Source organism: Enterobacter cloacae complex sp. GYL001 (assembly GCF_049237125.1).
Taxonomy (GTDB): Bacteria; Pseudomonadota; Gammaproteobacteria; order Enterobacterales; family Enterobacteriaceae; genus Enterobacter; species Enterobacter hormaechei_C.
The window spans coordinates 230,687-344,251 of record NZ_JBMKGW010000002.1 but is presented as its reverse complement, the minus strand read 5'-3'; the positions used below and the strand labels follow the sequence as shown (position 1 = coordinate 344,251).

The window sequence follows — 113,565 nt, the reverse complement described above, 5'->3', positions numbered from 1 at the left end:
CCTGTGACAAATACCCTAAGAAGCCAGAAATTTTATCCGCCGCGAGGCGAACCTCGTTTTGCAGGCGCTCGCGGTCGCTCTGCGGGATCTCCTCCGACGGCACCAGAATGCTGACCACCGCCGCCACGCGGCCACTTCGGTCATACACCGGGTAGACGATGGAAGAGATGCCGTGGCGGAAGAAGGATTCGCCGATGACATACCCGCGGGCTTTGTCCTGCTGCACCATCTGCCACAGGGCTTCGCGGTCGTGAAGCTGCCCCGGCGTGTTGCCCGGCAGACGCTCATGCGGGAACAGCTGTTCGAAATCAGCGCGGGAAATATCGGTCAATAGCATGCGGCCCAGCGAGGTGCAGTGCACCGGCAGACGGGTACCAATACTGACCTGGTTGATGCGCGACCCGGCGGCGCTGACGCGGGCGATGTAGATAATGTCGCGCCCGTCGCGGATCGCCAGGTGGCTGCTGCACTGGCTCACGTCGCGCAGCTGCTCGATGACCGGCTGGCCAACCTGCGCCACGTCAAGCGAGGCGATGTACTCAAAGCCCAGGCGCAGCACGTTCATGCCCAGCGAGAAGGTGTTGGTGCGCGCGTTACGCTCCAGAAACCCCATATATTCCAGCGTCTGCACTACGCGGTAGGCGGTCGCCTTCGGCATATCCACCAGCCGGTGCAGCTCGGCAAAGGTCAGTTCGCGATGCTGCTCGCCAAAGGCCAACAGCAGCTGTAAACCGCGCTCCAGCCCCGGCACCAGATACTTCACTTCCCGATCGTTTGCCATCATCGCCCTACCTCAATTAAAGACAAAACCGCCGTTGACCGGGATCAGCTGTCCGGTGATGAATCGCGACAGATCGCTAAGCAGCCAGACCACGCTGCCGGTGACATCCTCCGGCTGCTGCGCCCCCGTTAATGCGCGACCGTTTTCGTAAAGCTGATGCCGCTCGGCCGGCACATATTCGGTTGCCTCGACGCGGGTTAATCCCGGGGCGATGGCGTTGATTCGAATGCGCTTTTCGCCAAGCTCGCGCGCCATTGAGCGGGTCATGGCAATCACCGCGCCCTTGCTGGCGACGTAGGCCATCAGGCGCGGCGCGCCCCACAGCGCGGTGTCAGACGCGACGTTCACAATGCCTGCCCCTTCGCGCAGCAGCGGCACGGCGGCGCGCGTCACCAGCCAGGTGCCTTTGACATTGACGCTCATCACCCGATCCCAGAGATCCGGATCGTAATCGAGCATGTTTTTGCCGCCCACGCCCGTCGCCATCGCCGCGTTGTTCACCAGGCCGTCAATCTGCCCTTGCTCGCCAATGGCGCTGAACACCTGGTCGATAGAGTGCTGATCGGCCAGATCGATAACGTGCGATTCGACCGCATAGCCCTGCTCGCTCAGCCCGTGGGCGCTCTCGGCCAGCTCGCCTTTGAGGATGTCGCACATCACTACCTTCGCACCCTGCTCCGCGCAGGCTTTGGCAAAGTGGTAGCCCAGCCCGCGCGCGGCGCCGGTCACCACGATGCGCTTTCCGCTCAGCAGCCCGTTCATCAGGCGGCTCCCTGCTGTGCTTCACGCATCGCCAGTTGCTCTTTGGCGGCCTTTTGCATCATGCGGCGCAGGCGCGAGAGGCCAACGTCGTGCTGATACAGGTACTCATGATCGCGCGCGTTTGGCGCCAGGCTCTCCAGCACCACGCGGTCCTGCTCCAGCACTTCCCAGTGCAGTTTTTCCAGCCGGTTGCGGTACATGAAGCGCCACATATCGCGCTGCCAGCCCTGTACGCGGCGGATGCGCCAGAAGAAGACGCGGCAGTTGTCGTTATCTTCCGGCACCACCATGCCGACGATAAAGAAGTGGCCGCCCGGTCCGAAGCGCTTCTTGTACGGAATGGAGAGGCGCATCCAGCAGGTGCCGCTGTTGCCCAGCTCCACCCAGTCAAAATTGACGCCGCTCTGCCCTTTCTTCTCGAAAATAAAGCCGGTTTTGGTCGGCTGGAGCACCATGTCGGCCTTGCGATCCCCTTCAGCCATCGAGTGCGAGGACGAATGCAGATAGGTACCGTGCATCGGGTCCATCACGTTTTCCAGCGCGTACTGGTAATTGCATTTCCACGCGGCGGTGCAGAGGAAGTTGCTGAAGTTTTCCGTGTCGGCGAGTTCATCCGGGAAGGTCAGTTCGTCCGGCTGCTGGTCCGCGGTGACGCCAAACCAGAGGAAGATGGCGCCGTGCGCCTCCTGCACGTTATAGCTGCGCACGCACTGCTGGCCGACCAGCGGACATTTATCCACGGCGGGCACGTCTTTCACTTCGCCGTTGCCCGCCACCTCAACGCCGTGATACCAGCAGGCAATGCGGTCCCCGAGGTTCCAGCCCATCGACAGTCGCGCACCGCGATGCGGACAGCGGTCCTCCAGCGCCTGAACCTGGCCATCTTTATTGCGCCAGACCACAATCTGCTCGCCCAGGCGGGTGATGCCCACCGGCGCAGACTGCACTTCCCAGCTCGCCAGCACCGGATACCAGAGGCCGCGCAGGCCTTTATCCAGATAATGTTGTACGGTCGTCGTCATCGCGTTGCCCTCAGTAGCCGTTAACCTGTAAGAATGCCTGGAAGCTGGCGTCGCTCCACGGCTCGCCCTGCTGGTCGTGCATACGCACTGCGTTCAGCCCGCTTACCAGCTCCGGCAAGGTTTCAACGCCCTGCTCGAAGAGATCTTCCAGCGTCGCAATCAGCTTCACTTCCCAGCTTTCCGGCTCGCGGCTGCGGGTTTGCCAGATCAGGTTGGTGTAATCGCCTGGCTTATGAATGGCACCGTTACCGCCCTCTGCCGGTGGGGTAAACTGGCGGCTTTCCGGCAGCGCCGGGTTGTAGTTCAGGGTGTCGCTCATGCCACGGTCTCCTCGACGAAGGTAATCTGGATTTGATTTTCAAAGACCCGAACCGGGTAACGATTGAGGTTGCGTCCTCCGGGGCCGTGCAGACACTGGCCGGTTTTGACGTCGAACACCGCCTCGTGCAGCGGGCATTCCACCTTGCCGTCTTCCACGAAGCCCTGACTCAGCAGGGCATAGGCGTGCGGGCATACGTCCTCCAGCGCGTAATACTCACCGTCGATCAGGTAAACGCCGATCTCTTTACCGTCGACGTTTCCGCTAAAAGGGAAATCTTCCTGTACTTGCTCTGCGTCACATACGCCTATCCAGCTCATCACGATCCTCCAGGCTTTTGTTTCATATATGAAACTCTGTTTCTTATTTAATACGGTCAATATAAAAGCGATGAATGTTTCGTCAAGCGACAATGTGACGAATTTGTTAATCGATCGGCAATTAATTAACTAAGTGTGCAAGGGATCACGAAAAAATGCAGCGATATGAAATTTTCATTATTGCAGCGTGAGAAATACGTTTTTTTAATGGTCTCTTATTTTCAATAAAAGATATTGACTTCTTTTCTTTTTACTCTCTAAAAATAAATGAACGTCACCTCTTTCGCGTTTCACCTGTGAAACGAATTTTTAATTTATCTTTAATAAACAAAGAGTTTCACAGGTGAACCATTTTAGCTCCGTGACAATCACATTGATGAAAAATATAAGTTACAAAAAACGTAAGGCGGACATGATGACGGCAAGATGGCAAGGCACGATTGCGCTTTTATTACTCATTATTATTTCCTACGTCGATCGGGTAAATATCTCGGTAATGATTTTAAACCCGGAATTTGCCGAACATTTTCAGTTAAATGAAAACAGAATGTTACAGGGAATGCTGATGACCTGCTTTCTGCTGGGTTATGGCTTTTCCGCTTTATTATTAACGCCGGTTATTGAAAGCAAACTTCATTATCGGCAGGGATTATTAAGCAGCATAGCGATTTGGGCCGCGGTCTGCGCGGCTTCACCTTTGCTCGGCTCGCTGACGGGAATGCTCTTCGCCCGCGTGATTCTGGGGATCGCGGAGGGACCGCTTTTTTCACTGAAAACGCGCTTTATCAGCGATAACTTTAGCGCGCAAGAGATCGGCAAACCCAACGCCGTGACCGCGCTGGGCGTCTCGCTCGGGCTGGCCGTGGGCTTTCCGCTGGTGACCTGGCTGATGTCGCATCTCGGCTGGGCCGGGTCGTTTTACGCCCTGGCGGTGATGAATCTGGTGTTGGGCGGCGGGCTCATCTGGCGTTTTCTGCCCGCGCCACACAGCCCAGTGAAGATGAAAAAACCGGGGTTTGTTCACACCTTCACGCTGGCCTGGCAGACGCCGCTGCTGGGCTGGATCCTGCTGGTTGAAATCGCCACGCTGAGCTATCTGTGGGGCAGCAGCACGTGGCTGCCCGCGTGGCTGCGTGACGAGCACCACTTCTCGCTGCACGCGACGGGCATGCTTGCGGCGGTCCCCTTCCTGCTGAGCCTGGGGTCAAAGTTTCTGGGCGGCGTGCTGCTCGACAAAATGCGGCCGGAACAGGCGCCGGTGCTGTTTGTGGTGGGCGGTACGTTGACGGCACTCTCCGTGATCGCACTGATGCTCAGCCATCAGCCTGCCTGGCTGGCGCTGTTTATGCTTTCGGCTAACGTCTTCTGGGGGCTACAGGGAGCGGCTATTCCGGCGGTGATCCAGCATCACGCCGCGCGGGAAGCGGTGGGCAGCGCTTACGGCATAATCAATGGGATCGGCAATATCTGCGCGGCGTTTATTCCGCTGCTGATGGGGATGGTGATGAGATCGGTGGGGTCGGTCAGTTCAGGCTTTTCGGTGCTGGTCGTCTCGCAGGTTGTCACCCTGCTTGCCGGGGGAATGTTGCTGCTGCGCATGCGGCGCGCAGCAGCAATCAGCGCGTAAGGTTTATTCGCCTTTTTTCGCCGCCTGGATGTAGAGCATTTCCAGCGCCAGGGTCGCCGCGGCCAGCGCGGTGATCTCGGACTGGTCATAGGCCGGAGCCACTTCTACCACGTCCATTCCGACGATGTTCAGATCCTTCAGGCCGCGGACCAGCTTGATGGCGCGGTCTGATGTCAGGCCGCCGATCACCGGCGTACCGGTACCCGGTGCGAATGCCGGATCCAGGCAGTCGATGTCGAAGGTCAGATAGACAGGCATGTCGCCGACGATCTGCTTAACCTGAGCCAGAATATCGTCCACGCCGCGATCGTTCACCTGGCCCGCGTCGAGCACGGTGAAGCCGTTGTCTTTGTCGAACTCGGTGCGGATGCCGATCTGCACGGAGTGGTTCGGATCGATCAGGCCTTCTTTCGGCGCGGTATAGAACATGGTGCCGTGGTCGAATTCACAGCCGTTCGCGTAGGTGTCGGTGTGCGCATCGAAGTGCACCAGCGCCATTTTACCGAAGTGCTTCGCGTGGGCGCGCAGCAGCGGCAGGGTCACGAAGTGGTCACCGCCGAAGGAGAGCATGCGTTTACCGGCCGCCAGCAGCTTCTCAGCGTGCGCCTGCAATTTTTCGCTCATTTCACGCGCGTCGCCGAAGGCGTACACCAGATCGCCGCAGTCCACCACGTTCAGGCGCTCGCGCATGTCGAAGTTCCACGGGAAGCGGTTGTGCTCCCAGGCCAGGTTAGTGGAAACCTGACGGATCGCCGCCGGGCCATGACGTCCACCCGCGCGACCGGACGTTGCCATGTCGAACGGTACGCCGGTGATCACCCAGTCCGCATCGCTGTCGTACGGCTGGAAGTTCATCGGAAGGCGTAAAAAACCAAACGCGTTAGATACCAGAGAGTTATCGTACTGATGACCTAAAGTGCTCATGTCCTGACCTCTTATAAAGTCGATACATTAAAAACAGATGAAAAAAAATCCCCTCCGCGTCGTTAAACCCGACGAGGAAGGGATTGATTCGTAAATCGCATATTGGGGCGAATTATCGCCGTTAATTCATACGGGTTCAAGTGAGTATAGCATTCTGCCGGATGGCGGCTTCGCCTTCTCCGGCCTACATTCGTAGGCCCGGTAAGCGCAGCGCCACCGGGCATCGGCGGCACAGCGGCCTGATGCCCTCACCCCGACCCTCTCCCTGTGGGAGAGGGAGGTTTTCTTACTCGTCTTCCAGGTAGGTGTACCCGTACAGACCCGCTTCAAACTCTTCCAGGAACTGCTGCTGCAAGGCATCGTCCAGACCGGTGTTTTTCACCTGATCGCGGAACTGGGTGAGCAGTTTTTTCGGATCGAGCTGAACGTATTCGAGCATGTCCGCCACGGTGTCCCCTTCGTCGGACAGCTCAACCTCCACGCTGCCGTCAGGGAAGACAAACACGTCAACCGCTTCGGTATCACCGAACAGGTTGTGCATGTTGCCGAGGATCTCCTGATACGCCCCCACCATAAAGAAGCCCAGCATTGGCGGGTTCTCCGGATCGTACTCCGGCATTGGCATCGTCGTTGCGATACCGTCGCCGTCGACGTAGTGGTCGATTGCGCCGTCGGAGTCACAGGTGATGTCCAGCAGCACGGCGCGGCGTTCCGGGGCGTGGTTCAGCCCTTCCAGCGGCAGAACCGGGAACAGCTGGTCGATACCCCAGGCATCCGGCATCGACTGGAACAGGGAGAAGTTGACGTACATTTTGTCCGCCATACGCTCCTGCAACTCGTCGATAATCGGACGGTGCGCGCGGTTGCTCGGGTCGAGCTGTTTCTGCACTTCGTGGCACATATTCAGATAGAGCTGCTCGGCCCACGCGCGCTCTTGCAGGCTGAAGGTGCCTGACGAGTAGCCGACGTGAATATCGTGCAGGTCCATCTGGCTGTCGTGCAGCCATTCGCGCAGGGAACGACGCGTGCCCGGCTCGTGCATCTCCTGCCAGGTTTCCCACATGCTTTGCAGGGAACGTGGAGCATCGTCTGCCGGAGGCGTGGCTTCGGTGATTTCGCTACGCTCAACGCCGATGATGTTAGAGACCAGCACCGTATGGTGTGCAGTGACCGCGCGGCCGGATTCGGTGATTACCGTCGGGTGCGGCAGGCCGTGCTCTTCGCAGGCATCGCCAATCGCCCAGATGATGTTGTTGGCATATTCGTTCAGGCCATAGTTTACCGAGCAGTCAGACTGCGAGCGGGTCCCTTCGTAGTCCACGCCCAGGCCGCCGCCCACGTCAAAGCACTGAATATTCACGCCGAGCTTATGCAGCTCAACGTAGAAACGCGCGGATTCACGCACACCAGTGGCGATGTCGCGAATATTGGCCATCTGCGAGCCGAGGTGGAAGTGCAGCAACTGAATGCTGTCCAGACGACCGCGCTCGCGCAGAATTTCCACCAGCTGAAGCACCTGGTTCGCCGCGAGGCCAAACTTGGATTTTTCACCGCCGGAAGACTGCCATTTACCGGAACCCTGCGACGCCAGTCGCGCACGCACGCCAAGGCGTGGGATCACGTTCAGACGCTCGGCCTCTTCCAGCACGATCGCGATTTCGGTCATCTTCTCGATCACCAGATAGACCTTGTGGCCCATCTTCTCGCCAATCAGCGCCAGACGAATGTATTCGCGATCTTTATAGCCGTTACAGACGATCACCGACCGGGTCATGCCCGCGTGCGCCAGAACCGCCATCAGCTCCGCTTTAGAGCCTGCTTCCAGGCCCAGCGGCTCGCCGGAGTGGATCAGGGACTCAATCACGCGACGGTGCTGATTGACCTTGATCGGGTAAACGAGGAAATAGTCGCCGTTATAACCATACGATTCCCGCGCGCGTTTGAACGCGGCATTAATAGAACGCAGGCGATGTTGCAGGATCTGCGGGAAGCAGAACAGTGCAGGCAAGCGCTGACCCTGCGCTTCACGGGTTTTCACCAGTTTAGCGAGATCCACGCGCGCTTCCGGGACGTCCGGATCCGGGCAGACACTGATGTGGCCCAGCTCGTTAACGTCGTAGTAGTTATTGCCCCACCAGGCAATATTGTAAGTGCGCAGCATCTTGCTGGCTTCCTGGGAGCTCATCGCAACCTCCTGCATAGAACGTAGTACACCCTGTTCGCCTGCTGACGAAGGCGAAAGCGAAGACATGTCGTCAGACATAGCGAACCTCAACTCTTTGTATTAAGTGTAAAACAGTTGACTACTATCGCAGCGTTATACGGCGATAACAACCCATTAACGGCTCCATTTCCCAGCAGAGTATGCTGAAATCCAGACCGTGCGACCGGTTTCTTATTCATATCATTGTAAAACACGTATCCGAACTCTGTATGACAAGGTTCGGCGAAACCACGAGAAAACTCCTGTATTAACAAGAGCGCCCTTGTTCAGTTTTCACAAAGCGTGACCGGCTCTGGAATCCTGAGAAGCACCGAGATGGGTATAACATCGGCAGGTGTTTAGACCAGAAGTGCGGGTGGGAATCAAATGCGCGCCAGAACGGCTGCGCTGAATGAGCGGAAAACGATGGTTCATTATCTCGTATCACCTCCACGGCCGCCTCTGCTGAAACGGACCACAAGCCAAAGCTAAAAGTTCACTGCTTAACCCGGCTGGAAGTGGCGACACGATGTATTCATCGAGCGCTTATTTTATATGAGCCGCGCGCCGCGTTTTATACCGAGAAGGTCGCTAAAAAGCAAAACAAAAATGCGCAGGTTGCCAGCGTCGTCAGGAAAAATTTCCAGCCGTGTTTTCAACGCAGTGAGAGGTGAGTCAAAAAAAACTGGAAATCGGGTGAAGAAGTGACCTAAAATAGACGTCCAGATGTTAATCCATCCATACCGATTAACACTCAGACTGCCAGTGTCAAAATCCTGTAGGCCTTGGTAGAATTATCTCCTATGGCTATTCCACACAGCAGCTTGAGCTAACCAAATTCCTCTTAGGTGAAATAAAACATGGCAAAACACCTGTTTACGTCCGAGTCCGTATCAGAAGGACATCCTGATAAAATTGCTGACCAAATCTCCGATGCGGTGCTGGATGCGATCCTCGCGCAGGATCCAAAGGCGCGCGTAGCGTGTGAAACCTATGTCAAAACCGGCATGGTTCTGGTTGGCGGTGAGATCACTACCAGCGCATGGGTTGATATCGAAGAGATCACCCGTAACACGGTGCGTGAGATCGGCTATGTACATTCTGATATGGGCTTTGATGCCAACTCCTGCGCCGTACTGAGCGCGATTGGCAAACAGTCTCCGGACATCAACCAGGGCGTTGACCGTGCCGATCCGCTGGAACAGGGCGCGGGCGACCAGGGCCTGATGTTCGGCTACGCAACCAACGAAACCGACGTGCTGATGCCAGCGCCGGTGACCTACGCCCACCGTCTGGTGCAGCGTCAGGCTGAAGTACGTAAAAACGGCACCCTGCCGTGGCTGCGTCCGGATGCGAAAAGCCAGGTGACCTTCCAGTATGACGACGGGAAAATCGTCGGTATCGATGCCGTGGTTCTTTCCACGCAGCATGCTGAAGAGATTGACCAGAAATCCCTGCAAGAAGCGGTGATGGAAGAGATCATCAAGCCGGTTCTGCCAACTGAATGGCTGAGCTCTGCGACCAAATTCTTCATCAACCCAACCGGACGCTTTGTTATCGGCGGCCCAATGGGTGACTGCGGTCTGACCGGTCGTAAAATCATCGTAGATACCTACGGCGGCATGGCACGTCACGGCGGCGGCGCATTCTCCGGTAAAGATCCGTCTAAAGTTGACCGTTCTGCGGCGTACGCTGCACGTTATGTGGCGAAAAACATCGTTGCTGCCGGTCTGGCTGACCGCTGTGAAATTCAGGTTTCCTACGCCATCGGCGTGGCTGAGCCAACCTCCATCATGGTGGAAACCTTCGGTACTGAAAAAGTGCCTTCTGAACAGCTGACCCTGCTGGTGCGTGAGTTCTTCGACCTGCGTCCATACGGTCTGATTCAGATGCTGGATCTGCTGCACCCAATCTACCAGGAAACCGCAGCGTACGGTCACTTTGGTCGCGAACATTTCCCATGGGAAAAAACCGACAAAGCTGCCCTGCTGCGTGATGCTGCCGGTCTGAAATAATCGACTGCCAGCAGCTTAAACAGGCCAGCCTTTGTGCTGGCCTTTTTTATGTCGGATGGCGGCTATGCCTTACCCGACCTACGGGTAGTGCGTTTTTGTAGGCCGGGTAAGGCGCAGCTGCCACCCGGCAATGTTTGGAACCGTTTACACCTCACTCTCTATACCCCGCTTTCAGAATATTCTCTTTGCATGATCGCATTTCTTCTGCTGTTACATTCCCTTTCAGTTAAGTCTGAAATTTGTGCAAACGCGATGCACATCAATTAATTTACCTCTATATTTTCAAAGCTTTAATTATTTTTACGGTTACAAGTCAGTGTAACCGATTACACCGTTGTGATTTGACTCACATATTTTTATGAGCCGCTCACCTACTCTTAATATCGTAAAAACTGATAACCCAACTGGAGGGCATAATGCCTGACAATAATAAACAGGGGCGTACGTCCAATAAGGCAATGACGTTCTTCGTCTGCTTCCTCGCCGCTCTGGCAGGATTACTCTTTGGCCTGGATATTGGCGTAATTGCCGGTGCATTACCTTTCATCACCGATGAGTTCCAGATTAGCGCACACACTCAGGAATGGGTGGTTAGCTCCATGATGTTCGGTGCCGCCGTCGGCGCGGTCGGCAGCGGCTGGCTCTCCTTTAAGCTCGGGCGTAAAAAGAGCCTGATGATCGGCGCGATCCTGTTCGTTGCCGGCTCACTGTTCTCTGCCGCTGCGCCTAACGTTGAAGTGCTGATCATCTCCCGCGTGCTGCTCGGTCTGGCAGTGGGCGTGGCGTCTTATACTGCCCCGCTGTACCTGTCTGAAATCGCTCCGGAAAAAATCCGCGGCAGCATGATTTCCATGTATCAGCTGATGATCACCATCGGTATTCTGGGGGCTTATCTCTCGGATACCGCATTCAGCTACAGCGGCGCATGGCGCTGGATGCTGGGCGTAATCATCATTCCAGCCATCCTGCTGCTGATTGGCGTCTTCTTCCTGCCGGACAGTCCGCGCTGGTTCGCCGCCAAACGCCGCTTCCATGATGCCGAACGCGTGCTCTTACGCCTGCGTGATACCAGCGCCGAAGCCAAAAACGAGCTCGAAGAGATCCGCGAAAGCCTGAAGGTCAAACAGTCCGGCTGGGCGCTGTTCAAAGAGAACAGCAACTTCCGCCGCGCGGTGTTCCTCGGTGTGCTGTTACAGATCATGCAACAGTTCACCGGGATGAACGTCATCATGTATTACGCGCCGAAAATCTTCGAACTGGCGGGCTACACCAACACCACCGAGCAGATGTGGGGCACCGTGATCGTCGGCCTGACCAACGTGCTGGCGACCTTTATCGCTATCGGTCTGGTGGACCGCTGGGGACGTAAGCCAACCCTGACGCTGGGCTTCCTGGTGATGGCCGTCGGGATGGGCGTGCTGGGTACCATGATGCACATGGGCATTCACTCCCCAACGGCACAGTACTTCGCCGTGGCGATGCTGCTGATGTTTATCATTGGGTTTGCGATGAGCGCCGGTCCGCTGATTTGGGTGCTGTGCTCTGAGATCCAGCCGCTGAAAGGGCGTGATTTTGGTATCACCTGTTCTACCGCAACCAACTGGATTGCCAACATGATCGTCGGCGCAACGTTCCTGACCATGCTCAATACCCTGGGTAACGCCAATACCTTCTGGGTTTACGCCGGTCTGAACCTGTTCTTTATTGTTCTCACTATCTGGCTGGTTCCTGAAACCAAACATGTTTCACTGGAACACATTGAACGTAACCTGATGAAAGGTCGTCCTCTGCGCGAAATCGGCGCACACGACTGATCCTCCTGCGGGAGGCGCCTCTTGCGCCTCCCCGCTTCCCGCTTTATGCTCTGCCCCTATGAAAGCTCCCCGTCTCCCCATCGCCATTCAGCAAGCCGTCATGCGCAGCCTGCGGGAAAAACTCGCCCAGGCCAACCTGAAGCTCGGCCGCAATTATCCTGAACCGAAGCTGGTCTATCAGCAGCGTGGCACTGCGGCAGGCACCGCCTGGCTGGAATCGTATGAGATCCGCCTGAATCCGGTGCTGATGATGGAAAACCAGCAGGCGTTTATCGATGAAGTGGTTCCGCACGAACTGGCGCACCTGCTGGTGTGGAAGCACTTTGGCCGTGTAGCACCGCACGGCAAAGAGTGGAAGTGGATGATGGAGGCGGTGCTCGACGTTCCGGCGCGCAGAACCCATCAGTTCGAGCTGGAGTCGGTACGCCGCAATACCTTCCCCTACCGCTGCCAGTGTCAGCAGCACCAGCTTACCGTCCGCCGTCACAACCGTGTGGTGCGCGGCGAGGCGACCTATCGCTGCGTAAAGTGCGGCGAACCGCTGGTCGCGGAATAATCAACTGAACTTTCAGGAACTTTCCTGATCTGACTGATTGCATACGGGAACAACATTCGTTACGTTGCGGGCTCGTTTTGACACGGAGTGTAAGATGTCCCGTAATGTTTCTCTCGCGGTCGCTTTTCTGGCGACAGCGCTCTCCGGCCATGTTCTGGCCGACGGTATTCACAGTTTCTCTCAGGCAAAAACCGCGGGCGTAAAGATTAACGCCGACGTACCGGGTGATTTCTACTGCGGCTGTAAAATTAACTGGCAGGGTAAGAAAGGGGTCGTGGATCTGGGATCCTGCGGCTATAAGGTGCGCAAGAACGAGAACCGCGCCAGCCGAATCGAATGGGAACACGTTGTTCCGGCCTGGCAGTTTGGCCACCAGCGCCAGTGCTGGCAGGACGGTGGACGTAAAAATTGCGCAAAAGATCCGGTCTACCGCCAGATGGAAAGCGATATGCACAACCTGCAACCCGCCGTGGGTGAGGTCAATGGCGACCGCGGAAACTTCATGTACAGCCAGTGGAACGGTGGCGAAGGCCAGTACGGTCAGTGCGCCATGAAGGTCGATTTCAAAGAGAAAGTCGCCGAACCGCCTGCCCGCGCACGCGGCAGCATCGCCCGCACTTATTTCTATATGCGCGACCGCTACGATCTCAATCTTTCCCGCCAGCAGACGCAGCTCTTCAATGCCTGGGACAAGCTCTACCCGGTGACGGACTGGGAATGCCAGCGCGACGAACGTATCGCCAAAGTCCAGGGGAATCACAACCCTTACGTCCAGCGGGCTTGCCAGGCGCAAAAGAGCTAACCTACACTACGGCAATTCGCTTATATCGCATGACACATGGAATTTCTGACTATGCGCATCCCTCGCATCTATCACCCTGAACTGATTACCCCAGGCGGCGAAATCGCCCTGTCTGATGATGCCGCAAACCATGTAGGTCGCGTGCTGCGCATGGGTGCAGGCCAGGCGATTCAGCTCTTTGACGGCTCTAATCAGGTTTTCGACGCTGAAATTACGCGCGCCGATAAAAAAAGCGTGCACGTGAAGGTGCTGCGTGGCGACGTGGACGACCGGGAATCCCCGCTGCACATTCACCTGGGCCAGGTGATGTCGCGTGGGGAAAAGATGGAGTTCACCATTCAGAAATCCATTGAACTGGGTGTAAGCCTCATTACGCCACTTTTTTCTGAGCGCTGCGGCGTTAAACTGGATGCGGAACGTCTGAACAAAAAGATCCAGCAGTGGCAAAAAATTGCCATTGCGGCCTGCGAACAGAGCGGCCGCAACCGTATCCCGGAGATCCGCCCGGCGATGGATCTGGAGGACTGGTGTGCAGAAGAGGAAAGCGGGCTTAAGCTCAATCTTCATCCGCGCGCCAGCGCCAGCATCAATACGCTGCCGCTGCCCGTTGAGCGTGTACGCCTGCTCATTGGCCCGGAAGGCGGCCTGTCGGCTGACGAAATTGCCATGACGGCGCGTTACCAGTTTACTGATATTCTGTTGGGACCTCGCGTTCTGCGCACTGAGACAACGGCACTCACCGCCATTACCGCGCTACAGGTGCGATTTGGCGATCTGGGTTGAAGCAAAGCCTGACCCATAACCGGAGAAGAAGATGATTAAGCTCGGCATCGTGATGGACCCCATCGCAAACATTAACATCAAGAAAGACTCCAGCTTCGCTATGCTGCTGGAAGCGCAGCGTCGCGGCTATGAACTCCACTATATGGAGATGAACGATCTTTACCTGATCAACGGTGAAGCCCGCGCACGCACCCGCATCGTTAACGTCGAGCAGAACTACGAAAAATGGTACGAATTCGGCACCGAACAGGATATTGCCCTGGCCGACCTTAACGTGATCCTGATGCGTAAAGATCCGCCGTTCGACACCGAATACATTTACGCCACCTATATCCTTGAGCGTGCCGAAGAGAAAGGAACGCTGATCGTCAACAAGCCGCAGAGCCTGCGCGACTGCAACGAGAAGCTCTATACCGCATGGTTCTCTGACCTGACGCCGGAAACGCTCGTCACCCGCAGCAAAACGCAGCTGAAAGAATTCTGGCAGAAGCACGGCGATATCATCATGAAGCCGCTGGACGGCATGGGCGGCGCGTCGATCTTCCGCGTGAAAGAGGGCGACCCGAACATTGGCGTGATTGCCGAAACGCTGACCGAGCTGGGAACCCGCTACTGCATGGCGCAGAACTATCTGCCGGCCATTAAAGACGGCGACAAGCGTGTGCTGGTCGTAGACGGCGAGCCGGTGCCTTACTGCCTGGCGCGTATCCCGCAGGGAGGGGAAACCCGTGGCAACCTGGCGGCCGGCGGCCGTGGCGAACCGCGTCCGTTAAGCGAAAGCGACTGGGAAATTGCCCGCCGCGTCGGCCCTACGCTGAAAGCCAAAGGCCTGATCTTCGTCGGCCTCGATATCATCGGCGATCGCCTGACCGAAGTGAACGTCACCAGCCCGACCTGCATTCGTGAAATCGAAGCGGAATTCCCGATCTCGATCACCGGAATGCTGATGGACGCTATCGAAAAACGTTTACAGAAATAACCTGTGACAGCGCCTGTGTTTATCCCCATACTGGGCGCTGTCGCTTTTTAAACCAGGAAACAGTACCTCTGACAATGAATTTACAGCATCACTTTCTTATTGCCATGCCTGCTCTCCAGGATCCGATTTTCCGCCGCTCCGTGGTCTATATTTGCGAATACAACGAAGACGGCGCGATGGGGATTATCATCAATAAGCCGCTGGAAAACCTCCAGGTGGAAGGCATTCTGGACAAGCTGAAAATCCCTGCTGAAGCGCGGCTGCCGGAAATCCGTCTCGATAAACCGGTGATGCTCGGCGGCCCGCTTGCAGAAGATCGTGGCTTTATCCTGCATACCCCGCCGGTTTTCTCGTCCAGCATTCGTATCTCCGATAACACCGTCGTCACCACCTCTCGCGACGTGCTTGAAACGCTAGGCACTGCCAGTCAGCCTTCTGAGGTGCTGGTTGCGCTCGGCTACGCCTCCTGGGAAAAAGGGCAGCTGGAACAAGAAATTCTGGACAACGCCTGGCTGACAGCCCCTGCGGATATGAATATCCTGTTTAAAACCCCTATCGCCGATCGCTGGCGTGACGCGGCAAAACTGATTGGCATTGATATTCTGACCATGCCTGGCGTTGCGGGGCACGCGTAATGAGCGGCACCCTTCTCGCCTTCGACTTCGGCACCAAAAGCATCGGCGTCGCTGTGGGTCAACGGATCACCGGCACCGCCCGCCCGCTCACGGCGCTGAAAGCTAACGACGGCACGCCGGACTGGAACCTTATTGAGCGCTTGCTCAAAGAGTGGCAGCCGGACGACGTGATTGTCGGCCTGCCGCTAAACATGGATGGCACCGAGCAACCGCTTACCGCGCGCGCGCGCAAGTTCGCGAACAAAATCCATGGCCGCTTTGGCGTCTCCGTTAAGCTGCACGATGAACGTTTGAGCACCGTCGAGGCACGCGCTGGCCTGTTCGAACACGGTGGCTTCCGGGCGCTGAACAAAGGCAGCGTGGATTCAGCTTCAGCCGTCATTATCCTCGAAAGCTATTTCGAACAGGGTTACTGAGCGCCGGGGCTACAGCCGCCCCTGCGCCCGTCGCTCCGCCAGACTCTGCTCAAAGTTCTGCATTCCCGCCTGCTGCCCCGTTTGAATAATGCCCGGCAGTTGCCAGGTTTTGCCTTCGCGGATCAGGTTTGCCGCCGCCGAGGTATTCACCAGTAGCTCATACAGCGCCACGCGCCCACCCTGGACATCCTGACGTAGCTTCTGCGCCAGGACCGCACGCAGGCTTCCCGCCAGCTGATTACGCACCGGATCTTTCTCCTGCGCCGGAAAGGTGTCGACCAGGCGCTCGATCGCCTGCGCCGCGCCGCGCGTATGCAGCGTGGCTAACACCAGATGGCCGGTTTCCGCCGCCGTCAGCGCCAGGCGTATCGTCTCGCTGTCGCGCAGCTCACCAAGCAGAATCACATCCGGATCTTCACGCAGCGCGCTGCGCAGCGCCTCGGCAAAGGACGGGCTGTGCTGGCCTATCTCCCGCTGCTGGATCAGGCAACGTTCGCTCTGGTACATAAACTCCACCGGATCTTCCAGGGTCAGAATATGCCCGTCCGTCTGGTGATTGAGGAAATCGACCATCGCGGCCAGGGTGGTCGATTTCCCGCTGCCGGTGGCGCCGGTGACCAGAATCAGGCCATTGTCATTGGACAGCAGCTCCGGGATCGCTCGCGGCACACCTAACGCAGAGAGCTGCGGGCACGTCAGCGGCAACAGCCGCAGCGCAATCGAAACGCCGAGCATATGCTTAAACGCACTGCCGCGCAGCCGCTGACGGCCTGCGAGGGTAACGGCAAAATCCACCTGCCCGTTTGCCCACCATGCGCCCTGCTGTTCGTCGTTGAGCCACGCTTTTAATAACGCCTCCACATCCGGGGGCGGAAACGGCGCAGGTTCAAGACGGCCTGACCTGCGCCAGCGCGGTGGCGAATCACTGCACAGGTGTAGATCGGAGACGTTATGCTTTACACTAAGGGCCACAATTTCTTCCACATCCATAGACTACTCCTCGGAAAATGAACGACATTGCGCATAACCTGGCACAGGTCCGGGACAAAATCTCAGCCGCGGCAACGCGTTGCGGCCGTGCTCCAGAAGAAATTACATTGCTTGCAGTCAGCAAAACTAAGCCTGCGAACGCCATCGCAGAAGCGATAGCCGCCGGTCATCGTGCCTTTGGTGAAAACTATGTGCAGGAAGGCGTGGATAAGATTCGCGCTTTCCGTGAACGGGGAAATACAGACCTGCAATGGCACTTTATCGGTCCGCTACAGTCGAACAAAAGCCGTCTGGTAGCAGAGCACTTTGACTGGTGCCACACCATCGATCGTCTGCGCATCGCTACCCGTCTGAGCGACCAGCGCCCTATGGAGATGCCAGCGCTTAACGTGCTGATTCAAATCAACATCAGTGATGAAAACAGCAAGTCCGGCATTACGCTGGGCGAACTGGATGCGCTGGCGGCGGACGTGGCGGCGCTGCCGCGCTTAACCCTGCGCGGGCTGATGGCTATCCCGGCGCCAGAGTCAAGTTATGAAAGGCAGTTTGCCGTGGCACAGCAAATGGCTGTAGCATTTGAGGCGCTTAAGGCGCGCTATGACACGGTAGACACGCTTTCTCTGGGCATGTCGGACGATATGGAAGCCGCCATCGCGGCAGGCAGCACCATGGTGCGCATCGGCACAGCAATTTTCGGTGCGCGCGATTACCCCCAATAATAAGGAAACCTGAGGAACGCCATGAAGACGTTGACTTTCCTGCTTTCAACGGTCATTGAACTGTATACGATGGCGCTGCTGTTGCGCGTCTGGATGCAGTGGGCCCGTTGTGATTTTTACAATCCATTCTCACAATTTATCGTGAAAATCACGCAGCCCGTTGTGGGGCCGCTTCGCCGCGTCATTCCGGCAATGGGGCCAATTGACAGTTCATCTCTGCTGATGGCGTTTATTCTGAGCGTTATCAAAGCGATCGTGCTGTTTATGGTCATCACTTTCCAGCCGATTATCTGGATTTCAGCCGTTCTGATCCTGGTTAAAACCGTCGGCTCGCTGATCTTCTGGGTCCTGCTGGTGATGGCGATCATGAGCTGGGTAAGCCGGGGCCGTAGCCCGGTGGAGTACGCGTTGATTCAGCTGACTGAACCGTTGCTGCGTCCGATTCGTAGCCTGCTGCCTGCAATGGGCGGAATCGACTTCTCCCCGATGCTTCTCGTTCTGCTGCTGTACGTGCTGAATATGGGTATCGCGGAACTGTTACAGGCGACGGGTAATATGCTGCTGCCGGGGCTGTGGATGGCGTTATGAGTGCAGTTAGCTCCTGCGCCGACGGGCTGGTTTTACGGCTGTACATTCAGCCGAAAGCCAGCCGCGACAGTATTGTTGGGCTGCATGGCGACGAGCTAAAAGTCGCCATCACTGCCCCGCCGGTTGACGGCCAGGCGAATGCGTATCTGACCAAATATCTGGCTAAACAGTTTCGCGTCGCTAAAAGCCAGGTCATCATTGAGAAAGGTGAACTTGGCCGGCATAAACAGGTAAAAATCCTTAACCCGCAATCTATCCCGACGGAAGTCGCGGCTCTGAAAGAACAGGACTAAACCATGCAGAAAGTTGTTCTCGCCACCGGTAACGCCGGTAAAGTGCGCGAGCTGGCCTCGCTATTAAATGATTTTGGGCTGGACGTGGTGGCTCAGACCGAGCTGAACGTGGACTCCGCCGAAGAGACCGGCCTGACGTTTATCGAAAACGCCATTCTGAAAGCGCGCCATGCGGCGCAGATCACCGGACTGCCCGCGATAGCCGATGACTCCGGTCTGGCCGTGGATTTTCTGGGCGGTGCGCCGGGGATTTACTCCGCCCGCTATTCCGGGGTGGACGCCACCGACCAGCAGAATCTGGAAAAGCTGCTTGTGGCCCTGAAAGACGTCCCTGACGAACAGCGTACCGCGCAGTTCCACTGCGTGCTGGTCTACATGCGTCACGCGGAAGATCCCACGCCGATTGTCTGTCACGGCAGCTGGCCGGGCGTGATCACCCGTGAAGCGGCGGGCAACGGCGGCTTTGGTTACGACCCGATTTTCTTTGTCCCGACCGAGGGAAAAACCGCTGCGGAACTCACCCGCGAAGAGAAAAGCGCGATCTCCCACCGTGGACGCGCCCTGAAACTGTTACTGGAAGCACTGCGTAATGGCTAATTTGCCGCCTCTGAGTCTTTATATTCACATCCCATGGTGCGTGCAGAAATGCCCGTACTGCGATTTCAACTCGCACGCGCTAAAGGGCGAAGTGCCGCACGATGATTACGTCGCGCATCTGCTGGCCGACCTGGACGCCGATGTACCTTACGCACAGGGACGTGAAGTTAAGACCATTTTTATTGGTGGCGGTACGCCGAGCCTGCTTTCAGGCCCGGCGATGCAAACGCTGCTGGACGGCGTGCGCGCGCGTCTGAACCTGGCGGCGGATGCTGAAATTACGATGGAGGCCAACCCCGGTACCGTTGAGGCCGACCGTTTTGTCGAGTATCAGCGCGCGGGCGTGAACCGTATCTCTATCGGCGTGCAGAGCTTTAGCGAGCCAAAGCTGAAGCGTCTGGGGCGTATCCACGGCCCAGAAGAGGCAAAGCGCGCGGCAAACCTGGCAACGGGGCTTGGGCTGCGCAGCTTTAACCTCGACCTGATGCATGGCCTGCCGGATCAGTCGCTCGAAGAAGCGCTGGACGATTTGCGTCAGGCGATTGAACTGAATCCGCCGCATCTGTCGTGGTATCAGCTGACCATTGAGCCTAACACCCTGTTTGGTTCCCGTCCTCCGGTGCTGCCGGACGATGACGCGCTGTGGGATATCTTCGAGCAGGGCCACCAGCTTTTGACCGCGGCGGGGTATCAGCAATACGAAACGTCGGCGTATGCGAAGCCGGGCTATCAGTGTCAGCACAATCTGAACTACTGGCGTTTTGGTGATTATCTGGGAATTGGCTGCGGCGCACATGGCAAAGTGACCTTCCCGGACGGACGCATTCTGCGTACCGCCAAAACGCGTCACCCGCGCGGGTATATGGAAGGCCGCTACCTGGAGCGTCAGCACGACGTCGAGGCGGCGGATAAGCCGTTTGAGTTCTTTATGAACCGCTTCCGTCTGCTGGAAGCCGCACCGCGCGCGGAATTTACGCGTTATACCGGGCTGCCGGAGTCAGTGATTCGTCCGCAGATTGACGAGGCGCTGGCGCAGGGGTATCTGACCGAGTGTGATGAGTCCTGGCAGATCACCGAGCACGGCAAGCTGTTCTTAAACTCCCTTCTTGAGCTGTTCCTCGCTGAAAATCCTGAAGGCTGATTCAGGATTTTACATCCCGTTCTGCTGGCTGAGGGAAAGGCTGGCAGAGTGTGGGGATGGAAAAATCAAAACAACTCCGCAAACAAATGACACCCGAAGAAGTACGCCTCTGGTATTTGCTCAGAGGTCGTCGTTTCTTCGGGTATAAGTTTCGTCGTCAGATGCCGGTTGGGTCGTATATCGTGGATTTTGCCTGCTTTAAGGCGAAGCTGATTATTGAGCTGGACGGTGGGCAACATCAGGATGAGGAGAACTATGATTCACGTCGTACCGCGTTTTTGAATACGAACGGATGGGAAGTCGTACGGTTCTGGAATAATGAATTTCGCGTTAACGAAGATGAAGTGTTAAATATCATTCTTCAACGACTGCAATGCCTGATGCCCTCACCCTAACCCTCTCCCACAGGGAGAGGGAACTCTAACTCCCTCTCCCCTGGGGAGAGGGCTGGGGTGAGGGCCCAGTGCGCACAAATATTACTTCAGCGTCCCCACCAGCGCCTTCCGGCTGTCTTCCAGCGACACCACGCGTTTACACACGTCTTTGCCGAACTGCTGGAAATCGGCTTCCTGATTCTTCCACTCGTTCTGAATCGAGGTTTGCAGTCCGCCCAGGCTGCCCAGTACACCCTGCAACGGATTACCGCCACCCTTCAGCACCGCTTTGGCGCCCATCTCGTTGATGCTGTCCTGGAGAATGCCGCCCATCGCCTGGTTCACCAGTTGCTGACCGTCGGCACGCACCTGATCGATCGCCTTATAGTGGAACGTCAGGCCATCAGAGCGCGTCTCGATAATACGGTTCATCTGCTCTTTCAGCTGTTTATCCAGCTTCGTCAGGCGGGTGCGCATATTGCTGCTCTCCCCCACCTCTTTGGTGATGATTTTATCCAGCGCCACGCGGCTTTTCTCGACGCGGGTCAGCGCGCCATCGTTGATCCAGGGCAGCGCGGTACGCAACTCGGCCTGGTAGTCCATCGCCTGCTCGCGCTGGGCGGCCGTCAGGTTTTGCGGTTTGCCGTTAAAGGTCACGTTGCCATCCGGCGTAATCACCAGATTGCCATTCTCGCCCTTAACCTGCACGGTTTGCGGACTCAGCACCACGTCATCACGCGGGGTGACGCTACATTTATACTCCGCATGGGCGGTGGTTCCGATTGCCAGTAAAGCAACAGCCAGCAACGTTTTGCGCATCTTTAACACTCCCTCAGACAAAATGGGCCAGCTAATGCTGGCCCCGTTCTTGCTTTATTAGTCCCACCAAACGTCGAAAAGTTCGCTAACGCGGACATCTTCCAGTTTGTGGTCTTCAAGCCATTTGCGTACCAGCGCCTGATGCTCTTCGGTGCATTTCCCCACTTCCTGGGTGCAAATCAGACCTTCCCACGCCAGATAGCCGCTACCGTCGAAGGCCAGCTTGTTTGGCTCGATCACCTCGTTGATGAACGCATCAACGTCCTGATCGATCTGTTCCACACTGGTGCCTTCCGGGAAACGCCAGGCAACGGAGAAACCCACTTCCTGGAATTCTTCGATGTGCATCTTTTTACGCAGACGACGGCTACGATTCTTTGCCATTATTTCACCCTCTCGAACATTAAGTCCCATACGCCGTGACCAAGACGATGGCCACGCTGTTCAAATTTTGTCACCGGACGTGAATCCGGACGCGGTACGTAGTCGTTGCTTTCAGACTGATTTTTATACCCGTCCAGGGACGACATCACTTCCAGCATATGTTCCGCATAAGGTTCCCAGTCGGTCGCCATGTGGAAAACGCCGCCCAGCTTGAGCTTACTTTTCACCAGCTCGGCAAACGGCGCCTGAACGATACGGCGTTTATTATGACGCGCTTTGTGCCATGGGTCAGGGAAAAAGAGCTGAACCATGTTCAAAGAATTGTCAGGAATCATTTTGTGCAGCACTTCCACCGCGTCGTGACACATGACGCGCAGGTTCTCAACGCCCTCTTCGTGGGCCGTTGCCAGGCACGCGCCGACGCCCGGCGAGTGTACTTCGATACCGAGGAAGTTCTGCTCCGGGCGCGCTTTCGCCATGGTCACCAGCGAGGTGCCCATGCCAAAACCAATCTCCAGCGTCACTGGCGCGTCGCGGCCAAACAGGTCGGTGAAGTCGAGCGGTTGCTCGCTGAACTCAACGCCCATCACCGGCCAGTAGTTGTCCAGCGCGTGTTGCTGCCCTTTTGTCAGGCGCCCCTGACGGCGGACAAAGCTGCGAATACGGCGCAGCGGGCGACCGTTTTCATCAAATTCCGGTGAAATGACGTCGTTTTTCATAAAAGAGTTGTCTGCTTGTGAGAATGTTCGGGAAACGGGCATTATCCAAAGTTAAGGCTTCTATGCAAGCATGGGAAAGATCCGGTTTACAGCAGATTGACGCTGTGCTGCAATCTGCGTCCCTGATTAAGCGAATCGATGACCATGCAAGCCTCTCAATTTTCAGCCCAGGTGCTGGACTGGTACGACAAATACGGGCGTAAAACCCTGCCCTGGCAAATTGAAAAAACGCCTTACAAAGTATGGCTCTCCGAGGTGATGTTGCAACAAACGCAGGTCGCGACGGTCATTCCTTACTTCGAGCGTTTTATGGCGCGCTTCCCGACAATCACCGATCTGGCCAACGCGCCGCTGGACGAGGTACTGCACCTGTGGACAGGCCTCGGCTATTACGCCCGCGCGCGCAACCTGCACAAAGCCGCACAGCAGGTCGCCACCCGCCACAACGGTAAATTCCCGGAGACCTTTGACGAGGTGGCGGATTTGCCCGGCGTCGGGCGTTCAACCGCAGGCGCAATCCTCTCCCTCTCTTTAGGCAAACATTTCCCTATTCTCGACGGCAACGTCAAGCGCGTGCTCGCACGCTGCTACGCCATAGATGGATGGCCGGGCAAGAAAGAGGTTGAGAAACGCCTGTGGGAGATCAGTGAAGCGGTCACTCCGGCGATAGGGGTGGAGCGTTTTAACCAGGCGATGATGGATCTGGGCGCGATGGTCTGCACCCGTTCAAAACCGAAGTGCGAGCTTTGCCCGGTAAACAACCTCTGCGTGGCGTATGCGAACCACACCTGGGCGCAGTATCCGGGGAAAAAACCGAAGCAGACGCTGCCTGAGCGCACCGGGTACATGCTGCTGATGCAGCATGGCGACGAGGTGTTTCTCGCTCAGCGCCCGCCGAGTGGCCTGTGGGGTGGTCTATACTGCTTCCCACAGTTTGAGGATGAAGCCTCGCTTCGGGCATGGCTTGAACAGCGCGGCATTGCGGCCGATACCCTGACGCAACTCAACGCGTTCCGTCATACCTTCAGCCATTTCCATCTGGATATTGTGCCGATGTGGCTTCCCGTGTCCTCATTCACGTCGTGCATGGATGAAGGCACCGCTCTCTGGTATAACTTAGCGCAACCGCCATCAGTCGGGCTGGCGGCTCCCGTGGAGCGCCTGTTACAGCAATTACGTGTCGGTGCAATGGTTTAGCATCGGCAAGACAAAGAGGAATGAGTATGGCCAGAACCATTTTTTGTACTTTCCTACAGCGCGACGCTGAAGGCCAGGATTTCCAGCTCTACCCGGGCGACCTGGGTAAGCGCATTTACAACGAGATCTCCAAAGAAGCCTGGGGACAGTGGCAGAAGAAGCAGACTATGCTGATCAACGAGAAAAAGCTCAGCATGATGAACCCGGAACATCGCAAACTGCTGGAGCAGGAGATGGTGAACTTCCTGTTCGAGGGTAAAGACGTCCACATCGAAGGCTATACACCACCGGAAAAATAATAACGCGCAGCTGCTGCCCGGCGGCGCTGCGCTTGCACGGGCCTACGGTTTTGTAGGCCGGGTAAGCGCAGCGCCACCCGGCAACAGCAACCCCAAAGCAAACACAACACGCACTCCCGGAATGATGAAAAAACTTTTAGCGCTAGCCCTTGTTGCGCCGTTGCTTGCGTCTTGTTCTTCCAAAAAAGGCGATGAATACAACGAAGCCTGGGTCAAGGACACCAACGGTTTTGACATTTTGATGGGGCAGTTTGCCCACAACATCGAGAACATATGGGGATTTAACGAAGTTCTTATTGCCGGACCGAAGGACTACGTTAAGTACACCGACGCCTATCAGACCCGTAGCCACATCAACTTCGATGACGGTACGATTACGGTTGAAACCATCGCAGGGACTGAACCTGCGGCGCATTTACGTCAGGCCATCATCAAAACCCTGCTGATGGGCGACGATCCGGGGTCTATCGACCTCTACTCTGATGCCGATGACATCACCATCTCCAAAGAGCCGTTTCTGTATGGCCAGGTCGTTGACCAGACCGGTCAGCCGATCCGCTGGGAAGGCCGCGCCACGAAATTTGCCGACTACCTGCTGCAAACGCGCCTGAAAAGCCGCACCAACGGCCTGAAAGTGATCTACAGCGTCACGATCAACCTGGTGCCGAACCACCTCGACAAGCGTGCGCATAAGTATCTGGGCATGGTGCGTCAGGCGTCGCGTAAGTATGGCGTGGATGAGTCGCTGATCCTGGCGATTATGCAGACCGAGTCCTCGTTCAACCCCTACGCGGTAAGCCGTTCCGACGCGCTGGGGCTGATGCAGGTTGTACAGCACAGCGCCGGTAAAGACGTGTTCCGCGCACAGGGGAAATCCGGCACGCCGAGCCGCAGCTACCTGTTCGATCCGCAAAGCAACATTGATACCGGTACGGCCTACCTGGCGATGCTGAACAATGTCTACCTGGGCGGGATTGATAACCCAACCTCACGCCGCTATGCGGTGATCACCGCCTATAACGGTGGCGCGGGCAGCGTGCTGCGCGTCTTCTCAAATGACAAAGTGCAGGCCGCGAACATCATCAACAGCATGGCGCCGGGGGATGTCTACTCAACCCTCACCACCCGCCACCCGTCTGCGGAATCACGCCGCTATCTGTATAAGGTGAATACGGCGCAGAAGAACTATCGTCGCCGCTAAAAAGCTACCCCTCACCCTGCCCTCTCCCAGAGGGAGAGGGTATTCAAGTTCCCTCTCCCTCTGGGAGAGGGTTAGGGTGAGGGGACATCAGACCGCACCCATCTCACCCCATCCATACGAAAATGCTATTTGCATCACAATCCAGACTGCAAATTAATGTGGATTGCATTTTTTTGCGGGAGGTAACAAAACATATCGTTGCCAACTGATAGAATTGCATCAAATAACAACCCTGAATGTTCCTATAACAACATATCTCCCGCTCACTTGTGAGGAAAGTAACATGAACCTTAAGCTGCAGCTTAAAATCTTGTCGTTTCTGCAGTTCTGCCTGTGGGGTAGCTGGCTGACTACACTCGGCTCCTATATGTTTGTGACGCTCAAGTTCGATGGTGCGTCGATCGGTGCCGTTTACAGCTCGCTGGGTATTGCGGCTGTCTTCATGCCAACGCTGCTCGGTATCGTGGCGGATAAATGGTTAAGTGCGAAATGGCTGTACATGCTTTGCCATCTGGTGGGTGCGGGGACGCTGTTTATGGCGGCCGAAGTGACCACGCCGGGGGCGATGTTCATGGTGATCCTGCTTAACTCGCTGGCCTATATGCCAACGCTTGGCCTGATCAACACCATCTCCTACTATCGCCTGAAATCTGCCGGTCTGGATATCGTCACCGACTTCCCGCCAATCCGTATCTGGGGCACCATCGGCTTTATCATGGCGATGTGGGGCGTGAGCTTCGCGGGCTTCGAGCTGAGCCATATGCAGCTCTACATCGGCGCGGCGCTCTCCGTACTGCTGGCGCTGTTCACCCTGACGCTGCCCACCATTCCGGTATCTAACCAGCAGAAAAACCAGAGCTGGAGCACCATGCTTGGCCTGGACGCCTTCGCACTGTTCAAAAACAAGCGCATGGCGATCTTCTTTATCTTCTCCATGCTGCTGGGCGCGGAACTGCAAATCACCAACATGTTCGGTAATACCTTCCTGCACAGCTTCGATAACGATCCGCTGTTTGCCGGGAGCTTTATCGTCGAACACGCGTCGGTGATGATGTCCATCTCGCAGATCTCCGAGACGCTGTTCATCCTGACCATCCCGTTCTTCCTGAGCCGCTACGGTATCAAGAACGTCATGCTGATCAGTATCGCCGCCTGGATGTTGCGCTTCGGTCTGTTCGCCTATGGCGACCCAAGCGCGTTCGGCACCGTGCTGCTGGTTCTGTCGATGATTGTTTACGGCTGTGCCTTCGACTTCTTCAACATCTCCGGCTCGGTGTTTGTGGAAAAAGAGGTGAAGCCTGAAATCCGCGCCAGTGCGCAGGGCATGTTCCTGATGATGACCAACGGCTTCGGCTGTATTCTGGGCGGCGTGGTGAGCGGCAAAGTGGTTGAGATGTATACCACTAACGGCATCACCAACTGGCAACCAGTGTGGCTGATCTTCGCCGGGTACTCGCTGGTGCTGTTCTTCGCGTTCATCGCGCTGTTCAAGTACAAGCACGTGCGCGAGCCGCACGGTGCACAGCCGATCGCGCATTGATTGTTGTGCCCGGTGGCGCTGCGCTTACCGGGCCTACAAAACCAGACCGTAGGCCGGGTAAGGCGTAGCCGCCACCCGGCTATTTTATTCCAGAAAGCACCCACCCCACCGACAGCAAATCCGCGCTGCCGCCCGGGCTCAGATTGCGTTCAATCAATGCCTTATCCATCTTCAGCAACGCCTCGCAGTCCCAGCCGTTAGCCAGTAATTCCCGCGCGTAGCCCTGAACGTAGCGCAGCCCCTCAATGCCGCCGCGCGAAACGAGATTGCTGTCCTGATTTACCGCCATCAGGCGCAACAGCAGGCCGTGAAGCGACTGACCGTTCCACGCATCCAAAGCCTTACGCACCGTGGCAAAGCCGCTTTCTGCCTCGCCACGCGCGCCGGTTAAACCGTACAGCTGAAACTGCCGCTCCCCCGCCGTTGCCTGCCCGCTGCGCCCGGCCAGCTCCCTCGCCACCAGCCCATGACAGATGTTACTTACCTCACAACAGAGGCTATCCGCAGAGATATTTTTCACACGCCCGGCGGCGAAGCAGAGCAAACCGAGGGCAAAAATCCCGCCCTTGTGGGTATTTACCCCGCCCGTGGCGGCGTACATTGCCTGCTCGCAGGCCATTCCCATTGGGCGAAGAATCCGCAACTGCCGATCGGCAGGTTTGGCCGCATGTGCTTCACCCAGTTCCGCAAACCGGGCAAACCACGGCGTAATCGCCATAATGCTGCGGACAAACAAGGCATGGTCCATATCGCGATGGGAGCCGTTATTGAGCCTGTCCACCAGCCCCGGTTTTGGCGTCAGCTCCAGCTCCTGCCACAGCGCCTCTGCGGCAAGCGCAGGGAGATCAACCGGGCGCGGTTCAGTCGCGAGCAAACCAGTCATCGATCATCTTCTCCACGCGGGAAACCACCTGCTCAGCGGGGTGATTGCGCGAACGGGAACAGGCGTGGGCGGGCTCGTCACAGATCAGGCAGCGTCTGAGATTCGCCCCCAGCGACTGACGGCCCACGTGGCCGTTTTCAGGGCAGATCACATCCAGATCCCACAGCCTGCCGAGTGGGTGCGTCTGCTCCAGTTCTGCACAGTGCGCCTTAATTTCCGCCGCCGGATGCGCGATGCACCACAAGGCTTCAGGTCCGGTGGGTAGCCACAGCACCTTACGGTCCAGCACCTGCCAGCGGTTTTCCCACAGCAGCTGGTCGCACATTTGCAGCGCCACGCCCATGGTGTTGCGATAGCGAAGGCTGTCTTTGATTTCCCCGGGCGTAACCAGCGTGAGGGTGATCACCGGTTGTTGATAGTGCGCAAGCATGTCAGCCTGGCGCGCTGCGCGGCGCTCTTTCGCCGCCAGCAGTTCGTCCAGGCTGACACCCGTCCGCACGGGTGTCGCAATAGTCACACTTCCTCCTTTACCTGTCGAACGGTGTCGATCACGCTGCCGTCGCGGTAGCGGATCACCCCGACGATTTTGTCGGTGAACTCAATCGGTTTCGGTACGCCTGTCAACGAAATCGCTCGCTCATACAGCGCGTTGATATCTACAACCTTCAGCCCTGCTTCCATAAGTCGTTCGCGGATCTCCGGGCGCGCCGGGTTGACCGCAATACCGTGGTCGGTGACCAGCACGTCAATGCTCTCCCCCGGCGTGAGGCGGGTGGTAACGCGCTTCACTACCGTCGGGATGCGGCTTCGCAGCAGCGGCGCGACCACAATGGTCAGGTTGGCTGCCGCCGCCACGTCGCAGTGTCCGCCGGATGCGCCACGCATCACGCCATCGGAGCCGGTGATGACATTGACGTTAAAGTCGACGTCGATTTCCAGGGCGCTGAGGATCACCACGTCGAGCTGGTCGCAGCTTGCCGCCTTGCTGCCGGGGTTGGCGTAGACGTTGGTGGAGATCTCCACGTGGTTCGGGTTGCGCGCCAGCGAGGCCGCTGCCTGGCCGTCAAAGCACTGGGTGTCGAGCAGCTTTTCGATGAGCCCCTTCTCGTGCAGATCCACCAGGCTGCCGGTGATGCCGCCAAGGGCGAAGCGCGCCTTCACGCCGCCGCGCTCCATCTTCTCTTCCATAAAACGGGTGCAGGCGGTGGCCGCTGCACCGGAGCCGGTCTGCATCGAGAAGCCTGGTTTGAAATAGCCAGAGTGTTCAATCACGTCCGCCGCATAGCGGGCGATCATCAGCTCGCGCGGGTTGCTGGTGACGCGCGCCGCGCCGACGCTGATTTTCGCCGGGTCGCCCACGCTCTCCACCTGCACGATGTAGTCCACCTGATCCTGCACCAGGCTGGCGGGCATATTGGGGAATGGCACCAGCGCTTCGGTCAGCAGCACCACCTTACGGGCAAAGTGCGCATCCACCATGGCGTAGCCCAGCGAACCGCAGCACGATTTTCCGTGCGTGCCGTTGGCGTTGCCAAACTCATCGCTGCACGGCACACCAAGAAATGCCACGTCGATGCTCAGTTCGCCGTCCTGGAGCAGCTTCACGCGCCCGCCGTGGGAGTGAATTTGCACCGGCTCGTCCATCAGCCCGTGGGAGATGGCATCCGCCAGCCTGCCGCGCATGCCGGAGGTGTAAATCCGGGTGATAACGCCGCTTTCAATATGCTCGATCAGCGCATCATTGCAGGTCATCAGCGAGCTGGAAGCCAGGGTCAGATTTTTGAAGCCCATCCGTGCCAGAAGCGCCACGACGGTGTTGATCACCCGGTCGCCTTCGCGAAAGGCATGGTGGAAGGAGATGGTCATCCCGTCCTGCAAGCCGCTGCGCTTAACCGCCTCTTCAATAGAGGCGCAGAGCTTGCGGCTGTGCTTCGCCTCGCTGTCCGTCAGCCACGGCGTCGCGCTGTGGGCGGTATCAAAGGGTTTCAGATCCCGCAGATGGGGGAAATTTACATGGAGAAGTTCTGTCTGATTCATTATGTCATCCTTACCGACGCACGCCAGAGGCCGCCGCGCGCTCCAGCACCACCTGCGCGTGGTTAATAATCGGTGCATCCACCATTTTGCCGTTGAGCGACACCACGCCCAGGCCGTTACGCTCGCCCTCTTCTGCCGCCTCAATCACCCTTTTGCCGTGATCCACCTCTTCCTGAGTCGGGGCGTAGGCGTTGTGCAGCAGGTCTATCTGGCGCGGGTTAATCAGCGATTTGCCGTTGAAGCCCATCTTGCGGATCAGGTCGACCTCGCGCAGGAACCCGGCTTCGTCGTTAACGTCGGACCACACCACGTCGAAGGCGTCGATACCGGCGGCGCGTGCGGCGTGCAGCACGGCGCAGCGGGCATAGAACAGCTCGGTGCCGTCGCCGCGCTCGGTCTGCATGTCCATCACGTAGTCAAAGGCGGCCAGCGCGATGCCGATCAGGCGCGGGGAGCTGCGGGCAATCGCCACGGCGTTGATGACGCCAATGGCCGATTCAATCGCCGCCATCACGCGGGTGGAACCCACATCACGCCCGCACTCCTTCTCGATACGCTCGAGGTGGCCTTCCAGCTCGTAAATATCGTCCGGGGTGTCGGTTTTCGGCAGGCGAATCACGTCCACGCCCGCGCGCACGGCGGCTTCCAGATCCAGCAGGCCAAACGGCGTGCTCAGCGGGTTAATGCGTACCACGGTTTCGATATCCTGATACATTGGGTGCTGCAACGCGTGGAACACCAGCATGCGTGCGGTGTCTTTCTCGCGCAGGGCCACGGCGTCCTCAAGGTCAAACATGATGGAGTCGGGGCGGTAGATAAAGGCGGTAGAGAGCATGGCGGCATTGGCGCCTGGCAGGAACAGCATACTGCGGCGGAGTTTGCTCATTTCAGCGCCCCCCAGTTGATGGCCTGTTCATCGGCGGCACGCAGAAGCGCGCTTTGCAGGCGAGCGCGGATTACACAGTCCAGCGCCCCTTTGTCTTCAATAATGATTAATCCCTGGTGCACGTTCATGGCGCGCAATGTGTCGTTGACCACCTGGCGTATCTGCTCGCCAAACTGCTTAATCACTTCACTGTGGATGACAATCTCCAGCTCACCGTGAGCGGGGGCGATTTTCACCATCAGGTCGCTGGACTCCTGCGTTCCGGCCAGCGCCTCCCTTACAATATTCATGATAAATTCCTGATAGTTATGCGACTTCCGCACTCGCACGATAATGTGCTTCGAGGTGCGCGAAGGTGGAGTCCGGGACAATCTCCCGGATCCGGGAAAACTGCTGTGTCTTGAGTAAACGGCGCACTTCCGAGGCCGAAATGGCGTTGCCGGTGGCCTTGATGCGCGGCATCTCCACCACCTCAATATGCGAGGCCAGAAGGTCGTGCAGCGTCTGGTTGTACTGCCGGGTGATGTCGCAGAAAGGCTCCGAGCCGATGAAGCGGTGTGTGATGCCCAGCGCCGGGGCGATATAGTCCCGGAAGATCAGCACGTCGATCTCGCTCCACGCCTGCTGCACTTTGCCGGTCTCCTTCAGGAAGTAGGCCGGGAAGGTGGCGCGGGAGATGATGTACTGCGAGCCTTCATGCACCACCACGTTCGGCAGATGCGCCACGCCCGCACGCACCATCTCGAGGCGCGCGCTGAACGGGAAGAACGAGGCGTCTTCACGCACCACAAACAGATGCAGGGCATCGCACTGCGTCGCCGCCTGCTCCACCAGATGACGATGGCCGAGGGTGAAGGGATTGGCGTTCATCACGATCGCGCCCGTTTTTTCCCCACACCTGCGCTTCGCGCGCAGGGAGCGGCAGTAGCGCGCGATCCCCTGCGGAGTGTTCTCCATTAGCACCGCGTTGTTCCCGCTCTGGGCAATCGGCCAGAAACCGCTGCGGCCAAAGCGCTCCTTATTGCACGGACGGGTGCAGAGGAAGAGGTGAAAATGGCCGCGCTCCAGCGCCGCGTTTTCCACCTCTGCAAGCAGACGCGCGCTGAGGTTTTCCCCACGAAGCTGCTCGTTGACCGCCACGCATTTGATGACGTTGGCAGCCAGCCCGGCGCAACCCACCAGCTGCGCGCCGGACCAGGCTTCGACAAACAGCGTGATGTCGTTGTCCAGGCCAAGGCCGCTGTCTGCCAGCAGGTAGCGGATCTGGCTTAAGCGTTCCGGGTGTTTCGCCACAACGGTGTGCCGAAAATCAATGGGTTGCGATTGCATGCTGCCGCCTTACTCAGTGCGCTGCCGCGAGCCCGACGGCTGGCGCTTCCACGATCACGTTGCTCAGATGACCGATATGCTCGATCTCCACCTCAATGCGATCCCCCTCCTTCATAAACAGCGGCGGGTTGCGCTTTTTACCCACGCCACCAGGCGAGCCGGTGATGATCACGTCGCCCGGGCTGAGACGGGTGAAGGTGCTGATGTACTCGATCAGCTCCGCCACCTTGTGGATCATGCTGCTGGTGTTGTCCTCCTGCACCATGCGGCCGTTCAGCCAGGTGCGGATCGCCAGGCTGTGCGGGTCCGGGATCTCATCCGCCGTCGCCATCCACGGGCCGAACGCTCCGGTCTGCCGCCAGTTTTTCCCGGCGGTGAACCAGGTGTGCTGCCAGTCGCGGGCGGAGCCGTCCATGTAACAGCTGTAGCCCGCCACGTGGCGCAGGGCGTCGTCGCGGCTGATGTTCTCCCCGCCTTTGCCGATGATCACCGCCAGCTCGCCTTCGTAGTCGAACTCGCTGGAGTGGCGCGGCTTCAGCACCGGCTCGTTGTGGCCGGTCTGTGAATCCGGGAAGCGGACAAACAGCGTCGGGGCCGGGTTGTGCTGGTCAAACTCCTTGCGCTTGTCGGCATAGTTCATGCCCACGCAGAGGATTTTTTCCGGCTGGACAATCACCGGTAAGAAGGTGATGGCGTTCAGCGGTACATCCACCGCGTCGTTCAGAAAACGGGTGGCCTGCGCCAGCCCGTTCCCCTGCAACAGCGCTTTAAGGTCGCCATAGCGGTCGCCCAGGCGGCGGCCCAAATCAATCACGCCTTCGGCCTGTACGATGCCGTAGCTGCGTTTTCCCTGGTATAAAAAGCTTGCGAGTTTCATTGTTCTTTCCTGAAAACTTAAACGAGGAAGTTGCCCAGAATCAGCAGTGAGATGGAGACGTTAATCGCCCCGCCGATACGGGTAGCAATCTGGGCGAACGGCATCAGGCTCATGCGGTTGCCTGCGGTCAGGATCGCCACGTCGCCGGTACCGCCCTGGCCGCTCTGGCAGCAGGAGACGATGGCGACATCAATCGGGTGCATGCCAATCTTTTTGCCGACGAAGAAGCCCGTCGCCACCAGCGCGGAAACAGTGCTGACGATCACCAGCAGGTTGCTGACGGTGAACGCCGCCACCAGCTCATGCCACGGGGTGATGGCCACGCCGACGGCAAAGAGGATGGGGTAGGTCACAGAGGTCTGGAAGAATTTGTACACCACCTGCGAGCCTTCCAGCAGGCGCGGAGAGGCACCGTTGCAGAGCTTCACCAGCACCGCCATAAACAGCATGCCGACTGGGGCAGGCAGGCCAATCAGCTTGTGGCCGAGCATACCCAGCATGTAGAGCAGCACCGCCAGCAGCGCGCCGGAGGCGATAGTGGTGACGTCCGCTTTGCCGGAAAACGCAGGCTGAGAGACGGTAGCATCGGCATTCGCGCGGTTCGGCATCAGCTGGCCTTCACCGGTCAGGTGCGGGTAGCGTTTACCGAGCTGGTTCAGGCAGCCGGAGATAATGATTGCCGTCAGACCGCCGAGCATTACCATCGGCAGCACGCGGCCGAGCGCCACGCCCTGGTCCATATGCAGCAGGGTGGCGTAGCCGATGGAAAGCGGGATCGCCCCTTCCCCTACGCCGCCCGCCATAATCGGCAGAATGATAAAGAAGAAGATCTGGAACGGCTCAAGACCCAGCGCCAGGCCGACGCCCATCCCCACCAGCATGCCGACGATTTCACCGCACAGCATCGGGAAGAAGATACGCAGGAAGCCCTGGATCAGCACCGTGCGGTTCATGCTCATGATGCTGCCGACGATAATGCAGCAGATATAGAGATAGAGAATGTTGGTGGATTTGTAGAACTTGGTGGTGGACTCGACCACCACATCCGGCAGCAGGCCGTAATAGACCAGCGCGGAAGGGATAAAGGTGGCGCAAATCGCCGCCGCGCCGAGCTTGCCGACAATCGGCAGACGTTTGCCAAACTCGCCGCAGGCAAAGCCGAAGAAGGCCAGCGTGGCAACCATCACCACGATATCGCTCGGCAGTTTCCCACCCAGGCAATCAATGGCAATCAGCGCGCCCGCCAGAACGAACAGCGGCAGAGGAATAATGCCGATTTTCCAGGTATCCATAATATGCCACCAGCGCTCTTTGAGCGAAGGTCGCTGAATTTCAATCGGGTCGTGGGTAACAGAGAAAGAATCGTCAGTTGTGCTCATAATAAGCCCCTTGGTTATTTTGTGCATTCAGCTTAGAGTCACAAAGGCTTACTTTATGTGAGGAATGGCATATTAAAAGCGAAGTTTTAATGGCAGCTATGGTTTTAATGGTTTCTTTTATTTAATGTGATTTACACCTTATTTATTTCCGTGGTTTTTATGGTTTCTTTTCTTAAATGAACAAATAAATAACATTTATTAATTTAGCCTTAAGACGCCTGGCGTATCGGATAAATCTTTTACAGGCGCTGCTGTGCAAGGGATCACAAGTTTTCTGCAAAGCAGGCGTCACCACGAGAAAAGATGATATATTAGCCTGCCTTGTTGATACCCGGCGTGATAGTTATGAAAGTGTCATTTCAGATCAAGCTGTTTATTTCGCTGGTCGCTTTTTTCTCGGTACTGTTTGCGCTACTGGGTGGATATTATTACGTCGACGTTGGAAGACAGCTTTATCAGGAAATGAGCGCACGTGCAAAAATACAGGCCGAAGAAATTGCGCTTATTCCTACTTTGCGAAAAGAAGTCGAACAGAAAGATATCAACGGCATCAGCGACTTTATGCAGAAAATAGCGGCCCACAGCGACGCCAGTTTTATTGTGATTGGCGATAATAAAGGGCTGCATTTGTTTCATTCGGTGTTTGCTGACCGGGTGGGAAAAACGCTGGTCGGCGGCGATAACGACGAGGTTCTGCAGGGTAAAAGCACGACCACTATCCGCAAGGGCGGCTTAGGTATTTCACTTCGCAGTAAAGCGCCGATTTTTAACGATGCGGGGCACGTCGTGGGGATTGTCTCGGTGGGCTATCTCACCAGCTATCTGGATACCATCACCGTCAATAAAGTGGTTAACATTCTGATTGCCGCCGTGCTGCTGCTGATCGCCCTGTTTATCTTCTCCTGGTTTTTCACCCGCAGTATAAAGAAGCAGATCTTCTCGCTGGAGCCACGCGAAATTGGCCTGCTGGTACGCCAGCAGAAGGCGATGATGGAATCCATCTATGAAGGAGTCATCGCTATCGATGACGATCTGCGCATCGAAGTGATCAACCAGGCTGCACGCAAGTTATTGGGCTTAAGCCAGCCCGCCCGCGAGCTTCGCGGACAACTGATTAGCCAGGTGATCGATCCTGTTCCGTTCTTCAATACGCATACCATGCTGGCGAAAGACACCCATGATGAAATCTGCCGCTTTAACGATCTTACGGTCATTGCCAGCCGGGTAAGGATCATGCTGGAAAACTCGCTGCAGGGCTGGGTGATCACCTTCCGCGATCGCAATGAGATCGATACGCTCAGCGCCCAGCTCAGCCAGGTTAAACGCTACGTTGATAACCTGCGCATCATGCGCCACGAGCAGCTCAACCGGATGACCACCCTTTCCGGCCTGCTGCACATGGGCCGCTATGAAGAGGCGATTGGCTATATTCAGGCGCAGTCAGAGCACGCACAGGAGCTGCTGGACTTTATCTCGTCGCGCTTTAGCTCCCCGACGCTCTGCGGCCTGCTTTTAGGCAAAGCCGCGCGTGCGCGGGAGAAAGGCGTGGAGCTGAGTTTCGACCCCGCCTGCCGGATGGATAAACCTTTCCTGCCGCTGCTTGAATCGGAACTCATCTCGATTATCGGGAACCTGCTGGATAACGCGATTGAAGCGACGCAGCGCGCACCGCTTCCGCATGCGCCGGTTGAAGTGCTGATAAAACTGAGCGAGCAGGAACTCATCATCGAAGTCGCCGACCAGGGTATTGGCATCAAACCGGAGATCCGTGAACAAATATTTGAACGCGGCATTACCACCAAAACGCGCGGCGATCACGGTATTGGCCTGTATCTGATTGAAAGCTACGTCACGCAGGCGGGCGGCGCCATCGAAGTTGCGGATAACACGCCGCGCGGTGCCATTTTCTCACTGTTTATTCCCGCCACGGGAGCTGCCCGGCACCCCGTACAGGAACTGGAAGATACCGACTATGCAACATGAACTTATCGACGTACTGATTGTTGAAGACGAGAACGAACTGGCGCAACTGCACGCGGAGCTTATCGGTAAACATCCGCGCCTGAGGCTGGTGGGGATTGCCGCGTCGCTGGCCGACGCGCAGGTACAACTGGAGAGCAAACAGCCGAAGCTGATGCTGCTGGATAACTACCTGCCGGACGGCAAAGGCATCACCCTTATCAGCAACCCGATGCTCACCCGCGCCAACTGCTCGGTGATTTTCATCACCGCCGCCAGCGATATGGACACCTGTAGCCAGGCAATTCGTAACGGCGCGTTTGACTACATCCTCAAGCCGGTTTCCTGGAAGCGCCTGAGCCAGTCGCTGGAACGTTTTGTGCAGTTTGCCGAACAGCAGCGCGTCTGGAAGATTGTCGACCAGCAGAACGTGGATTCACTCTATCAATTGCAGGCGAAAAACTATCGCCTGGACAACGGCAGCAAAGGGATAGAGGAGAACACGCTGGCGCGGGTGCAAACGCTGTTTAACAACAAGGCGGCGCACTGTTTTACGGTGGATGAGGTGGTGAGCGAGACGGGCCTGAGTAAAACCACCACCCGGCGCTATCTGGAACACTGCGTGGAGGTGGGTTTTCTGACGGTGGAGATGCTGTACGGGAAGATCGGGCATCCGAGAAGGATGTACCGCCGCGCAGAAGCCTGACGCAGTATTGTATGCCCGGTAAGCTTGCGCCGCCGGGCACTCGCCGGGTGGCGCTAACGCTTACCCGGCCTACGTTCAGACATTCAATACGTATCCATACAGCCGCTTAATCCCGTCCGCATCTTTCTCGCTGTAAACGCCCTGCAACTCTGGCGAGAAGCCCGGCAGCATATTGATGCCCTCCTCCAGCGCCAGAAAATAGCGCTGTACCGCCCCGCCCCAGACTTCCCCCGGCACCACGCACAGCACGCCCGGCGGGTATGGCAGCGCACCTTCGGCGGCAATGCGTCCTTCGGCGTCACGAATACGCACCAGTTCGACGTTCCCGCGAACGTACTCCTGGTTGGCATCCTGCGGGTTCATCACCACGGCAGGCAGGCTCTCCTGACGGAACATCGCCTTCTGTAAATCCTTCACGTTAAAGCTGACGTAAAGATCGTGCATCTCCTGGCACAGCTGACGGATCGTGTAGTCGCGGTAGCGCACCGGGTATTTCTGATAGATAGTCGGAAGCACATCCGCGAGCGGCGTGTCGTCTTCAATATGCTGTTCAAACTGCCCCAGCATCGCCACCAGCTGCATTAGCTTCTCCGCGCTCTCGGCTGGCGTCAGCAGGAACAGGATGGAGTTGAGATCGCACTTCTCCGGCACAATGCCGTTCTCGCGCAGGTAGTGGGCGAGAATGGTCGCAGGAATGCCGAAATCGGTATAGTGACCTGTTTCAGCATCAATGCCCGGCGTGGTCAGCAGCAGCTTGCACGGATCGACGAAATACTGCTCGCGGGCATAGCCTTCAAAACCGTGCCATTTTGCACCCGGTTCAAAACTAAAGAAGCGACGCTCGCTGGCGATAGCCTGTGTGGGGTGATCCTGCCATGGCCGCCCCGCCACCACCGGCGGGATAAACGGTTTGATCATATTGCAGTTGGCGATGATGGCCTTGCGTGCTTCAATGCCCAGCTCGACGCACTCCGCCCACAGCCTGCGTCCGCTCTCGCCCTCGTGGATCTTGGCGTTCACGTCCAGCGCAGCAAACAGCGGGTAAAACGGGCTGGTGGAGGCATGCAGCATGAACGCATTGTTCAACCGCTTGTGCGGGCAGAAGCGCGACTGACCGCGAATATGGTTATCCTTTTTATGGATCTGCGACGTTTGCGAGAACCCGGCCTGCTGCTTGTGGACCGACTGGGTCACGAAAATTCCCGGATCGTTCTCGTTCAGTTCCAGCAGAAGCGGAGACGTTTCCGCCATCATCGGGATAAATTGCTCGTAGCCGACCCAGGCGGAGTCAAAGAGGATGTAGTCGCAAAGGTGACCGATCTTGTCGATCACCTGACGGGCGTTGTAGATCGTGCCATCATAGGTGCCGAGCTGAATGATCGCCAGGCGGAACGGGCGCGCCTCGGCGGCTTTCTGCGGCGCGACGTCACGGATCAGTTCCCGCAGCCAGGCCTCATCAAAGCAGTGTTCATCAATCCCGCCGATAAAACCAAACGGATTACGGGCTGCCTCAAGATAGACAGGCGTTGCCCCGGCCTGGATCAGCGCCCCATGATGGTTGGACTTATGGTTGTTACGATCGAACAGCACCAGGTCGCCGCGGGTCAGCAGCGCGTTGGTCACCACCTTGTTGGCCGCCGACGTGCCGTTCAGCACAAAGTAGGTTTTGTCCGCGTTGAATACTTTCGCCGCGAACTTTTGCGCGTGCTTGGCGGAGCCTTCGTGGATCAGCAGATCGCCCAGCTTAACGTCGGCGTTGCACATGTCGGCGCGAAAAACGTTCTCACCGAAGAAATCATAGAACTGCCGCCCCGCCGGGTGTTTTTTGAAAAAGGCACCGTGCTGGTGACCCGGACAGGCAAAGGTGCTGTTTCCCATCGCCACATACTGGCTCAGGGTGTCAAAAAAGGGTGGCAGCAGGTTCTCTTCATACCGGCAGGCGGCAGATTCCAGTTCCAGCAATTCCTGTGCTTTACCCGAGATGATCGCCGTGACACCCTCTGGCACCTCTCCTGGCTCTGTTGAGAACAAAAATACCGGTAACTGAAAGCCCGTACGCTTCAGCAATGCGAGAATGCCGCTGTAGCTTTCAACAACCGTAATGACGACTGCCGCCACATCGGTGAAATCAGTGTTATCCAGCATAACTTTTTCGCGATGCGTAGAAACTTTGGATACCAGCTCACGGCTGACGGCAATTTTCATGGTTTTCATAGGCGCAAATACCCTCACCGAACGGCGAGACAGGAAGGAGAAAATTCGCGCAATCATGTCACCTTTTATTTTCAGGTGCAAGAAGGAATCAGTATGCGTTACGCCTCCCAAAGCTAAGCGTAATCAGGGACGAACGTGCCATAATCATGCAATGCCAGTGCTTAAATAACAGGAGTTAAACGTGGTAATTGGACCCTTTATCAATGCGGGAGCCGTATTGCTGGGCGGTGTACTTGGGGCAGTATTAAGTCAGCGCCTGCCGGAGCGTATTCGCGTCTCCATGCCTTCTATTTTTGGCCTGGCGTCGTTAGGGATTGGTATCCTTTTAGTGGTGAAATGCGCCAACCTGCCGGTGATGGTACTGGCGACGCTGCTCGGCGCGCTCATCGGCGAGTTTTGCTATCTGGAAAAAGGTATTAATCACGCGGTAGGCAAAGCCAAAAATCTGATTGCCCGACCAGGCAAGGCAAAGCACGGCACGCACGAGTCGTTTATTCAGAACTACGTTGCGATCATTATTCTGTTCTGCGCCAGCGGCACAGGGATATTCGGTTCGATGCAGGAAGGGATGACGGGCGATCCCAGCATATTGATTGCGAAAGCGTTTCTGGATTTCTTTACTGCCACCATTTTTGCCACCACCCTCGGCATCGCCGTCGCCGCGATTTGTGTGCCGATGTTGCTTATTCAGCTGGCGCTGGCCACCTGCGCCACGCTGATCCTGCCGCTGACAACGCCAGCGATGATGGCAGACTTTACCGCCGTCGGCGGCCTGTTGCTGCTGGCGACAGGGCTGCGCATCTGTGGCATTAAGATGTTTGCAGTGGTGAACATGCTCCCTGCCCTGCTGCTCGCGATGCCGCTTTCCGCGCTCTGGACGCACTTTTTCGCTTAAGTTTGCGACGAAATGGTGAGAGAGTGTGCAGTCTGCACCGAAAGCAACAAATTTCGTTGACGCCGGAGGGAGGATCGGGTTTAATGCGCCCCGTTGCCCGGATAGCTCAGTCGGTAGAGCAGGGGATTGAAAATCCCCGTGTCCTTGGTTCGATTCCGAGTCCGGGCACCAAATTTATATTAACGGACCTCCACGGAGGTCCGTTTTTGCATTCTGAGCCCGCCAGAATCACTACTTCTGCATTCCCTTAACGACACCCCGACCACTGCGTCAGCAGCGCATGCAGTTTAGCCGGCTCCAGAGGCTTGCGGAGCACCAGGTATCCCTCCTGCTCCGCCTCCAGCAGAACCGGTGAATTAAATTCGCCGCTGACTATCGCGCCGCTCATATCCGGCAAACGGTCAAAAAGCGCTTTCAGGATGTCGAAGCCGCTTTCGCCCGATCGCAGGCGCTGGTCGCACAGCACGGCGAACGGCGTAAAGCCGTCGTCGATGATGGCAAACGCTTCTTCAGCCGAGGCCGCACAGCGTACGTCGATTCCCCAGACGCTCATCAGGCTCTCCCAGGCAGACGTCACCAGCGGGTCGTCATCGACGACCAGGCAGGAACCGTGCAGCGGCGCATAGCGTACCGGCGTGGCGGTGTTGTCAGCGGCGGGCGGGGTGTCCAGCGCGATGTCTTCGCCAGCATATTGGGTAAAGCGCATCCAGAAGCGTGAGCCTTTCCCTTCAATGGATTGCATCCCGTATTTCACCTTCATCAGCTTGGCACAACGGGCAACGACGGCCAGTCCCAGCCCGTGTCCGGCGCTGTCGATCTTCCATGCCAGCTCGGGGCGGTAGTAAGGTGAGAAGATTTTGCCCTTCTCTTCATCGGCGATACCGACTCCCGTGTCCCACACCTCCACCATACACTCGTCACCGCGCGGTCGGATGGCGACCAGCACCCCGCCCTGGAGCGTGTAGCGAAGGGCGTTTTGAATCAGGTTAATCAGGGACTGTCGCACCAGCAGCGGATCGCCCATCACGTCGATACGGCGTTTAGGCCGCCGGATACACAGCCTAAGCGCGCGGCTGTTGGCCTCTTCACGAAACAGCGTGATGACCGAGTCGAGCAGAGCACCGATATCCACTTTGGTCGGGGCAGAGAGGACATTCCCGGATTCTATTTTGCTGAGATCGAGCAGAGAATTGAGCATTAAATGCACCGAGCGAACGCTCTGCTGAAGGTCAAGGAGTTGCGGCGTCAGGCTGTCGTCCCGGTTTCGGTGGAGGATGGCTTCGATCAGAAAGCCCATTGCGTGTACGGGCTGGCGCAGATCGTGACTGGCGGTGGTCAGAAACTGATTTTTATCCAGCAATGCCTGCTCCGCGTCCTCTTTGGCCTGACGAAACTGTTCCGCAAGGCGTGAGCTTTTTTCCTCAAGCAGCGCTTGCTGAATAAAGAACGCATGGGAAGTTAACGCATGGCGGTAAATCGCGAAGCCGTAAAGCAGATTCAGCATGAGCACGATGAACATCAATTCATCCAGCCGCCAGATAATACCGAGGTTCAGCACCCCCCAGGAGGCGAAGAAAAAACGCGTAAAGGTACTAATGACAGGCGTCAGATGCGTCGCATTGGCGGCGACGATGGCGGCAATGCTGATATTAAGTAACAGGAAAAAGTCAAAATTCTGCGTCTGTGGCGTAATTAAATAGAGTGATGAAATGCCCAGCCCGTGAATAAAGGCAATATTATTAATACGCGGAAGCCAGCGTCGCAGAACGTCCCTTTCACCGTTTTCTTTCGCTTCACGCTGATAGCGTCGATGCAATATTCGTATCGCCACGGCACATAGCAGATAAATAATTATCCAGATAATCGTCGGGCCGAGTTCATCCCCAAGCATATAAATCCAGATGGCGAAAGGAATACCAACAAAGGGTACCGCACTAAAGCTGAATACCAGCCGCAGAAAGGTGTTGTTTAGCAAACGGATCTGCGCCGGAGCAGAGATACCATCATTTTGTAAGCTCTGAAAAAACCTCATTCCGACGGTTCCTGCTTGCCATGCAGAAGCGTGATGGCTTCGACCCGGCTGTTAACGCCTATCTTTTTCAATATATTGCTGATGTGTTCTTTGACCGTGGGCTCAGAAATTGAAAGCTGGGCGGCGATGCGTTTATTTGGCAGGCCGCGCATAATCATATTTAACACGTCTATTTGTCGCGGCGTTAAGTTAAATTTACTTAACTTCTCATTATTCGTCTTAACGGAAATTTCGTTTCCCTCAGGAAACCAGGTCTGATTATCAGTGAGTGCGAAAACGGCCCGCGAGAACATCTCAGGTGGCTCGCTTTTCAATACAAAACCGTGCCCCCCGGCGGCATTAACTTTGCGCCAGATATCATTATTGTCATCCCCGCTGACCACCAGGAGTCGTACCTGTGGGTAAAATTGCTTTACTTCTTTGAGTAATTTCAGGGCCGTTCCGGAAGAGAGCCAAAAATCGATTACCAGCAAACGTGGCGGGCCATGATCCCTAATTTGGCGGTAGCAATCATCCTCATTCGTCACCACACACGCCTGCTTAAACTGGCAATGTGTAATCAGAAAATTGGCGATGCCGCTTGCTACCAATGGATGGTCATCAACGACTAACGCATAATTCTGTCCCAAAGGAGCCTCCTTTTACCTTCGCATATCTTAGAGTACAGATGAATTATTATCTACCCACCCTACTTTAGGAGGGTTTTTTCGATTAGGAAAGAGAAATATATTATTCGCTGATTTGGGTAAAAGAAAACATAAATACAATCAGTGAAATTAACTGGTTGGATATCAAGGATAATTTATGAAAAAACCACTCATCGTTTTAACCGTTACGTTGATGCTAGCCGGTTGTTCCACGTTGAAAACCGATCAGGCTATTCCACTCCTACAGGCGGAGACCGCTAAAATGCTGGGACTGGGCTCATCGGATGAAATAACCGTATCCAACGTTAATGGCGCCCAGCCGGACGCACTGGGAGGACAAAAACTCTCTTATCGCGCCACGACAGAAAAAGGGCGTATTTTCGATTGTTCATCGATGATGATGCCGGGAATTTTAGGATCTGCACCGACGCTGAGCGCGCCAACCTGTACACCAGTTGTCACACATAAATAATTAGCACCGCATTAAAAGGCGTACTGAAATAACGCCTTTTACGTTATCTGACGTATCTGAGTTTTCATATAAAAACGATGTTCCTGACATCATGCTAATGAGTACGGAGATAGCCCGTGAATAACTCTACATCACATTCTTTAGCGGTTAAGACACCGCTTTCCAGACTTTACCTCGCTCTATTTTCCGCGCCGCTGTTACTTTTTTTACCTGCCGATGTCGCGCGTGCAGCCGATGCCTTTTTTGATGGCGAGTCGCGTATTACCGAAACGCTGGGTTACACCGGAGATGTTTATGTTGGACGTAACCAACGCGGAAACCTGCTGATCGATAATGGCAAAATCACCGCCTATAACATCAATATCGGTCGGCTGTTCGACGGCAAAATTTATGAAAGCGTGGTCACGGTCCGTGGGCCAGACGCTGAGCTTAACGCGGTGAACGATCGGTACGTCCTTCGCGGCGACCTGAATCTTGGCCTCGGCACCCTGCGAGTCGAAGAGGGCGCGCTGGCGAGCGCAAAGGAGATCGTTGTCGGCACCACCCGCGGCTACGACAGCCACCTAATCGCCACGGGTGCCGGCTCTCGTGTGACCAGTAATTTTCTCAGTGTAGGCACCGATCTGGGCGCACGCTCCACGCTTGCGATTGAAGACGGCGCGTCGCTCAGCACCGCTTACGATGCGCGCATCGGCAACGGTACCGGGCCGGGTGAAACCGACACGCTGAGCCCGAAAGCCACCGTCACGGGGAGCGGGTCACAGTGGAACGTTGGCCGTACGTTGACGCTATATGGCGACCTGGATGTGCTGAACGGCGGAACGGTTAACGTTGGCGGCGTGCAGGTGGCGGGCGTCTCCGGCGCAGGGAAAACTGCCGAACTGGTTATTGCAGGCAAGGACTCGCGCTTTACCAGCGGCAGCAGCGTGAGCGTGGGCGATTACGGCAATGGCGTGCTGTCTGTGATTGACGGCGGTTCATTTTCCGCTGGCAGCAATGCGCTGATCGTGGGGACATCGGGTTCCGGCTCGAACCGGGGTGCGCTCATCATCGGCAGCCGCGGCAATATGGACACCGGCACGGGTTTAACTGAGCCAACGCCAGGCACGGCGGGCGGCGCAGGTACCCTCGATGCGAAGACGGCAATCAGCCTTCGTGGCGGACTGTTCGGCAGCTATGTCTACTTCAACCATACCGACGGAAATTACCTCTTCAGCAACACGATGAGCGGTGAAGGTGATGTGATCAACACCTCCGGGCAGACGACGCTGAACGGCGATCTTTCCGCACTCAAGGCGAACGTAACCGCGCGGGGCGGTAAAGTCATCATTGCCAGCAATATTAATACCCAGCCAGAAGACGATATCTTTGACGTCCAGACCCTTAGCGCGGAGAACGGCGGCACGTTGATCCTCAACGCGACGGCGGGTTCAGACGTCAGCAACGGGGTGGGTTATAGCAGCGCCGCGTCAATCAAGTCCGGCGGCACGCTGGGCGGCAACGGGACGCTGGGCCAGACCGAGATCCTGTCCGGCGGACATATCTCGCCCGGCGACGGCAATATCGGTACGTTGACGCTGAAACGCTATCTGAACTTTATCGGCGAATCCTTCTATGACGTGGATATCGCAGGAGATGGCCGTAGCGACCAGCTACTGGTATCGGGCAAAACTACCATCAGCAATCAGGCTAAGGTACAGATCACCGCGCTGGATCCGCAAACCAGCTATAAAACGGGCCAAAGCTACCGCATTTTGACCTCCGACGGGGGAATCGACGGTGAGTTCGCCGGAGCGATCTCCAAATCCGCATTCCTCGACGTGGCGCTTAAGCAAAGCACCAACGCCGTCGATCTGACCATCGCGCAGAAAGAGACCAGTGGCGAGAATCCTGGAGGTGAAAACCCCGGTGGCGAAAACCCCGGAGGCGAAAACCCTGGCGGTGAAAACCCCGGAGGCGAAAATCCTGGTGGTGAAAACCCGGGCGGTGAGAATCCTGGCGGTGAAAACCCGGGCAGCGGCAAGCCGGGCATTTTCCAGACCGTGGCCCAAAGCAGCAACCAGTGGAATACCGCAGGCGCGCTCTCCACGCTGACGCAAAGCGGCCCGTCGCTGGCGCTGTATAACTCGCTGCTTCTGCTGAGCGCACCGGAAGCGCGCGAGGCGTTCAACCAGCTTTCTGGTGAAGTTTATCCGTCAATGCAGTCCAACCTGATCGCTGGCAGCACGCAGGTGTTTAACGTGTTAAACCAGCGGATGCAGCGCGCGTTTGATAACGACAGCCTGCCGATACCACCGTTAGCCATGTCGCTGGTGCAGCAGCCGGAGCCGCAAAACAATGGCGTCTGGGGCCAGACCTTCAGCTCCTGGAGCCGAAACAGCGGCGACGGTAACGTGGGCAAGCTGGACGGCAACACCACCGGCTTCCTGCTGGGGGCAGATCGCAAACTGGCGGACCATAACGTGCGTGTCGGCGGCTACTTCGGCTACAGCCGGGGTGATTATGACGTCGACAGCCGTCGCTCCTCAACGGATACCGACAACTATCACCTTGGTCTGTATGCGGCGGGTCAACAGGATGCGTTCTCCCTTCGCGGCGCGCTGGGTTACACCTGGCACAAGATCGAAGGCGAGCGCAATGTTGATTTCAGCGGCTTCTCGGATCGGCTGAAGTCAGATTACGACGCGAACTCCCTGCTGGCGTTCACCGAAGCGGGCTACCGTTTCGGCCAGCCAGACAGGAATATTGAGCCGTTCGTCAATTTATCGTACATCCGGCTGCATACCGACAGCTTCAGGGAAGACGGCGGTGCCGCTGCGCTGAGCGTCCGTAACGAAACGATGAACACCTTCTATACGACACTCGGGTTGCGCGGTGTGACCGAGTTGCCGAAGCACGTTAACCTCTACGGTTCGTTGGGCTGGCAGCACGCCTATGGCGATAAGAATACCTCTTCGCGCATGGCGTTTGCGGGCAGCGACGCGTTCATTACTCAGGGACAGGCCGTGGATGAGGATGTGATGGTCGGTGATATCGGCGTGAGCGTACAGCTGTCGCGTGCTGCGACGCTGGATGTGGGTTACCAGGGACAATATGGTGCGGATACCCGCGTCAACTCTGTTAACGCCAATCTGCGCTGGTCATTCTGAATTATTTCCATTAAAAGAACCCGCCCTCGTGGCGGGTTTCTGCTTTTGGCTTCTGACAAAGCTAGGGATCGTTCCCAACCACGTCCAGCAGTTTGTTTTTAAAGATAAACAAACACGCCTCGTTGAAGTTCCCTGCCCCTAACCGCTCCGACAGCACCGTTCGCTTGCGATAGAGGCTTTTAACCGACATATTCAGCTTATCTGCAATCTCTTCCATTGACCTCCCTGCCTTCAGCAACCTGATCATTATCGCTTCGTGTCGACTCAGCCGTAAGTTAAGCAGCCATTTGGTTGTCAGACGCCTGCCTTTCATATCAAGCACCAGATTGAATAACGACGCCATATCCGGAGCCGTAAGCGACGTGTTCATAAACAGCTTCATACGGAGAAGATCCTCCTCTCGAGGACGCATATCCAGCATAACGCAGCAGATCGTTTTTCTCGTTCTGGCCGGATGGCGTATCAGGTAATCATATAAACGGAGCGGCGTACGGCTATCAATCAGTACAGTATATTCATTTGCGTCGGTATCAAATATGTTTCTGTCTATCGAACTGAGGCAAATTATATCCGGGAAAAATAGCCGCATCCCCCTGACAAGGAAACAATCCTGAGTCACTAACACTATTGAAGTCGCCACTAACCATCCCTTTTAGATTAAAGCAAGCCCGCCTCTTAAGAAACAAGAACGCTTTCGTTTATAGCGTTTTACATTAACGGCAAATGTTTTCTGGCTTTGATCATCCCTCAATATGACATTGGTGAGCTAGACTTTTTGTAGACTATCACTCAATGCCTGGCGTTAATTATAAATAAAAAAGAATTTCAGAAAAGTCACTTCTCTGAACATTAAGAATTTTTGTCATGAAACTTCCCAAACATGCACCAGAAAGTACTTTAATTAACTCAGCAGAACTTCATTTCTAATATAAAAAAACAGGAAGAAGCAAAAGAAAAAACATTTAACATCAATCAGTTAAAAAGAACAATCCTGCACTGAATTATCTAAAAAACTTACTTCTTCCAGAATTATCTCAAAACCTCCCAGCCGCTTTTCAACTTATTTATCCCCCAACATATCGGGTGTACATTAAGCCCAATCAGACCACTGAGATGAGGGCTCATAATTACCTTTAAGTAAGTACCCCATAACGTAGCATCATTCAGATTTAATGTTCTCCTTTATGCCCTTTAACACAGAGTTAAAAGGCGGCCGTGTTATGCAATGGATTCACGATAAACAAATGGCAAATAGATATGGAAAGATCGCTTAGCTTCACTACGTTATTCTTTTATCGCACCACAATATTATTGCTCCTGCTTTTACTCTTTCCTGTTCTGGTTCAGGCTGATGAATCCGTTTATGAGCATCAGATACAACAGGCACGTAACGGTAATTACGCTCTGTTTCTTGATTACCTACAGCGCTATGAGCAACAGCATGCTTTAACACCCGGACAGGTTGCGGACTGGTTACAGGTAGCCTCCTGGGCAGGACGCGATGATGAGGTTATCCGGGTCTGGCAGCGTTATGGTATTTATATGCCGCTGCCCGCTCGCGCCATCGCTGCTGTCGCCCAGTCCAGAAGAAACCAAAAAGCCTGGCCATCCGCCTTTTCGCTGTGGAAAGAGGCGCTCAGCCTTGCGCCAGATAACGACGATTACCGCATCGGCTATGTTAAGACCCTGGCCGATGCCCGCAGAGATCGCCTCGCGCTTTCGGAAGCCCGGCGGCTGGTTAAGGACGATCCTTCTCCCGCGCACCTTGAGACGCTCTCCTATGTCTGGATGCGCCAGGGAAAAAACGGGGACCGGCTGCTGGCGGACATGCGTGCACTGAACGCCGCTCCCGGGAATAATGCCCTTCTTCGCGAGACGATCGATGCGTTAACGGAAAACCGGGTAAGCACGCCTGCACTCTGGCTGTCGCAAAGCGCGGCGATGTCTCCCGCGGAGCGCCGCCGCCTTGAGCGTAACGCCGCGGCTGAAAGGGTACGCCTGGCGGACGTGCCTGGCAGAACGGAGAAAGAGCGCCTGCGGCTGGCACAAAACGCGTTAGATCGCTATCACGCCCTGCTTTCCCGCTGGCAAAACGAACCGCAGGCGGCTGAAGACGTCATCCTTGCTCGTATCGATCGGCTTGGCGCCCTGTATGCGAAGGGTGATTACCGGCAGGTCATTAGCGAATACGAGTCGCTGACGGCCGCACAGCATCCGGTACCGGACTGGGCCATCGGCTGGGTGATCTCTGCATATTTGCAGGAGAAAAACACCGTCGCCGCCTTCTCGCTTGTGCAACGCTATCCACACTACGCCTCCGATCCGCAGGATGAGGTGCATGCGCTTTTCTACGCCTGGCTGGATACGGGGCAGTATCAGACCGCCCGCCGCTACGTTGAGCGCGAGACCCGCAGCGTTCCCTGGACCCGCTACGATTTCGGATCCCCGACCGCTCAGCCGAACGATCGGTGGCTCACCGGACAGTCTCTCAAACTTAACTATTTGCTGGCGACCAACGCCCTGCCGGAGGCCGAAAAGCTGTCGTATCGTCTGGCATCAACGGCGCCGGGAAATCAGGGGTTACAGATTGATTATGCCGCCCTGCTTCAGGCCAGAGGCCTGCCGCGCGCGGCCGAGCAAAAGCTTAAACGAGCAGAGGCGCTTGAACCCGCGAATCTGGAGCTTGAAAAACAGCAGGCTTACGTCGCAATGGACCTTCAGGAGTGGCGCCAGATGGATTTACTGGCTGATGACGTAATTGCTCGCGCCCCCGCCGATCGCAGCGCCCGTCGCCTGGACAGACTCAGAGCGGTCCACCATATGTCTGAGCTGCGTCTGAACGCGGGTAAAGGATTGCACTCAGATAACCCCGTCAGCGGTAGCCACGACATGAACTGGGACGCCACGCTCTATGGCCCGCCCGTGGCGGATAACTGGCGGCTGTTTGCCGGCGCCCGCTATGCCCAGGGGAATTTCGACGAAGGTAAAGGCATCAGCCGCCACCTGCTGGGCGGCGTTGAGTGGCGCCCCCGTGACCTCACGCTCGAAGCCGAGCTCTCCAGCAACCGCTATCACGGTACAAACAGGCCGGGCGCACGGCTCTCAACAACCTACAGCCTGAGTGATAACTGGCAGGTCAGCGGTAATCTCGAACGCTTGTCACGCGCCACACCCTTACGGGCATTACGCAATGGGATCAGCGCCAACCGGGGTGAAGGTGGGGTGCGCTGGTATCAAAACGAGCGACGTGAATACCAGTTCAACGCCGCCGTCAGCCGCTTCTCAGACCACAACCGCCGTCAGGAATACACCCTCTCTGGGAAAGAGCGTCTCTGGCAGACCCCGACCCTGACGCTGGATCTCGAACCGGGGATCGCCGCCAGTAAAAACAGCCTGCGGAATACGCTCTATTACAACCCGGCACGGGATCTGTCCGTGACGGCTGCCCTGTCCGTTGACCATGAGATGTACCGCCACTACGACACCCTCTGGAGCCAGCAGTTCGTGGCAGGAGGGGGCAGCTACTGGCAGAAAAATCAGTCCGCGAGTGCCGTTACCCTGCTGGGTTACGGGCAACGCATCCAGTGGAACAACGTTGTCGATACTGGCGTGATGCTGAACTGGGATAAGCGCCCTTACGACGGCAAACGCGAGAGCAATCTCTCCGTCACGTTAGATGCGACTTTACGCTTTTAAGGATGAATATGCTGAACACACGTTTTTCTATAAGCCTGATCGTCATCGGCTGGCTCTGCCTCAGCGCGAGCCTCTGCGCGCAGCCGCTCTCCTTTATGGCCCCTGAAAAGAGGCCGCAGCTGGAGGCCAGCAAACCCTGGCCGGAGAATCAGTTTCTGGTCCTGGCCTACCACGACGTTGAAGATGATGCCGCCGATCAGCGCTACCTCTCCGTTCGCACCAGCGCGTTAAACGAGCAGATAAGCTGGCTTTTGCACAACGGCTATCACGCCATCAGCGTGCAGGACATTCTGGATGCGCATGAAGGGAAAAAAGCGCTGCCGCCGAAAGCCGTTTTGCTCAGCTTTGACGACGGCTACAGCAGCTTTTACACCCGGGTCTGGCCTCTGCTTCAGGCCTGGAACGTTCCTGCGCTGTGGGCGCCGGTGGGCAGTTGGGTGGATACGCCGGCAAATCAAAAAGTTAACTTCGGCGGTCTGATGACGCCCCGCGATCGCTTTGCCACCTGGGATATGGTTCGCGAGCTCAGCCAGTCCCCGCTGATTGAGATTGGCTCGCATACCTGGGCCTCGCATTACGGCATTCCGGCCAACCCGCAGGGAAGCCGTGAACCCGCCATCGCCAGCCGTTTTTTCGATAACGCGACGGGGCATTACGAAACCGATGAACACTTCAACCAGCGGATCGCCGCAGACGTACGCAAAGTCACCGATAAAATCACCCAGGTGACGGGAAAAGCGCCGCGTGCCTGGGTGTGGCCCTATGGGGCTGCCAACGGTACGTCGCTCGCTATCGCCCAGAAACAGGGCTATCAGTTGGCCTTTACCCTGGAAGACGGGCTGGGAAACGTGCGCGACCTCGGCAACATCCCGCGCCTGCTGATCGCTGGAAATCCGTCGATAAAAACCTTTTCCAACACGGTTAGCCGCGTTCAGGAGTTTGACCCGGTGCGCGTCATGCATGTCGATCTCGATTACGTCTACGATCCCGATCCGGCCCAGCAGACGAAAAACATCAACAAACTCGTCCAGCGGGTCTACGACATGAAAATCAGCCATGTGTTTCTCCAGGCGTTTTCGGATCCGCGGGGCGACGGCAGGATCGATGCGCTCTATTTCCCCAACCGTCGGCTCCCGGTCCGGGCCGATCTCTTTAATTTTGTCGCCTGGCAGCTACAAACCCGCGCGGGAGTGAAAGTCTTCGCGTGGATGCCGGTTCTCTCTTTCGATGTCAGTCCAGCCTTGCCGCGCGTGCAGCGCCGGGATCGTCAAACGGGAGAGTTGACCGTGGCCGCCGAGCCCTATATCAGGCTCTCCCCCTGGAGTCCGCAGGTTCGCCAGCAGGTGACGGAGATCTATGAAGATCTGGCCCGCTATGCCAGCTTCAATGGCATCTTATTTCATGACGACGCGGTGCTGACGGACGTTGACGATGCCGGACAGGACACGACCCGACAGAAGAGTCAGCGACTTATCGGCTTTACCCGCACCCTGAGCCAGGCGGTGAAAAACATCCGTGGCCCGCAGATCAAAACCGCGCGGAACATGTTCGCGTTGCCCATTATCGAGCCGGAAAGCGAGGCATGGTTTGCGCAAAATCTCGATGATTTTCTGGCGGCCTACGACTGGACGGTGCCGATGGCAATGCCGCTGATGGAGTCCGTCCCGGCAGAAGAGAGCAATGCCTGGCTGACGCGTTTAGTCAAAGCCGTCGCCGCACGCCCCGGCGCGCTGAATAAAACGATTTTTGAGCTACAGGCCAGGAACTGGGCACAGAAACCGCAGCGTGCCGTAGCCGATGAACGTCTGGTGGAGTGGATGCGGGTGCTCCAGCTGAACGGCATCAAAAATTACGGTTATTACCCCGACGACTTCCTCAACAACCAACCTGATATTTCACGTATCAGACCTGAATTTTCTTCGTACTGGTATCCTGACAATGACTGATCGCATTATCGCCTTCTCTATTTTGTGTCTGGTATTCGGGTTGCCGTTAGGCGTAGCCGCGCTGTTTACCGGCGAACTGATTCTGGACTTTGTCTTTTTCTGGCCGCTTTTTATGTCCGTGCTCTGGGTAACCGGCGGCCTCTATTTCTGGTTTCAGCTTGAACGGCACTGGTCGTGGGATAACGCAACACCCGCCCCCGCCTTAGCCGGTGAGCCGTTAATCTCGATTCTTATTCCCTGCTTCAATGAGGAACGCAACGCACGGGAGACCATTAGCGCCGCGCTGGGTCAGCGGTACTGGAATGTGGAAGTTATCGCCATCAACGACGGTTCTTCTGATAACACGGCGGAGGTACTGCAACAGCTGGCGCGAGAGCAACCGCGCCTGCGGGTGATTAATCTCGCGGAGAACCAGGGGAAAGCCGTGGCGCTCAAGGCCGGCGCTGCGGCGGCCCGGGGCGATTTGCTGGTCTGCATTGACGGCGACGCCCTGCTCGACCGCGACACCGCGGCGTATCTGGTGGCACCGCTGATTCAGTATCCCCACGTTGGGGCCGTCACCGGGAATCCGCGTATTCGCACGCGCTCAACGCTGATTGGCCGCATTCAGGTGGGCGAGTTTTCTTCCATTATTGGCCTTATCAAGCGAACGCAGCGGATCTATGGCCGGGTCTTTACCGTCTCCGGCGTCATCGCCGCCTTTCGCCGACAGGCGCTGGCGGATGTCGGGTACTGGAGCCCGGACATGATCACAGAGGATATCGACATAAGCTGGAAGCTTCAGCTTCGCCACTGGGATATCTTTTTCGAGCCGCGGGCACTGTGCTGGATCCTGATGCCGGAGACGCTAAAGGGGCTGTGGAAACAGCGTCTGCGCTGGGCGCAGGGGGGGGCAGAGGTGTTTCTGGTTAACCTGCGCAAGATGGCCCGCTGGGAGCATCATCGCATGTGGCCCCTGTTTCTTGAGTACGCGCTATCAACGCTGTGGGCGTTTGCCTATGGGGCGACCGTGGTGTTGTTCATTCTCAGCCATATTATCCCTCTTCCCGCGAACCTGGCCGTTGCGAGCCTGTTTCCCCCGGCGTTTACCGGGCTGCTGCTGGGCGTGATGTGCCTGCTGCAATTCCTCGTCAGTTTGTATATCGAGCGGCGCTACGAGCGGAAAGTGGCAGGCTCGCTGTTCTGGGTAATCTGGTTCCCGATGGTGTACTGGATGATTGGCCTGTTTACCACCCTCGTGGCATTTCCGAAAGTCATGCTTAAACGTAAACGCGCCCGCGCGCGCTGGATCAGTCCGGACCGGGGTAAAGGGAGCATCCAATGAACGAGAATACGTTAATTTTGACTGAACATCGGCTGGCACCGCGTCTTTTCGATGCCGCATTAACGCTGATAGCCTGGGGAGGATTCCTGTTTTTCCTTTACGCCAGGCTGTGGATGCAGTTAACCGAGGAGGGCGATCACCGCTGGAGCGTGATTATCGCCTCTTTTAATACGGTGCTGGTCTATCTGCTGATTGCCGCGTTCAACGGCTGGCTGCTGATCCTGTGGTATCAGTACAATCGCCGCCGCGCGCATGTGAGGCGGCGTCATCCGGAAATGTTGCGCCATGACGAGCTTGCCCAAAGTTTTAACGTCACGCCGCAAATTATGTCCGAGATGAGCCAGTACAACCTGCTGACGGTTTACCATGACCAGATTGGCCGGATCATTGATTTGAAGATCAGCGAGCAGCAGGAAGAGGAAGAGCAGTAATGAAACGCCCCCGCAACATGCCCTGCGGGGGCGTTTTTATAACAGGGAGACGTTATTTATCTTTCACCACAATCAGCGGTTCAATATCGCTCTCTTTCTTCACCACCAGCGAGTCATCCCCGCGCAGACAGGTTCCGCCATAGTTCCCGCCCACGGTAAAAGTGCAGACCTGAATGTATCTGCCGTCAACTTTCGGCAGGCACCATAGCTGCTGGTAGATGTTTTTACGGTCGACAAACTTGCCGCTGGACTGGTCCAGCAGTTCGTCCTGGGCGCCGATCAGATCGATATTGCTCCCGCAGCGTCCGGCGATCGGTTTAACGGCATAACCGGTCCGTTTGAGCAGATCGTTGACCTCAAAATCGGTATCCAGCAGGTAACGGTGGTTCGGGAACAGCTGCCACAGCACCGGCAGAATCGCCTTATTACCTGGGATCACCGTCCACAGCGGTTCAAAGACCAGCACTTCCGGGCGCAGCAGGACATCAATCAGGCGCACTTCACCTTGCGGGTGACCGGTGCGGATAGGCACGGCGGCGTACTCGGTTTCGCTCACCTCGCGGATCTGCTCAATCGCCGTTTCCCACGCCCAGGTTTTCCATACGCAGTTGACGTGACGGCCTTCATCATCAATCAGTTGCCCGGCGACATCCCAGCTCAGCGCCCCCAGTCCGTGCAGGATTTTGGTTTCAAACCCGGCCTGGATCAGCGAGCGCTGAATAAAGAGCGCGTGGTAATCCTCTTCGATATCGTTGTCCTGCATGATATGGACAAACGGCCGCGCGTGGCTGTGCTTCCATGCGCCGGTCAGCTCCTCCAGCAGCCCTTCCGCCGGATTGTGGCCGGTGCCGCGATAGCCGTTTTTCACCCACTCTTCAAGAATGAGCCCGCCCTCGGTATGGCAGGAGGCGGAATCCGCGTTGTACTCGTAAACCTTGATGCCGCGTTCATCCATGCAGAAATCCATACGACCGGTGATCATATGGTGACGACGCCACTGCCATGAAAGACGCAGACGCGGCCAGAGAATTTTCGGGATGTCGAAAAGCGCGAGTAAGCTGTCGTCTTTCAGCACCTTGTCGGTGGCATGAAGGTACATCAGATGCAGTTCGTTGGTGGCTTTGATCAGCTCCTGCTCGGCGCTTTCGGTAATGGTAAAGTACTGGCAGGGATCGTTGTTGATAACGTGGCCGTTGGCGCGAACGTACGCCTGTTGCAGGGCGTCGTTTTCATTGAGCCATTTTCCGTCGAACTGACGGTTGTTCTTCAATCGCGCGCCGCTGATTTTCAGCAGTTCACCGTCGATCTCCGGCTGAGGAATACTGTGTTCCGTCTCCTCCGTCTGGATCATCCACCCGAGGATCTCGGTATCGTTAAACGTGTCATGAAGCGTATAGCAACCGTCCTCCACGCTCAGACGAAGCTCGCGCGTCCACTGCTGCCCCATCGGCAGCGGGGAGTGAATAACGTTCTGCTCGGCAATGCGCACTCTGTCATCCAGCAGCTGGGTAATGACGGCGACGTGGCCGGTTTCATGAAACTCACCGCCCTTTTGCCAGATGAGCAGCGCACCGGCCTGCGGCGCGCGTTTTGAGCCATTAGCAAAGGCCTGTAGCGGCAAAATATTGTCATTTACCACCTGGCGCAAAAAACGCAGGGAGAAGATCTCCCACGCCATCCCGACGTCGGTAAAAACAAACCCGTGATTGAGAAACAGGAAACGGCGCGCAAACTCAACGCACTGCCATTTATGGCCCATGTATTCGTTGCCGATATAGCTGCGGAATTCCGCGTCTTCCGGGTAATGACGCGGATCGAGACTGCCGTAATTTGAAGAGTAAATCGCCACGCCACCCGGCGCATAACCTAATAACGTCCCGAAGGGTGCGTCACTGCTTAACGTTCCTTTACGCATGTGTCCAACCTAAAACAGGCAGGCGGCAATTTTTTTGTGGGGTTGTCGTCGTCTGCACGTTGTAATTAACTGACAGAGGTGGCGTTATCATACACCCGCCCTGCCCATTACGCTCGCATCGTTAAACGGTTCCTGCATCTCCTGCTACACTGCCTCAACACAACACCAAAAAGGCAGGCCAACATGTCAGATAACACCTATCAGCCACCGAAAGTGTGGGAATGGAAACAGAATAACGGCGGCGCGTTCGCCAACATCAACCGTCCCGTCTCGGGCGCGACGCATGAGAAAGAGCTACCTGTGGGCGCGCACCCGCTCCAGCTGTACTCTCTCGGTACGCCGAATGGACAGAAAGTTACCATCATGCTGGAAGAGCTGCTGGCGCTGGGCGTGACGGGCGCGGAATACGACGCATGGTTAATCCGCATTGGTGAGGGCGATCAGTTCTCCAGCGGTTTTGTCGACGTGAACCCGAACTCGAAGATCCCGGCCCTGCGTGACCACTCCACCACCCCGCCGACGCGCGTCTTTGAATCCGGCAATATCCTGCTCTACCTGGCCGAGAAATTTGGTCACTTCCTGCCAAAAGATCCGGCAGGACGAACGGAAACCCTGAACTGGCTGTTCTGGTTACAGGGCGCGGCCCCGTTCCTCGGCGGCGGTTTTGGCCACTTCTATAACTACGCACCGGTGAAGATTGAGTACGCTATCGATCGCTTCACCATGGAAGCTAAACGCCTGTTCGACGTGCTGGACAAACAGCTGGCGCGCGGTCGTTACGTAGCGGGTGAGGAATATACCATTGCGGATATGGCAGTCTGGCCATGGTTTGGCTGCGTGGCGCTGGGCAGCGTGTATAACGCCGCCGAGTTCCTGGATGCCGGGAAGTACACCAACGTGCAGCGCTGGGCAAAAGATGTGGCGAATCGTCCAGCTGTTAGACGCGGGCGCATTGTTAACCGTACCAACGGCGAGCTGAACGAGCAGTTACATGAGCGTCATTCAGCAAGCGACTTCGATACCCAGACGGAAGATAAACGTCAGGGTTGATCCATGACCGGGCGGTTCGCCGCCCTTCTTCCGCGATGAGAAAAATGCGTCAGCACGCGTGCGCAAGGAGCCTCGTATGTCAGACCAGACGCTAAAAGCGACCCGACAGCAGAGCCTTATCACCTTGCTGAGTAAAAGCGACTGGCTGACTACCGATGTGCTGGCTGAAAAGCTCTCCGTCAGCAAAGAGACCATCCGCCGGGATCTGAAGTCGTTGCAGCAGCAGGGGAAGCTTCTGCGCCAGCACGGGCGCGCGCGTCTGATTCATCCGGACAGCCGCGACAGCGGTGAACCCTTTGGCGCACGCCTGAAAAGCCATTATGCCGACAAAGCCGATATTGCCCGCCACGCGCTGGGCTGGATCAGCGAAGGGATGACCATCGCCCTCGACGCCAGCTCAACCTGCTTTCATCTGGCGCGCCAGTTGCCGGACATCGACCTCACCGTATTTACCAACAGTCTGCCTATCTGCCACGAGATGGCAAAGCGCGAGCGGATCACGCTTATCTGCTCCGGCGGAACGCTTGAGCGTAAGTATCGCTGCTATGTTAACCCGGCGCTGGTGACGCAGCTAAAAGGGCTGGAGATCGATCTGTTCATCTTCTCGTGTGAAGGGGTCGATGAGCATGGCGTCCTTTGGGATCCGTCCGAGCACAACGCGGGCTTTAAGGCGCTGCTGTTAAACCGCGCCAGCCAGTCGCTGCTGCTGATCGACAAAAGTAAATTTATGCGGGCAAGTGAAGTGAAAATTGGTCAGCTGTCGCAGGTGACACAGATTATTCAGAGCGATAAACGTCAGGCCGCCAGAGACGGCCTGACACGAGAGGTTACGCGGTGAGACGGAATTTCTGCACTGAGCGCTGGAGTTCTTCGGTCTGCCGTTCAAGTGCGGCGGCGGCGGCGGAAACCTGCTCCACCAGCGAGGCGTTCTGCTGGGTCACGCCGTCCATCTGCGTGATGGCAACGCCGACCTGAGAAATACCTTTGCTCTGCTCCTCTGACGCGGTGGCGATCTGCTTCATAATGACGGTCACTTCCGTCACGTCGCGCAGGATCGCTTCCATCGTGGTGCCGGTATCGTTCACCAGCTGCGCCCCATGCTCCACGCGGGCAACGGAATCTGCAATCAGCCCTTCGATCTCTTTTGCCGCATTCGCGCTGCGGCTGGCCAGATTACGCACCTCACCCGCCACGACCGCAAAGCCCCGCCCCTGCTCCCCGGCCCGGGCCGCTTCCACCGCGGCGTTCAGCGCCAGAATGTTGGTCTGGAAGGCGATGCTGTTGATGACGGTAGTGATTTCAGCGATTTTTTTCGAGCTGTCCGAAATGCCGCTCATGGTTGTGACCACATCTTCCACCAGCGAGCCGCCGCGGCTGGCCGTACTGGAGGCGACATCCGCAAGCTGGCTGGCCTGGCGCGCGCTTTCGGCGTTCAGCTTCACCGTTGCGGTTAGCTGCTCCATGCTGGCCGCGGTCTCTTCCAGCGCGGCGGCCTGCTCTTCGGTACGCGAAGAGAGATCGTTATTCCCGCTGGAGATCTCCGTTGCCCCGCGCCAGATATTCTCGCTGCCGGAACGAATCGTGCTGACCGCTTCCCGCAGGCTGTCCTGCATGGCGCTCAGCAGCGGCACCAGTTGCCCCACGCAGTTGCGGCCAAAGGATTCAATCGGCTGGCTGAGATCGCCCTGCGCAATCTGGCGGAACTGCTGACGGATACGATCCAGCGGTTTTACCAGTATCGCCACCAGGTAGCGGTCGGTGAACAGCAGGATCAACAGACCCACGATCGTGGCGGTGATAATCACCGTCCGGGTCATGCTGGTGAGGCCGTCGACCACCACGCGCGTGCTGTCGAGCGCCTTCGACGCGGTGTTGTTAAAGTTCTCAGCCGCTGCCCCGAATGCACGGCTTAGCGGCGGCGTGACGTTGTTGGCATGCTGACGATAGCCTTCGAGCGTCGCCTGCTTCGCCTGCGCCATCTGCGGCGTCACGCCACGATCGAGCAGCGCCTGCCAGGTGGAAATCACCTGCGCAGACACCTTTTCATCCATCGGGCCCGGAGAGATAGCTTTCATCTCTGCCAGCTTTTTACTCATGTTATCCAGCGCCTGCTGAGCAGGAGCCAGGTCCGGCGTGCCGCCCGCCGCTTTAACTTCCATCGCCCGGCTCAGGCGGGTGACGAAACGGAAATACTGATCGTTGCCCTGGCTCAGCACCGTCATTTGCCGGACCAGCTGGCGGTCAACATCATTACCATCAGAAACACGAGACAGAGACCAGGTGCTGTAAAGCCCCACGCCTGCCCACATGACACAAAAGATCCCCAGTATCGTCAGCATGACGAAACGGATGGTGAAATTACGAAGCATCTTCATTGAGTATTCCTTGCCGTGAGGGTGAATTCGCCCAGAGGCGAGTACTACCCTCTTTATCGGCAGATACCGCAGAAAATATACTTTTTTGTTATCGAGTCGGCATAGAATGAAAACGTTGTTTCGAAAATTCACCGACAAGAAAGGAGACATCATGTCCTGGCACCCTTACACCGGCCGATACGAAAACATGCAGTACCGATACTGCGGCAAAAGCGGCCTGCGCTTACCGGCACTGTCGCTAGGCCTGTGGCACAGCTTCGGTCACGTTCAGCCGCTCGATTCCCAGCGCGCGCTGCTGCGTAAGGCCTTCGATCTCGGTATTACCCACTTTGACCTTGCCAACAACTACGGCCCCCCACCGGGCAGCGCTGAAGAGAATTTTGGCCGTCTGCTGCGGGAGGATTTTGCCGGGTATCGTGACGAGCTGATCATCTCCACCAAAGCGGGCTACGACATGTGGCCAGGGCCGTATGGTTCGGGCGGTTCACGTAAATACCTGCTCGCCAGCCTCGACCAGAGCCTGAAACGCATGGGTGTGGAGTATGTGGATATTTTCTATTCTCACCGCGTAGACGAAAACACGCCGATGGAAGAGACCGCCGCCGCGCTGGCGCACGCGGTGCAGAGCGGAAAAGCGCTGTACGTCGGCATTTCGTCCTACTCCACGGAACGCACGGCGGTAATGGCCGAATTGCTGCGCGAGTGGAAGATCCCGCTTTTGATCCACCAGCCGTCTTACAACCTGCTTAACCGCTGGGTCGACAAGACCGGCCTGCTGGACGCGCTGGAGAAAAACGGAACGGGCTGTATCGCCTTTACCCCGCTGGCGCAGGGCCTGCTGACCGGAAAATACCTGAACGGTGTTCCGGACGGTTCACGTATGCAGCGCGAAGGGAAAAAAGTGCGCGGCCTGACGGAGAAAATGCTAACGGAAGCCAACCTGAGTAGCCTTCGTCTGCTGAACGAGATGGCGCACGCGCGCGGGCAGACGATGGCGCAGATGGCGCTAAGCTGGCTGTTGAAAGATGAGCGTGTAACGTCGGTGCTGATTGGCGCGAGCCGCCCGGAGCAGCTGGAAGAGAACGTTCAGGCGCTGAATAACCTGCGCTTTAGCGAAGATGAACTGACGCGGATTGACCAGCACGTTGCGGATGGTGAGCTGAATTTGTGGCAGGCGTCGTCGGATAAATAAATAGTGCGGCCTGCTGCCCTCACCCCGGCCCTCTCCCACAGGGAGAGGGAGATTGATATTCCCTCTCCCTGTGGGAGAGGGTTAGGGTGAGGGGCATGGTGAATTTATTTCTTACTGATCTTATCCAGATACCCCATCACAAACGCCGACAGCACAAACGTCAGGTGGATAATCACATACCACATCAGCTTATTATCCGGGACGTTTTTCGCGTCCATAAAGACGCGTAACAGGTGTATAGACGAAATCGCCACAATCGACGCCGCGACTTTATTCTTCAGCGATGAGGCATCCATTTTCCCCAGCCAGTTGAGCTTTTCTTTGTGCTCGGCGATATCAAGCTGAGAGACGAAATTCTCATAACCGGAGAACATCACCATCACCAGTAACCCCCCCACCAGCGTCATATCCACCAGCGACAGCAGAACCAGAATCAAATCGGCTTCTGCCACGGAGAAAATGTTTGGCAGGACGTGAAATATCTCCTGGAAGAACTTGATCGTCAGGGCGACCAACGCCAGGGAGAGACCAAAATAGACGGGTGCGAGCAGCCAGCGAGAGGCATACATTGCGTTTTCAAAGAAGCGTTCCATAAAATCCTGTCTGCAAACGAAACCAGCGCTCAGTATATCTCAACTATACCTCGTTGGGATCCACATCCGGACGCGCATACTCCGGCCAGACCAGCGCGACCAGTTCCGGGTAGGCTTCCAGGCTAAACTCGCGAAAACACTGGCGCAGATTTAATACGTCTAAATCGGAGTACGACACCTTCTCGCCATTCAGACAGCGCTTTTTGATATTGTCGTAATATTTATAAACCGCCGAATTAAGGTCGCTACAACGGCGCTGCGCGTCGAACAGGCCGGGCGTATCATTAATTTCAGCCATTTTCATTCGCTTAATTGTCGCATGGAGAAAATCGATATATTCGTGATTTACCCGCCAGTACCAGACCGGCGTCACGGCGTTCATCAATACGGAGAAATGATCTTCCCCCTCCTCTTTCGACATCAATTCAGGCTGCGGCGGTTCACTGGCGTCTTTTGACGCTTTCGTTTTATTTAACTCTTGCATCAATAAAAGCACGCCAGCGGTCAGTAATAGTAACGTTATGACCGTAAAGAAAATGCTGTTCATGGGTAGGCTCCATTTTTTTTGATTTTAAAATTGCCTCATGTTATTGTCAACGAATCTCACCCTTTTTCCACCCCCACCTTTTTTGAAATTAAAGGAAATTAAAATGCTGCCCGACAATCTTGTCCCGGCAAAGTACCACATTACGCCTGTGGAACAGCCTTCGACGGAAGCAGATAAAGAGGCGAATTTCACTCAAGGAAAAAGAAAACTCTCCGACTATGAAGCCGACATATTAATTGGTGTTTCACGCACCGGCAAATCCCGTAATATGGTGCTGGAAGAGCACGATCGCCATTTAAAAGAGCGTTTATTTCGCGCCATCAAGATTGAAGCCTTAGTTCATCTGCTGAATGATTTACAGGCCGAAGGGGAAATAGACGCCCAGAGGCTCAGTCAAATAATGACCGAGAAAACGCAGCAAATAAATGAAGCCGGCAATGAAATTTGGCTTAATTTAATTACGCGTGAAAAAAACAATCCCATTTTTTATAACCTGGGGGAAGATTAACGTGAATGATGATAGCGGTAATAACGTTTATTTGACTTTAGATGATAAGAAAAGCGATGAATTTATCTTAAAGCAGAATCTCGACACCCTGAAAAAGATAAAAAATGACGAGATGACGCGAATTACGCAGGATTTGGTTTCGATTCCGGCCACGCTGGTGCGCCTGAAATGGCAGAATCGTCGGGAGATTTACGCCTTGCAGGCCAAGGAGGAGATTTACGGCGCGGTGATGAACGCCATTATTGAACAGCGCCCTGAGCTTAAAGAGAAGATCCTCGGGCGACTGGAGGCGAACTATCAGTACCTGCTGGCACGCGAGACAGCCACCCTGCGCCTGACCCGTAAACTCTCGGAAGGTCATTACCGAACTTCAAACGTGACCTGTGTAGCGCTTGATGAAGAGGCGCCGGCGCCTTCAGTGTGAGTCAACAATGATTGTTGCGGAATGCAGGCCGGGTAAGGCGACGCCGCCACCCGGCAGGGAAGGCTGCAAAAGCCTTCGTTTTACTTCGCGGCCGCTTTCTCTTCGCCGACCAGACCAATCTTCAGGTATCCCGCCTGATGCAGCGTGTCCATTACCTTCATCATGGTTTCATAATCGACGGTTTTATCCGCGCGGAAGAAGACGGTGGTGTCTTTCTTGCCGCCGGTCAGCTGGTCCAGCGCCGGAATAACCGAGGCATCCGTTACCGGATCGTTGCCCAGGAACATGGACTTATCGGCCTTCACGGACAGGTAAATAGGCTTTTCCGGACGCGGCTGCGGCTGGCTGGAGGACGCAGGCAGATTCACCTTCACGTCCACCGTCGCCAGCGGTGCGGCAACCATAAAGATAATCAGCAGAACCAGCATGACGTCGATAAACGGCGTCACGTTGATCTCATGCATTTCACCGTTATCGTCCAGATTTTCATTAAGACGCATTGCCATACAATCAACCTACGCGCAGTTTGGACGCCGCATGTACCGGTTTAACGGCGCTGGCGTTCAGGTCCAGATCGCGGCTTTGCAGCAGCAGAACCTGCGCGGCAACGTCACCCAGTGTGGCTTTGTAACTGCCAATCATGCGCGCGAAGATGTTATAGATAACAACCGCCGGGATAGCGGCAACCAGACCGATAGCCGTGGCCAGCAGCGCTTCTGCGATACCCGGCGCGACGACCGCAAGGTTAGTGGTCTGCGTCTGGGCGATACCGATAAAGCTGTTCATGATGCCCCAGACGGTACCGAACAGGCCGACGAACGGAGAGATGGCGCCGATAGTCGCCAGGTAGCCGTTACCGCGGCCCATATGACGACCCACGGCCGCAACGCGACGCTCCAGACGGAAGCCGGTACGCTCTTTAATGCCTTCGTTATCTTCACTGCCTGCGGAGAGTTCCAGCTCGTTCTGCGCTTCGTTCACTAACAGGGTAGTCAGGCTTTTCGCATGGAAGGATGAGGTGATATCAGAAGCCTGATCCAGAGAGCGGGCTTCCGCCAGCTGCTTCTGCTCACGCTTGAGGCGGCGTTTTTGTGAAAGAAGTTCGGCGCTCTTGCTGAAGAAGATAGCCCAGGTGATCACGGACGCCAGAATCAGGCCGATCATCACAATCTTAACTACGATGTCAGCATGTTGATACATGCCCCAAACGGAGAGATCCGTCTGCATCAAATTATTACCCACTCTGTATCTCCAGGACGCAAATCACAAAATCTGAACGTAATAATATCAAAACGTCGTCGAATTGATAGTAGTTCTCATTAGTATTTACATAGTGCCGTAATTTTCGCTCACTTTCCTTGCGCTTACGCAGTAAAAATTTCTTATGCGAATTTTTGATAATATTTTCTGCTTATTCGATAAGCATCCGGATGCACATTCTGACAATCGTGGTAGTCTGGACGTCCAGACGTATAAAAATAGGGTTAGCGAACATGACTAAAAAGCAGCTTGAGACCACGCTGGTGCAGGCAGGACGCAGTAAGAAATACACGCAGGGCTCGGTCAACAGCGTGATCCAGCGCGCCTCCTCGCTGGTGTTTGATACCGTTGAAGATAAAAAAATCGCTACGCGTAATCGCGCGAAGGGCGGGCTGTTTTACGGTCGTCGTGGCACGTTAACCCATTTCTCGTTGCAGGAAGCCATGTGCGAACTGGAGGGCGGCGCGGGCTGCGCGCTGTTCCCGTGCGGCGCGGCGGCGGTCGCCAATACTATTCTGGCGTTTGTGGAACAGGGTGACCACGTCCTGATGACCAATACCGCCTACGAGCCAAGCCAGGACTTCTGCACCAAAATACTCAGCAAGCTCGGCGTCACCACCAGCTGGTTCGATCCGCTGATTGGGGCCGGTATTGCCGGGCTTATTCAGCCCAACACGCGCGTTGTGTTCCTGGAATCTCCCGGCTCCATCACCATGGAAGTGCATGACGTCCCGGCCATCGTGAAGGCGGTGCGCAGCATAGCGCCGGAAGCGATCATCATGATCGACAACACCTGGGCGGCAGGTGTGCTGTTTAAAGCCCTGGAATTTGACATCGATATCTCCATTCAGGCGGCAACCAAATACCTGATTGGCCATTCCGACGGCATGATCGGTACGGCGGTGTCTAACGCCCGCTGCTGGGATCAATTGCGTGAAAACGCCTACCTGATGGGCCAGATGGTGGATGCCGATACCGCCTACATGACCAGCCGGGGCATCCGTACGCTCGGCGTACGTTTGCGTCAGCATCACGAAAGCAGCCTGCAAATTGCACAGTGGCTGGCGCTGCATCCGCAGGTGGAGCGCGTTAACCATCCGGCGCTGCCGGGCAGCAAGGGCCACGAATACTGGCAACGTGACTTTACGGGCAGCAGCGGGTTGTTCTCATTTGTTCTTAAAAAGCGCCTGAATGACGCCGAACTGGCAAGCTATCTGGATAACTTTACCCTCTTCAGCATGGCCTATTCATGGGGTGGGTTTGAATCGCTGATCCTGCCCAACCAGCCGGAGCAGATTGCGGCCCTGCGCCCGGGCGGCGAGGTGGACTTCGAGGGGACCTTAATCCGCCTGCATATCGGGCTGGAAAATGTGGACGATTTAATTGCGGATTTATCGGCAGGATTTGAGCGCATCGTGTAAAGTGCTGGCTGAAATGTACTCCCCGGACGCTATTCTGAACACCGCAAGCAGAAAAGTCTGTATGAGATGCGCCTGCGATCAACCCCGACAGGCAAAATTGGGAGTACAATAGCGTTATATCTGCTGTTCCACAGGAAAGTCCATGGCTGTTATTCAAAATATCATCACGGCGCTCTGGCAACACGATTTTGCCGCGCTGGCGGACCCGCATGTCGTCGGGATTGTCTATTTCGTGATGTTCGCGACGCTGTTTCTGGAAAATGGATTACTGCCAGCCTCATTTTTACCCGGTGACAGCCTGCTCCTGCTCGCAGGGGCGTTAATCGGCAAGGGCGTGATGGACTTCGCACCGACAATGGTGATCCTCACCTCTGCGGCCAGTCTCGGCTGTTGGCTGAGCTACCTGCAAGGGCGCTGGCTTGGAAACACTCGCGTGGTGAAAGGCTGGCTGGCGCAGCTGCCGCATAAATATCACCAGCGCGCGACCTGCATGTTTGACCGTCACGGCCTGCTGGCGTTACTTGCCGGGCGTTTTCTGGCGTTTGTTCGTACCCTGTTGCCTACCATGGCGGGTATTTCAGGCCTCTCTAACCGCCGCTTCCAGTTCTTCAACTGGCTGAGCGCCCTGCTCTGGGTGGGCGTGGTCACCACGCTCGGCTACGCGCTGAATATGATCCCCTTTGTTAAGCACCATGAAGACCAGGTGATGACTTTCCTGATGATCCTGCCGATTTTCCTGCTGGTTGCAGGGCTGGTGGGTACCATTGCGGTGGTGATTAAGAAAAAGTATTGCAGCGCATAAACAAAAGCCGGGTGACGCTACCGCTTACCCGGCCTCCGTTTCCCCTCAGGCTCCCTGCATGGTTCTTATACGTGACGCATCTTCCCCCGGCGTGACGCCGAAGTAGCGCTTAAACTCCCGACTAAACTGCGACGCGCTTTCATACCCGACCCGCATCGCCGCGGCGCTGGCCTTCATGCCATCGTGGATCATCAGCATCCGCGCCTTATGCAGACGGTAGGTTTTGAGGTACTGCAACGGCGACGTGCTGGTGACGGATTTAAAGTTATGGTGAAACGCCGAGACGCTCATATTGGCTTCCGCCGCCAGCTGGTCAACGCTGAGGTTTTCCGTGTACTGGCTCTCGATGCGCTTCAGCACGCGGCTAATCAGGCTGAAGTGCGTTTGCCGGCTTACCAGCGCCAGCAGCGCCCCGCCGCCCGGTCCCAGCAGCACATGGTAAAGAATTTCGCGGATAATCTGCTTTCCGAGAATACGCGCATCCAGCGGCCTTTCCATCACGTCTAACAGGCGTTCAATCGCGCAGAGAATTTCCTCCGACAGGGTCGCGGAGTTGATACCGCTTGCCGCCATTGACGGCCGGAAAAGTTCGTCCTCCCCAATCTCCATCAGCAGCTCCTGCAACTGGAGGATGTCGACGTTGACGCGGATCCCGGCCAGCGGTACCTCCTCTGTCGCGAAAGTTTCACATTCGAAGGGTAAAGGTACTGTCAGAAGCAGATATTCATTGGTGTCGTAACGGAACACGCGCTCATTGATATAGCCAATCTTATGGCCAGAAAAGAGAAACACGATGCCGGGCTGATACATCACCGGGGTGCGCGTCCCGGGCTGGGTACCGTACAGCAATCGGATATCCGGCAGCAGCTCAGCCGAATCATTTCCGTTATCTATCAGTCTTTTAATCTGCGACGTTAGCTGGCGGCAGATGGCATCACGGTTCATTTTCAGTTACTCCGGGTACGGTTTCCGACGCTGACAGTGTGCGCATTTTCTTCCCGTTTCTCCAGCGCGCTGTAGAAATGGGCAAGACATCGGCAGGAATGTGCATTGAGAGGATAGCGCCTGCCCGCCACAATGAGCAGCATCAGGTTGCCTTCTGCGCCACCACGATTTTTTACCCACTACAGGGAACAAGCCATGAACAACTTTAATCTTCATACCCCAACCCGCATTCTGTTTGGTAAAAACGCTATCGCTGACCTGCGCGCGCAAATCCCGACGGACGCCCGCGTCCTGATTACCTACGGCGGCGGCAGCGTGAAAAAAACCGGCGTACTGGATCAGGTGTACAGCGCTCTGGAAGGTCTGGACGTGCGCGAGTTCGGCGGTATCGAGCCTAACCCGTCTTATGAAACGCTGATGAACGCGGTAAAAATCGCCCGTGAGGAGCAAATTACCTTCCTGCTGGCGGTGGGCGGCGGTTCCGTGCTGGACGGCACCAAATTCATCGCGGCGGCGGCCCATTACGCTGACGACATCGACCCGTGGCATATTCTGGAAACGGGCGGCAGCGACATCAGCAGTGCGATCCCGATGGGCTCCGTGCTGACGCTGCCGGCCACCGGATCAGAGTCCAACAAAGGCGCGGTCATCTCTCGTAAAACCACCGGTGACAAGCAGGCCTTTATGAACGAACACGTTCAGCCCGTGTTCGCGATCCTCGATCCGGTTTACACCTATACCCTGCCTGCGCGTCAGGTGGCGAACGGCGTGGTCGACGCCTTTGTTCACACCGTTGAGCAGTACGTTACTTACCCGGTAAACGCCAAAATTCAGGATCGTTTCGCGGAAGGCATTCTGCTGACGCTGATTGAAGAAGGTCCAAAAGCGCTGAAAGAGCCTGAAAATTACGACGTGCGTGCCAACGTGATGTGGGCTGCCACCCAGGCGCTGAACGGCCTGATCGGCGCAGGCGTGCCGCAGGACTGGGCTACCCATATGCTCGGCCACGAGCTGACGGCGATGCACGGCCTGGATCACGCCCAGACGCTGGCGGTGGTTCTGCCTGCGCTGTGGAACGAAAAACGTGACGCTAAACGCGCCAAACTGCTCCAGTACGCCGAACGCGTGTGGAACATCACCGACGGTTCCGACGATGCGCGTATCGATGCCGCGATTGAAGCCACCCGTCACTTCTTTGAAAGCCTGGGCGTGCCAACGCGTCTCTCTGGCTACGGCCTGGACGGCAGTTCCATCCCTGCCCTGCTGGCGAAACTGGAAGCACACGGTATGACGCAGATCGGCGAGCATGGCGACATCACCCTGGACGTCAGCCGTCGTATTTACGAAGCGGCACGCTAAGCGTTTTTAGGATCCTGACTTTCGTTTTTTGACATTTCGTCCAGACTTAATGCACATCACATCGTCGGAGGTTCCCTCCGGCGATGAGCACCTGAAGGAGGAAAAATGGCAAACCAAACCGTAATCAAGCTACAGGACGGCAACGTGATGCCCCAGCTGGGGCTAGGTGTATGGAAAGCCGGTAACGACGAGGTCGTCTCCGCCATTCATAAAGCCCTGGAAGTCGGCTATCGGTCCATCGATACCGCCGCCGCCTATAAAAACGAGGACGGCGTGGGAAAAGCGCTTGCCAGCGCCGGCGTTCCCCGGGATGAGCTTTTCATCACCACCAAGCTGTGGAACGACGATCAAAAGCGTCCCCGCGAAGCGTTGCAGGAGAGTCTGGAGAAACTCCAGCTCGATTTCGTCGATCTTTATCTCATGCACTGGCCGGTACCGGCTATCGACCATTACGTTGATGCCTGGAAAGGGATGATTGAACTGCAAAAAGAGGGGCTGATAAAAAGCATCGGCGTCTGTAATTTCCAGGTTCATCATCTGCAACGCCTGATTGATGAAACGGGCGTCGCGCCGGTGATTAACCAGATTGAGCTGCACCCGCTGATGCAGCAGCGCCAGCTTCATTCATGGAACGCCACGCACAAGATCCAGACCGAATCCTGGAGCCCGTTGGCCCAGGGCGGCGAGGGGGTGTTTGACCAGAAAATCATCCGTGAACTGGCGGATAAGTACGGTAAAACCCCGGCGCAGATCGTCATTCGCTGGCATCTGGATAGCGGTCTGGTGGTGATCCCGAAATCGGTCACGCCATCGCGTATCGCCGAGAACTTCGACGTCTGGGATTTCCGCCTGGATAAAGACGAGCTGGGTGAAATTGCGAAGCTGGATCAGGGCAAACGGCTTGGGCCGGACCCGGATCAGTTTGGCGGGTGATCCCCTCATCCTGCCCTCTCCCCGGAGGGGAGAGGGTTAGACCTGTAGGCCCGGTAAGCGCAGCGCCACCGGGCATTGTTACAGGTTTAACCGGTCTTACGTTTTACGTTCTTCTTCGTTCCCGCAACACCGTTCGAACGCTGATGCGCAATAGGCGTGTGCTTGGTCAGCGCCGGGCGCGTGTTGCGGTTCTGGCGGCGCGCTTCGCGCATCTCTTCCAGCGTTGGCGCTGGCACCAGGCAATCACGACGCGAGCCGATCAGGTGCTTTTTCCCCATCTCTTCCAGCGCCTGACGGATCAGCGGCCAGTTTTTCGGATCGTGATAGCGCAGCAGCGCTTTATGCAGACGGCGCTGTTTATCCCCTTTCGGCACCACCACGTCTTCGCTCTTATAACCAATCTTACTCAGCGGGTTTTTGCCGGTGTAATACATGGTCGTCGAGTTGGCGAGCGGCGACGGGTAGAAGTTCTGCACCTGATCCAGACGGAATCGACGCTGCTTCAGCCACAGCGCCAGGTTCACCATGTCTTCATCCCGGGTGCCGGGGTGTGCGGAGATGAAGTATGGGATCAGATACTGCTCTTTCCCCGCCTGTTTTGAATAGGTATCAAACAGCTGTTTAAAGCGGTCATAGCTGCCCATGCCTGGCTTCATCATTTTGGACAGCGGGCCTTCTTCGGTGTGCTCCGGGGCGATCTTCAGATAACCGCCAACGTGGTGCGTCGCCAGCTCTTTGATGTAGCGCGGATCTTCCACCGCAATGTCGTAACGCACGCCGGAGGCGATCAGGATCTTCTTGATGCCTTTCAGGTCACGGGCGCGACGGTAAAGATTGATAGTCGGCTCGTGGTTGGTGTCCATATGCTCGCAAATGCTCGGATAGACGCAGGAGAGACGACGGCAGGTCTGCTCGGCGCGCGGCGATTTACAGCGCAGCATGTACATGTTGGCCGTTGGACCACCCAGATCGGAGATCACGCCGGTAAAGCCCGGCACCGTGTCGCGAATCGCTTCGATCTCGTTAACAATCGACTCTTCGGAACGGCTCTGAATAATACGGCCTTCATGTTCGGTGATCGAACAGAATGAGCACCCGCCGAAGCAGCCGCGCATGATGTTGATTGAGAAACGGATCATCTCGTACGCCGGAATACGGCTGTTGCCATATGACGGATGCGGCACACGCTTGTACGGCAGAGCAAAGACGCTGTCCATCTCTTCGGTAGAGAGCGGGATCGCCGGTGGGTTAACCCAGATATAGCGCTCGCCGTGCTTTTGCATCAGCGCTCGCGCGCAGCCGGGGTTGGTTTCATGGTGTAAGATGCGCGATGCGTGGGCGTAGAGTACTTTATCGCTTTTTACTTTTTCGTAAGACGGCAGCAGCACATAGGTTTTTTCCCACGGCTTCGGACGCGGCGGCTGCACCACCACGGCCTTTGCTTCCGCTTTCTTCGGCTCAACCGGTTTGTTATCCGCGCACGGCAGATCGTCACCGTACGGATGTGGGATAGGGTCGATTTTGCCCGGCATATCGATAATGCGGGAATCCACCCCGCTCCAGCCCGGCAGCGCCTCTTTCACCATGATCGCGGTGTTGCGCACGTCGCGGATCTCGCTGACCGGTTCACCCTGCGCCAGGCGATGCGCCACCTCCACCAGCGGACGCTCGCCGTTGCCGAAGATCAGCATGTCGGCTTTCGAATCCACCAGCACCGAACGGCGCACGGTATCAGACCAGTAGTCGTAGTGTGCGGTGCGGCGCAGGCTCGCCTCGATGCCGCCCAGGATCACCGGCACGTCTTTCCATGCTTCTTTGCATCGCTGGGTGTAGACGAGGGTCGCGCGATCGGGACGTTTACCCGCCACGTTGTCAGCCGTGTAAGCGTCGTCATGGCGCAGCTTACGGTCGGCGGTATAGCGGTTGATCATCGAGTCCATGTTGCCCGCGGTCACGCCGAAGAACAGGTTAGGCTTACCCAGACGCATAAAGTCGTCTTTGCTGTTCCAGTCAGGCTGGGAGATGATCCCCACGCGGAAGCCCTGGGCTTCAAGCATACGGCCACAGATCGCCATGCCAAAGCTCGGGTGATCGACATACGCATCGCCCGTCACCAGAATGATATCGCAGCTGTCCCAGCCCAGTTGATCCATCTCTTCCCGGGACATCGGCAGGAACGGCGCCGGTCCAAAGCAGGCTGCCCAGTACTGGGGCCAGGAGAAGAGGTCGCGATCCGGCTGGATCAGGGAAATAGCGCTCATAATGCTTCCGAAGAAAAAATAGACAAAAGGAGCGGGATTATACGCTGGTTTACCGGAGGAAATGAAGGGGTATTTATTGCCCGGTGACGCTACGCTTACCGGGCCTACGGGCCTGTAGGTCGGGTAAGGCGAAGCCGCCACCCGACTCGTTTTACGGTGCCGGATTCACCAGCATCTGCCCTACCGATCCCCTGTCCATCATCTCCAGCGTCTGGCTGTGGAACAGGAACGGGAAGTGCGGCCAGGAAGGCTGGCCGTAGTAGACGAGCAGTTCGACCTGGCCATCCACCCAGACGGTATCTTTCCAACCCCTGTCTTCCGGGAACGGCATCGCCCCGTTGACGTTGCGGATCAGGAATGACACCCCTTCAATATGGAACGACTGCGGCATCTCCGAGCGGACGGTCCAGCGCTCCCATGTTCCCTGTTGGGCGGTGATATCAATGCGGTTTACGTCCCACAGCGAACCGTTGATGCCCGGATCGTCGCCAAGGCTGATATCGCGACTGCGTACTGCCGGGCCGGTCACAATCTCCTGCGGCAGCAGGCGCATCGGCAGGCTGTCGGTCACCAGCGGCAACAGGCCGGTCGGGCGCAGCGTCAGCACCAGCGTGGAGACCAGAACGCTCGACGGTTCAAAGAAGCCACGAATACGGTCAACAATGCTTGCCGCTTCGCCGCAGGTCACGGACACTTCATCCCCGTTGGTCATATCCACGAGGATCTCACGACGTTCGCCCGGCGCCAGCGCCAGCTGTTTTACCGACACCGGCGCAGGTAATAACCCCTGATCGCCTGAAATCACGTGCAGCGCGCGGCCGTCGCTCATCTGCAACTGGTAGCGGCGCGAGTTAGAGGCATTCAGCAGACGCAGGCGCACCCAGCCACGAGACACTTCAACATACGGGCTTTGCGCGCCGTTAACCAGCAGCGTATCGCCCACAAAACCACCGCTGCCCGGCTCGCTGTACTCTGGCGTGCCGAAGTTATCCAGCCGCTTGTCCTGAATAATGATCGGGAAATCATCAACGCCGTAGTGATTCGGGATCGGCAGCGTTTTGCTGACCTCATCTTCAATCAGCCACATTCCGGCCAGGCCGTTGTAGACCTGCTGGGCGGTGCGGTTCGGGGTGTTGGCGTGATACCACAATGTCGCCGCGCTCTGACGAATCGGGAGGACGGGCGCCCAGTCGGCATTCGGCGACATCATGCGTGCCGCGCCGCCAATCAGCGGCCCCGGCACCTGCAAACCACTGACGGTCATCGCGACATTTTCCGTCGTACGGTTACTGTAGATGAGCTTAACGTCATCGCCATTCCACACGCGAATGGTCGGCCCGAGGTAGCGTCCGTTAATGCCCCATACCTGCGCGCGCGTTCCCTGGGTAAAAGACCAGTGGCTACGCTGAAGCGTGAGGAATAGCGGCTGCCCGCGACGGGATTCAATCAACGGCGGAATAGGCAGCGGCTGTTGCTGCCCGGCGGCGCTGGCTGTCCGCGGCATCGCACCCGCACAAAGGGCGATACCCGAAGCCTGAATAAACTGACGCCGACTGAGTGACATATAAGCTCCATCTGAAACGACTAACAACGCGGGAATTCGTTTTCCCTTACACGACACCGGGTCAAATCTTACCGGCGGCTTCTCGCTCTGCAACTTCTTTATCGAGCTGCGCAATATGCTGAGCCATCAGCTCGCGGCAGTGCGTGGCCAGCTCGCGCACCTGGTCTTTACCGTATTTTGAGGTATCTACCGGCGGCAGCATTTCGACAATGACCAGTCCGTTATTCAGACGGTTAAGATTAATCTTATTCGATGTATTGGAAACACACACGGGAATAATTGGAACGCCTGCCGCAATTGCAGCATGAAACGCGCCGGTCTTAAACGGCAGGAGGCCGCGACCACGGCTGCGCGTCCCTTCCGGGAACATCCAGATGGAAATCCGGCGCTTTTTAAACTGATCCACCACTTCCGCAATGGTGCCATGCGCTTTGGCGCGGTTGTTACGGTCAATCAGTAAGTTACCGGTGAGCCAGTACAGCTGACCGAAAAACGGGATCCACAGCAGGCTTTTTTTACCCACGGTTACGGTCGGCGGAAGAACAATATTTGAGGCCGTCACCATATCGTAGTTGTTCTGATGGTTAGCGATATAGATGGCGTTACCGAAATTCTCCGCCCCTTCAGGCAGACGCTTTTCAACCTTCAGGCCAAACAGCGGCGCAAGACGACCAAACATGTGGCCAAACGTCGCGACATGCTTTGGGTTACGCGGGCTGAACAGGCAATAAATCGATCCGAAAATACAGACCAGAATGCAATAAATAACGGTAAGAATGAGACGAACAATGTATAGCATAGCGACCTCTGAAGCCCTGACAGCTGACAATTATACTTCACCTGTGGCCAGGTAAGGACTTTATTACGAGCGCGTATTGTTAATCGCAACGCACGAATTAACAACGTTTTTACGGGAAATTTTATGGTAATTCCCCCTCCGGAAAGAGGGGGGATGAAACAGGTTACTCTTCGCTGTCGTCCGCTTTGCTGCGCGCCGGCGAGTCGATCTCCACGCGGTCGATTCGCTGGAGGCCGCGCATCAGTGAGCCGCGACGTCCACGCTCACCCACCACCTTCTGCAACTCTTCCGGACGCAGTTTGATTTTACGCTTGCCGACATGAATGGTCAGTGTGCTCTGCGGCGGCAGCAGGAAGAGATGCGCGAGGCTATCTTCGCCTTTTGCCGCTTCCGCTGACGGGATGCTGATGATCTTGTTGCCTTTGCCTTTCGACAGCTCCGGCAAATCGCTGACCGGGAACATCAGCATACGTCCGGCAGCGGTGATCGCCAGCAGCATGTCGCTTTCGTTCTCGATGATCAGCGGCGGCATGACGTGTGCGTTATCCGGCAGGCTAATGAGCGCCTTACCGGCACGGTTACGCGACACCAGATCGTTGAAGGTACAGATAAAGCCGTAGCCCGCATCAGACGCCATCAGCAGTTTTTGATCGTCAGCCTCCATCAGCATATGCTCAACCGTGGCGCCCGGCGGCAGCGTCAGCTTGCCGGTGAGCGGTTCGCCCTGGCCGCGCGCAGACGGCAGCGTGATCGGGTCGATGGCGTAGCTGCGGCCCGTGGAGTCGATGAACGCCACCGGCTGGTTACTCTTGCCCTTCACCGCCGCCTTGAAGCTGTCACCGGATTTGTAGCTCAGACCCGGCGCGTCGATATCGTGGCCTTTGGCACTACGTACCCAGCCGCTCTGGGAAAGCACGATGGTCACCGGCTCGGAAGGCAGCATGTCGTGCTCGTTCATCGCCTTCGCCTCTTCGCGCTCGTGCAGCGGAGAACGACGGTCGTCGCCAAAGGCGTCGGCATCGGCCTGCAACTCTTTCTTCAGCAGGGTGTTCATCTTGCGCTCGGACGCCAGAATCGCCTGAAGCTGATCGCGCTCTTTTTCCAGCTCGTTCTGCTCGCCGCGGATCTTCATCTCTTCCAGTCTGGCGAGATGGCGCAATTTCAGTTCGAGGATCGCTTCGGCCTGGGTTTCGCTGATGCCAAAGCGCGACATCAGGGCAGGCTTAGGTTCATCCTCGGTACGAATGATCTCGATCACTTCGTCAATGTTGAGGAACGCCACCAGCAAACCTTCGAGGATATGCAGGCGCTTAAGCACTTTTTCCAGGCGATGGTTCAGACGACGGCGCACCGTATCGCGGCGGAAGGCCAGCCATTCGGTGAGGATCTCCAGCAGGTTTTTCACCGCCGGACGACCGTCCAGACCAATCATGTTCAGGTTGATGCGGTAGCTTTTTTCCAGATCGGTAGTGGCGAACAGGTGGTTCATCACCTGCTCCATGTCCACGCGGTTAGAGCGCGGCACGATCACCAGACGGGTCGGGTTTTCGTGGTCCGATTCGTCGCGCAGGTCGTCCACCATCGGCAGCTTTTTATTGCGCATCTGGGAGGCAATCTGCTCCAGCACCTTCGCACCGGACACCTGGTGCGGCAGCGCGGTGATCACCACGGCGCCATCCTCTTTATTCCACACCGCGCGCATGCGCACGGAGCCACGGCCGTTCTGGTAGATTTTGCGGATTTCCGCACGCGAGGTGATGATCTCGGCTTCGGTCGGATAGTCCGGCCCCTGCACGATATCCAGCAGATCGTCCAGCGAGGTTTTCGGCTGCTCAATCAGGGTGATGGCGGCTTTTGCCACTTCACGCAGGTTGTGCGGCGGAATGTCCGTCGCCATGCCCACGGCGATACCGGTCGTGCCGTTCAGCAGGATGTTCGGCAGACGCGCAGGCAGCATTTTCGGCTCCTGCATCGTACCGTCGAAGTTTGGCACCCAGTCGACCGTCCCCTGCCCCAGCTCGCCCAACAGCACTTCGGCATATTTAGACAGACGGGATTCGGTATAACGCATTGCCGCGAAGGATTTCGGATCGTCCGGCGCCCCCCAGTTCCCCTGGCCATCCACCAGCGGATAGCGATAAGAGAACGGCTGGGCCATCAGCACCATCGCTTCATAGCAGGCGCTGTCGCCGTGCGGATGGTATTTACCCAGCACGTCGCCGACGGTACGGGCGGATTTCTTAAACTTGGCGGTAGCATTCAGCCCCAGTTCGGACATCGCATAGACGATGCGGCGCTGAACGGGCTTCAGGCCATCCCCGATAAACGGCAACGCCCTGTCCATGATGACGTACATGGAGTAGTTCAGGTAGGCGTTTTCCGTGAATTCATGTAGCGCGAGGCGCTCTGCCATATCGCTCATTACGTGTGATTCCTCAACTCAGAAACCGATGGGTTTCAGGCAATATTGCCGCAGATACTACCTCATCTGGCGAGTTGAGTCACAAAGAAAAAGGGCCGCATAAGCGGCCCTTTCCGGGTTATTTGTTCAGCTTGATAACCTGCTTCACGTCGATTTCAAACTCGTTCCAGTCTTTATCGATTTTACCCTGGAGTTCGACTTTATCCTGCGGGCTGACGGTCACGCCGTTCCAGCGCTTGTGGTCGATCTCCACCACCACCGTGCCGCTCTCATCGCGGAAGGTGTAACGGTCATCGGACAGGCGCTCGGTAATGTTCCCGCGCAGCTTCACCCAGGCATCGTCCTTCAGGTCTTTCACTTTAGCCGCGGTGGTGAGGTTGGCGTTGTTATCGACAAAGCCACCCTGCTGGGTTTGCGTCTGGTTCTGTGTCGCAGATGGGCCAGAGAAGCCACCCTGTGCAGCAAAGACAGGGGCCGTGGTCATCATAATGATGGCAGCAATTGCAGCGAATTTTTTCATCTTTATCTCTCCCTTTAATGTCGTTTCACAATCCATTAAACAGGGTAAACCTTAACAACTTCTTAAGGGGAAAATTTATTTATTTTTACTGTACAGCAGGCGCTTGCAGAAGGTTTACTGGCGGCATCAAGGAGGAAATATGCGCATTTTACTGGTAGAAGACGACAAGCTCATCGGCGACGGCATCAAAGCGGGCTTAAGCAAAATGGGCTTTAACGTGGACTGGTTTACCGACGGTAAAACCGGGCAGTCGGCCCTGTACACCGCGCCGTATGATGCCGTGGTGCTGGACCTGACGCTGCCAGAAATCGACGGGCTTGAGATCCTGCGCGCCTGGCGCGAAAGCGGTAAGAGCGAACCGGTGCTGATCCTGACCGCGCGGGATGCGCTGAGTCAGCGCGTCGAAGGGTTACGCCTGGGGGCGGATGATTACCTGTGTAAGCCGTTCGCGCTGATTGAAGTGGCGGCCCGCCTTGAAGCGCTGGTGCGCCGCAGCCACGGGCAGGCGCGCAGCGAGCTGCGTCACGGCAAGGTCACGCTCGATCCGGCAAGCCTTGTCGCCACGCTGGAGGGCGAAACGCTGGTGCTCAAACCCAAAGAGTTCGCCCTGCTGGAGCTGCTGATGCGCAACGCGGGCCGCGTGCTGCCGCGCAAGACCATCGAGGAGAAACTCTACAACTGGGATGATGACGTCTCCAGCAACGCCGTCGAAGTCCACGTTCATCATTTACGCCGCAAGCTCGGCAGCGAATTTATCCGCACCGTGCACGGCATCGGTTATACCCTGGGTGACGCATGAAACTGACCCAACGCCTGAGCCTGAAGCTGCGCCTGACGCTCCTCTTTTTGCTGCTGTCCCTGGCGGCCTGGTTTGCCGCAAGCGTGGTGGCCTGGCACCAGACGACCGACAAGCTCGATAAGCTGTTCGATACCCAGCAGATGCTGTTTGCCAAACGGCTGCTGACGATGGACGTGGACGAACTTCGCGCCCCGGAACGCATGCGCGAGGTACCGAAAAAAGCCAAACACGGCCATCTGGACGACGATGCGCTGGCCTTCGCAATCTTCACCGCCGACGGCAGCATGGTGCTTAACGACGGCGAAAACGGGCGCGACATACCTTACCTCTACCGCCGGGACGGGTTTGATGACGGTCGGTTGCAGGATGACAACGACGAATGGCGTTTCCTGTGGCTGACTTCTCCGGACGGGAAATACCGCGTGGTGGTTGGCCAGGAGTGGGAGTACCGACAGGATATGGCGCTGGACGTGGTCAGCTCGCAGCTGACGCCGTGGCTGGTGGCGCTGCCCGTCATGCTTTTGTTGCTGATTGTTCTGCTGAGCCGGGAACTGAAACCGCTGAAAAATCTGGCGCGGACCCTGCGCTCGCGCTCGCCGGATGCGACCGATACGCTGCCCACCCACGGCGTGCCGACGGAGGTTCGCCCGCTGCTTGATGCGCTTAACCATCTTTTCGCCCGTACGCAGGAGATGATGGCCCGCGAGCGCCGCTTCACCTCGGATGCCGCCCATGAGTTGCGCAGCCCGCTGGCCGCGCTGAAGGTGCAAACCGACGTGGCGCAGCTTTCCCTTGACGATCCCGGGGCGCAGTCTAAAGCGCTGGGGCAGCTGCATGCGGGCATCGACCGCGCCTCCCGGCTGGTGGACCAGCTTCTCACCCTGTCGCGCCTGGATTCACTGGATAATCTTGATGACGTCGAACCCGTGATGATGGCCGATTTGCTGCAATCCGCGGTGCTGGATATCTGGCATCCGGCGCAGCAGGCGGGCATTGATATTCGGCTCAACGTCAACGCGCCCGAGGTGATGCGTCACGGACAGCCGCTACTGCTGAGCCTTCTGGCGCGTAACCTGCTGGACAACGCCGTTCGTTACAGCCCGCGCGGCAGCGTGGTGGACGTGACGCTGCATACCCAAAGCTTTACCGTGCGCGACAACGGCCCGGGCATTTCTTCCGATGCGCTGGCGCGTCTCGGCGAGCGCTTTTATCGTCCACCGGGCCAGGACGCCACCGGCAGCGGTCTGGGGTTGTCTATCGTCAAGCGTATCGCGGCGTTGCACGGGATGCGCGTCTCGCTGGGCAATGCGCCGGAAGGGGGCTTTGAGGTGACCGTCAGCTGGTAGCCATTATTGCGCTCTGCGCAAAAGACTTTGCACATTTTGCTTATTTTTCCGCTCCGTCCTCGCGCGTAGAATACCCGGCATACTCTCATCATCGAGGACAAATAATGAGCAACATTCTGATTATCAACGGCGCGAAAGAATTTGCGCACTCTAAAGGCCAGCTGAATGACACCCTGACCGAGGTCGCGGATGGTTTCCTGCGCGACGCCGGACATGATGTTAAGGTCGTGCGCGCGGACAGCGATTACGACGTGAAGGCCGAAGTGCAGAACTTCCTGTGGGCCGACGTGGTTATCTGGCAGATGCCGGGCTGGTGGATGGGCGCACCGTGGACCGTGAAAAAATACATGGACGATGTGTTTACCGAAGGTCACGGTTCGCTGTATGCCAGCGACGGTCGCACCCGCTCAGACGCGTCTAAAAAATACGGTTCCGGCGGCCTGATTCAGGGCAAGAAATACATGCTCTCCCTGACCTGGAATGCCCCGCTTGAAGCCTTCACTGAGCAAGATCAGTTCTTCGAAGGCGTGGGCGTAGACGGCGCGTATCTGCCGTTCCACAAGGCGAATCAGTTCCTGGGGATGGAGCCGCTGCCGACCTTTATCGTCAACGACGTGATTAAAATGCCGGACGTCCCGCGCTATATCGCAGAATATCGCAAGCATCTCGCGGAAATTTTTGCTTAACTGGTAGCCTGGAATTAGAAGGAGTTAATTATGCTTACCGTTATTGCTGAAATCCGTACGCGTCCTGGCCAACATCACCGCCAGGCGGTACTGGATGAGTTCGCGAAGATCATCCCGACCGTACTGAAAGAAGAAGGCTGCCACGGCTACGCGCCGATGGTGGACGCCGCCACCAGCGCAAGCTTCCAGGCGACCGCGCCAGACTCAATCATCATGGTTGAGCAGTGGGAAACCGTCGCGCACCTTGAAGCGCATTTGCAGACCGCGCATATGAAAGCGTGGAGCGACGCGGTGAAAGGGGACGTTCTGGAAACCCACATCCGTATTCTGGAGCAAGGGGTTTAAGTTCCGTGAAATTTGCCGGGTGGCACTGCGTTTACCCGGCCTTCAACTTCCCTCCCAGGCCCGGTAAGCGTTAACGCCGCCGGGCTTTTTTTATCACCTTAACATTCAACTGCTATGCTTATTCTGACTTCATGTTTAACAGGAGGATGGAATGGGACTTTTTAACTTCGTAAAAGAAGCAGGCGAAAAGCTGTGGGATAACCTGACCGATCATAAAGGTCAGGGCGACAAAATCACCGAGCACCTCAAGAAACTCAACATTCCCGGTTCCGATAAGGTTCAGGTTAACGTCACTGACGGCAAGGCCAGCGTGACGGGCGACGGGCTGACGCAGGAGCAGAAAGAAAAAATCCAGGTCGCCGTCGGCAACATCGCGGGCGTCAGCGAAGTGGAGAACAATATCACCGCGACAGATGCCAAAGATGAAGCCACCTACTATACGGTGAAATCCGGCGATACCCTGAGCGCAATCTCTAAAACCGTGTACGGCGATGCCAACCAGTACAATAAGATTTTTGAGGCTAACCGCCCAATGCTCTCCAGCCCGGATAAGATCTATCCCGGTCAGACGCTGCGTATTCCGAAAGCGTGATCCCTCTGTCGGGGGTTACCCCCCGACTGTTTTTACCAGTACAGTTTCCAGCTCTGCGTAAAACGCACCAGTGCCTCAACGTAGAAGTAATCGCCCCAGCTCGCGCACTCATCCACGCCTTTATTGCTCGCCAGGTGATACACCGAGTGCTTAAGCAGCCCGTTGCCCTTCTCTTCTTTGCCCATCAGATAGTGCTTTGTCAGCGAGGACATAATCCCTTTTGCCCATTCGAGGTAACGTTCGCGATCCGGATCTGTGACCGGCAGATGTTTCACCAGCTCCAGCAGTCCACACACCGCAATTGCCGCCGAGGAAGAATCACGCAGTGCGTCGGTGCCCACCAGCGCCAGATCCCAGTGGCAGACGTAGTCTTCCGGCAGGCGATTGAGGAAGTAGTTCGCCAGCCGTTTTGACAGGGCGATCATCGTTTCGTCGCCGGTATAGATATAGCTCAGCAGGAAACCGTAAATGCCCCAAGCCTGCCCGCGCGACCAGCAGGAGTCGTCGGCGTAGCCCTGCTGGGTGTTGCCGTAGCGCGGTGCGCCGGTTGCCACATCCATATAGTAGGTGTGGAAGGTGGAGGCATCGTCACGAATGAGGTATGTCGCGGCCTGCATGACGTGCGCTTTTGCGGCGTCGGCAAAGCGCGGATCGCCCGTCTGCTCCGTTGCCCAGTAGAGCAGCGGCAGGTTCATGTTGCAGTCGATGATCATCCGCCCGGCCTGCTCCGGATCGGAGAGATCGCCCCACGCCTGGATGATTTTCGCCTTCTCGTGGAAGCGTTCCAGCAGGGCTTCCGCCGCCAGTAGCGAGAAGCCGCGCGCCTCGCGGTTTCCGGTCAGCCGCCACGCGGCTACGCAGGAGAGCGTGTAGAGGAAGCCTAAATCGTGGGTGTTGGTGTCGTTGCGCCCGGCGATGCGCAGGCCAAACGAGCGCACGTGTTTTTCCGCCATCGCGCGGAATTTTTCCTCGCCGCTCATCTCCCATGCCAGCCACAGCTGCCCGGTCCAGAAGCTGGCGGTCCACTCCACGTTGTCAGTCAGCGGATAAAAACCGTTCTGGCAGGTTTCCGCCGGGAATTTGTCGCCGAACTCCGTTAAATGACGGCTAATCAGGTCGAGAACGTGGCTGCGCGCCGAATTCAGTTCATCGCTGAATGCGCGGGAGTCAACGGGCGCAACGATAACAGGCAGACGTTCTTCTTTGATACGACTTAACATATTTCGGTTCCTTCTTTGACGGCGTAATTTATCGTGTTGACGTTTCTGCTACGTTCAGCGCACGAGCCCCGCGCCATTTGCTCTGACAGGCGGATAACGTAAAAGCAGAAATAAGGGTAAAGGTCAGCGCCGTTGCGCCCATGATGATATAGGTGTGCTCAAAGCCAATACGGTCATACATATAGCCGGCAGGGGAAGAGACCACCACGTTGCCAACGTAGAGCATCGCCTGATAGCCGAGTAAATACATGGTGGCATTGACGCGCTTGTCGAAATGCTCGGCGATATATTTAAATACCGACACCAGCAGGAGACAAATTTCCAGACCGTACAGCGGCTTAAGCACTGAAATTAACAGGTGTGAATCACACATGCCGGAAATAATCAGACGCGCCCCAACCACCAGCCCGACAATTAACAGCCCGCGTTTGGCGCCAATAAAGTTCACAAACAGCGGGACCACCATATACATGACAAATTCCATGCCCGACTGTACGGTCCCGAGATAGCCGAATACGGCGTTGCCCTCATGAATATCATCGAAGAAGGTGACGAAATAGCGCGAGAATTGCTGCTCGGCGATAAACATCATCCATGCCACGCCCGCCACGTACAGGCAGAAAGCCCAGAATTTGCGGTTACGCAGCAGGGCGTAAACGTCAGACGGGGCTATTTTCTCTTTCGTCAGCACCTCGCCTGCGTGAGCGGAGTTAGTGTTCACTTTCAGGCTCAGAAGGACAATCAGCATCACCACCGACGCCACGCTGCCGAGAATAAAGTTATACGCCGGTGAGAGGTTGAACAGCAGGCCGGAGAAAGATGACGCCACCGCCCAGCCGAGCGATCCCCACATACGGATCTGCCCGAACTCCATGCCATTCAAACGGCTAAAGCGGTCGGAATAAGATTCACACGCCGCCACGCCCGCGTACCAGGCAAAGCTTAAATAGAGCGCGCCGATAATAATCCCCAGCAGGGTATTAGACATTAACAGCGGCTGGTAAACATAAATAAAGAATGGCGCCATCAGGGCCGACATGATCACCACAAAATAGAGCAGATATTTGCTCATGCCGACCTTATCGAGAATATAGCCGTAGATCGGCTTGAGAATAACGGAGAATATCCCGTTCACCGCAAAGACGGTTCCAATCACCGATCCGCTCAGGTTGGCTTTCTGACCGAGCCAGATCGCCAGCAGACCAATACTGGCAGACCAGGTAAAGAAATAGAGAAAGATAAAGCTGCTGATTTTGTAGTATTCAGTTCTGTTGGTTGTCGATGTGCTTTTCATATCATCCTCGCCGGGGTGTAGGGCCAGATTTTTATAATGTGAACGACAGCTTACGTTCGCTTCCGGGTTCGCTAATCACGACCTGGTTATGGGTTATATTCAGATGCGGCGTCGCCGCAGCAGGCTGTTTTCCGCCAGCCAGAACGGCGCAACAGAGCCAGCTTTCCCCTTGCGTGAGGTCAGCTTTTAACAGCGGAATGGAGGCGCACTCCGCAAATATAATGCTGCTGTTCGGCGGCGTGACGATGCTGTCTGGCTGGCGCTGAATGATCGGCGAAAGATCGACAATGACGCTGCTGCCGTTTTCAGCCAACAGATAACAACCGCGTTCGCGCACCTGGTGGGCGGTTTTCATCACCGCAAAGCCGCCCTCGACGGTTTGCAGAGTGCGCGCGCTGTTGATACGGTGCAGGCGCAGGTGCCACTCCCCGAACGGGATCTGCCAGGTCGCAATCTGCACGTCGCGCCACGGCGACCAGCGCGAGAAAATGTAATTTTCATCCACCCGAACCTCTTCGCACTCGCGACGACCGCGGAAATAGTCATCTCCGTCCGCCAGCAGCAGCATGGAATCGCAGGCGGCATGCTTCAGGCCAAAACGCCCGCGCTCAAGGGTGAATCCGAAGCGGCTGGAGTAGGCAAATTTGGTGTATTTCGCTTCGGTGTTGACGTAATTGTTCAGCTCCAGCTGACCGGCGGTGAGCATGACGACGTGCTGAGAATCTTTCGAATGCATCAGGATCTGCTGCGCATGCGGAATCACATGTTTTTCAGCAAGCGTGGGCAGCGGTTGTTCTTCCGCCTGCCAGAACGGGTGTGCTTCCGGCAGCGCCAGGATCAGATAGATTTTCAGCGCCCAGTACGGTGAACCGGGGGAGTTGTAATCCTCGCACATCGCCAGGTTCGGATACGCAAACCCCAGGGTAAGAATACCGTCGCGATCGACAATCGACTGCTGCTGCCACCAGCGCAGATGCCGCAGCACAATGCCCTTCACGATGCCCGGGGTGAAGACGTCCAGTTGAGAAAAGGCCACCGCGCTCCAGAAGGCAACCATGGCAAAGCGGTAGGTCAGGCTGCGGCCAAACGGCACCGAGGCGCCATCGGCGGCGGACCAGTAGATAAAGTCTTCCGCGAACAGACGCGAGCGCTCGCGCAGCACCTTCGCCCTCGCCTCGTCGTCACTCAGGGTGGCGTAAATCAGGCCGTAGAAATGGAAAGCCATGGAGATGTAGTAATCTTTCGGGCGACCGGGACCGTCGGAATACCAGCCGTCGCCGAGGTAGTAGGCGTCCATTAGCGCAAAGCGGTGGTCAATGGCGGCCCGATCGTACGGCAGGCCGGCGCGCTTAAAGCCGAGCTGGACCATAATGGCAAAATAGTTCCAGTTGCTGTCCGGCATCTGCGCGTCGGTGATTTGGTTGAGCCACGCGTGCAGGTTCATCACCTCGCGCCCGGTAAAGTGCGCGGTGAGTTTATCCCCCAGCAGAGCGAGCCCCAGACCGTAGGCCGCCATCTCCACCAGACGTTGATCGTACGGGCCGGTTTCACCCCAGTAGCCGCTGCTTTGCGGGTCGGTACCAAGCTTAATGGCAGTAAGGTACTTCTCGCTGAACGGCGTGCTTTCGCCGGATGCCATCAGCGGAAACAGCCCCCAGAGCGCGCGGGAAAGTCCCTCCATCTGCGCAATATCCGCGGTGTAATGGGCGCAGGTGTCGCCCAGCGGGAATCGTGAACGGTTCGCCGGAAATTGCGTGTCCAGCGCCTGTAAAAGTGCATTCAACGACGCCACTACCTCCTGGCGTGAAGACAACGGATTTGATTTTTCTTTGTTTGCCGCCCACATCGGTTCGCCCTCGTAATCAACTGCGGCAAAGCATAGTGAATCCGCAAGGGGCAGAAATGTTAGCCATGTCACAGGCATGAACGATGAATAAACCTCCAGTTGAGAAAATTTAAAAAGGTGGTTTATAAAGACGATCAGACGGGAAAAAGTTGAGTTTTATTGCACTATGCGCGACACGCCGACATCCGACCTTCTGGAACTGATCGCCCTGAATGATACCGTGGCCTCGTTCAGCCGCCTGTTTGCCAATACGGTGCGCTACCATCACTGGCATCAGTGTCTGGAGATCCTCTATGTGGAAGAGGGCTTTGGCGTGGCGATTGTCGATAATCGTCACTACACCATGCGCCCCGGACGACTGTTTTTCTTCCCGCCTTTTACGCTGCACAAGGTCATGGTGGACGAACAGGCGGAGGCAATTTACCGCCGCACCATTATTCATCTCGACCAGCACGCGGTGCTGAAGATCCTGCGGGATTTTCCCCAGACCCGGCAGCGCCTGGAGCGGCTGTCACGCCGTGGCGGCGAAGCGTGGGTCGCCGATTTAGCCCACTGTCACCACCATATCGACCATCTGTTTAGCTGCTATAAACCGCCGATGAACGGCGAGAGCATCGCCAGCCTGCTGATCGGCCTGTTCGCGATGCTCCCCGACGATCACGACGGTGAGCCGGGCAACAGCCAGGGGATCGCCAGCCAGGTAATGTTCTGGCTCGACGAGCATTATCAGGAGAAATTTCGTCTGGATGCCCTGGCCGAAGAGCTGGGTAAATCACGCAGTTACGTATCGCGAAGATTCCATGCGGAAACGGGCGAAAAAATTCACGACTACCTGAACACGCTAAGGTTGCGTAAGGCGTGCGAGTGTTTACTCCACACGGATTCGAGCGTGCGTGACATTGCCGCACAGGCGGGATTTTCCGACGTGACGTGGTTTATCAGCGCGTTTAAAAAGGGGATTGGCGAGACGCCGTTGCAGTACAGGAAGAACCATCGTGCGGTTTGACGCCCTCACCCCAGCCCTCTCCCACGGAGAGAGGGGGAAGATCATCCGCTCTTCTTCCCCGGCTTTAATCCGCGGTGTAACTCGTTGATGCGCTTCATCGACTTGATGGTGCGCTGCGGCTCGGTGGAGGCGACGGACAGAATAATCATCTCCAGGCACAGCAGCACCGTGCCGTGCAGCGGGATTTTGCCTTTCTCGCCGCCGCGCGGGACGTGGATCACTACGCTTGCCTCTTTGCTAAAGCGCGAGTCCGTGGCGTTGGTCAGCAAAATGGTGGGAATACCCAGGCGCTTCGCTTCGCGCAGCGTGGTCTGCCCCTCCCGGTGCGCGGATTTTTGCGCCATCATTACCAGCACGTCACCGCGCTGTAGGGCAATCAGCTGTTCGGCGAGGCCAATACCGGTGCGGTTGAGCGGGATCGCAGGCAGGCCTATACGGCTAAACAGTCGCGAGGTGTACTCGGCCAGAATGCCGGATGCGCCAATGCCAAAAATAGCGACCTGTCTCGCCTGCGCCAGCAGCGACACGGCCTGCGCCATCGCGTAGCGGTTGCCCGGTTCGGACAACACCGCGCAGGTGTGCTGATGGCCTTCCAGCACAAAATCGATGCTCGCGTCGACGTCGCTGGTAAGCGTGTTTACCGTGGTGGACATCTTCTCGCTGGAGGTGACCACCGGGCCAAACCACTGCTCCAGGGTCTGCTTGAGATCCCGCAGCCCGCCAAACCCAAGCGCCTGAATGGCACGCACCACGGTGGCGTCCGAGGTGTGTAGCACAGCGGCAATCTCCATTGCCGTCTGCTCAATAACCGCTTCACGATTTTCATTGATATAGCTCGCCACCTGCAGCAGACGCGGCGTCAGCTGGTGCGCCCGCGAGCGGAGGCGGTCGCCGTAGACATCAATTTTTCGGATCATCGTGCGGCCTCCGGCAGCGGACGGCCCACTATCTGCGACTGCACCTGCGCGGCCATCAGCCCCAGCGAGGCAAATGAATTTGAGATCGCTTCCTCGCGGGAGATGAGCACGTAATGCCCGGTTCGGCAGGCGTTGAGAAACTGACACCAGCCCGGCATCACCGCATCCATCGCCGCCAGCTCGTCCTGCGGTTTTCCGCCGGTGTCCCCGCGCCAGGTGGCAAAGACAAAATCAGCATCCAGCTCCGGCAGGCGCTCGGCGCTGACGTCGATGCGCCCGCCCTCCGGGATGCTCTCAATCAGCGGCGGGAACCTGAACCCTGCGTCGCGCAGCACGCGCCCAAGCGAGTGGTAGCTGTGCATGGCGTTGATTTTGCCCTGATTGGCCTGAATCACCGAGACGGTCAGTTTGCTCGTATCGATGGTCGCCTTTAGCGCCTCGATCTGCTCCTGATAGCGACGCTCCAGAATCTTCAGCCGCGCCTCTGTCCCGGTAAGCTGCGCCAGCTTGCGGTAGATCTCCGGCGCACCGCCGTCGAGGTGATCGATACTCACCGTCGGGGCAATTTTTTCCAGCTGTTCGACCGGCGTGTTGCGGGTCGGCTCGGTGATGATAAGATCCGGCTTCGCCGCGGCGATGGCTTCAATATCGATATCCGCGGTGCCGATGAATGTGATGTCGGAATTATCAAAATCGATGCCCGTCAGCATACCGCTGGAACGCAGAAAATGGCTGCCGTCCGGTCGGGTGCGGCCATGGCTGGCAACCGGCGGTACGCCAAGCTCGATCAGCGGAATGGTGATATCCAGGTCGTGCAGGGACACAATCCGCTTCGGGTTAACCGGCACCACCACGTTGCGGTTCAGGTCGTCAGTAAACGTCTGCGTTGGCTCTGCGGCTCCTACAGCAAAACCCACCAGCACCAGCATTGCAAAAAATACGCGCATTTTTATCCCCTAAAATCGATCCCGACGCTGCCAGAGCAGCAGCAGGAAAAACGGTCCGCCAATCAGTGAAATGACAATTCCCGCCGGCAGCTGCAACGGGAGAAATGCCAGCCGCCCGACGTTATCCGCCAGCAGCACCAGCAGCGCGCCCAGTACGGCACTTCCCGTCAGCAGTGCCGTTTGCCCTCCGCGCAGCAGCAGGCGCGCCATGTGCGGGGCAATCAGCCCGACAAAGCCGATACTCCCCACGCAGGAGACGCAGGCCGCGGTGAGCACCACGGGGGCAAACACGCGCAGCAGAGCGAGGCGTGAAGTCCGCACGCCCAGCCCCGTCGCAGTGTGGTTGCCGAGCAAGGCTACGTCTGCGGCGCGTGCGGTAAAGAGCAGCAGCGCAAACGCTGGCACTGTCCAGGCAGCAGCGATGCTGACCAGCGTCCAGCTTGCCGCATGCAGGCTCCCCGCCAGCCACAGCATCGCCGTCTGGACGTCGCGCACGTCGGCGGTCGTCATAAAGACCCCCATCGCGGCGGCAAACGCCCATGACACGCCGATGCCAATCAGGATGAATCGCGGGCGCGAGATATCACGCGCCAGCGCCACTACCAGCAGCGCGGTCAGCAGCCCACCGGCCATGCCGATAAGTGGACGCCAGTACGGCCCCAATCCCGGAAACTGAAAAATCAGCAGCAGCACCGCCGCGCTACAGCCCTCTTTCACGCCGATAAGACCGGGGTCAGCAAGGCCGTTGCGGGTAATGGACTGCATGGCCGCCCCCGCCATGCCGAGCATCGCGCCGCACAGCACCGCCATCAGCAGGCGCGGCAGGCGGATATCCATCACAATGTAATGCGCATCCGCCGTCAGACGTTCAGGATAAAACAGCGCACGTCCGATGGCGGAAGCAGGAATGGGCAGCGAACCGTGCGTCAGGCCAAAACTTAGCAGCAGGAGAGCGGCAAGCGATAATACGGCCAGATACAGCAGCGCCCTCGGGCGAACCAGCGCCGAGAAGGAGAAAAATCGTACTGCCCTCAATCCAGCCCGGTTCATTTGAACATCCTTGACGCCATAAGGATAAAGACCGGCGCGCCGACCAGTGCAGTCATCACGCCGGTTGCCAGCTCATACGGCGTTAACAGCGTACGGGCGGCGATATCCGCCATCAGCAGAACCAGCGCCCCGCAGAGGGCTGAAAGCGGCACCATCACGCGCAGGTCCACCGATACCAGACGGCGAATCAGCTGCGGCACCACGAGTCCGATAAACCCGATCGGTCCGGCAACTGAAACCGCCGCGCCGCACAGCAGGGCGATGGCCAGCAGCGCGAGCAGGCGCGTTTTCAGCAGCGACACGCCAAGCCCCTGCGCCATTCTCTCGCCCAGCGCCAGCATGTTCAGCGACGGCGACAGCCAGAGCGCCAGCGCAAAACCCACGGCAGCGGCCCCCGCGGCGCTAGCGATCGTCTCGCCGATGACTCCCGCCACATCCCCCGCAAGCCAGGTCCGCACGGCCAGCAGCGTCTGTTCATCCAGAATCAACACCGTGGCGGTTATCGATGAGGCAAATGCCGACATTGCCACGCCGCACAGCGTGACCTTCATCGGCGTGAGACCGGTACGCCCGGATGAGGAGAACGTTAGCACCAGCAAAAAGAGCGCGGCGGCGCCAGCTGCGGCTATCAGAGGGCGGCCAAACGGCAGCGACAGCCCGAGGGCACTCGTCAGCACCACCGCCAGCGCCGCCCCTGCATTCAGCCCCAGGATATGCGGCTCGCCGAGCGGGTTGCGGATCACTGATTGCAGCAGCACGCCCGCGATGCCGAGCGCCGCGCCCGCCACCAGGGCGGCGCACAGCCGCATCAAGCGCAGCCTGACGATCACGCTATGCTCAAAATTGCGCGGGTCGAAGTGGAAAAATGCGTCTACTACCGTCCGGGGGGCGATAACGCGCGCCCCGATGCTCAGGTGCGCAATCGCGCCTGCCAGAAGCAGCAGCGTAAAGAGAATAAAGGCCACAGATGTGCGCATCATGGTTTGTCGTCAGCCTGACGGAACGGCATAAAGAACGGCTTGCCGGTCAGCGGGTTAACCGACATATGCACGTCGACGTCAAACACCGCTTTGATCAGCTCCGGCGTGCAGGCGTCGCCCTCATGCAGTACCCCCTCAACCTTTCCCTGACGTAAAAAGACCAGCGAATCACCGTAATTCACGGCGAAGTTGAGATCGTGCAGAACCACCACCACGGTGCGCCCGTGCCGGCGCGTCAGCGTGTGCAGCAGTTCGAGGATCTCCACCTGGTAGCGAAGATCGAGGTACGTCGTGGGTTCATCCAGCAGGATATAGGGCGTTTGCTGCGCCAGCACCATAGCGATCCAGCAGCGCTGGCGCTGGCCGCCGGACAGGCTTTCAACCAGATGATGGGCAAACTCTGCCGTTCCGGTCAGGCGTAACGCCTCTTCCACGGCCCGCTCGTCTTCCTCGCTCCACTGGCGCATCACGTTCTGCCAGGGGAAACGTCCGCGCGAGACCAGCTCAAATACGGTTAACCCTTCTGGAAGCAGCGGAGACTGCGGCAGGATCCCGAGCTGGCGGGCGACCGCTTTGGTTGGTTGCGAGTGGATGGCTTTGCCGTCCAGCACCGCGCTGCCGCCGAGCGGCTGAAGCAGCCGTGCGAGGGTACTTAACAGCGTCGATTTTCCGCAGCCGTTTGCGCCCACCAGAACAGTCATTTTCTGCTGGGGGATCGCAAGGGAGATATCATCAACGATGATTTTTTTCTGGTAACCCGCGGAGAGGTTCTCAAGAACCAGTCCCGGCTTTTTGATGTAGTAAGCCACGTGAACGCCAACGTAAGAAAAAAAACCAACAAATAAAAATAAAACTCATTCTCTTTTGTGAGTTTGCCGCCGCTCCATGTAGTAGTCAAGCGAAGATACACCCTGTAAAACCCAGGGATAATTGAGCATCACCGCACAAATTAAAATTCATTTTTATTAATTATTTTCAATATCTTAAACCAGAAAACGAAGCGTATTAGTCAGAGAGAAACCTCTGTAGCGAAATTTTTATTTATTTCATTTACTACTACATGCCCTCATGCTTGAATGATTCTCAATTACAAGTCCGACGCCATAGAGGCTAACGGACAGACCGTAAGGGCAATGACTCACACATTCTTCCGCGAGCATTTCATCGCAGGATATTTTGGGAAAACAGATGTAATGGCTAAGTTCACACCTTCATTCGCCGGGGTAAAAGGGCGCGCGCTCTTTTCACTCCTGTTCATGGCGCCTCTGGTGCACGCAGCAGCAAAAGACGGTGAGACGCTTACCGTCACTGCCGATCCTTACGCTTCCACCGACGCCACCAGCGGCTATCAGCCCCTGAACACCTCCACCGCCACGCTGACCAACATGCCGATGCTGGACATCCCGCAGGTGGTCAATACCGTCAGCGATAAAGTGCTGGAAGACCAAAACGCGACCACGCTAGACGAGGCGCTGTATAACGTCAGCAACGTGGTGCAGACCAACACCCTGGGCGGCACGCAGGATGCCTTCGTGCGCCGTGGCTTCGGCGCAAACCGCGATGGCTCGATCATGACCAACGGCCTGCGCACCGTGCTGCCGCGCAGCGTCAATGCCGCAACCGAGCGCGTGGAGGTGCTAAAAGGCCCGGCCTCGACCCTTTACGGTATTCTCGACCCCGGCGGCCTGATTAACGTGGTGACCAAACGCCCGGAGAAAACCTTCGGCGGCTCGATTTCTGCCACATCAACCAGCTTTGGCGGCGGTAGCGGACAGTTTGACGTCACCGGTCCAATTGAAGGTACGCGTCTGGCCTATCGCCTGACGGGGGAGTATCAGGACGAGGATTACTGGCGTAATTTCGGCACCGAACGCAGCACCTTTATCGCCCCGTCTTTGACCTGGTTCGGCGATGATGCCACCGTGACCGTGCTCTATTCGCATCGCGACTATAAAACGCCGTTCGATCGCGGAACGATCTTCGATCTCAACACCAAAAAGGCCGTCGACGTCGATCGCAAAACCCGCTTTGATGAGCCATTTAACGTGACCGACGGTCAGTCCGACCTCGCTCAGCTTAACGCGGAGTATCGGCTCAACAGCCAGTGGACCGCGAAGTTCGACTACAGCTACAGCCAGGATAAGTACAGCGATAACCAGGCTCGCGTGATGGCCTACGATTCAAAAACCGGCAACCTGACCCGCCGCGTGGATGCGACCCAGGGTTCGACCCAGCGTATGCACACAACGCGGGCAGATTTGCAGGGGAACGTGGACATCGCGGGCTTTTACAATGAGATCCTGACCGGCGTGTCGTATGAGAATTACGATCTGCTGCGCACGGACATGATCCGTTGTAAGAACGTTAAGGATTTCAATATTTACAACCCGAGCTACGGCAGCCTCGGCAAGTGCACCACCGTCTCGGCAGCCGACAGCGATCAAACCATCAAGCAGGAGAGCTACTCCGCCTACGCGCAGGACGCGCTGTACCTGACCGATAAATGGATCGCCGTTGCCGGACTGCGCTACCAGTATTACACCCAGTACGCGGGCAAAGGCCGTCCGTTTAACGTCAACACCGACAGCCGCGACGACCAGTGGACGCCGAAGCTGGGCCTGGTATACAAGCTCACGCCGGCAGTCTCCCTGTTTGCCAACTATTCCCAGACGTTTATGCCGCAGTCGTCCATTGCGAGCTACATCGGCGACCTGCCGCCGGAAACGTCGAACGCGTATGAAATAGGCGCTAAATTCGACCTGTTCGACGGCATTACCGCCAACATCGCGCTGTTTGATATCCACAAGCGCAACGTGCTGTACAGCGAGAGCGTCGGTGATGAAACCGTCGCCAAAACCGCGGGCCGCGTGCGCTCGCAGGGTGTCGAAGTGGATCTCGCCGGATCGCTGACCGAGAACACCAACATTATCGCCAGCTACGGCTATACCGATGCGAAGGTGCTGGAAGACCCGGACTACGCGGGCAAACCGCTGCCGAACGTACCGCGCCATACCGGCTCCCTGTTCCTGACGTACGATATTCACAATGCGTTTGCCGGGAATACGCTGACAATTGGCGGCGGCGGGCACGGCGTAAGCCGCCGCTCAGCGACTAACGGTGCGGATTATTATCTGCCGGGCTATTTCGTGGCGGATGCATTTGCGGCGTACAAAATGAAGCTGCAATATCCGGTGACGCTACAGGTGAACGTGAAGAATCTGTTCGATAAGACCTACTACACGTCGTCGATTGCGACCAACAACCTGGGCAACCAGATTGGCGACCCGCGTGAAGTGCAGTTTACGGTGAAGATGGAGTTTTGACGTAAAAAAGCCCGGTGGCGCTAACGCTTACCGGGCCTACGATCCTAACCCCCTCCCTGTGGGAGAGGGTTAGGGTGAGGGGACATCAGGCCTCAATATCCGCCATATCGCCTTTCTCCTGGAGCCAGTTACGTCGGTCTTCAGAACGTTTCTTGGCCAGCAGCATATCCATCACGGCGTTGGTTTGCTGTTCGTCTTCATCGCTGATGGTCAGCTGCACCAGACGGCGGGTGTTCGGATCCAGGGTGGTTTCACGCAGCTGCATCGGGTTCATCTCGCCCAGCCCTTTAAAGCGCTGAACGTTCGGTTTGCCCTTCTTGCGTTTGAGCTGCTCCAGCACGCCCGCTTTCTCTTCTTCCGTCAGCGCATAGTAGACTTCTTTGCCAAGGTCGATACGGTACAGCGGCGGCAGCGCCACGTGGACGTGACCGTTTTTCACCAGCGTGCGGAAGTGCTTCACGAACAGCGCACAGAGCAGCGTGGCGATGTGCAGACCATCGGAGTCCGCATCCGCGAGGATACAGATCTTGCCGTAGCGCAGCTGGCTCAGATCGTCGCTGTCCGGATCGATGCCGATCGCCACGGAGATGTCGTGTACTTCCTGCGAGGCCAGCACTTCATCAGACGAGACCTCCCAGGTGTTGAGGATCTTACCCTTGAGCGGCATGATCGCCTGATATTCACGATCGCGCGCCTGCTTGGCCGATCCGCCTGCCGAGTCCCCTTCCACCAGGAACAGCTCGGTGCGGTTGAGATCCTGGGCGGTACAGTCCGCCAGCTTGCCCGGCAGCGCGGGGCCGCTGGTCAGCTTTTTACGCACCACTTTCTTCGCCGCGCGCAGGCGACGCTGGGCGCTGGAGATGGCCATTTCAGCCAGCATTTCTGCGGCCTGAACGTTCTGGTTCAGCCACAGGGTAAACGCATCTTTCACCACGCCGGAGACGAACGCCGCACACTGGCGTGACGACAGGCGCTCTTTAGTCTGACCGGCAAACTGCGGATCCTGCATCTTCACGGAGAGCACGTAGGCGCAGCGGTCCCAGATATCTTCTGCGGAAAGCTTCACGCCGCGCGGCAGAATGTTGCGGTATTCGCAGAACTCGCGCATCGCATCCAGCAGCCCCTGACGCAGGCCGTTGACGTGCGTCCCGCCGAGCAGCGTTGGGATCAGGTTGACGTAGCTTTCCGTCAGCAGCTCACCGCCTTCCGGCAGCCACAGCAGCGCCCAGTCCACCGCTTCGGTGTCACCTTCGAAATTCCCGACGAACGGTTTTTCCGGCAGGGTCGGCAGGCCGTTAACCGCTTCGCACAGGTAGTCGTTCAGACCCTTTTCGTAGCGCCAGCTCTGTTCGGTGTTATTTACATGATCTTTAAAGGTGATTTCCACGCCCGGGCACAGCACCGCTTTGGCTTTCAGCAGGTGCGTCAGGCGAGAAACGGAAAAGCGTGGGCTGTCGAAGAAGCTTTCGTCAGGCCAGAAATGGACGCTGGTGCCGGTGTTGCGTTTACCGCACGTCCCGACGACCTGCAAATCCTGCACTTTTTCGCCGTTTTCAAACGCGATGTTATACACCTGGCCATCGCGACGAACGTTCACTTCCACGCGCTTTGACAGGGCGTTAACCACGGAGATCCCCACGCCGTGCAAGCCGCCGGAGAACTGGTAGTTTTTGTTGGAGAACTTACCGCCCGCGTGCAGACGACAGAGGATCAGCTCAACGGCGGGAACACCCTCTTCCGGGTGGATATCTACCGGCATGCCGCGGCCGTCGTCGATAACTTCCAGCGACTGATCGGCGTGCAGGATAACGTCCACGCGTCTGGCATGGCCTGCCAGCGCTTCGTCCACACTGTTATCAATTACTTCCTGGCCCAGGTGGTTTGGGCGCGTCGTATCGGTGTACATCCCCGGGCGGCGGCGAACCGGCTCAAGCCCGGTGAGTACCTCAATGGCATCAGCGTTATAGGTTTGCGTCATGATTTAAGCTAGCAATTCGCATTGATTGTCAGTGGCTGTGCAGTCCAAGAAAATCGACAATCTGGGTGAAATGATCTTCAAAGCCCGTGAAAGCATGGTTACCGCCCTCTTCTACAGTCTGGCGGCAGGATGCGTAATACGCCACTGCCTGGCGGTAATCCAGCACTTCATCTCCCGTCTGTTGCAGCAGCCAGATAAGATCGGGCGCTTCAAGCGGGTCGACCTGCATAACTTTGAGATCGTAAATATGGCGTGACTCTAGCACATATTGTTGGCCGGTGTAGGGGTTCTCGTTTTCGCCAAGAAAGTCCCTTAACAGCTCAAATGGCCGGACCGCCGGGTTGACGACGACAGCGGGTAACATAAAGCACTGCGACAGCCAGGTGGCGTAGTAGCCGCCGAGCGACGACCCGACAACGCCAAACGATTCGCCGCCGTGTTCAAGCACGATTGATTCCAGCATCTCTGCCGCATCCGCCGGATAAGGGGGCAACTGCGGAATAATCATCTCCACGTGAGGATGATTCGCGCTCAGCCACTGGCGAAGCTGCGTCGCTTTCGCCGATCGCGGTGAGCTGTTAAACCCATGCAGATAGAGAAGCGTCGACATCAATAGCCTTCCGAAGCGGTATCCGGGCGGAATTGAGCCCCAGCCAGACGGCAAACTTCGGTGGTCAGCGAGCCATCGGCATGCAGCTCCAGCCAACGCCAGCCCGGTGCGATGGTATCCAGCGTAAAGTTGGCGCAGTGCGGCTTAAACTGCACGCAGGTAGAGGGCGTCGCGAGCAGGCGGCGACCATTCCAGTCGAGATCCTGTTCCTGGTGAATGTGCCCGCACAGCAAATTTTTCACGCGCGGAAATTTCGCCAGTACGCCGTCCAGCGCCGCAGAGTTGCGTAAGCTGTGCTGATCGAGCCAGCTACAGCCCGCCGGCAGCGGGTGATGATGCAGCAACAGCAGCGTATTGCGATTCGGTTCGGCGGCCAGTTTTGTCTCCAGCCAGTCAAGCTGATAGTCGCTCAACTCACCGTGCGGAACGCCAAACACCTGACTGTCGAGGAGCACAATTTGCCACTGGTCCCCCGCAAAGACACATTTTGCCGGTGAAATCCCCGCATCCTGAAGCGAACTGTACATAGCGGGTTGAAAATCGTGATTGCCCGGTAGCCAGACGCAAGGCACGCTAAAGCTCGCAATCCCTTCAGCAAAATGCTGATAGGCTGCGGAGGATTGATCCTGCGCCAGATCGCCCGTCGCGACGATCAGATCGCATGGCCGCTTTTCAGCATGGATCGCGTCAAGAACCGCCTGATAACTCTCCCAGGTGTTCACGCCCAGAAGCGTCTCATGCTTTTCGGCAAAAAGGTGGGTGTCGGTGATTTGTAATATCCTGACTGGCGCCCCACCAGCAACAGTCAGGTTCAACAGGCTTTCCAAATGGTGTCCTTAGGTAGGTTTATGACGCTAACAAACCGGAATCGCCATTGCTCCATGTGCTAAACAATATCTTAGCCAGTCGGCTAAAAACTGGTTAATTTGATGCTTTTCGTCGCGTTGATGCAACTTTTTATTCGGGTAATCATACCGCGCTTTAAAGCGAAAGATCTGCTGGCTTGAACACACTTCAGCGACCATCGCGTCATGATAAAGACGTACCGTCATCGACGGCAGGCTCCAGTAGCTGATGCTCGGCGCCGTTTGCTCAATCTCCACCAGCGTAGTGTAGCGCGTTGATTCTGTTATCGTTAACCGATACTGCGCGTTGCTCACCTGATAGCTCACCGTTTCGCCGGGCGCGTCGTTTCGCGGCAGCAGGCGGCGCAGCTGGGCGAAATTGGTTTCGCACAGGCGCATCATTTCTGGGAAGTCAGGTGTATAACGCTTCATTTTTTCCACTCGTGTCGTAATGTCTGATAATGCAGCTGTAGCCATTGCAGGGCGATGACAGACGCTGCGTTGTCGATTTTCCCCTCTTCTACCCACTGGTAAGCCTGCTCCCGACTCACCACATGAACCCGAATATCTTCGTTTTCATCTGCCAGACCGTGGATCCCTTCCGCTGTCCTGGCGTCCACTTCGCCCACCATAATAGATGAACGTTCCGTTGTCCCACCCGGGCTTGCCAGGTAGCTCAACACCGGTTTCGTCCGGCCGATCGCCAGGCCCGCCTCTTCCAGCGCCTCACGGCGAGCGACGTCTTCGACCGACTCACCTTCTTCGATCATCCCGGCCACCATCTCCAGCAACCACGGCGTATCGCTGGTATCATAAGCCGCAATACGCACCTGTTCGACCAGCACCACTTCATCACGCACTGGGTCATAGGGTAGCAACACAGCCGCATGCCCGCGCTCAAAAATTTCGCGTTTGATTTCACCGCTCATCTCACCGTTAAACAGACGATGCCTGAAACGGTAAAGTTCCATTGAAAAAAAACCGCTATAAAGCGTTTCTCGTGCAATAATTTCTACATCGTTTTTGGCGAAGGTGACAGGCACGTTTTCTGGTTTTTGCATCGGTCGAGTCCTGGTAGCAATGGTGATGAAATTGTGAATTTCAAGGCTGTTTGGCTGCCGTTTGTATGGCTATATGGTAGATTGGAGCAAATTACCGCCAGATGGCACGTTACGCCAACCTTTTGGTGTGGATGATTCTGTTAGAATCGGCAATTATTTTTAATTAGATCAGCGCTAATACTGCTTCACAACAAGGAATGCAAATGAAGAAATTGCTCCCCATCCTTATCGGCCTGAGCCTGACGGGCTTCAGTGCAATGAGCCAGGCAGAAAACCTGTTACAGGTCTACCAGCAGGCACGTCTGGGCAACCCTGATTTACGTAAATCAGCGGCCGATCGTGATGCTGCGTTTGAAAAGATTAACGAAGCACGTAGTCCACTGCTGCCGCAGTTAGGCTTAGGTGCAGATTATACCTACACTAACGGTTTTCGCGATAACAATGGCATCGATTCGAATGCCACCAGCGCCTCTTTACAGCTTACACAAACCCTGTTCGACATGTCCAAATGGCGGGAACTGAGCTTGCAGGAAAAGAGCGCCGGCATTCAGGATGTCACCTATCAGACCGATCAGCAGACGCTGATCCTGAATACCGCGACCGCCTATTTCCAGGTTCTGAGCGCGATTGACGCCCTCTCCTACACCGAAGCGCAGAAACAGGCGGTTTACCGTCAGTTAGATCAAACCACCCAGCGTTTTAACGTGGGCCTGGTCGCCATTACTGACGTGCAGAACGCCCGTTCACAGTACGATACCGTACTGGCTAACGAAGTGACCGCACGTAACAACCTCGACAACGCCCTGGAAGCACTGCGTCAGGTCACCGGTAACTACTATCCTGAGCTGGCCTCTCTGAACGTGGACAGTTTCAAAACGGACAAACCGCAGGCGGTTAACGCCCTGCTGAAAGAAGCGGAAAACCGCAACCTGACCTTGTTGCAGGCACGCCTGAGCCAGGATCTGGCGCGCGAGCAGATCCGTCTTGCACAGGATGGTCACCTGCCAACTCTGAGCCTGAGCGCCTCTACCGGCGTATCGGACACCAGCTACAGCGGGTCTAAAACGACCTCTCAGGCCTATGACGACAGCAACGTTGGCCAGAACAAAGTGGGTCTCAGCTTCTCTCTGCCGCTGTACCAGGGCGGGATGGTTAACTCTCAGGTGAAACAGGCGCAGTACAACTTTGTGGGCGCCAGTGAGCAGCTGGAAAGCGCACACCGCAACGTGGTGCAGACCGTGCGTTCTTCCTACAACAACGTAAATGCCTCTATCAGCAGCATCAACGCCTATAAACAGGCCGTCGTCTCTGCCCAGAGCTCACTGGATGCGAACGAAGCGGGTTACTCCGTAGGTACGCGTACCATCGTGGACGTGTTAGACGCAACGACCACGCTGTATAACGCGAAACAGCAGCTCTCCAGCGCACGTTATCAGTATCTGATTAACCAGCTGAACATCAAGCAGGCGCTGGGTACGCTGAACGAGCAGGATCTGCAAATGCTGAACAGCACGCTAGGCAAACCGGTCCCTACGTCGCCTGACAGCGTCGCGCCGGAAAATCCACAGCAGGATGCCGCCGTTGATAATTTCACCCCTAACAGCAGCGCCCCGCTTGCGCAGCCAGCGGCAGCGCGTAGCACCGCACCTGCCAGCAGCGGTACGAATCCGTTCCGTCATTAAGCCTTGCCCGATGGCGCTGAGCTTATCGGGCCTACTTAACCGTAGGCCGGGTAAGCACAGCGCCACCCGGCGCAAAATCACACCTGAACGTAAGCCAACGTAAAGATCCCCCGCATTTCGCCCCTCTTCGCTTCATTTTCAACCACTCATCCTCTATCCTGAGCGTTATTACCACTGGGTCCTGGAAGACAAATATGAAACGGACAAAAACGATGAATCACGCGTCGTTCCGCAAAAGCTGGAACGCACGCCACCTGACACCTGTCGCGCTGGCGGTCACCGCCGTCTTTATGCTGGCAGGCTGTGAGCAAAACGACGAAACGGTTTCGCTGTATCAAAACGCCGACGACTGCGCGAGCGCAACCGGTAAAGCCGCTGAGTGTACGACGGCCTATAACAACGCCCTCAAAGAAGCGGAACGTACCGCGCCGAAATATGCCTCTCGCGAAGACTGTGTAGCCGAATTCGGTGAAGGCCAGTGCCAGCAGGCACCTGCTCAGGCGGGTATGGCACCGGAAAACCAGGCGCAGGCACAGTCCAGCGGCAGCTTCTGGATGCCGCTGATGGCGGGTTATATGATGGGCCGTTTGATGAGCGGCGGTGCGGGCTACCAGCAGCAGCCGCTGTTTAGCTCCAAAAACCCGAACAGCCCGGCCTACGGTAAATACACCGATGCCACCGGCAAGGGTTACGGTGCTGCAACGCCAGGCCGTACGATGACCGTACCGAAAACCGCAATGGCGCCGAAACCAGCCACCACCAGCACCATTACCCGTGGCGGCTTTGGTGAGTCTGTTGCCAAACAAACCACCATGCAGCGTAGTGCGAACGGCTCCTCAACCCGCTCAATGGGCGGCTGATCATGGAACGAGTCAGTATTGTTGAGCGCCCGGACTGGCGCGAAAAAGCCACCGAATACGGTTTCAACTTTCACACCATGTACGGCGAGCCGTACTGGTGTGAAGATGCTTACTATAAGCTCACGCTCGCTCAGGTCGAAAAGCTTGAAGAGGTAACCGCAGAGCTGCACCAGATGTGCCTGAAGGTAGTAGAAAAAGTCATCGACAGCGATGAGCTGATGACCAAATTCCGCATTCCGAAGCACACCTGGAGTTTTGTTCGTCAGTCCTGGAAAACGAACCAGCCTTCGCTCTACTCTCGCCTCGATCTGGCATGGGATGGCGTGGGTGAACCGAAGCTTTTAGAAAACAACGCGGATACACCAACCTCTCTGTACGAAGCCGCGTTCTTCCAGTGGATCTGGCTGGAAGATCAGGCAAATGCCGGAAACTTGCCCGAAGGCAGCGACCAGTTCAACAGCCTTCAGGAAAAGCTGATTGAGCGTTTCGTCGAACTGCGTGAACAGCACGGTTTCAACCTGTTGCACCTCGCCTGCTGCCGCGATACCGAAGAAGATCGCGGTACGGTTCAGTATTTGCAGGACTGCGCAGCCGAAGCGGAAGTGGCGACGGAATTCCTCTATATCGAAGATATCGGTTTAGGTGAAAAAGGTCAGTTTACGGACATGCAGGATCAGGTCATCAGCAACCTGTTCAAGCTCTATCCGTGGGAATACATGCTGCGGGAAATGTTCTCTACCAAACTGGAAGACGCCGGCGTGCGCTGGCTGGAACCGGCCTGGAAGAGCATTATCTCCAATAAAGCCCTGCTGCCGATGCTGTGGGAGATGTTCCCGAATCATCCGAACCTGCTGCCTGCTTACTTTGCTGAAGATGATTTCCCACCGATGGAGAAATACGTCGTTAAGCCAATCTTCTCCCGAGAAGGGGCAAACGTCTCGATTATCGAAAACGGTAAAACGCTGGAAGCGGTTGAAGGGCCGTACGGTGAAGAAGGGATGATCGTCCAGGCGTTTTATCAACTGCCGAAGTTTGGCGACAGCTATACGTTGATCGGCAGCTGGCTTATTAACGATCAGCCTGCTGGGATTGGCATTCGCGAAGATCGCGCGCTGATTACGCAGGATCTGTCGCGTTTCTATCCGCATATTTTCGTCGAGTAAGACTTGCCCGGTGGCGCTACGCTTACCGGGCCTACGCTCAATATGTAGGTCGGGTAAGGCGAAGCCGCCACCCGACATGTTTTTACCCCACCTGCACCGACAGCATACTCAAGCTCCCCATCTCAATACCGTCGACCGGGATTGTAATAACCTCCTGACCATCCCACGCGCCTAGTACATACAGCAATGGCAAGAAGTGTTCCGGCGTCGGGTTAGAGAGCGAACCGCCGTCGTGATCCAGATAGTTCACCAAAGGGTGTCGTTCGGCCGGCCCTTGCCAGGTCAGGTTGTCTTTTACATAGTCATTAAAGGCTGTTGCCCAGGGGTACGGCGTATTTTCACCGTGCCAGCGTACCGTACGCAGATTGTGTACCACGTTGCCACTGGCAATCAGCATGATGCCCTCATCACGAAGCGAAGCCAGCTTACGCCCCATCTCCATGTGCCAGGCAGCCGGTTTGGTGCTGTCGATACTCAGTTGCACCATCGGGATATCGGCATCCGGATACATTTTGATCAACACCCCCCATGAGCCGTGGTCAAAGCCCCAGGCTTCTTTGTCCAGCGCAACCGGAACAGGGGCGAGCAGATCAACGAGCCGCTGCGCCAGCTCGGGGGAGCCCGGAGCAGGATAATGCGTGTCATACAGCGCCTGCGGAAAGCCGCCAAAATCATGAATCGTTTTTGGCGCTTCCATGGCCGTCACACCGGTACCCCGGGTAAACCAGTGCGCAGAGACCACCACAATTGCCTTCGGACGCGGTAACGTCTCACCCAGTTGACGCCAGGCGCGGGTATAGACGTTATCTTCCAGGACGTTCATTGGGCTGCCATGGCCTAAAAACAGTGCTGGCATACGAGAAGAAGACATGGTGATATCCTTAGAGGAGGTGGCAATGTGATGGGCCTACATTACGCGCATTCAGGTGAAGATGAACGCAGATAACCGTGAAGATCATCATCAGGAAATTTGAATGTCAGATATCGCTTAAGGAGAATGCATGTCAGTACCGTTGATTTTGACCTTACTCGCGGGCGCCGCAACCTTTATCGGTGCGTTCCTCGGGGTACTCGGGCAAAAACCCTCTAATCGCCTTCTGGCCTTCTCGCTGGGTTTCGCCGCCGGGATCATGCTGCTTATCTCGCTGATGGAGATGCTGCCCGCCGCGCTTCACACCGAAGGTATGTCGCCTGTTCTGGGCTATGGCATGTTTATCATTGGACTGCTGGGTTATTTTGCGCTTGACCGTATTCTTCCTCACGCGCACCCGCAGGATTTAATGCAAAAAAGCGTTACCCCCATCCCGGGCAATATCAAACGCACGGCCATTCTGCTGACGCTGGGTATCAGCCTGCATAACTTTCCGGAAGGTATCGCCACCTATGTCACGGCCAGCAGCAACCTGGAAATGGGTTTTGGTGTGGCGCTGGCCGTGGCTTTGCACAATATTCCTGAAGGACTTGCCGTTGCCGGGCCCGTTTATGCCGCCACGGGTTCAAAACGTACGGCTGTCTTTTGGGCGGGTATCTCCGGGATGGCTGAAATTCTCGGCGGCGTGCTGGCGTGGCTGATCCTCGGTAGCCTCGTCTCCCCGATTGTGATGGCTGCGATTATGGCTGCCGTGGCCGGGATTATGGTCGCGCTCTCTGTCGATGAGCTGATGCCGCTGGCGAAAGAGATCGATCCCAACAATAACCCCAGCTACGGCGTACTGTGTGGAATGTCAGTGATGGGGATGAGTCTGGTACTGCTGCAAACGGCCGGTATTGGCTAAGAATTTATGCCTCCGTTTTATACGGAGGCTATATATTATTCAAAAAAACAATCCTATATATTTCACCTATAATAACCTGAAAAATATAGTCCTGTTAAAATCCCGAAAAACCACGCCTCTTAAGATAGCCTGCAAATATTAATTAAAACCATCTAAAAATATATTTAAGTCATGTTAATCGCGTCTCCCCACCCCAATTCGTATACTTCGCGAGTATTCTGAAATTAATATTCACATTATGAATCACTCTGAAAAAGGATATTTTCATGTATATGGGTAAAAAACTACTGTTAGCGACGGCTATGGCAGTCATTGTATCGGGTGCTGCTTTTGCAGATGATCAAGGCTCAGGAAAAATCACATTCAAAGGTATTGTTATTGACGCACCGTGCAGTATCGCACCAGACAGCGTTGATAAAGAAGTCGATCTGGGTGAAGTGACCACGGCTGTTATCAACGCCAACAAAAAATCTACCCCGGTACCGGTCGATATCAATCTGGAAAACTGCCAGCTTGACGATCCGGCAGACGAGACCGACACGCCAATTACCAAAGTGGATGTGACCTTTACCAGCGCAGCGACAGACGCGGCGGATACCAGCCTGATGAGCAACACCTATGCAAGCGGTGCGCAGAACGTGGGGGTGCGTCTGCTGGATAACGCGGAGTCTGCTATCACGCTGGGAGAGGCCAACGAGGTTGAGTTGCTGGCGGGTTCAACCACCCAGACGCTGCATTTCAAAGCGGTTATGGAAGTCCCTACAGGTAAAACTGCGACGGCAGGCCAGGTTGAAGCCACGGCTAACTACGTCCTGATGTACAAATAATTCTGTTACGTCACGGCACCAGCCGACTGGTAATTCATACCGGTCGGCACTCTCTATTTACTCGAGTAACAGGATGATGACATACAAATTACAATGGATAATCATCATTGCGTCCCTGTTAATGACGAAAGTTGCCTCTGCCACCGAGTTTAATATAAACGCCATCGATAAAGATCAGCGCGGCAGCGTCGATTTATCACTGTTTAAAGATCAAATATCGGTTACGCCGGGAAGCTATTTCGTTACGGTTGCCGTCAATGATATTCCGCTGGCAAATGGCTGGCAGCTTCGCTGGCGAGAAATAAATAACGCCGTTCAGGTCTGTATTCCCCCCGAGCTGGTCGATACCTTTGCGTTGCAGGATGACGTTCGCCACGCTTTGCCTGAGAAAGAGGGATGCGTTGATTTCTCCGCCAGACCCGACATCCGATTTACTTTTGAGCAAGGCAGCCAGACCCTGAAAGTGACCATCCCCCAGGCGTGGCTGCAATACCGTGCGGTTGACTGGATGCCGCCATCCACCTGGGACATCGGCGTGCCGGGCGTACTGCTGGATTACAATCTTTTTGCCAGCCATTATCAGCCCAATAGCGGCAGCAACAATGACAACGCCAATACCTATGGCACCGCCGGCGCGAACATGGGCGCGTGGCGGCTACGCAGCGATTACCAGTACACGCAAAGCCATACTGACGCAGGCTCGGAGCATAATGGACGTTTTTCACGCGTGTATATGTTCCGCCCTCTGCCCTCGATCGGTGCGAAACTGACGTTGGGTGAAACGGATTTCCAGTCCGCAATTTTTGACGCCTTTACCTACACCGGCGCATCGCTAATCAGCGATGAACGTATGCTGCCATGGTCGCTGCGCGGCTATGCCCCGCAGATTACCGGGATAGCGCAAACCAACGCCACGGTAACCGTAAGCCTTGCCAATCGCGTGATTTACCAGAGTAAAGTGCCGCCAGGTCCTTTTGTTATTCAGGATCTTAACCAGTCGGTTCAGGGCACGCTGGACGTCAAAGTCACGGAAGAGGATGGACGCGTCAGCACCTTCCAGGTCTCGGCCGAATCCGTACCATTTTTAACGCGCAAGGGTCAGGTGCGCTACAAGCTCGCGGCGGGTAAAGCGCGCCAGGGCGCCTCCCATGACGTTGAAGATAACGCCTTCATGAGCGGCGAATTTTCCTGGGGCATGCTGTCGCACACCTCCCTGTATGGCGGTACGCTGGCCGATGGCGACCGCTATCGTTCCGTCGCTGCCGGAATCGGCCAGAATATGGCCTGGCTGGGGGCGCTCTCTTTTGACGTCACGCAGGCCACCAGCCAGCTGCCACACCAGCGCAGCCAGACGGGTTACAGCTATCGCATTAACTACAGCAAGCGTTTCGATACCACCGGCAGTCAGCTTACGCTCGCCAGCTACCGCTACTCAGATCCACAGTTTTTGAGCTACGCCCGCTACCTTGATTATGACGACGGTGACCGCCAGTCGGAAAAACAAACCCTGAGCGTGACGGCAAGCCAGTACATTTCGGCGTTATCCCTGAACCTGTACGTCAATATGCTGCGTCAGACATGGTGGAATGATTCACCCTCCACGACCGGCAGTATCACGGCGGGCTACAACTTTGATATGGGCCGCTGGAAGAACCTTGGCGTAACCCTGTCCTGGAGTAAAACGCATTACGATGAGAAAGACGAAAGTGACGATACTCAGTTCTATCTCTCGCTCAGCGTACCGCTCGATCCCGATCATCGACTTAACTATGACCTGCGTAACCGCGACACGCTGAGCCATAACGTGTCGTGGTACGACACGTCGGATCGCAATAACACCTGGGGCGTTTCCGCGGGCGCGGAGAGCGGGAAGCCAGACTCCGGGGCGCAGTTCAGCGGGAATTATCAGCATTATTCTGCGTACGGCGATCTTAATCTCTCCGGCAGCTATAAAGCTGACGAATATAACTCCCTCAGCGCAAGCTGGAGCGGTTCCTTCACCTCAACGGTGAAAGGCGCCGCGCTGCACCGGCGCAGCTACGGTAATGAACCCCGCGTAATGGTCAGCACCGACGGGGTAGGCAATATCCCGCTGAACATGTCGCGAGATGAGACCAACCGTTTTGGCATCGGCGTTTTACCGTCATTCTCCAGCTATTCCCCCTCCAGCGTGCAGATCAATATGAACAACCTTCCGGATGGCGTGGACGTGGACAACCGCGTCGTGACCTCAACCTGGACTGAGGGGGCCATTGGTTTTCGTCAGATTGCCACGCGTGCAGGTCGGGACGTGGCAGGTGTTCTGCGGATGTCATCAGGAACGCCACCGCTCGGGGCGATTGTTCGCCTGGAAGCAAACGATTTGCAGGTTGGGATGGTGGCCGATGAAGGCCACGTCTGGCTCGGCGCCGTTGAGCCAGAACAGCAGTTTCGCGTGACATGGGGCGACAACCAACAGTGTCGCTTCTCGTTACCTTCTCACTTAGAAAACAGTATGCAGTTGATACTGCCGTGTCAGTAAGAAATCATCATGAAATTAACGCCGATTAAAAGCCTGTGCCTGATGCTAATCAGCACAGCATTTACCACCCATGCGGCCATTAATCTGGACCGCACGCGCATTGTTTTTCCAGAAAGCGACAAGGCCAGCAGCCTGAAAGTGGACAACCAGAGCAAGGCGCTGCCTTATCTGGCGCTCTCCTGGATTGAAGATGAAAAGGGGCATAAAGAAGATGCGCACTTTATGGCGCTTCCCCCCATTCAACGTATCGAAGCGGGCGCCTCGTCGCAGGTAAGAATTGTTAAACAAGCCGCCACCCGCCAGTTGCCAAAAGACAGGGAATCGCTGTTTTATTTCAACCTGCGTGAAGTACCGCCAAAAAGCATCAGCGCCAGCGAGGAGCGCAGCGTGATGCAGGTTGCCATGCAGAGCCGAATCAAGCTGTTCTGGCGTCCGGAAGCGATTCGCAAAAAATCCGGCGAACTGGCTGAAATGCGCATGGAAATTACCGCCAGCGCGAAAGGACTCACGGTCCACAACCCTACGCCGTACTACATCACGCTGGCGTGGCTGAGCAAAAATGCCAAAACCATGCTGCCGGGTTTTGACAGTCTGATGATTGCGCCTTTCGCCACGGCAACCGCCTCTACCGGTGATTACCACGGTAGTTATTACAGCATCGGCTATATCGACGATTACGGCGCCCTAAAAAAAGTCGACGTGCAGTGCACCGGAACGGCGCTATGTAAACTTACCGAACGGAAAATCGATAAAGATGCAAAAGCTCGCTAGTTTCCTGTTTACACTGCTGCTTTCAGCGCTGCCTTTGAAAGATGCGCTGGCGCTTAACTGCTATCTGGGTGGATCGGGCGGCCCCGTCGAGGAGACAAAAACGATCACCCCTTTTGCGATACCCAGCAACGCTCAGGTTGGTCAAAAAATATGGGAGTCTGATGACATTAAAATTCCGGTGACCTGTGATAACAACGTCACGAGCAATTTTCAGCCGGAAGATGTCTTTGCGTGGGTAAACCCTTATCCTGCCGCAACCGATCCCTATTATGAACTGGGCGTTACCTATGAAGGCATAGATTACGATGCCACGGGCCAGCCCAACGGCGTGGATACCCGCCAGTGCCTGGACAACGATAACATCACCATTTACACCCCGGATCAAATCCGCCAGATGGGTTGGGAGAATCGCATCTGCTCCGGCAATCCGGATGATATCCATATTTCACGCACGTTCGTCGCCCGATTACGACTTTTCGTGAGAATTAAGACTATGCCGCCACATGGTTATGTCAGTTCGCTCAGCGATTACATCGTTGTGCAGTTTGACGGTAAGGGTGGCGTTAATCAGATGGCCGACGCGAAGAACCTCAAGTATCACATCAACGGACTGCAAAACATTACGGTGCTTGATTGCGGAGCGACGTTTAGCATTTTCCCTGAAAATCAGGAGATCGACTTCGGCGCCTTCAGCGCGCGCGACATTGTGAATCAGCAGACGCGTATGCGCACGTTTTCAATACGAACCACCAAAGTGCAGGATGCCCAATGCTCGGACGGATTTAAGATGGACTCGTCGTTTTACACAACCGAAACGCTTAGCGCAGACGACACCGCGGTACTGATAGGGAATGGGTTAAAGCTGCGTATTCTTAACGGAACGGAGCCTTACACCTTCAACCAGTACAAGGAGTACGCCGATTTTACGGGCGATACGATGAATGTTGAGCAAAACTACACGGCTGAACTTTCACGGGAAGAAGGGAAAGCGATTCAGTCCGGGCCGTTTGAAACCGTGGTACTGTTCAAAATTAACTACCACTAGAAACAAAAAAGCCGGGTTTCCCCGGCTTTTTCACATCAGCATGTTTAGCTGGCTTTGCGCTCGTGCGCCCGGCGGTACTCAACCAGATCTTCAATCGTCACCACTGGCATATTGTGCAGTCGCGCAAAGGTGATGCACTCCGGCGCGCGCGCCATGGTGCCATCATCGTTGGTCAGTTCGCACAGCACGCCTGCGGGTTTGAAGCCAGCCAGCGTCACCAGATCGATGGTCGCTTCGGTATGACCACCACGGGTCAGCACGCCGCCCGGCTGCGCGCGCAGCGGGAAGACGTGACCAGGGCGGTGCAGATCGGATGGTTTCGCACCATCAGCAATCGCTGCACGCACGGTAGTCAGGCGGTCAGCCGCCGACACACCGGTGGTTACGCCATGCGCTGCTTCAATGGTCACGGTGAAGCCGGTACCAAAGGCGCTGGTGTTGTTTTCAACCATCATGGGCAGATCAAGCTGCTTGCGACGGTCTTCGGTGATGCACAGGCATACGATGCCGCTACCGTGACGGATGGTCAGCGCCATCTGCTCAACGGTCATGTTCTCGGCGGCAAAAATCATGTCGCCTTCGTTTTCACGGTTTTCATCGTCAAGCACCATCACACCGCGGCCTTCGCGCAGTGCATCCAGTGCATGTTCAACACGTTGAGTTGAAGTGCCAAAAGAGGAAAGTAGCGTCTGATTCATGGTAAAAAAACCTCATTAACTTTATGGTTACCAGAATCAGGGCAGTCTTAGGAGCGCCGTACTAGCGGCAAAAAAATAACGTGAGCGGGCCATGCCCGACTGGATCGTTACTCTCTCCCATCCGGACTCTAACCGTCGGCCCCGGAATTACACCGGATCTGCTGACCTTTGAGAATTCACCCAAAGCGCTCGCGGGCTTTCAGCGTTAAGCTGATTTACCGCCGGTGGGGAATTTCGCCCCGCCCTGAGAATAAGCGAGATAACTATAACGCTATTGATTACCTTGGGCAATGCATAAGCTTCAAACAATTTTGTTTAACCCACGGCATGACGCGCTACAATAGGCACTAACACCTTTTCATCAAGGGAAACGACAATGATTGACCCAAAGAAAATTGAGCAGATCGCGCGTCAGGTTCATGAGTCCATGCCGAAAGGTATTCGTGAGTTTGGTGATGACGTTGAGAAGAAAATCCGCCAGACGTTGCAGGCACAGTTGGTTCGCCTTGATTTAGTCAGCCGCGAAGAGTTTGATGTGCAGACTCAGGTGCTGCTGCGCACCCGCGAGAAGCTGGCGCTGCTGGAACAGCGTCTGAGCGAGCTGGAGAGCCGCAATGCGCCGGAAGAAGTGAAGCCAGCGCCAGCTATTCCACCGGTGGATGACCAGGCATAAGTGCGGCCTGTTGTGCCCGGTGGCGGCTACGCCTTACCGGGCCTGGATGAATGCGTAGGTCGGGTAAGGCGCAGCCGCCATCCGACATAAAAAAACGGGCCTGTTGGCCCGTTTTTTACTGACTGTCTTTCTGGATCTTCTTAATGATGTTGGTGGTTGAACACCCGTCCTCAAAGTTGAGCACCATCACTTCACCACCATTTGCCCAGACCTCTTCGCTACCTGCGATTTGCTCTGGTTTGTAATCACCGCCCTTCACCAGCAGGTCAGGCAGAATTCCGGCAATCAGGCGCTGCGGGGTGTCTTCTTCAAATGAGACCACCCAGTCCACCGCTTCCAGCGCGCCGAGCACTATCATGCGCTGCTCCAGCGGGTTCACCGGACGCGTTTCACCCTTCAGACGTTTGGTTGAGGCATCGCTGTTGACCGCCACAATCAGGCGATCGCCCAGCTTACGCGCATTCGCCAGATACGAGACATGACCCGCATGCAGGATGTCGAACACACCGTTAGTCATCACCACTTTTTCACCGCGTTTGCGCGCGGCAGCAACGGCCACTTTCAGCTCGTCTTCAGTCATGACGCCAAAGCCGGTATCCGCACGCCCACGCACCGCGTTTTCCAGCTCGACTGGCGAAACGGTGGAGGTCCCGAGTTTACCGACGACCACGCCCGCCGCGGCGTTCGCGAAGTAGCATGCTTCTTCCAGGGAGTTACCCGCCGCCAGCGTCGCCGCCAGCACGCCAATCACCGTATCACCGGCACCGGTCACGTCGTACACTTCCTGCGCCTGGGTTGGCATATGCAGCGGCGCCTTGCCCGGTTGCAGCAGCGTCATGCCCTGTTCGGAACGGGTCACCAGCAGCGCAGACAGCTCGAAATCAGCGATGATTTTCATGCCGCGCTCAACCAGCTCTTCTTCAGTTTTGCACTTGCCCGCCACCGCTTCGAATTCAGAGAGGTTTGGCGTCAGCAGGGTTGCGCCGCGATAACGCTCGAAATCGGTGCCTTTCGGATCGATCAGCACCGGTACGCTGGCTTTACGCGCCAGTTGGATCATGGTCTGCACGCTCGCCAGCGCGCCTTTGGCATAATCAGACAACACCAGCGCGCCGATATTGCCCAGCGCCTGGCTAATACGCTCGTGCAGCGGCTCAGGATCAACGCCTTCGAATCCTTCTTCGAAATCGAGGCGGATCAGCTGCTGGTTACGCGACAGGACGCGCAGCTTGGTGATGGTTGGGTGGGTCGGAACAGAAACGAAGTCGCACTTCACGTTCACGTCCGCCAGCGACTGACTCAGGGCACGCGCCGCATCGTCAATGCCGGTCAGGCCCACCAGACGCGAATGCGCGCCCAGCGAGGCTATGTTCATCGCCACGTTTGCCGCGCCGCCTGGACGCTCTTCAATGGTGTCGACCTTAACTACCGGCACCGGCGCTTCCGGAGAGATACGGCTGGTCGGCCCATACCAGTAGCGATCCAGCATCACATCACCGACAACCATAACTCCAGCACGTTCAAACTCTGGCAGTGTTACTTTCATTCCTGACTCCAGAAAGATTCACAATTTGCGCGCGATAATATCACACTTGTTTTGTTACGCACGGTTCCACCAGCCACTTCTGCCAGCTTGTGGTCACCTGCGCGCGTTCATCGGCGAAACAGTCCAGCGCCACATGGCCCGGCTGTTCCTGTAAGGCCAGATGGTGCAACTCATCACGCAGCGTGGTGTAGGCGCGGGTTAATGCCTGCGCCTCCTGCTCATCCATAATGTCGTTCTGCGCCAGCAGTTCCAGTATGCGCACGTTATCCGACCAGCGGGTCAGCTTCGGCTTATCGTGCGCGTGCAGCAGCACCAGGTACTGAGTGATAAACTCGATATCGGTAATGCCGCCTTCATCGGCTTTAATATCAAAGCGATCGCGATGTTTGTTGCCAAGGTGCGCGCGCATCTTCTCCCGCATTTCCCGCACTTCGGTTTGCAGCGTACTGCCCTCGCGCGGGGTCGTCATGACCGCCTTGCGGATCGCATCGAACTGCGTTTTGAGCTGCGGATCGCCGTATACCACGCGGGCGCGCACCAGCGCCTGATGCTCCCACGTCCAGGCTTCGTTCTTCTGATAGTCGGCGAAAGCCTCCGTCGAGGTGACCAGCATGCCTGCCGCGCCGGACGGGCGCAGACGCGCATCCACTTCATACAGAATGCCGGATGAGGTGCGGGTGCTAAACAGGTGCATAATGCGCTGGGCCAGACGCAGGTAGAACTGCCGCCCGTCAATCTCACGTTCGCCGTCGGTCATGACGTCTGCCGGACAGTCGTGGAGGAAAATCAGATCCAGATCGGAGCTGTAGCCCAGCTCCCAGCCGCCCAGCTTGCCGTAACCCACCACCGCAAAACCGCGGCCTTCGCGCTCTGCAAGGTGTTTCGGCTGCCCGTAGCGGGCCACCATCTGCACCCACGCCTGATGGACAACCGCGTCGATGATCGCTTCCGCCAGCCAGGTTAAGTGATCGCTCACTTTCATTACCGGCAGGGTGCCGGCGATATCTGCCGCCGCCACGCGCAGCATCTGCGCCTGCTTAAACTGACGAAGCGCCTCAAGCTGTTGCTCTTCGTCCTCTTCCGGTACGCGCAGCAGATACTGACGCAGCTCGTCGCGGTAGGCATCCGTCGCCGTAGGCTGATACAGCGTATTCGGGTCGAGCAGTTCGTCCAGCAGCAGCGGATAACGCGCCAGCTTGTTCGCCACCATCGGCGAGGCGGCACAGAGGGAAATCAGGTGCTTCAGCGCGCCGGGAAACTCGCTTAACAGCTCAAGGTAAGTGGTACGCGTGACGATCCCGCTCAGCAGCGGCATCATGCGCGACAGCGGCACCGGCGCATCCTCGCGGGAGCAGACATCGCTCAGCAGATGCGGCATCAGATGATCCAGCACCTGACGACCGCGCGGGCCAATGGCGCGTTTGTTCAGTTCGAAGCGGAAATCGGCAATCAGCGCCACCACGCGATGGCGGGCATCGTCGCTTAAGTGCGCCAGCACCGGCGTGGTGTCATCTTCCTGGAGCGCGTCCTGCCACAGCTCGCGCCAGTGCTCGGAGAGCGCATCGTCCTGCGATTCGCTTTCGTCGTCGCCGATCAGATCGTTAAAGATGCGGCGCACGCCCGCCATATGCGCTTCCAGCCGTTGCGTCAGCGCCGCCCAGTCATCCACCCGCATCCCCCAGGCCAGACGCGCCCGGTTCAGCTCGTCGCCCGGTAACGTCTGGGTCTGTTCGTCGTTGATACTTTGCAGCAAATTTTCCAGACGACGCAGGAAGAGATAAGAGTCACGCAGCGTTTGCGCATCGCCTTCCGGCAGCAGATGCAGCTGCTCGATAGCGCTCAGCGTCGGCAGCAGCGAGCGGGATTGCAGAGAAGGTTCACGCCCGCCGCGTATCAGCTGGAAGACCTGGACGATAAATTCGATCTCACGAATACCGCCCGCGCCGAGCTTGATGTTGTCTTTCAGGCCACGGCGACGCACCTCGCGGGCAATCATCCCTTTCATATTTCGCAGGGACTGGATCACGCTGAAGTCGATGTAGCGGCGGAACACAAACGGGCGCAGCATGGCGCGCAGCTCGTTGGCCCAGGCATCGTCGCTGTCACCCATGATCCGCGCTTTGACCATCGCGTAACGCTCCCAGTCGCGCCCCTGCTCCTGGTAATAATCTTCCAGCGCGGCAAAGCTCAGCACCAGCGGACCGCTGTCGCCAAACGGACGCAAACGCATGTCCACGCGGTAGACAAAACCATCCTGGGTGGGCTGATCCAGTGCCTTAATCAGCCGCTGCCCCAGGCGAGTAAAGAACTGGGCGTTGTCCAGCTCGCGACGACCGCCGCGCGTGGAGCCGTTCTCCGGCCAGGCAAAAATCAGATCGATGTCTGAGGAGAAATTGAGCTCGCAGCCGCCCAGCTTGCCCATCCCCAGAATCAACAGCGGTTGCGGAACCCCGTCTTCGCTGCACGGCGTGCCCCACTCTTTACAGCAGGCGGCGTAGAGCCAGTCCCGCGCGGCGACAATCAACGTCTGCGCCAGCTCGCTCAACTGCTGCAAGGTACTCTCTTCGCTCACCAGCTCCAGCGCCTGC

The 113,565-nt window shown here is 56.6% G+C and carries 107 protein-coding genes, 1 tRNA gene and 1 riboswitch (2 of these 109 only partly in view); of the genes, 54 read left to right on the top strand and 54 right to left on the bottom strand.

Annotation, left to right across the window (positions count from 1 at the left end; all coding sequences use genetic code 11):
* The 5 genes in view from ACOTWU_RS05725 to ACOTWU_RS05705 are tightly spaced (at most 12 nt apart) and all read right to left on the bottom strand, a layout consistent with a single transcriptional unit that may run on beyond the window.
* Nucleotides 1–781 carry the 5' portion of an IclR family transcriptional regulator gene (locus ACOTWU_RS05725; protein WP_126498835.1) on the bottom strand. The gene continues 8 nt to the left of window position 1, outside the view, so the window shows 781 of its 789 coding nt (coding positions 1–781); its start codon is at nt 779–781; the stop codon falls past the left edge of the window.
* Nucleotides 782–793: 12 nt separating this feature from the next.
* A complete protein-coding gene (locus ACOTWU_RS05720) occupies nt 794–1,543 on the bottom strand; it encodes an SDR family oxidoreductase (protein ID WP_126498773.1) in 750 nt (249 codons plus the stop codon).
* Nucleotides 1,543–2,565, bottom strand: a complete 1,023-nt coding sequence (locus tag ACOTWU_RS05715) for an aromatic ring-hydroxylating oxygenase subunit alpha (protein WP_017692695.1) — start codon at nt 2,563–2,565, stop codon at nt 1,543–1,545. The genes ACOTWU_RS05720 and ACOTWU_RS05715 overlap by 1 nt, the downstream gene beginning before the upstream one ends.
* A 10-nt stretch (nt 2,566–2,575) precedes the next feature.
* Complete coding sequence (locus tag ACOTWU_RS05710; protein WP_017382919.1) at nt 2,576–2,884, bottom strand: recombinase-like helix-turn-helix domain-containing protein; 309 nt, start codon at nt 2,882–2,884, stop codon at nt 2,576–2,578.
* Complete coding sequence (locus ACOTWU_RS05705) at nt 2,881–3,204, bottom strand: Rieske (2Fe-2S) protein (protein WP_003860044.1); 324 nt, start codon at nt 3,202–3,204, stop codon at nt 2,881–2,883. The genes ACOTWU_RS05710 and ACOTWU_RS05705 overlap by 4 nt, the downstream gene beginning before the upstream one ends.
* Before the next feature lie 415 nt (nt 3,205–3,619).
* On the opposite strand from ACOTWU_RS05705, the gene ACOTWU_RS05700 reads away from it, so the two are divergent.
* The gene (locus ACOTWU_RS05700) at nt 3,620–4,831 is read left to right on the top strand and encodes an MFS transporter (RefSeq protein WP_126498834.1); all 1,212 of its coding nucleotides are present in this window, start codon (nt 3,620–3,622) and stop codon (nt 4,829–4,831) included.
* Between the two features lie 3 nt (nt 4,832–4,834).
* Here ACOTWU_RS05700 and speB read toward each other — a convergent pair whose 3' ends face one another.
* The 4 genes from speB to ACOTWU_RS05680 form a co-directional block, all read right to left on the bottom strand.
* Nucleotides 4,835–5,755, bottom strand: a complete 921-nt coding sequence (speB, locus tag ACOTWU_RS05695; RefSeq protein ID WP_017382921.1) for an agmatinase — start codon at nt 5,753–5,755, stop codon at nt 4,835–4,837.
* 286 nt (nt 5,756–6,041) lie between these two features.
* Nucleotides 6,042–8,018, bottom strand: coding sequence for a biosynthetic arginine decarboxylase (gene speA, locus ACOTWU_RS05690; protein WP_017382922.1), 1,977 nt, complete (start codon nt 8,016–8,018; stop codon nt 6,042–6,044).
* Nucleotides 8,019–8,026: 8 nt separating this feature from the next.
* A complete protein-coding gene (yqgB, locus tag ACOTWU_RS05685; protein ID WP_057979949.1) occupies nt 8,027–8,158 on the bottom strand; it encodes an acid stress response protein YqgB in 132 nt (43 codons plus the stop codon).
* A 94-nt stretch (nt 8,159–8,252) separates the two neighbouring features.
* Nucleotides 8,253–8,393, bottom strand: a complete 141-nt coding sequence (locus ACOTWU_RS05680; RefSeq protein WP_418235904.1) for a hypothetical protein — start codon at nt 8,391–8,393, stop codon at nt 8,253–8,255.
* Between the two features lie 425 nt (nt 8,394–8,818).
* Here ACOTWU_RS05680 and metK point away from each other — a divergent pair, with 425 nt between their 5' ends.
* From metK to ruvX, 8 genes are all read left to right on the top strand, one after another.
* On the top strand, nt 8,819–9,973 hold the full coding sequence (gene metK / locus ACOTWU_RS05675) for a methionine adenosyltransferase (RefSeq protein WP_003860037.1): 1,155 nt from the start codon (nt 8,819–8,821) through the stop codon (nt 9,971–9,973).
* 416 nt (nt 9,974–10,389) lie between these two features.
* Entirely contained in the window at nt 10,390–11,787 is a 1,398-nt protein-coding gene (gene galP / locus ACOTWU_RS05670; RefSeq protein WP_015571832.1) for a galactose/proton symporter, read from the top strand.
* Between the two features lie 58 nt (nt 11,788–11,845).
* Entirely contained in the window at nt 11,846–12,343 is a 498-nt protein-coding gene (locus ACOTWU_RS05665) for a SprT family zinc-dependent metalloprotease (protein WP_126498772.1), read from the top strand.
* Nucleotides 12,344–12,437: 94 nt separating this feature from the next.
* Nucleotides 12,438–13,145 carry a deoxyribonuclease I gene (endA, locus tag ACOTWU_RS05660; RefSeq protein ID WP_126498771.1) on the top strand — a complete coding sequence of 236 codons (708 nt, stop codon included), beginning with the start codon at nt 12,438–12,440 and terminating at the stop codon, nt 13,143–13,145.
* A gap of 51 nt (nt 13,146–13,196) precedes the next feature.
* Nucleotides 13,197–13,928 (top strand): 16S rRNA (uracil(1498)-N(3))-methyltransferase, encoded by a 732-nt coding sequence (gene rsmE, locus ACOTWU_RS05655; protein ID WP_017382923.1) that lies wholly within the window; start codon nt 13,197–13,199, stop codon nt 13,926–13,928.
* A gap of 31 nt (nt 13,929–13,959) precedes the next feature.
* Complete coding sequence (gshB, locus tag ACOTWU_RS05650; RefSeq protein ID WP_015571835.1) at nt 13,960–14,907, top strand: glutathione synthase; 948 nt, start codon at nt 13,960–13,962, stop codon at nt 14,905–14,907.
* Nucleotides 14,908–14,981: 74 nt separating this feature from the next.
* Nucleotides 14,982–15,542 carry a YqgE/AlgH family protein gene (locus ACOTWU_RS05645; protein WP_006811924.1) on the top strand — a complete coding sequence of 187 codons (561 nt, stop codon included), beginning with the start codon at nt 14,982–14,984 and terminating at the stop codon, nt 15,540–15,542.
* Complete coding sequence (ruvX, locus tag ACOTWU_RS05640; protein ID WP_006811925.1) at nt 15,542–15,958, top strand: Holliday junction resolvase RuvX; 417 nt, start codon at nt 15,542–15,544, stop codon at nt 15,956–15,958. Before ACOTWU_RS05645 ends, ruvX begins: the two co-directional genes overlap by 1 nt.
* A gap of 9 nt (nt 15,959–15,967) precedes the next feature.
* On the opposite strand, the gene ACOTWU_RS05635 is transcribed toward ruvX, so the two are convergent.
* The gene (locus tag ACOTWU_RS05635; RefSeq protein ID WP_017692691.1) at nt 15,968–16,948 is read right to left on the bottom strand and encodes a type IV pilus twitching motility protein PilT; all 981 of its coding nucleotides are present in this window, start codon (nt 16,946–16,948) and stop codon (nt 15,968–15,970) included.
* Between the two features lie 17 nt (nt 16,949–16,965).
* Between ACOTWU_RS05635 and ACOTWU_RS05630 the strand changes: the two genes are divergently transcribed.
* From ACOTWU_RS05630 to ACOTWU_RS05605, 6 genes are read left to right on the top strand one after another with little or no spacing between them, the layout of a single operon-like run.
* Complete coding sequence (locus tag ACOTWU_RS05630) at nt 16,966–17,667, top strand: YggS family pyridoxal phosphate-dependent enzyme (protein WP_126498770.1); 702 nt, start codon at nt 16,966–16,968, stop codon at nt 17,665–17,667.
* Nucleotides 17,668–17,688: 21 nt separating this feature from the next.
* Nucleotides 17,689–18,255, top strand: a complete 567-nt coding sequence (locus ACOTWU_RS05625; RefSeq protein ID WP_015571838.1) for a YggT family protein — start codon at nt 17,689–17,691, stop codon at nt 18,253–18,255.
* Nucleotides 18,252–18,548 (top strand): DUF167 family protein YggU, encoded by a 297-nt coding sequence (gene yggU / locus ACOTWU_RS05620; RefSeq protein WP_126498769.1) that lies wholly within the window; start codon nt 18,252–18,254, stop codon nt 18,546–18,548. The genes ACOTWU_RS05625 and yggU overlap by 4 nt, the downstream gene beginning before the upstream one ends.
* A 3-nt stretch (nt 18,549–18,551) precedes the next feature.
* Entirely contained in the window at nt 18,552–19,145 is a 594-nt protein-coding gene (locus tag ACOTWU_RS05615; protein WP_126498768.1) for an XTP/dITP diphosphatase, read from the top strand.
* Nucleotides 19,138–20,286 (top strand): radical SAM family heme chaperone HemW, encoded by a 1,149-nt coding sequence (hemW, locus tag ACOTWU_RS05610; RefSeq protein ID WP_063133030.1) that lies wholly within the window; start codon nt 19,138–19,140, stop codon nt 20,284–20,286. The genes ACOTWU_RS05615 and hemW overlap by 8 nt, the downstream gene beginning before the upstream one ends.
* A 56-nt stretch (nt 20,287–20,342) precedes the next feature.
* A complete protein-coding gene (locus ACOTWU_RS05605; protein ID WP_126498767.1) occupies nt 20,343–20,681 on the top strand; it encodes an endonuclease domain-containing protein in 339 nt (112 codons plus the stop codon).
* An 81-nt stretch (nt 20,682–20,762) separates the two neighbouring features.
* On the opposite strand, the gene ACOTWU_RS05600 is transcribed toward ACOTWU_RS05605, so the two are convergent.
* Genes ACOTWU_RS05600 through trmB form a run of 3 tightly spaced genes read right to left on the bottom strand, consistent with a single transcriptional unit; the run spans nt 20,763 to nt 22,582 of the window.
* Nucleotides 20,763–21,479, bottom strand: coding sequence for a DUF2884 domain-containing protein (locus ACOTWU_RS05600; RefSeq protein ID WP_015571842.1), 717 nt, complete (start codon nt 21,477–21,479; stop codon nt 20,763–20,765).
* A gap of 57 nt (nt 21,480–21,536) precedes the next feature.
* Nucleotides 21,537–21,863 carry a YggL family protein gene (locus ACOTWU_RS05595; protein WP_003862421.1) on the bottom strand — a complete coding sequence of 109 codons (327 nt, stop codon included), beginning with the start codon at nt 21,861–21,863 and terminating at the stop codon, nt 21,537–21,539.
* A complete protein-coding gene (gene trmB / locus ACOTWU_RS05590) occupies nt 21,863–22,582 on the bottom strand; it encodes a tRNA (guanosine(46)-N7)-methyltransferase TrmB (protein WP_015571843.1) in 720 nt (239 codons plus the stop codon). The genes ACOTWU_RS05595 and trmB overlap by 1 nt, the downstream gene beginning before the upstream one ends.
* A 144-nt stretch (nt 22,583–22,726) precedes the next feature.
* Here trmB and mutY point away from each other — a divergent pair, with 144 nt between their 5' ends.
* The 4 genes from mutY to ACOTWU_RS05570 all read left to right on the top strand — a co-directional run bounded on the left by mutY (nt 22,727) and on the right by ACOTWU_RS05570 (nt 26,819).
* Entirely contained in the window at nt 22,727–23,779 is a 1,053-nt protein-coding gene (gene mutY / locus ACOTWU_RS05585) for an A/G-specific adenine glycosylase (RefSeq protein ID WP_126498766.1), read from the top strand.
* A gap of 26 nt (nt 23,780–23,805) precedes the next feature.
* Nucleotides 23,806–24,078, top strand: a complete 273-nt coding sequence (locus ACOTWU_RS05580; protein ID WP_003862425.1) for an oxidative damage protection protein — start codon at nt 23,806–23,808, stop codon at nt 24,076–24,078.
* 124 nt (nt 24,079–24,202) lie between these two features.
* Nucleotides 24,203–25,279 (top strand): membrane-bound lytic murein transglycosylase MltC, encoded by a 1,077-nt coding sequence (mltC, locus tag ACOTWU_RS05575; RefSeq protein ID WP_126498833.1) that lies wholly within the window; start codon nt 24,203–24,205, stop codon nt 25,277–25,279.
* 283 nt (nt 25,280–25,562) lie between these two features.
* Nucleotides 25,563–26,819, top strand: a complete 1,257-nt coding sequence (locus ACOTWU_RS05570) for a nucleoside permease (RefSeq protein WP_015571846.1) — start codon at nt 25,563–25,565, stop codon at nt 26,817–26,819.
* A gap of 79 nt (nt 26,820–26,898) precedes the next feature.
* Here the strand turns inward: ACOTWU_RS05570 and citG are convergent, their stop codons facing one another.
* The 8 genes from citG to ACOTWU_RS05530 are packed head-to-tail and all read right to left on the bottom strand — an operon-like array spanning nt 26,899 to nt 34,210.
* Complete coding sequence (gene citG / locus ACOTWU_RS05565; RefSeq protein WP_039269791.1) at nt 26,899–27,702, bottom strand: triphosphoribosyl-dephospho-CoA synthase CitG; 804 nt, start codon at nt 27,700–27,702, stop codon at nt 26,899–26,901.
* Nucleotides 27,680–28,219 (bottom strand): citrate lyase holo-[acyl-carrier protein] synthase, encoded by a 540-nt coding sequence (gene citX, locus ACOTWU_RS05560; RefSeq protein WP_126498765.1) that lies wholly within the window; start codon nt 28,217–28,219, stop codon nt 27,680–27,682. The genes citG and citX overlap by 23 nt, the downstream gene beginning before the upstream one ends.
* Nucleotides 28,216–29,739: a citrate lyase subunit alpha gene (citF, locus tag ACOTWU_RS05555; RefSeq protein WP_126498764.1), complete on the bottom strand. Its 1,524-nt coding sequence runs from the start codon at nt 29,737–29,739 to the stop codon at nt 28,216–28,218. The genes citX and citF overlap by 4 nt, the downstream gene beginning before the upstream one ends.
* Before the next feature lie 10 nt (nt 29,740–29,749).
* Nucleotides 29,750–30,625: a citrate (pro-3S)-lyase subunit beta gene (gene citE, locus ACOTWU_RS05550; RefSeq protein ID WP_220719398.1), complete on the bottom strand. Its 876-nt coding sequence runs from the start codon at nt 30,623–30,625 to the stop codon at nt 29,750–29,752.
* Entirely contained in the window at nt 30,622–30,915 is a 294-nt protein-coding gene (gene citD / locus ACOTWU_RS05545) for a citrate lyase acyl carrier protein (RefSeq protein WP_017382935.1), read from the bottom strand. The genes citE and citD overlap by 4 nt, the downstream gene beginning before the upstream one ends.
* A 16-nt stretch (nt 30,916–30,931) precedes the next feature.
* Nucleotides 30,932–31,954: a [citrate (pro-3S)-lyase] ligase gene (gene citC, locus ACOTWU_RS05540; protein WP_032671991.1), complete on the bottom strand. Its 1,023-nt coding sequence runs from the start codon at nt 31,952–31,954 to the stop codon at nt 30,932–30,934.
* A gap of 13 nt (nt 31,955–31,967) precedes the next feature.
* The gene (locus tag ACOTWU_RS05535; protein WP_015571851.1) at nt 31,968–32,831 is read right to left on the bottom strand and encodes a fumarylacetoacetate hydrolase family protein; all 864 of its coding nucleotides are present in this window, start codon (nt 32,829–32,831) and stop codon (nt 31,968–31,970) included.
* Between the two features lie 17 nt (nt 32,832–32,848).
* Complete coding sequence (locus tag ACOTWU_RS05530; RefSeq protein ID WP_023333366.1) at nt 32,849–34,210, bottom strand: 2-hydroxycarboxylate transporter family protein; 1,362 nt, start codon at nt 34,208–34,210, stop codon at nt 32,849–32,851.
* 345 nt (nt 34,211–34,555) lie between these two features.
* Here ACOTWU_RS05530 and ACOTWU_RS05525 point away from each other — a divergent pair, with 345 nt between their 5' ends.
* Together ACOTWU_RS05525 and ACOTWU_RS05520 are read left to right on the top strand one after the other, a co-directional pair.
* Nucleotides 34,556–36,193 carry an ATP-binding protein gene (locus ACOTWU_RS05525; protein WP_164554785.1) on the top strand — a complete coding sequence of 546 codons (1,638 nt, stop codon included), beginning with the start codon at nt 34,556–34,558 and terminating at the stop codon, nt 36,191–36,193.
* Nucleotides 36,183–36,875 (top strand): response regulator, encoded by a 693-nt coding sequence (locus ACOTWU_RS05520; RefSeq protein WP_062933235.1) that lies wholly within the window; start codon nt 36,183–36,185, stop codon nt 36,873–36,875. The genes ACOTWU_RS05525 and ACOTWU_RS05520 overlap by 11 nt, the downstream gene beginning before the upstream one ends.
* A gap of 75 nt (nt 36,876–36,950) precedes the next feature.
* On the opposite strand, the gene ACOTWU_RS05515 is transcribed toward ACOTWU_RS05520, so the two are convergent.
* Nucleotides 36,951–39,089, bottom strand: coding sequence for an ornithine decarboxylase (locus tag ACOTWU_RS05515; RefSeq protein WP_032655707.1), 2,139 nt, complete (start codon nt 39,087–39,089; stop codon nt 36,951–36,953).
* A gap of 181 nt (nt 39,090–39,270) precedes the next feature.
* Here ACOTWU_RS05515 and ACOTWU_RS05510 point away from each other — a divergent pair, with 181 nt between their 5' ends.
* Both ACOTWU_RS05510 and ACOTWU_RS05505 read left to right on the top strand, forming a co-directional pair.
* Nucleotides 39,271–39,984, top strand: coding sequence for a DUF554 domain-containing protein (locus tag ACOTWU_RS05510; RefSeq protein WP_003862452.1), 714 nt, complete (start codon nt 39,271–39,273; stop codon nt 39,982–39,984).
* A 95-nt stretch (nt 39,985–40,079) separates the two neighbouring features.
* Nucleotides 40,080–40,155: transfer RNA gene (locus ACOTWU_RS05505), tRNA-Phe, on the top strand.
* A gap of 76 nt (nt 40,156–40,231) precedes the next feature.
* On the opposite strand, the gene ACOTWU_RS05500 is transcribed toward ACOTWU_RS05505, so the two are convergent.
* On the bottom strand, nt 40,232–42,016 hold the full coding sequence (locus ACOTWU_RS05500; protein WP_126498763.1) for a hybrid sensor histidine kinase/response regulator: 1,785 nt from the start codon (nt 42,014–42,016) through the stop codon (nt 40,232–40,234).
* Entirely contained in the window at nt 42,013–42,645 is a 633-nt protein-coding gene (locus ACOTWU_RS05495) for a response regulator transcription factor (protein ID WP_047726768.1), read from the bottom strand. Before ACOTWU_RS05495 ends, ACOTWU_RS05500 begins: the two co-directional genes overlap by 4 nt.
* A 175-nt stretch (nt 42,646–42,820) precedes the next feature.
* Between ACOTWU_RS05495 and ACOTWU_RS05490 the strand changes: the two genes are divergently transcribed.
* Both ACOTWU_RS05490 and ACOTWU_RS05485 read left to right on the top strand, forming a co-directional pair.
* Nucleotides 42,821–43,135 (top strand): lipoprotein, encoded by a 315-nt coding sequence (locus ACOTWU_RS05490; RefSeq protein WP_017382737.1) that lies wholly within the window; start codon nt 42,821–42,823, stop codon nt 43,133–43,135.
* A gap of 116 nt (nt 43,136–43,251) precedes the next feature.
* A complete protein-coding gene (locus ACOTWU_RS05485) occupies nt 43,252–46,284 on the top strand; it encodes an autotransporter outer membrane beta-barrel domain-containing protein (RefSeq protein ID WP_126498762.1) in 3,033 nt (1,010 codons plus the stop codon).
* A 61-nt stretch (nt 46,285–46,345) separates the two neighbouring features.
* On the opposite strand, the gene ACOTWU_RS05480 is transcribed toward ACOTWU_RS05485, so the two are convergent.
* Nucleotides 46,346–46,873, bottom strand: coding sequence for a helix-turn-helix transcriptional regulator (locus ACOTWU_RS05480; protein WP_096205009.1), 528 nt, complete (start codon nt 46,871–46,873; stop codon nt 46,346–46,348).
* A gap of 668 nt (nt 46,874–47,541) precedes the next feature.
* On the opposite strand from ACOTWU_RS05480, the gene pgaA reads away from it, so the two are divergent.
* The 4 genes from pgaA to pgaD are packed head-to-tail and all read left to right on the top strand — an operon-like array spanning nt 47,542 to nt 53,681.
* Nucleotides 47,542–49,980, top strand: a complete 2,439-nt coding sequence (pgaA, locus tag ACOTWU_RS05475; protein ID WP_126498761.1) for a poly-beta-1,6 N-acetyl-D-glucosamine export porin PgaA — start codon at nt 47,542–47,544, stop codon at nt 49,978–49,980.
* Between the two features lie 8 nt (nt 49,981–49,988).
* Nucleotides 49,989–51,926 carry a poly-beta-1,6-N-acetyl-D-glucosamine N-deacetylase PgaB gene (gene pgaB, locus ACOTWU_RS05470; protein ID WP_126498760.1) on the top strand — a complete coding sequence of 646 codons (1,938 nt, stop codon included), beginning with the start codon at nt 49,989–49,991 and terminating at the stop codon, nt 51,924–51,926.
* On the top strand, nt 51,919–53,250 hold the full coding sequence (gene pgaC / locus ACOTWU_RS05465) for a poly-beta-1,6-N-acetyl-D-glucosamine synthase (protein ID WP_015571860.1): 1,332 nt from the start codon (nt 51,919–51,921) through the stop codon (nt 53,248–53,250). Before pgaB ends, pgaC begins: the two co-directional genes overlap by 8 nt.
* Nucleotides 53,247–53,681, top strand: coding sequence for a poly-beta-1,6-N-acetyl-D-glucosamine biosynthesis protein PgaD (pgaD, locus tag ACOTWU_RS05460; RefSeq protein ID WP_015571861.1), 435 nt, complete (start codon nt 53,247–53,249; stop codon nt 53,679–53,681). Before pgaC ends, pgaD begins: the two co-directional genes overlap by 4 nt.
* Before the next feature lie 52 nt (nt 53,682–53,733).
* Here pgaD and gss read toward each other — a convergent pair whose 3' ends face one another.
* Entirely contained in the window at nt 53,734–55,596 is a 1,863-nt protein-coding gene (gene gss, locus ACOTWU_RS05455) for a bifunctional glutathionylspermidine amidase/synthase (protein ID WP_047738268.1), read from the bottom strand.
* A gap of 183 nt (nt 55,597–55,779) precedes the next feature.
* Between gss and yghU the strand changes: the two genes are divergently transcribed.
* Both yghU and fucR read left to right on the top strand, forming a co-directional pair.
* Nucleotides 55,780–56,646 carry a glutathione-dependent disulfide-bond oxidoreductase gene (gene yghU, locus ACOTWU_RS05450; RefSeq protein ID WP_069596012.1) on the top strand — a complete coding sequence of 289 codons (867 nt, stop codon included), beginning with the start codon at nt 55,780–55,782 and terminating at the stop codon, nt 56,644–56,646.
* A gap of 76 nt (nt 56,647–56,722) precedes the next feature.
* On the top strand, nt 56,723–57,484 hold the full coding sequence (gene fucR, locus ACOTWU_RS05445; RefSeq protein WP_015571863.1) for an L-fucose operon activator: 762 nt from the start codon (nt 56,723–56,725) through the stop codon (nt 57,482–57,484).
* On the opposite strand, the gene ACOTWU_RS05440 is transcribed toward fucR, so the two are convergent.
* Complete coding sequence (locus ACOTWU_RS05440; protein ID WP_047636453.1) at nt 57,474–59,021, bottom strand: methyl-accepting chemotaxis protein; 1,548 nt, start codon at nt 59,019–59,021, stop codon at nt 57,474–57,476. The two genes, fucR and ACOTWU_RS05440, sit on opposite strands and share 11 nt — an antisense overlap.
* A gap of 151 nt (nt 59,022–59,172) precedes the next feature.
* Between ACOTWU_RS05440 and ACOTWU_RS05435 the strand changes: the two genes are divergently transcribed.
* On the top strand, nt 59,173–60,213 hold the full coding sequence (locus ACOTWU_RS05435) for an aldo/keto reductase (protein WP_047057475.1): 1,041 nt from the start codon (nt 59,173–59,175) through the stop codon (nt 60,211–60,213).
* Between the two features lie 104 nt (nt 60,214–60,317).
* Here the strand turns inward: ACOTWU_RS05435 and ACOTWU_RS05430 are convergent, their stop codons facing one another.
* A complete protein-coding gene (locus ACOTWU_RS05430; protein ID WP_006811956.1) occupies nt 60,318–60,806 on the bottom strand; it encodes a TIGR00645 family protein in 489 nt (162 codons plus the stop codon).
* A gap of 43 nt (nt 60,807–60,849) precedes the next feature.
* Nucleotides 60,850–61,353 carry an ESA_00282 family adhesion-associated protein gene (locus ACOTWU_RS05425; protein ID WP_017692670.1) on the bottom strand — a complete coding sequence of 168 codons (504 nt, stop codon included), beginning with the start codon at nt 61,351–61,353 and terminating at the stop codon, nt 60,850–60,852.
* Between the two features lie 103 nt (nt 61,354–61,456).
* Here ACOTWU_RS05425 and ACOTWU_RS05420 point away from each other — a divergent pair, with 103 nt between their 5' ends.
* A complete protein-coding gene (locus ACOTWU_RS05420; protein WP_032655029.1) occupies nt 61,457–61,861 on the top strand; it encodes a hypothetical protein in 405 nt (134 codons plus the stop codon).
* Between the two features lies 1 nt (nt 61,862).
* The gene (locus ACOTWU_RS05415; protein WP_096204986.1) at nt 61,863–62,285 is read left to right on the top strand and encodes a cytoplasmic protein; all 423 of its coding nucleotides are present in this window, start codon (nt 61,863–61,865) and stop codon (nt 62,283–62,285) included.
* 80 nt (nt 62,286–62,365) lie between these two features.
* On the opposite strand, the gene exbD is transcribed toward ACOTWU_RS05415, so the two are convergent.
* Nucleotides 62,366–62,791 (bottom strand): TonB system transport protein ExbD, encoded by a 426-nt coding sequence (exbD, locus tag ACOTWU_RS05410; RefSeq protein ID WP_001251472.1) that lies wholly within the window; start codon nt 62,789–62,791, stop codon nt 62,366–62,368.
* Nucleotides 62,792–62,795: 4 nt separating this feature from the next.
* On the bottom strand, nt 62,796–63,527 hold the full coding sequence (gene exbB, locus ACOTWU_RS05405) for a tol-pal system-associated acyl-CoA thioesterase (RefSeq protein ID WP_003862482.1): 732 nt from the start codon (nt 63,525–63,527) through the stop codon (nt 62,796–62,798).
* A gap of 251 nt (nt 63,528–63,778) precedes the next feature.
* Between exbB and metC the strand changes: the two genes are divergently transcribed.
* Together metC and yghB are read left to right on the top strand one after the other, a co-directional pair.
* Nucleotides 63,779–64,966, top strand: a complete 1,188-nt coding sequence (gene metC / locus ACOTWU_RS05400) for a cystathionine beta-lyase (RefSeq protein ID WP_003862484.1) — start codon at nt 63,779–63,781, stop codon at nt 64,964–64,966.
* Between the two features lie 142 nt (nt 64,967–65,108).
* Nucleotides 65,109–65,768 carry a DedA family general envelope maintenance protein YghB gene (gene yghB / locus ACOTWU_RS05395; RefSeq protein ID WP_006811961.1) on the top strand — a complete coding sequence of 220 codons (660 nt, stop codon included), beginning with the start codon at nt 65,109–65,111 and terminating at the stop codon, nt 65,766–65,768.
* Nucleotides 65,769–65,813: 45 nt separating this feature from the next.
* On the opposite strand, the gene ACOTWU_RS05390 is transcribed toward yghB, so the two are convergent.
* Complete coding sequence (locus ACOTWU_RS05390) at nt 65,814–66,713, bottom strand: AraC family transcriptional regulator (protein WP_017382749.1); 900 nt, start codon at nt 66,711–66,713, stop codon at nt 65,814–65,816.
* A 195-nt stretch (nt 66,714–66,908) separates the two neighbouring features.
* Here ACOTWU_RS05390 and yqhD point away from each other — a divergent pair, with 195 nt between their 5' ends.
* Complete coding sequence (gene yqhD, locus ACOTWU_RS05385) at nt 66,909–68,072, top strand: alcohol dehydrogenase (RefSeq protein ID WP_017692667.1); 1,164 nt, start codon at nt 66,909–66,911, stop codon at nt 68,070–68,072.
* A 105-nt stretch (nt 68,073–68,177) separates the two neighbouring features.
* Entirely contained in the window at nt 68,178–69,005 is an 828-nt protein-coding gene (gene dkgA / locus ACOTWU_RS05380; protein WP_003862493.1) for a 2,5-didehydrogluconate reductase DkgA, read from the top strand.
* A gap of 86 nt (nt 69,006–69,091) precedes the next feature.
* Here the strand turns inward: dkgA and ACOTWU_RS05375 are convergent, their stop codons facing one another.
* The 5 genes from ACOTWU_RS05375 to ACOTWU_RS05355 all read right to left on the bottom strand — a co-directional run bounded on the left by ACOTWU_RS05375 (nt 69,092) and on the right by ACOTWU_RS05355 (nt 76,571).
* Nucleotides 69,092–71,266, bottom strand: a complete 2,175-nt coding sequence (locus ACOTWU_RS05375; RefSeq protein WP_017692666.1) for a YgiQ family radical SAM protein — start codon at nt 71,264–71,266, stop codon at nt 69,092–69,094.
* A gap of 151 nt (nt 71,267–71,417) precedes the next feature.
* Nucleotides 71,418–72,830, bottom strand: coding sequence for a cell division protein FtsP (ftsP, locus tag ACOTWU_RS05370; RefSeq protein WP_017692665.1), 1,413 nt, complete (start codon nt 72,828–72,830; stop codon nt 71,418–71,420).
* 61 nt (nt 72,831–72,891) lie between these two features.
* Complete coding sequence (plsC, locus tag ACOTWU_RS05365) at nt 72,892–73,629, bottom strand: 1-acylglycerol-3-phosphate O-acyltransferase (RefSeq protein ID WP_003862497.1); 738 nt, start codon at nt 73,627–73,629, stop codon at nt 72,892–72,894.
* Nucleotides 73,630–73,792: 163 nt separating this feature from the next.
* Complete coding sequence (parC, locus tag ACOTWU_RS05360) at nt 73,793–76,051, bottom strand: DNA topoisomerase IV subunit A (protein ID WP_003862499.1); 2,259 nt, start codon at nt 76,049–76,051, stop codon at nt 73,793–73,795.
* A 118-nt stretch (nt 76,052–76,169) separates the two neighbouring features.
* Nucleotides 76,170–76,571, bottom strand: coding sequence for a YgiW/YdeI family stress tolerance OB fold protein (locus tag ACOTWU_RS05355; RefSeq protein ID WP_126498758.1), 402 nt, complete (start codon nt 76,569–76,571; stop codon nt 76,170–76,172).
* Between the two features lie 139 nt (nt 76,572–76,710).
* Here ACOTWU_RS05355 and qseB point away from each other — a divergent pair, with 139 nt between their 5' ends.
* From qseB to lysM, 5 genes are all read left to right on the top strand, one after another.
* Nucleotides 76,711–77,370 (top strand): quorum sensing response regulator transcription factor QseB, encoded by a 660-nt coding sequence (gene qseB, locus ACOTWU_RS05350; RefSeq protein ID WP_047365722.1) that lies wholly within the window; start codon nt 76,711–76,713, stop codon nt 77,368–77,370.
* Nucleotides 77,367–78,716, top strand: coding sequence for a quorum sensing histidine kinase QseC (gene qseC / locus ACOTWU_RS05345; protein WP_017384053.1), 1,350 nt, complete (start codon nt 77,367–77,369; stop codon nt 78,714–78,716). Before qseB ends, qseC begins: the two co-directional genes overlap by 4 nt.
* 104 nt (nt 78,717–78,820) lie before the next feature.
* Entirely contained in the window at nt 78,821–79,402 is a 582-nt protein-coding gene (locus ACOTWU_RS05340; protein WP_015571876.1) for an NAD(P)H-dependent oxidoreductase, read from the top strand.
* 30 nt (nt 79,403–79,432) lie between these two features.
* Nucleotides 79,433–79,747, top strand: a complete 315-nt coding sequence (locus ACOTWU_RS05335; protein WP_003862506.1) for a putative quinol monooxygenase — start codon at nt 79,433–79,435, stop codon at nt 79,745–79,747.
* A 151-nt stretch (nt 79,748–79,898) separates the two neighbouring features.
* The gene (lysM, locus tag ACOTWU_RS05330) at nt 79,899–80,339 is read left to right on the top strand and encodes a peptidoglycan-binding protein LysM (RefSeq protein ID WP_014885249.1); all 441 of its coding nucleotides are present in this window, start codon (nt 79,899–79,901) and stop codon (nt 80,337–80,339) included.
* A gap of 32 nt (nt 80,340–80,371) precedes the next feature.
* Here the strand turns inward: lysM and ACOTWU_RS05325 are convergent, their stop codons facing one another.
* Genes ACOTWU_RS05325 through ACOTWU_RS05315 form a run of 3 tightly spaced genes read right to left on the bottom strand, consistent with a single transcriptional unit; the run spans nt 80,372 to nt 84,699 of the window.
* Nucleotides 80,372–81,559: a glycoside hydrolase family 88 protein gene (locus ACOTWU_RS05325; RefSeq protein ID WP_017384052.1), complete on the bottom strand. Its 1,188-nt coding sequence runs from the start codon at nt 81,557–81,559 to the stop codon at nt 80,372–80,374.
* Between the two features lie 28 nt (nt 81,560–81,587).
* Nucleotides 81,588–82,853 (bottom strand): oligosaccharide MFS transporter, encoded by a 1,266-nt coding sequence (locus tag ACOTWU_RS05320; protein ID WP_045906822.1) that lies wholly within the window; start codon nt 82,851–82,853, stop codon nt 81,588–81,590.
* A 31-nt stretch (nt 82,854–82,884) separates the two neighbouring features.
* Nucleotides 82,885–84,699 (bottom strand): DUF2264 domain-containing protein, encoded by a 1,815-nt coding sequence (locus ACOTWU_RS05315; RefSeq protein WP_126498757.1) that lies wholly within the window; start codon nt 84,697–84,699, stop codon nt 82,885–82,887.
* A gap of 166 nt (nt 84,700–84,865) precedes the next feature.
* Between ACOTWU_RS05315 and ACOTWU_RS05310 the strand changes: the two genes are divergently transcribed.
* Nucleotides 84,866–85,705: a helix-turn-helix transcriptional regulator gene (locus ACOTWU_RS05310; protein ID WP_032619012.1), complete on the top strand. Its 840-nt coding sequence runs from the start codon at nt 84,866–84,868 to the stop codon at nt 85,703–85,705.
* Between the two features lie 41 nt (nt 85,706–85,746).
* On the opposite strand, the gene ACOTWU_RS05305 is transcribed toward ACOTWU_RS05310, so the two are convergent.
* From ACOTWU_RS05305 to ACOTWU_RS05285, 5 genes are read right to left on the bottom strand one after another with little or no spacing between them, the layout of a single operon-like run.
* Nucleotides 85,747–86,622 carry a MurR/RpiR family transcriptional regulator gene (locus ACOTWU_RS05305; protein WP_023304437.1) on the bottom strand — a complete coding sequence of 292 codons (876 nt, stop codon included), beginning with the start codon at nt 86,620–86,622 and terminating at the stop codon, nt 85,747–85,749.
* The gene (locus ACOTWU_RS05300) at nt 86,619–87,569 is read right to left on the bottom strand and encodes an iron-siderophore ABC transporter substrate-binding protein (RefSeq protein ID WP_023295451.1); all 951 of its coding nucleotides are present in this window, start codon (nt 87,567–87,569) and stop codon (nt 86,619–86,621) included. The genes ACOTWU_RS05305 and ACOTWU_RS05300 overlap by 4 nt, the downstream gene beginning before the upstream one ends.
* A 9-nt stretch (nt 87,570–87,578) precedes the next feature.
* Nucleotides 87,579–88,619, bottom strand: coding sequence for a FecCD family ABC transporter permease (locus ACOTWU_RS05295; protein WP_017692658.1), 1,041 nt, complete (start codon nt 88,617–88,619; stop codon nt 87,579–87,581).
* Nucleotides 88,616–89,599, bottom strand: a complete 984-nt coding sequence (locus tag ACOTWU_RS05290) for a FecCD family ABC transporter permease (protein ID WP_023304438.1) — start codon at nt 89,597–89,599, stop codon at nt 88,616–88,618. The genes ACOTWU_RS05295 and ACOTWU_RS05290 overlap by 4 nt, the downstream gene beginning before the upstream one ends.
* On the bottom strand, nt 89,596–90,408 hold the full coding sequence (locus ACOTWU_RS05285) for an ABC transporter ATP-binding protein (protein ID WP_023304439.1): 813 nt from the start codon (nt 90,406–90,408) through the stop codon (nt 89,596–89,598). The genes ACOTWU_RS05290 and ACOTWU_RS05285 overlap by 4 nt, the downstream gene beginning before the upstream one ends.
* Nucleotides 90,409–90,792: 384 nt before the next feature.
* On the opposite strand from ACOTWU_RS05285, the gene ACOTWU_RS05280 reads away from it, so the two are divergent.
* On the top strand, nt 90,793–92,922 hold the full coding sequence (locus ACOTWU_RS05280) for a TonB-dependent siderophore receptor (RefSeq protein ID WP_126498756.1): 2,130 nt from the start codon (nt 90,793–90,795) through the stop codon (nt 92,920–92,922).
* An 85-nt stretch (nt 92,923–93,007) separates the two neighbouring features.
* Here ACOTWU_RS05280 and parE read toward each other — a convergent pair whose 3' ends face one another.
* Genes parE through nudF form a run of 5 tightly spaced genes read right to left on the bottom strand, consistent with a single transcriptional unit; the run spans nt 93,008 to nt 97,416 of the window.
* Nucleotides 93,008–94,900 carry a DNA topoisomerase IV subunit B gene (gene parE / locus ACOTWU_RS05275; RefSeq protein WP_017384044.1) on the bottom strand — a complete coding sequence of 631 codons (1,893 nt, stop codon included), beginning with the start codon at nt 94,898–94,900 and terminating at the stop codon, nt 93,008–93,010.
* Between the two features lie 28 nt (nt 94,901–94,928).
* Nucleotides 94,929–95,510 (bottom strand): esterase YqiA, encoded by a 582-nt coding sequence (yqiA, locus tag ACOTWU_RS05270; RefSeq protein WP_015571888.1) that lies wholly within the window; start codon nt 95,508–95,510, stop codon nt 94,929–94,931.
* Nucleotides 95,510–96,337, bottom strand: coding sequence for a 3',5'-cyclic-AMP phosphodiesterase (cpdA, locus tag ACOTWU_RS05265; protein ID WP_047057461.1), 828 nt, complete (start codon nt 96,335–96,337; stop codon nt 95,510–95,512). The genes yqiA and cpdA overlap by 1 nt, the downstream gene beginning before the upstream one ends.
* 27 nt (nt 96,338–96,364) lie before the next feature.
* Nucleotides 96,365–96,787: a DUF1249 family protein gene (locus tag ACOTWU_RS05260; protein WP_003862516.1), complete on the bottom strand. Its 423-nt coding sequence runs from the start codon at nt 96,785–96,787 to the stop codon at nt 96,365–96,367.
* Nucleotides 96,784–97,416, bottom strand: coding sequence for an ADP-ribose diphosphatase (gene nudF / locus ACOTWU_RS05255; RefSeq protein WP_045141813.1), 633 nt, complete (start codon nt 97,414–97,416; stop codon nt 96,784–96,786). The genes ACOTWU_RS05260 and nudF overlap by 4 nt, the downstream gene beginning before the upstream one ends.
* A 203-nt stretch (nt 97,417–97,619) precedes the next feature.
* Here nudF and tolC point away from each other — a divergent pair, with 203 nt between their 5' ends.
* The 3 genes from tolC (at nt 97,620) to ACOTWU_RS05240 (ending at nt 101,121) form a co-directional block, all read left to right on the top strand.
* A complete protein-coding gene (tolC, locus tag ACOTWU_RS05250; RefSeq protein WP_017384041.1) occupies nt 97,620–99,098 on the top strand; it encodes an outer membrane channel protein TolC in 1,479 nt (492 codons plus the stop codon).
* Nucleotides 99,099–99,292: 194 nt separating this feature from the next.
* Nucleotides 99,293–99,958, top strand: coding sequence for a DUF1190 family protein (locus ACOTWU_RS05245; protein ID WP_032649565.1), 666 nt, complete (start codon nt 99,293–99,295; stop codon nt 99,956–99,958).
* Nucleotides 99,959–99,960: 2 nt separating this feature from the next.
* The gene (locus ACOTWU_RS05240; RefSeq protein WP_017384039.1) at nt 99,961–101,121 is read left to right on the top strand and encodes a glutathionylspermidine synthase family protein; all 1,161 of its coding nucleotides are present in this window, start codon (nt 99,961–99,963) and stop codon (nt 101,119–101,121) included.
* An 82-nt stretch (nt 101,122–101,203) separates the two neighbouring features.
* Here ACOTWU_RS05240 and ygiD read toward each other — a convergent pair whose 3' ends face one another.
* Nucleotides 101,204–101,992, bottom strand: coding sequence for a 4,5-DOPA dioxygenase extradiol (gene ygiD / locus ACOTWU_RS05235; protein WP_017692656.1), 789 nt, complete (start codon nt 101,990–101,992; stop codon nt 101,204–101,206).
* A 130-nt stretch (nt 101,993–102,122) separates the two neighbouring features.
* On the opposite strand from ygiD, the gene zupT reads away from it, so the two are divergent.
* The 5 genes from zupT to ACOTWU_RS05210 all read left to right on the top strand — a co-directional run bounded on the left by zupT (nt 102,123) and on the right by ACOTWU_RS05210 (nt 108,060).
* Entirely contained in the window at nt 102,123–102,896 is a 774-nt protein-coding gene (gene zupT / locus ACOTWU_RS05230) for a zinc transporter ZupT (RefSeq protein WP_015571892.1), read from the top strand.
* 266 nt (nt 102,897–103,162) lie between these two features.
* Nucleotides 103,163–103,723: a fimbrial protein gene (locus ACOTWU_RS05225; protein WP_015571893.1), complete on the top strand. Its 561-nt coding sequence runs from the start codon at nt 103,163–103,165 to the stop codon at nt 103,721–103,723.
* A 76-nt stretch (nt 103,724–103,799) separates the two neighbouring features.
* A complete protein-coding gene (locus tag ACOTWU_RS05220; protein ID WP_032103349.1) occupies nt 103,800–106,244 on the top strand; it encodes a fimbria/pilus outer membrane usher protein in 2,445 nt (814 codons plus the stop codon).
* Nucleotides 106,245–106,253: 9 nt separating this feature from the next.
* The gene (locus ACOTWU_RS05215; RefSeq protein ID WP_220719400.1) at nt 106,254–107,015 is read left to right on the top strand and encodes a fimbrial biogenesis chaperone; all 762 of its coding nucleotides are present in this window, start codon (nt 106,254–106,256) and stop codon (nt 107,013–107,015) included.
* Nucleotides 106,999–108,060, top strand: a complete 1,062-nt coding sequence (locus ACOTWU_RS05210) for a fimbrial protein (RefSeq protein ID WP_040118124.1) — start codon at nt 106,999–107,001, stop codon at nt 108,058–108,060. The genes ACOTWU_RS05215 and ACOTWU_RS05210 overlap by 17 nt, the downstream gene beginning before the upstream one ends.
* 44 nt (nt 108,061–108,104) lie before the next feature.
* On the opposite strand, the gene ribB is transcribed toward ACOTWU_RS05210, so the two are convergent.
* Entirely contained in the window at nt 108,105–108,758 is a 654-nt protein-coding gene (gene ribB, locus ACOTWU_RS05205; protein ID WP_015571897.1) for a 3,4-dihydroxy-2-butanone-4-phosphate synthase, read from the bottom strand.
* Between the two features lie 105 nt (nt 108,759–108,863).
* Nucleotides 108,864–109,014: riboswitch (FMN riboswitch) on the bottom strand.
* A gap of 120 nt (nt 109,015–109,134) precedes the next feature.
* Here ribB and ubiK point away from each other — a divergent pair.
* Nucleotides 109,135–109,431 (top strand): ubiquinone biosynthesis accessory factor UbiK, encoded by a 297-nt coding sequence (gene ubiK / locus ACOTWU_RS05200; RefSeq protein WP_000566823.1) that lies wholly within the window; start codon nt 109,135–109,137, stop codon nt 109,429–109,431.
* A gap of 115 nt (nt 109,432–109,546) precedes the next feature.
* Here ubiK and hldE read toward each other — a convergent pair whose 3' ends face one another.
* Both hldE and glnE read right to left on the bottom strand, forming a co-directional pair.
* Nucleotides 109,547–110,977, bottom strand: a complete 1,431-nt coding sequence (gene hldE / locus ACOTWU_RS05195; RefSeq protein ID WP_040118125.1) for a bifunctional D-glycero-beta-D-manno-heptose-7-phosphate kinase/D-glycero-beta-D-manno-heptose 1-phosphate adenylyltransferase HldE — start codon at nt 110,975–110,977, stop codon at nt 109,547–109,549.
* Nucleotides 110,978–111,017: 40 nt separating this feature from the next.
* On the bottom strand, nt 111,018–113,565 hold the 3' portion of the coding sequence (glnE, locus tag ACOTWU_RS05190) for a bifunctional [glutamate--ammonia ligase]-adenylyl-L-tyrosine phosphorylase/[glutamate--ammonia-ligase] adenylyltransferase (protein ID WP_040118126.1). Its footprint extends 308 nt past the window's final position; the window shows 2,548 of its 2,856 coding nt (coding positions 309–2,856); the start codon falls outside the window, past its right edge — the gene reads right to left on this strand; its stop codon occupies nt 111,018–111,020.

Bases quoted from the DNA above. Each gene is read 5' to 3' on its own strand.
- ACOTWU_RS05720 (WP_126498773.1), bottom strand. From the start codon at position 1,543: ATGAACGGGCTGCTGAGCGGAAAGCGCATCGTGGTGACCGGCGCCGCG.
- ACOTWU_RS05715 (WP_017692695.1), bottom strand. From the start codon at position 2,565: ATGACGACGACCGTACAACATTATCTGGATAAAGGCCTGCGCGGCCTC.
- ACOTWU_RS05710 (WP_017382919.1), bottom strand. From the start codon at position 2,884: ATGAGCGACACCCTGAACTACAACCCGGCGCTGCCGGAAAGCCGCCAG.
- ACOTWU_RS05705 (WP_003860044.1), bottom strand. From the start codon at position 3,204: ATGAGCTGGATAGGCGTATGTGACGCAGAGCAAGTACAGGAAGATTTC.
- ACOTWU_RS05700 (WP_126498834.1), top strand. From the start codon at position 3,620: ATGACGGCAAGATGGCAAGGCACGATTGCGCTTTTATTACTCATTATT.
- speB (WP_017382921.1), bottom strand. From the start codon at position 5,755: ATGAGCACTTTAGGTCATCAGTACGATAACTCTCTGGTATCTAACGCG.
- speA (WP_017382922.1), bottom strand. From the start codon at position 8,018: ATGTCTGACGACATGTCTTCGCTTTCGCCTTCGTCAGCAGGCGAACAG.
- yqgB (WP_057979949.1), bottom strand. From the start codon at position 8,158: ATGAATAAGAAACCGGTCGCACGGTCTGGATTTCAGCATACTCTGCTG.
- ACOTWU_RS05680 (WP_418235904.1), bottom strand. From the start codon at position 8,393: ATGAACCATCGTTTTCCGCTCATTCAGCGCAGCCGTTCTGGCGCGCAT.
- metK (WP_003860037.1), top strand. From the start codon at position 8,819: ATGGCAAAACACCTGTTTACGTCCGAGTCCGTATCAGAAGGACATCCT.
- galP (WP_015571832.1), top strand. From the start codon at position 10,390: ATGCCTGACAATAATAAACAGGGGCGTACGTCCAATAAGGCAATGACG.
- ACOTWU_RS05665 (WP_126498772.1), top strand. From the start codon at position 11,846: ATGAAAGCTCCCCGTCTCCCCATCGCCATTCAGCAAGCCGTCATGCGC.
- endA (WP_126498771.1), top strand. From the start codon at position 12,438: ATGTCCCGTAATGTTTCTCTCGCGGTCGCTTTTCTGGCGACAGCGCTC.
- rsmE (WP_017382923.1), top strand. From the start codon at position 13,197: ATGCGCATCCCTCGCATCTATCACCCTGAACTGATTACCCCAGGCGGC.
- gshB (WP_015571835.1), top strand. From the start codon at position 13,960: ATGATTAAGCTCGGCATCGTGATGGACCCCATCGCAAACATTAACATC.
- ACOTWU_RS05645 (WP_006811924.1), top strand. From the start codon at position 14,982: ATGAATTTACAGCATCACTTTCTTATTGCCATGCCTGCTCTCCAGGAT.
- ruvX (WP_006811925.1), top strand. From the start codon at position 15,542: ATGAGCGGCACCCTTCTCGCCTTCGACTTCGGCACCAAAAGCATCGGC.
- ACOTWU_RS05635 (WP_017692691.1), bottom strand. From the start codon at position 16,948: ATGGATGTGGAAGAAATTGTGGCCCTTAGTGTAAAGCATAACGTCTCC.
- ACOTWU_RS05630 (WP_126498770.1), top strand. From the start codon at position 16,966: ATGAACGACATTGCGCATAACCTGGCACAGGTCCGGGACAAAATCTCA.
- ACOTWU_RS05625 (WP_015571838.1), top strand. From the start codon at position 17,689: ATGAAGACGTTGACTTTCCTGCTTTCAACGGTCATTGAACTGTATACG.
- yggU (WP_126498769.1), top strand. From the start codon at position 18,252: ATGAGTGCAGTTAGCTCCTGCGCCGACGGGCTGGTTTTACGGCTGTAC.
- ACOTWU_RS05615 (WP_126498768.1), top strand. From the start codon at position 18,552: ATGCAGAAAGTTGTTCTCGCCACCGGTAACGCCGGTAAAGTGCGCGAG.
- hemW (WP_063133030.1), top strand. From the start codon at position 19,138: ATGGCTAATTTGCCGCCTCTGAGTCTTTATATTCACATCCCATGGTGC.
- ACOTWU_RS05605 (WP_126498767.1), top strand. From the start codon at position 20,343: ATGGAAAAATCAAAACAACTCCGCAAACAAATGACACCCGAAGAAGTA.
- ACOTWU_RS05600 (WP_015571842.1), bottom strand. From the start codon at position 21,479: ATGCGCAAAACGTTGCTGGCTGTTGCTTTACTGGCAATCGGAACCACC.
- ACOTWU_RS05595 (WP_003862421.1), bottom strand. From the start codon at position 21,863: ATGGCAAAGAATCGTAGCCGTCGTCTGCGTAAAAAGATGCACATCGAA.
- trmB (WP_015571843.1), bottom strand. From the start codon at position 22,582: ATGAAAAACGACGTCATTTCACCGGAATTTGATGAAAACGGTCGCCCG.
- mutY (WP_126498766.1), top strand. From the start codon at position 22,727: ATGCAAGCCTCTCAATTTTCAGCCCAGGTGCTGGACTGGTACGACAAA.
- ACOTWU_RS05580 (WP_003862425.1), top strand. From the start codon at position 23,806: ATGGCCAGAACCATTTTTTGTACTTTCCTACAGCGCGACGCTGAAGGC.
- mltC (WP_126498833.1), top strand. From the start codon at position 24,203: ATGAAAAAACTTTTAGCGCTAGCCCTTGTTGCGCCGTTGCTTGCGTCT.
- ACOTWU_RS05570 (WP_015571846.1), top strand. From the start codon at position 25,563: ATGAACCTTAAGCTGCAGCTTAAAATCTTGTCGTTTCTGCAGTTCTGC.
- citG (WP_039269791.1), bottom strand. From the start codon at position 27,702: ATGACTGGTTTGCTCGCGACTGAACCGCGCCCGGTTGATCTCCCTGCG.
- citF (WP_126498764.1), bottom strand. From the start codon at position 29,739: ATGAATCAGACAGAACTTCTCCATGTAAATTTCCCCCATCTGCGGGAT.
- citE (WP_220719398.1), bottom strand. From the start codon at position 30,625: ATGAGCAAACTCCGCCGCAGTATGCTGTTCCTGCCAGGCGCCAATGCC.
- citD (WP_017382935.1), bottom strand. From the start codon at position 30,915: ATGAATATTGTAAGGGAGGCGCTGGCCGGAACGCAGGAGTCCAGCGAC.
- citC (WP_032671991.1), bottom strand. From the start codon at position 31,954: ATGCAATCGCAACCCATTGATTTTCGGCACACCGTTGTGGCGAAACAC.
- ACOTWU_RS05535 (WP_015571851.1), bottom strand. From the start codon at position 32,831: ATGAAACTCGCAAGCTTTTTATACCAGGGAAAACGCAGCTACGGCATC.
- ACOTWU_RS05530 (WP_023333366.1), bottom strand. From the start codon at position 34,210: ATGAGCACAACTGACGATTCTTTCTCTGTTACCCACGACCCGATTGAA.
- ACOTWU_RS05525 (WP_164554785.1), top strand. From the start codon at position 34,556: ATGAAAGTGTCATTTCAGATCAAGCTGTTTATTTCGCTGGTCGCTTTT.
- ACOTWU_RS05520 (WP_062933235.1), top strand. From the start codon at position 36,183: ATGCAACATGAACTTATCGACGTACTGATTGTTGAAGACGAGAACGAA.
- ACOTWU_RS05515 (WP_032655707.1), bottom strand. From the start codon at position 39,089: ATGAAAACCATGAAAATTGCCGTCAGCCGTGAGCTGGTATCCAAAGTT.
- ACOTWU_RS05500 (WP_126498763.1), bottom strand. From the start codon at position 42,016: ATGAGGTTTTTTCAGAGCTTACAAAATGATGGTATCTCTGCTCCGGCG.
- ACOTWU_RS05490 (WP_017382737.1), top strand. From the start codon at position 42,821: ATGAAAAAACCACTCATCGTTTTAACCGTTACGTTGATGCTAGCCGGT.
- ACOTWU_RS05480 (WP_096205009.1), bottom strand. From the start codon at position 46,873: ATGCGGCTATTTTTCCCGGATATAATTTGCCTCAGTTCGATAGACAGA.
- pgaA (WP_126498761.1), top strand. From the start codon at position 47,542: ATGGAAAGATCGCTTAGCTTCACTACGTTATTCTTTTATCGCACCACA.
- pgaB (WP_126498760.1), top strand. From the start codon at position 49,989: ATGCTGAACACACGTTTTTCTATAAGCCTGATCGTCATCGGCTGGCTC.
- pgaC (WP_015571860.1), top strand. From the start codon at position 51,919: ATGACTGATCGCATTATCGCCTTCTCTATTTTGTGTCTGGTATTCGGG.
- pgaD (WP_015571861.1), top strand. From the start codon at position 53,247: ATGAACGAGAATACGTTAATTTTGACTGAACATCGGCTGGCACCGCGT.
- gss (WP_047738268.1), bottom strand. From the start codon at position 55,596: ATGCGTAAAGGAACGTTAAGCAGTGACGCACCCTTCGGGACGTTATTA.
- yghU (WP_069596012.1), top strand. From the start codon at position 55,780: ATGTCAGATAACACCTATCAGCCACCGAAAGTGTGGGAATGGAAACAG.
- fucR (WP_015571863.1), top strand. From the start codon at position 56,723: ATGTCAGACCAGACGCTAAAAGCGACCCGACAGCAGAGCCTTATCACC.
- ACOTWU_RS05440 (WP_047636453.1), bottom strand. From the start codon at position 59,021: ATGAAGATGCTTCGTAATTTCACCATCCGTTTCGTCATGCTGACGATA.
- ACOTWU_RS05435 (WP_047057475.1), top strand. From the start codon at position 59,173: ATGTCCTGGCACCCTTACACCGGCCGATACGAAAACATGCAGTACCGA.
- ACOTWU_RS05430 (WP_006811956.1), bottom strand. From the start codon at position 60,806: ATGGAACGCTTCTTTGAAAACGCAATGTATGCCTCTCGCTGGCTGCTC.
- ACOTWU_RS05425 (WP_017692670.1), bottom strand. From the start codon at position 61,353: ATGAACAGCATTTTCTTTACGGTCATAACGTTACTATTACTGACCGCT.
- ACOTWU_RS05420 (WP_032655029.1), top strand. From the start codon at position 61,457: ATGCTGCCCGACAATCTTGTCCCGGCAAAGTACCACATTACGCCTGTG.
- exbD (WP_001251472.1), bottom strand. From the start codon at position 62,791: ATGGCAATGCGTCTTAATGAAAATCTGGACGATAACGGTGAAATGCAT.
- metC (WP_003862484.1), top strand. From the start codon at position 63,779: ATGACTAAAAAGCAGCTTGAGACCACGCTGGTGCAGGCAGGACGCAGT.
- yghB (WP_006811961.1), top strand. From the start codon at position 65,109: ATGGCTGTTATTCAAAATATCATCACGGCGCTCTGGCAACACGATTTT.
- ACOTWU_RS05390 (WP_017382749.1), bottom strand. From the start codon at position 66,713: ATGAACCGTGATGCCATCTGCCGCCAGCTAACGTCGCAGATTAAAAGA.
- yqhD (WP_017692667.1), top strand. From the start codon at position 66,909: ATGAACAACTTTAATCTTCATACCCCAACCCGCATTCTGTTTGGTAAA.
- dkgA (WP_003862493.1), top strand. From the start codon at position 68,178: ATGGCAAACCAAACCGTAATCAAGCTACAGGACGGCAACGTGATGCCC.
- ACOTWU_RS05375 (WP_017692666.1), bottom strand. From the start codon at position 71,266: ATGAGCGCTATTTCCCTGATCCAGCCGGATCGCGACCTCTTCTCCTGG.
- ftsP (WP_017692665.1), bottom strand. From the start codon at position 72,830: ATGTCACTCAGTCGGCGTCAGTTTATTCAGGCTTCGGGTATCGCCCTT.
- plsC (WP_003862497.1), bottom strand. From the start codon at position 73,629: ATGCTATACATTGTTCGTCTCATTCTTACCGTTATTTATTGCATTCTG.
- parC (WP_003862499.1), bottom strand. From the start codon at position 76,051: ATGAGCGATATGGCAGAGCGCCTCGCGCTACATGAATTCACGGAAAAC.
- ACOTWU_RS05355 (WP_126498758.1), bottom strand. From the start codon at position 76,571: ATGAAAAAATTCGCTGCAATTGCTGCCATCATTATGATGACCACGGCC.
- qseB (WP_047365722.1), top strand. From the start codon at position 76,711: ATGCGCATTTTACTGGTAGAAGACGACAAGCTCATCGGCGACGGCATC.
- qseC (WP_017384053.1), top strand. From the start codon at position 77,367: ATGAAACTGACCCAACGCCTGAGCCTGAAGCTGCGCCTGACGCTCCTC.
- ACOTWU_RS05340 (WP_015571876.1), top strand. From the start codon at position 78,821: ATGAGCAACATTCTGATTATCAACGGCGCGAAAGAATTTGCGCACTCT.
- ACOTWU_RS05335 (WP_003862506.1), top strand. From the start codon at position 79,433: ATGCTTACCGTTATTGCTGAAATCCGTACGCGTCCTGGCCAACATCAC.
- lysM (WP_014885249.1), top strand. From the start codon at position 79,899: ATGGGACTTTTTAACTTCGTAAAAGAAGCAGGCGAAAAGCTGTGGGAT.
- ACOTWU_RS05325 (WP_017384052.1), bottom strand. From the start codon at position 81,559: ATGTTAAGTCGTATCAAAGAAGAACGTCTGCCTGTTATCGTTGCGCCC.
- ACOTWU_RS05320 (WP_045906822.1), bottom strand. From the start codon at position 82,853: ATGAAAAGCACATCGACAACCAACAGAACTGAATACTACAAAATCAGC.
- ACOTWU_RS05315 (WP_126498757.1), bottom strand. From the start codon at position 84,699: ATGTGGGCGGCAAACAAAGAAAAATCAAATCCGTTGTCTTCACGCCAG.
- ACOTWU_RS05310 (WP_032619012.1), top strand. From the start codon at position 84,866: ATGCGCGACACGCCGACATCCGACCTTCTGGAACTGATCGCCCTGAAT.
- ACOTWU_RS05305 (WP_023304437.1), bottom strand. From the start codon at position 86,622: ATGATCCGAAAAATTGATGTCTACGGCGACCGCCTCCGCTCGCGGGCG.
- ACOTWU_RS05300 (WP_023295451.1), bottom strand. From the start codon at position 87,569: ATGCGCGTATTTTTTGCAATGCTGGTGCTGGTGGGTTTTGCTGTAGGA.
- ACOTWU_RS05295 (WP_017692658.1), bottom strand. From the start codon at position 88,619: ATGAACCGGGCTGGATTGAGGGCAGTACGATTTTTCTCCTTCTCGGCG.
- ACOTWU_RS05290 (WP_023304438.1), bottom strand. From the start codon at position 89,599: ATGATGCGCACATCTGTGGCCTTTATTCTCTTTACGCTGCTGCTTCTG.
- ACOTWU_RS05280 (WP_126498756.1), top strand. From the start codon at position 90,793: ATGGCTAAGTTCACACCTTCATTCGCCGGGGTAAAAGGGCGCGCGCTC.
- parE (WP_017384044.1), bottom strand. From the start codon at position 94,900: ATGACGCAAACCTATAACGCTGATGCCATTGAGGTACTCACCGGGCTT.
- yqiA (WP_015571888.1), bottom strand. From the start codon at position 95,510: ATGTCGACGCTTCTCTATCTGCATGGGTTTAACAGCTCACCGCGATCG.
- ACOTWU_RS05260 (WP_003862516.1), bottom strand. From the start codon at position 96,787: ATGAAGCGTTATACACCTGACTTCCCAGAAATGATGCGCCTGTGCGAA.
- nudF (WP_045141813.1), bottom strand. From the start codon at position 97,416: ATGCAAAAACCAGAAAACGTGCCTGTCACCTTCGCCAAAAACGATGTA.
- tolC (WP_017384041.1), top strand. From the start codon at position 97,620: ATGAAGAAATTGCTCCCCATCCTTATCGGCCTGAGCCTGACGGGCTTC.
- ACOTWU_RS05245 (WP_032649565.1), top strand. From the start codon at position 99,293: ATGAAACGGACAAAAACGATGAATCACGCGTCGTTCCGCAAAAGCTGG.
- ACOTWU_RS05240 (WP_017384039.1), top strand. From the start codon at position 99,961: ATGGAACGAGTCAGTATTGTTGAGCGCCCGGACTGGCGCGAAAAAGCC.
- ygiD (WP_017692656.1), bottom strand. From the start codon at position 101,992: ATGTCTTCTTCTCGTATGCCAGCACTGTTTTTAGGCCATGGCAGCCCA.
- zupT (WP_015571892.1), top strand. From the start codon at position 102,123: ATGTCAGTACCGTTGATTTTGACCTTACTCGCGGGCGCCGCAACCTTT.
- ACOTWU_RS05225 (WP_015571893.1), top strand. From the start codon at position 103,163: ATGTATATGGGTAAAAAACTACTGTTAGCGACGGCTATGGCAGTCATT.
- ACOTWU_RS05220 (WP_032103349.1), top strand. From the start codon at position 103,800: ATGACATACAAATTACAATGGATAATCATCATTGCGTCCCTGTTAATG.
- ACOTWU_RS05215 (WP_220719400.1), top strand. From the start codon at position 106,254: ATGAAATTAACGCCGATTAAAAGCCTGTGCCTGATGCTAATCAGCACA.
- ACOTWU_RS05210 (WP_040118124.1), top strand. From the start codon at position 106,999: ATGCAAAAGCTCGCTAGTTTCCTGTTTACACTGCTGCTTTCAGCGCTG.
- ribB (WP_015571897.1), bottom strand. From the start codon at position 108,758: ATGAATCAGACGCTACTTTCCTCTTTTGGCACTTCAACTCAACGTGTT.
- ubiK (WP_000566823.1), top strand. From the start codon at position 109,135: ATGATTGACCCAAAGAAAATTGAGCAGATCGCGCGTCAGGTTCATGAG.
- hldE (WP_040118125.1), bottom strand. From the start codon at position 110,977: ATGAAAGTAACACTGCCAGAGTTTGAACGTGCTGGAGTTATGGTTGTC.